Source organism: Sphaerospermopsis sp. LEGE 08334 (assembly GCF_015207205.1).
Lineage (GTDB): Bacteria > Cyanobacteriota > Cyanobacteriia > Cyanobacteriales > Nostocaceae > Sphaerospermopsis.
Map to the genome: position 1 here is coordinate 57672 of NZ_JADEXH010000008.1, position 86712 is coordinate 144383.

Below are 86712 nucleotides of genomic sequence, written 5' to 3' on the forward strand. Positions count from 1 at the left end.
AAGCTGATTTGATTTTGTTTGTGGTGTCAGGAGATATTACTAGAACAGAGTATCAAGCATTACTGCAATTACGCCAAGCGCAAAAACCGCTGATTTTAGTATTTAACAAAATTGATTTGTATCCTGATACAGATAGAAAAAGCATTTATCAGAGTTTACAAGTTTTAGGTGCAGGACATCCGCACGCTAAACCATTATTACCGGATGAAATTGTTATGGTTGCAGCAGAACCTGCACCGATGGAAGTCAGGGTAGAATATCCTGATGGAAGTGTGAGTTATGAATGGGAAACCCCACCCCCCCAGGTAGATGAATTGAAACAAACAATTTTGAATATATTAAATAGAGAAGGGCGATCGCTTTTAGCTTTAAATGCACTCATTCAAGCGCGGGAAGCTGAAGAAATTATTGCCCAAAAAACTCTTGATTTTCGGCAACAAGAAGCAGAAGATATTATTTGGAAGTTTGCCAAATATAAAGCTTTAGGAATAGGTTTAAATCCTATTGCTTTTTTAGATATTATTGGTGGTGTAATTACAGATTTAGCTTTAATTCGTTCCTTAGCTAGATTATATTCTTTACCCATGACTAGTTATGAAGCGACAAATTTATTAAGAACGATTTTATTAAGTTCCGGTGGTTTATTATTAGGAGAAATAGGCAGTAGTTTTGTATTAGGTTTAGGTAAAAGTTCTGCTGTTATTGCTAGTGGTGATAATCCTCTCAATATTACTACCTTTGCTGGCAGTGCGATCGCTCAAGCTGGTATTGCTGGTTATGGTGCTTATGCTGTGGGTAAAGCTGCACAGGTCTATTTAGAAAAAGGCTGTACGTGGGGACAATTGGGCGCTAATACCGTCATTCAGGAGATTTTGACCCAAGTTGATAAAAATACAATTTTGTATCGTTTAAGAGAAGAATTGATAATTGATAATTGATAATTGATAATTGACAATTGATAATTTTGGTTCTTCAGTACATAGTATGCAAAATCAATCTCAAAAAACTGCGGAAGGCTTAATATACATAAGACATAAGCTACAGATATTGGATATTTTTACAAAAATTGCCTCTTTACCCTGTTCCCTGTTCCCTCTTTCAGACTGGTAATTTAGCATAACAAGTACGGTAGAACCATAATTTTTTAATTCAGGGTTTCACACCTCTCCTTTCTAGGAAAAAAAACAAAAATTATCAATTGTCAATTGTCAATTGTTTTAACCCAGTCTTTCACAAACTAAAACAGTTCCTTTTTCTCCACGAGTAATTCGCAATTCTTCATCTAAATAAAGAATTTCTAAACGCCCTTTAGGAGAACGATTCATCATAAACGAAACTTCTCCAGTTTCAGAGTTCATAGTTTGTGGAGGAACTAAACCAAACATCAACTTTAAAAAACCAGACATCAAAATATCTCCTAAACTTCTTTTTTCTGGTTTACCTTGTTCACTAAAAACCGCTTTCCACTCTTCTAAATTAGTTGTAGATTGCGGTTTTAAAATTCCTCCTGTAAATTGCACTTGTAGCAGTTTATCACTTACAGTTTGACAAATTCCTTGGTTGATCACAATTCCCGAAAGTTGGGGAAAAGATTCATCAATAGTTGTAAATTCAACTACAATATCATGAGTTCTTTGTTCTCCATTTCCTATTGGAAACACAGGTTGCAAAACGCGATCAATCACTAATTTTAATTTTGTTGGTTGAAACATATTAAAAGCCAAACGCCCCAAAGTATAAGCATATTTACCATTTGCTAATAGTTCACCTTGAGGAAAATTTGGCGCACTGATCAACAACCATTCACTATCCATTAAACTACCACTTTGGGCTGGTGCTTTTGTCGGGTTAAAAGATTGGAGATTTTCAATTGCAGCAATGACATTTTTATCTTTGGTATTGCCACCACAAGCAGCTAATGTTTGACGTAACTCTGTTTTAGCTGCTGTACATTTTTCTGTGTCTACTACCATAGTTTTACTTTAGGTTTCCTTTTTTTGTTAAAATACTTGAGTAATACAATTTTAGACAATTGGCTAATTTTTGAAATCTATCTGTCAGGATGATTAAAAAATTGTTATCTTAGTTTTGGGAAACTCAAAATTATTTACAATCATTGTTAATTCTATCATGTCCAGCAGTATAATCCAGTCAAACACATCTCCAACCATAACCACAGAATTACTTCCCGCTGGTGGACTCGATCCAGATCGCTTTGATTGGCAAGAGGTATGGTATCCTGTTCATTATGTCGAAGATTTAGACAAAACCCAGCCTACTCGCTTCACTTTGCTAGAGAAAGATATTGTTTTATGGTGGGATAATAACGCGCAGATGTGGCGAGCATTTTTAGATCAATGTCCCCACCGTTTAGCGCCTCTATCAGAAGGTAGAATTAATGAAGATGGATTGTTAGAATGTCCTTATCATGGTTGGACTTTTTCAGGTACGGGAAAATGCGATCGCATACCCCAACAAGTCGCAGGAGGAAAAGCAGAAATTTCTCAACGTGCTTGTGTAACTTCATTCCCAACCACAGTTAAACAAGGAATGTTATTTGTTTATCCGGGAACTGCGGAAAATGCTGCTAAAACTCAAGTTCCCATTGTTGATATTTTAGATCAAGAATCAGAAGGTTGGGTTTGTCTCAACACTTTTCGAGATATTCCTTATGATGCTTTGACATTAATGGAAAATGTCTTAGATTCCAGTCATATACCTTACACCCATCACCGTACCGTCGGCAACCGCGCTAATGTTTCTCCTGTGGAATTAGAAGTAGTAGAATCAGGAAAATGGGGATTTAAAGGAATTTGGGAAGAAGGACCGCGTAAAGGTACTTTAGGAAAACAATATACTACTTTTATTGCTCCTGGTTTAATGTGGCATGACTTGACATCTAAACAGTTTGGCAGAACTTTAACTGTTGTTTATGCTACTCCAATTCGTAAAGGAGAATGTCGGTTATTTGCGATTTTTCCTTTTAAGTTTTCTTCTAAATTACCAGGAATATTTTTAAAATTAACTCCCCGTTGGTATTCACATATTGGACAAAATAGAGTTTTAGAAGATGATCAAATTTTCTTACATCATCAAGAAAGATATTTAGCCGCAAGGGGTGGAAGTGAGAATTTTACTAAGGCGTTTTATTTGCCAACTAAGGCAGATTTATTTGTTTTTCAATTGCGTTCTTGGGTGAATCAATATAGTATTGATCCGTTTCCTGGGAAAAGTTTTTCACCACCATTACCAAAGGAAGAATTATTAGATAGATACCACTCTCATACAGAAAAATGTTCTAGTTGTCGGAGTGCTTTGGCTAATTTACAAAAGTTGCGAATGGGGGTTGCAGGGTTAACAGTTTTGGTTTGGGGGTTGCTTCCTTTGCTGATGTTTGTTTATGATCAGCAGGATATTTTGACTATGGGTTTTCTTTCTTTGGTTGTGGTTGGTGGTGCGGGAGTTTGGTTTGGTTTGGGTAGGTTGGAAAAACGGTTTTATCAGGGGCGGTTGATACCACCGAGAAATTTACCGGAGAAGAATTGACAATTGACAATTGACAATTGACAATTGGGGGTTTTTGGATAAGTGAATCACATTTTTAAATCTCACGCAAAGACGCAGAGGCGCGGAGTAAGAGAATAAGAGGATAATAAGGGTGTGGTACAAACTGTTTCTTGGGTAGGGGTAATTCATGAATTACCCCTACTGTTTTGCGGAAGTCCTGAAATACATGAAAACTGCTGTCAAGTTTGAATTAAAAAATTGTCAATTATCAATTATCAATTGTCAATTGTTTTAGTTCTCTACGGGCTAATTTAACGTAGGTTTTGACGGTGGAGTAGGGTATTTCTAAATCTTGGGATATTATTTTTAATGATTCTCCCATTTCTCGTCTTGCTAATATTGTCGCCCAAGTTGTGGCTATTTTTTCGGTGCGATCGCCTCCTGTGCGTTTGCGTGTTGCGGTGAATATTGCTGTTAGTTCTTCTATGCGTTCTGGTAGCAGGTTGTTGATAATTTCTGCTGATGTATTGGTTTCTGGTTCTACCCATTCTAACAGGGTTTGTCCGAGTCCAAAGGTGGTTTTATGTCCTGTGCCACAGTAGGGAGCAAGTTGAATTAAGGCATAAAATAATTGGGTAAATTCTATGTTGGTTAATGCTGTTTTACTTAACCCCAGAGATATCGCTCCTGTAAAACCTGTGACTGAACCCCGTTTACCTGCTGCAACTTTTACTGTTTCTAAGCGGTATTTGTGAATGATGACGTTTTCATCTATCCATTCTAAAAAGGGATCTTGTTCTATGGACATTCCTGAAAAGTCGTTCCAGCGTCTCAGGTAACTATGAAAAAGATTAACAGGAACGGGAAGGGGGAAATGATGACCTTTGCGGCGAAAACTGGTAGGAGAAATAAAACTCAGATTAATATTTGTGTGTTTTCCTAGAGATGATTGCAGTATTTGGTGATAGGTTGTTGGTGGATGGAGAATACTAACTTTTTTTATTTGTAAGCCAGCATCTCTTAAATTTAGGGTTGGTGGAAGTTGGGTTAACCACTGACTTAAAAACTGAACTACTGGTTGGGAAAATGTGTGAAGATGCCAGCGATAGGTTTGGTTTGCTTGCAGTTGTAGTTGTTTACCTGCGGGAAGCAGTTGACCTTCTAAAGCTGAGATGTTGAAGGGTTTTTCTGACTCTCCATCATGAAGATATGCGGACAGGGTAGGGTTAATTTGTCTTACTTGATCGAGAAACCAAGCATGAAGTCCAATGGTGTATTGTGAGTATAGGTATGTGGAATTGGTTGCTTCTAGGTCAAAGACTAGGCCAACTAATTCGCTATTATCTGCCCATACTAGAGGGGTATTTTTAGCTGGGGTTTTGCGTTTGTTGGATGTAGCTGTTCTGGGCATGATTTTGAGGCTACATGATGTGATTTTCTGTATTTTACTATTTTTAGTCCCCTGGTGGGGATGGGTGAGAAGTGGGGAGTCGGGAGTTGGGAGTCGAGACTTACGGAAAATATCTCTAAAACTCTCTTTCCTTCGTGTCCTTCGTCTCTTCGTGGTTCATTCTTCAAAAGTCAGGAGTCGAGACTGACGGAAAATATCTCTAAAACTATTTTTAGTTTTGTAAAGTTGAGAACTTGGGAAAATATCGCATTTTAACTACTAACATCCTTACTATTTCATCATTTGAGCGATTGTAACAGAATGTTAAGAACTTTGATGAGTTTGGCGCAAGCAGCTACAGAGCTTTACATTCAGCAATATTCTGTAATCTTGAGAAAATGTTGGTTTTTTGTCTTGACATCTTGGAGTTTTTCGGTTAGATTATTTTTATTGGCTGGAAACGGCAATCAGCACCTTGAAAATTAAATACTTGTTTGAAATGTCACATTCTAGTTTCCGTAGCTCGGCGCAAATGCACTCTGAAAGCTATTTGTGGCAAGTGTTTCGTAGGTATAGGGTTTTTCATAACCAATTCCCCGCAAGGGGATGGAAACTTTAGTATAGCCTCTACCCATGTGAACAATTGACGTTTATCCCCGTTTTTCATAACCAATTCCCCGCAAGGGGATGGAAACTCCCAAGATAACTTCGTACACTTGAGAGATAGGGGCTACTAAACGTTTTTCATAACCAATTCCCCGCAAGGGGATGGAAACGTAAGCATAAACAGGTTTGTCCAACCTGTTATATGTTTTTCATAACCAATTCCCCGCAAGGGGATGGAAACTCTTAGCTAATATTTTTTGTATACCGTACTCCCTATCCCATGCGGGTTTTTCATAACCAATTCCCCGCAAGGGGATGGAAACGACTCTGCAGTTAACAGGCTTATCAGTTGAGGCTGCGTTTTTCATAACCAATTCCCCGCAAGGGGATGGAAACCTTGTCGGCTTTGCAGGTAAGACTAAAGTTATGCAAGGAAGGTTTTTCATAACCAATTCCCCGCAAGGGGATGGAAACTTTGTTCTTGCCCACCAAGTTGACCATTAGGTCTTTGGTGGCTGCTTTTAGTTTTTCATAACCAATTCCCCGCAAGGGGATGGAAACCAGTGTATTCAGACTCTTCATAGTCGTAGTCGTAGTCTGTTTTTCATAACCAATTCCCCGCAAGGGGATGGAAACTTCTTTCTCTTAAAGCCGCTAAACGTGCCTTAGAGGCTGTTTTTCATAACCAATTCCCCGCAAGGGGATGGAAACACCTAACTGGTTAGCAGCAAACCTTACAAGGGCTTCTGTATCAAAGTTTTTCATAACCAATTCCCCGCAAGGGGATGGAAACGCAGCAATCCGCTTTTCAATCTTCTTAACACGCTTGTGCCCTGCAGGTTTTTCATAACCAATTCCCCGCAAGGGGATGGAAACGACAGACAGCTATGGCGTTTTAATTGAAAAGATTATAGCAACACGTTTTTCATAACCAATTCCCCGCAAGGGGATGGAAACTCTCCCGTCGCACGTCCACGGGATATCAATCGAGCGTTTTTCATAACCAATTCCCCGCAAGGGGATTGAAACGTTTAAATGAATCAAATTGAAACAGATATTGCAAAGATAATTAACGCCCAAAGATTAAGATTTTCGTAGGTTGGGTTGAACAAAGTGAAACCCAACAAACCCTTATCAATGTTGGGTTTCGTTCCTCAACCCAACCTACGCGATTTTATTTTTTTGTGCTTAACCGACAAGTATTGAAACAGATATTGCAACAATAATTAAAACCCAAAGATTAAGTTTTTCAGAACTTTTTTAAAGTTAAGGCTGCATAGCTATAAAGTAATAGAAGTAAATTAATTTAACCAGTAATTTACAAGATAAAAATCGAGCAAGTAGGGGATGCTGAATAAATGTAAAACCTGGATAAATCAAGGGATTGAGGATGATGAAAATTAAAATTGTGCCAGGCTTTAGGCACTGTGAACCTAAGAAAGCTTGCACTTTGTTAGTGTTTGCACAATTTCCAAATCAAAAAAACTCCTTGAACTCCTTGAACTCCTGACTCCTTGAACTCCTACCCCTCACAGATAACTTTTTCAGCAAACCCTAAGTACAACTTTTATCCAGTAATTTAACTGGTAATTTTTTTGTATATTTAATTTACATCAATTAGTAATAATTTATCCAGAAATTTTTCTCCCTTTTAAATTTTCTAGAAGAAGCAACATAGTTAAAAGTGGGATATTTTCCATCGTTGACTTTTCTGGTAAGAGTTAGGAGTTAGATTATGCGGATTCTGATGATTCAACCCAATTATCATTCTGGTGGTGCGGAAATTGCGGGAAATTGGCCACCTAGTTGGGTTCCCTATGTGGGTGGGGCGTTGAAAACTGCTGGCTTTACCGACATTCGTTTTGTTGATGCTATGACTGATTATATTGCTGATGATGCTTTAGCAGAAATTATCAAAAAGCATCAGCCAGATATTGTTTTGGCGACAGCAATTACACCGATGATTTATCAATCGGAAAAAACCCTACAAATAGTTAAACAAGTTTGCCCCCAAGCAAAGACAATTATGGGTGGGATTCATCCTACCTATATGTACAGTGAAGTTCTCAATGAAGCTCCTTGGGTAGATTATATTATTCGGGGAGAAGGGGAAGAAATTACTGTTAACTTAATCAGTGCGATCGCTCGCGGAAAAGATGAAGCAGAACGTCGTAATATCTTAGGTATTGCTTTCTTAGAAAATGGGCAAGTTGTCGCTACACCAGCCCATCCGCCGATTGCTGATTTAGATACCCTCACCCCAGATTGGGATTTATTAGATTGGAGTAAATATATCTATACTCCGCTAAATGTGCGGGTAGCTGTTCCCAACTATGCTAGAGGTTGTCCTTTTACTTGTCGGTTTTGTTCCCAGTGGGCATTTTGGCGCAAATATCGTTCTAGCAGTCCTAAACAATTTGTTGATCAAATTGAAATTTTGGTCAAAAAACATAAAGTGGGATTTTTCATTTTAGCAGATGAAGAACCAACAATTAATAAACCCAAATTTATCGCTTTGTGTAACGAGTTGATAGAAAGAAATTTGGGTGTACATTGGGGAATAAATACCAGAGTTACAGATATATTGCGGGATGAACATGATTTACCATTGTACCGCAAAGCTGGGTTAGTTCATGTTTCCTTGGGAACAGAAGCAGCAGCACAATTAAAATTGAATTTGTTCCGTAAAGAAACCACAATTGAACAAAATAAACGGGCAATTCAATTGTTAAAACAAAATGGTATGCTGGCGGAAGCTCAATTTATTATGGGTTTGGAAAATGAAACCCCAGAAACAATTGAGGAAACTTACAAAATGGCTTTGGATTGGAAAGCGGACATGGTAAACTGGAATATGTTTACTCCTTGGCCATTTTCCGAGTTATTTCAAGATTTGGGCGATCGCGTAGAAGTGAGAGATTATTCCCAATATAACTTTGTTACTCCCATCATGAAACCCGACGCAATGGAAAGGGAAGATGTATTAAAAGGAGTGCTGCGAAATTATGCCCGGTTTTACCTCCGCAAAAGTTTTGAGTATTGGTTTGAGAAGGATGCTTTTAAACGTAAGTATCTTTTAGGTTGTTTGAAAGCTTTTGTGACAACCACCCTCAACAAGAGATTTTACAATTTAACACGGGTGAAATACAAAGGTTTAAACACAGAAATTGAGTTAGGTTTTGACGAGTCGAAGATTCTCACCCGTGAAGAAATTGCACAGCGTAAACAAGAACATCCAGAGTTAATGGCGGATGTGAATTTTACAGGTAATATTTCTGCTTGTGGCGCTCCTAATGATCTGCCAGAGTTTGTAGAGTCTGAGGTGAAATTTTCCAGTAATATTTCTGCTTGTGGCGCTCCTAATGATCTGCCAGAGTTTGTAGAGTCTGAGCAGGTTTAAGGGAGTATTGAAATTTGGTGTCAGAGGGCAAAAATAAATTTTCTTATTTTATATAGCCCTCTGGCTTTGTGGTTGGTATTTACAATTTCATGGTGTGGCTGTTTGGGTAGGATGGAGAGGTGCGATCGCTGTTTGTTTTTATTTGAACTCGTAATAGCTATCAGAATCTACACGCATAAAAGGCGAATATGCTCTACGCTCACTATCAGGATTAACTTTAACTTTACTTGCGTAGTCAGAACCTTCCTGATCTTCACGAATTGCTCTCCACACCAATAAACGCCAACCCTCTACAGAGACTAAATAGCGATCTGTTGTTCTACCAGGTTTGAGCCAACGTAATCCATTTCCAAGGTTAATATGTTCATATTGAGAAAAAGCATCTTTAGAAGCAGCAGCCCGCAATAAAAACCTAAATGGATCACAGTCATCTAATTGTGCTAGATTATCAAAACAATCTCGAATAGCTTTCTGTGATAGAAAAGGAACTAAGACTGAAGGTTTACGCATTTCTTCAAGAAACAAAAAACCTACAGCAGAAATAGTTACCTGATTATTAGAAAACTCAACTAGAGGTTCTAAAAGTTGTCTTTCTGTATAATGAACTCTTTGTTCCCATTCTGTTTGAGAGATTTCTGTCTCACGCTCTATTTTTTCAAATAAATCTTTATAGATTTCAAATTGCGATCGCTTAAATTCTACAGGAAGCGGTGGTAATTCCAGTAATGTAGTGGACTGTTCAAATATGTAGTCACACTTGATGCCTTTTAGCATACCTAATAAAACGGTATAAGGAACTAAAGCTTTATATCCTCCAGTGGGATTAAGGATAATATTAGTTGAATCATATTGATCAACTTCTTTGAGAATACGTTTAACAAAATTAACAACGCCTTCTTTTCTGAAAAGTGCCGCATCTACAACTTGAAGTCCTGTAATTTGTTCTGCTTTTGCTTCTATACCATTCCAGTGATGTTTTAGATATTTTTCAACCGCAAGAGCGCAACAATAACCATCATCTGTACTTGAAGCAAGTAAGATTATTCTATCATGATCGGTAATACCAATTCTCACAAGCGAGTGAATTTCTGCTGATAGAGTATTCTTCAAATTTTCTCCTTCAGGAGTGATTTCACGAAAGGTAGAAAATACTTGTTCAGCAGCATCTTCTACACTATTTTGTTTTTTAACCCAATCAGTTAAATCTTTTGGTTTAAGTCCTAAAGCTTTTGCAGCACTTGTTCCTACCGAGCAGATAATTGTTTTAACCATTTCAAAACCACCTAAAAATTATTTGGATTTACCTAAATCTTTACTCGCTCTGGTAGTAGTTCTTGACCCAGCTTTTGTAATAGGGGGTAGAGTGATACAGCCTTTTCCTTGAGTCTGAATGCAGGTTGAGGATTAAGATTCATCCCTACATGAGCGATATCATTACGTAGTTGAGTCATTTGATTCCAAACTGTAACAAGTTCATCTGCTTGTGATAATGTAGTAAATTTATCATCACAACGACTAGGAGTAATGGGACGAGGATCTTTTTTGGTCTTTTCCACAGCATTGTTGATAGCATTTTCCACATACTTGCGTCCGTTGTGGTTATCAAACATCAATTCACCAAAGCGTAACACCAATACAGAAATTAACCATTCACGCGCTAGGGTGACAGCTTGTACTACTCGATCTCGTTTAATGTACCACTCAATCATTTGCAACTGTAACCATAAATTTTCTGCTAATGCTGCTTGATCCGTTGGATCTTCTAAAGCAAATTGTCCATACTCTTTTACAACTCTTTCTGACAATAATGAGAATGGTTTAGCACGTTCAGCAAAGCTCGATTCAGCTTGTTTTAATATTTCTTCTAGCCTAGTAGCAGATTGCATTGTTTCAATTGGTCGAGTAAGACTCAAAGCCAATGAAATATTTTCAATACTATTAGCTGTTCTTTCTAAGTGGCTTCTTATTGGTCTACTAGCAGGATTATCACGCAGTTCAATGCCTGATGGAATAGCATTTCTAAGTAAATTAGCAAGTGCTTGTCCATCTCCCATTTCAACGAAACGCTCTGTTGCTGTTAACCAATCAAGCATTCCTATAAATTCCGATAAATCAATTACAGGTGCAGGTATACCAGTTTTAAAGTTACCTAACTCTAATGCACCATAATAAATGGCATCAATAGTAACATTCTTAGCAGCTTTCAAGTAAGCCGCAAATAAGAATACAAGAAAAGGTAAAGAGCGCAGTCCGTGAGTGATATCAAAAATTACATGATCATTTTCGTTCACTTGTTCAGCAATTATTTTAAATGTTTGCCACATTTCTTCAGTGCTTCTACCAGTGGGAATATCAATTGGTTTGATGCGTGAATCTCCCAAAGCCTCTAAAACAGGCCAAGTATTTTCTCTAGCTCTTTCTGTAACACAAACTAACATTGTGTCATAGTCACAAAACTGTCGTAAAGCTTCTGCAAAAACTCCACCAATATACTCATTTCCGTTATGAGTGTAGGTAGTTTGTAGTGCGCCGCGATCGCCTAAAAATGTGATGATATTAATTTTGCTCATTGTTTTTATTCCTTGAATTTTTACTCGGGTAATAAGGGTAAACCTGTTTCATTCCAAAGTGCAGGTAGGGCAACTTTAGATCCACCAGTGCGTTCATTTTCCACGAACCATTCAAAAGCTTTACCCTCTGGATGAGGTGGTACAGGGTTTTGTCCTTGTTGTTGACGTTTTCTAGGATAATACACAGGTTTATTATCGTTAAAACCTTGACATCCACAACAAAATGCTTGAATAAAACGCACTTCTTCAAAGGACTTACCGTTACCATAAGCTTGAGTTACAGCATCCTGAAAAAGTTCGATTGACGCTTCTGCTTCCCTTGGTGATGAATTAAAAATTGAGATTAAGGAAGAATAGAACTCACGCCAATTTTCTCCTTGACGCAAGTCGGTTTCATCCCAATTAATAGTTAGTTTTACACTGCCAAAACCTAACGGTTTACCACCTCCTAAACGATGATAATGGTTTTCAGGAAGGGAGAGTAACCAAAGCAATGCGCCAAGTTCAACATCTGAAAGGTTAGTTACATCAATATTAAAACTGAAGGTGGTATTAGGTTTTACCCAAGCTTTAATAGAACGATTTTGATCATCTGTTTGTTCTACATTATTTTTTGTAGGTCTACGATATTCCTGGAAATGTCCTTCTTGTGGTCTTTGTGTTCTATCTTCAATCGGGTTATTCCAGTGTTGTGCGGGTAAATTATTATGATGAGGGTAAACCTTACGTCCTCTTAAGCCATAATTACTTTGATAAGTATCTTCTTTTGGTATTCCTTTATCAAGTGGAGTTCCTTTGTTATCTTTAGCAATGTAAAATCTTGCTTGTTGTGGTTTTGGTTCACCAAGAATAGCAAGAGGAAAACCATCATCTCCAAATGATTCTACAGGATCATCTGAATTACATTCTACTGAATGAATGCGTAAATTGCCTTTATAAGAACCTTGACCATTTTGATTTACCCAGCCAAATACTCTATCTGCTGGAGAAAGAAACTTAATGTCTGTTGCTGGTTTTAGATTAGTATCCAATAATTCATCAGGAGATACATTATATAATCTTCGAGAAATAGATACAGGAAATAAAGACGTTACTTTATTATTTTTCAGTTCTACATAACATAAAGTACCTTCTTTTAATTCTAGTTCATCGGCTTCATATATATGACGTGACCATGCTGTTTTTCCTGGTGTAGCACCAAGATAATCCTGTGGATTTTGGTGATTTTTACGACGATTTTCTAAATCTTTGATATGGGTTTCTTGGTAATTATTAACCAGTTCTCTCCAAAGAGATTTGATTTCATCTGTAATAGTTATTGTCTCATTATCATTTCTCTCGATAAAAACTCTCTCATATTTTTTACCATTAATATTTGCACCTGTTACTAATACCCATCCTTTCAACCATTCACCATCACCAGGATAAGTTGCGTCCCATTGTCTAATTCGTGTTACTATTCCTTTATTTAGTCTTACCCAAACAGCATGACCATGTTGAGGTAATTCACTAGAGTTGTCATACCTAACCGCTTCTCTACTCTCGCCTTTATCTCGTGAATTACTACTTTTTTGATATCGTGGTAATCTGGCTGTATTACCTGTATTACCTAACAAATCAGGTGCTTCCATTAGTCTTAAAACTAATTGATTATTTCTGCTTTCAACTCTAGCTGGAATCAGATCATTCTTGGTAGGCATCCTCAAGGCTAAACGGTCTTCATGCTTAACAAATACTGATAAGCGAGAATTTGTTACTGTTTCATAAGCCGATCGCAACATTCCTTTGATTGAAGTGGGTGGTAAATATGGTTTACCATCTGCATCTAATCGAATGGGATAAATTTTGTGATCTGTTCCTCTTGCGTTTGCTGCGTCAGGAATAAGTAAAGGTGTCACAGTTGTTAAGGTGACGGAAATTTTACCACTCCAATAATTATCGAGATAAGAACCATGACAACAAGGATTTCTATCTCCTAATTCCCCTTCTATATTACGTGGAAGTGCAGGAACAAAGTTATAGGGGTTGTGAAAGTCTCCTGGTGAATTGTTTCTATGTGAATTGCTAGATGAACGTACTGCTGCTGATGCTGTTACTGATGGTTTAGGTGTAGAAACAATAGATTGAGAAGATTGAAAAGGTTTACCTTTTTCGCGGATCTGTTTTGGTTGTCCACCAATTTCTTCTAATTCAACTTCTAAATTATTGAGTCGTGCGATTTCTTTTTTCTTGAGTTCTAACAAATCTGTTGACAGCGCAGAGTCTGAAACTGGAAAACCACTAATAAATCCCCCTTTACTATTAGTAAATTGCAATTGAATTTTTCCATTTTTAGAAACAATTAATTTTCCTGATAACATTATTTCACCTCTAATCCTGTTAATCTTTCTTCCACTACTGAAACATTGCCATTTTCATCAGTTACTTTTAGATATTCAACAGCATTCAAATAAACTCGTTCATTAGCAGTTAATCCTTGTACTGGAACATCTATAGAACCAATACGAGCAGTAGATAATTTACACCATCCTGAACTTGATTCAGTTTTTGCTTTATCACCCCATAAAATATATTGTTGATGAATTGTATCTAATATTTCTATTTCAGCAATATTTTCATCTAAATAATCTGAAATATTTTGTTCAGAAATTAAAACAGCTTTACCTTCGCCGTTTAACTCGTTTAACCAACGTAACTCACAATTTTGGTTAAATGCTCGTAATTCAAAAACTTTATCAAGGGATAAAATTTGATTATTTGCATTTGCTAAATGTCCATTTTCCTGAACTTTAGCAAATTGGCAGCTAGTAGGAGAATAAATAATTGCCACTGCGTTAGAAAGTGCTGATGCACATTTTTCTAAAGCTGAGTTTAGAGTGATATTTTTTTGTGTGCATCTTCCGTATAAAGTTACCATTAATTATCCCCCTGATTTTGTTGATTAATCCAATTTTTCCAACCATTATTTAAAGTTTGTAAAAGCTCAGAATCTAACTCTGTTAAACTACCCTTTTCTAAAGTTACGTTTGTAAATTCTTCTAAATCATCTGACAGATTTTCCCCTTGAATCACAATGTTGTTAACTTTAATTGAACCCATGCCTCTATTTGTTCCATATCCTAGAGGAATCCGACCATCTGCTAAATCACGTAAACATAACAACAGGAGAGAAATAATAGCAAATAGTTTTTCTTGAGGAAGACGAGTTATATCTAAAGTTAGATATATAGGTTTCCAACTAATTTTCATCAACTCTAAATTGCTGTACAACATACCATCAGCAGCACCTCCAGTCCATCTATCTACTGCTACATGAAAAGCCTGTTGAACATTTTGGAGATGAGCATGATTTAGTGATTCTCTCAGAGTTGTTTCATTAGTGGCAGCTTCTATATTTGCCCAATCTGATGCAGTGATAATTTTATTAGCATAGCAATCATCAATAAAAAGTGAACCAATACCTTTTACTGTTTGTTGATTAGCTTTTGCTCTTGTACCAAATAATTCATTAACTAACGGAACTTCAATTTGTTCCATAAAATCTGCATTTCTGTTAATTAGGTATGAACAAACAGTTCTAATAATGCGTTCTGCTTGAAACCGCAAAGCACCTTTAATTGAACTACCTGGTAAAACGAATGTTAGACTACTATCAATTGCACTAACTAAGGGAAGGATATCAACAGCAATACCATTACCTTCTGCTTTGACCATTAATTGACTTTGTGGTTGCCAATTAATTTCAAATGTCAATTTTTTTCTTTGAGAAGAAATGGTACTACTTTGTAAAAAGACAGATGAATTAATTATTTCATCCTTACCCTGCAAAGCTTTTAATATACCGTCACGTTGACTCAAGTTAGATTCACGGATACTTAAATTAAATAATTTTACTTTTCCTAATCCTCTCGTTTTGGCTGCACCTAAACGAATCTCTCCTTTTTCTAAAGATTTAATTAAATAGGCAAAGCTATTCTTGTATTCTGTTGCTTCTTCTGAAGACTGAAAAGGTAATTCTAAGGTCATATTTAACGGTATTTTACAACCTTTAGGCAGTATTGCACGGTCATATTTTGCTTTTTCTGCAGCTGTACCCCATTCTCTATGAATGCCTACACCATCTCTAATTTCAGCGTTTACACCCTGAATAGGTGCATCTTCCACAAGAATAAAACTAGCGTGACCCTCAGCATTTTTTTCTTGCTGATAACCCCATAGACTATTTGCTTTCTGAGAATCTTCTATCCAACTACGAAAAGCTCCTGCTAAACTTGTTCCAGGAATATAATATTTACCTTGACCATTAACAGCTAAAGGCAAATCTATTTGAGGATTACCACCCACTCCACCTACATGAATAGGGGTTTGAGCAATTAACTGACCACTAACTTTAATCCGAGATGATATTTTACGTGCCATGTAATTTTTACCCTACTTTTTGAATGTTTTTCTGTTGGTTTTCAAGCTCACGTTTATGAGCGCGGATACAAGCATCCATTAAAATTTGTACCGCTTCTGACCACAATTCATTTTTAAGTTTTTGTTCTCCTGTTTTAGTCAGAGTAAATTCTGCCAACCCGTCTTTGTGTCCTAATTTTATTAAAGCTGATGATAAATGTTCCCAAATTTCTGTAGGACTGGTTATTAGTTGACGAAGCTTGTCTAAACTACCACTTGGCCATTTATTAGCACGATTTTTAGTATCTTGTAAATGTTGAATCCATCTTTGTAATCCCTCATCTTCTGGTGATTCAATCCGTGATAAAACTGAGCGTAAACTTCCTAATTGACTCATAGGAGGTTTACTTTCCCCGTTTTCAATTCTGATATCTAAAATTTGTGTACGAAAAGTATACTCAGAAACTAAAAGTTCAGAAGCTAAAAATAAAGATGCTCGATGAATAATTTCTCTCCAGGCTGCTTTTTCAATGATATGAGCGTAATCAATAATATCTTGCTCATCTTCAAGATAATGATTGAAATTATTATCTTGCTTTTTATCTTTTGATTCTGGTTTTGATTCTGGCTTTGGCATTGGGTTGGTTAAGATTGGATCATTTAAAGAAATTTGACCATAACCTTCTGCTCTACGTTCACCAATACCTCTTGATTGAATTTGAGCTAATAAGTTCTGCTCAAGGGTTCCTTCTATGATTTCAAAAACAACACAAGTTCCTGCTGCTAGTCCCACTAAAGAAGGTCTAGGTAATCCCCAGCGTACTTGCCAAGAATCTATGCGATGTGTTCTGGCTATATATGGGAGTTTTTTCTCGTCAGAAGATTTGATTTCTAGTTTTACATTTAAATGTTTTTCTAGTTCTTGTTCGAGATACTTAATGTCAGTTGTTGGTCGCAATCTTTCATCTCTGAGTAATACGTCAGAAAGCAACCAGACAGTTAACTCTTTATTGTTAGTCGCTGAACTTTCTTTTTTAGGTTCTCGATTGTCTAAAACACTTAATTCTATATCGCCATAGTCGTCTTTTTTGGATTGTCCAATGCGATAGGTTCCTTTTAAAAGTTTACGCCAATCTTTTTTATCTAGCATATCTGCTATAGATTTTTTCAATTTCAATTTAGCTTGTAGTTTAGTTCCTGGTTGAATAGCTTCATAACTGTAAACACCACCTAAATCACTGGTAGGACGTTGAAATTTATCTTCAATAGTGTTATGCGTTCCTACGGTCATTTGAACTGTTTTATATTGAGGCAAATTATTTCCATCTGTAGAGTCAATATACCCTGCACGATAACCTTTTAATTGTCCTTCTGGTTCGTCTTCACAAAAGCGGTTATAAACCTCACCTCCCTTATCTAATCCACCTCCTAATTTTTTGTAGAATAATGCTAAGGGAACAGGTCTTCCTTGTTGTTGGTTTACTTCTAAAGTGGCATTAGTAAGAATGATATCACCATGAGCGATCGCACTAACTAAATCTACACCTAGACCACTTAATTTTTTAAAAATTATTCTTAATAAATGAGTTCCAGGAATATAATCAAGTGTCTCAACTACGTTACCTACAGTGCGTTTAGAAATAATCAGAGGGGATTTTGTAGTAATTCCTAAGTTAATTTCTACCCATTCTTCATTTACAAGATCGTTTACATATCCTGTATTTTTTGTATCTTCTTTTTCTGATGCCTTATCAATTAATGGTGCTTGTGGTTGAGGATGTTTTGAAATCCAATCAATATAAGATTTTATATCCTCACCTTTTATTTCTAATTCACACTTTCCTGCTCCTCTGCGACGTTTACCACCTAGACGTTCTACAAATTTAGTACCAGCAACTAATAACGCATGAGCAGTCTTTTGTTGCTCTTGATTTGTTGGTAAATTTAATTCACATTTTGCCTCTAGTAAAGCACCACCTCTAACTACTTCTTCAAACCTCAAAAAGTCTTCTTTAGCACAACCAGATTCACTATCTATACTAATTCCTGGTTTCACAAAAGTTAGAGCATTTTTCACGCTGGGTTTATTCTTTAAAACTTCTCTTAAGGAATCTGAAAAATATGCTGCACGTATAGATAAAGCCGCAGGAAGAGGTTCTTTTTCTATTGCTTCTTTTGCTAAAGCAGGTTGTTCACCAAAGAGATAATTTACCCACTGTTGCCAAACACCGTTTTCACCATTATCTAAACCAAAAGCTACTAACTCACAAGCATCTCGTAAAATACCTGTCAGAGTTTTAGCTGGGATATAAGGAAGTTCATCTTTATCTTTTTGTACTAAACTGTCAATATCTCCTGGTATTCCTGCACCAGCGCCAATGTGCCAATCACTGGTAAGCTTAATTTTGATGGTCAATTGTCTAGTTAATTGTTCAGACTTTGAAGTATTTGAATGATTCAGTGTGATATTAGTTTTATTTTGAGATTGATTTTTCTGAGGTTGTTTTGGTTTATTCTTTTTAGACATTATTTTTATCCTCTACATTTACTACATTTAAAAATTCGGCTGCATCTATAGCATCTAATAGTCCAGTAATATCAATTCCTGAATCTGGCTCTCTTTCAAAAAGAGAATCTTGACTACCTGCTAAAGTCGTAATATTTTGATCATGATAACGATCTCTAATTAAACGATATCGCGCATCAGCAACTTCTTTACCTAAAAATAATCCTGCTTTTAGGTCGTGCATTTGGCTATTAGGTAATTTTCTTTTATCACCATCATTTTCATCTTTAGTTACAAGGACTTTAATTTTTGCTTCTAACTTAGAAAATTGATGAAATTTAGCCCATTCCGAACCATTTGCTTTTGTAATATCATCTTCACAAGTGACTACATAAGGACGATTATGTAATTTTTTGTTTTCGCTTTCTAGCTTGCTACGAATAGTCTTGAAATCAACACTACTAGAATCATAAAGGATATGGAAATCGAAAGATGAACAAGGATAGGGTTTTTCTTTTTCTAAATGAAAATGAGTTACCTTTTTCTTGACTTCTTTGGCAGATTGCATCAGTTTTTCTGCTAATTCATAAGCCACAGAAAAGGGAAATTTTGGTTTAATAATTGCTATACCCGCACAAGCAGAAAGACGAGGAACACCTAATGCTTTTTCTGCAATTTCTGGAATGATGCCATCTAAATGTTCTTGGGATTGACTCTTTGTTTCTTTTTCAAAAGCTGTCAGGAATTTTTTTGTAAATTCAATAGCAATTTTACCATCACAAACTACAGTTAAATCATCACCTCCTAAAACTAATGGTATGATTGTTACTAATTTTTTATCGGTAGCTTTAAAAGCATCAAGGGCAGAAATAAAAGCTTTTTCTGTACAAATATCTAATGCAATAGAAAACTTTCTCAGTTTTTCCACATAGTTTCTATTAGCTTCAGCACAATTTTGATGCTCATTTTTTATATGCTTTTCAAAATCTAGAAATATTTCTCCTAAGCCATTACCATCAGCATGAATAACAGATAACCATGTTCCTTCATTTTCTAAATAGTCAATTAATTGACGAGTGCTATTAGGAAAATCAATTTCAGATTTTTCTTTTTTTAGTAATTCTCTAATTCTTTCTAACCCTTCTTTACTAGAGTCTCTTTTACTGCAACTGACTACAGACATGACTACTGTTTCTCCATCAGTGTTATCTATTTGAGAAGCAGGTAAACCACTTGTAGAACATTCATCTATTATTGGTAAACGCAAAAATCTTAAATCGGGGGCAGGTCTTTGAGAGCGAAATGTTGCAAATTTCTGATGTATTTTCCGGTTAATTTCTCCCAAACTATCGTTATTCCAATCAAATTCATAAATAACGCCGCAAATATCTAAACCAGGTGCTTCTTTCAAAGCTGTGTGAGTGACATATTGAATGATTTTTTGAGCAGTTGTTTTTTCTTTTGTTAGTAAAAGAGCTTTTCCTGAAGTTGCTACAATTACTTCAACTTCAATATTATTATTAGTATCAATAGGTGGATTCAATTTTTCATTTAGAATGTTAGCTCTGAGTTGCTGACCATTTTTAAAAAGACTCAAGCCTGGATTAGATTTACTCACTTGTTCTACAGCTTTTAAAACCCATTTTGTACCAGCAATATAAGTTAACTCAGAAGCACCAATATTTTCTTTCAGCTTGTTGCTTGAAAAAATGTAGTTTTGATTTCCAGACGTTTCAATTAGTACCAAATACATAATTTATCTCTAAATACTCTAATTGACAAAAAGCGTTCTAGTGAGAGAAGCGATCGCTCCCCTCCTACCCCCCAACCTATACCGTCAAATGCAGGAAAAATCCTCACCTCGCTGTCATCGGTAAATTCTACCTATAAGCTTATATGATTATTACTCAACATAACCACTAAGAATATTACAATCGCTGTAAATAATTACTACAAACTGTAAACTAGAATATTCACATATAGTAAAAATCAGCTAATTTCTTTAATCAATCAAATCTCCCAACTTATAAGTGGGATTGTGAGTAATACAAATCACATATTTTGCTAATTTGGGATCATAAAAACCAATTGCACTGTAAATATGTGCCAACTTATGCGCCAAAACAAAAGCCACGGGAATAGATACAGGTCCATTAATTTTCAATAATTGACCCCCTGCTAACTCTCCCGACTGCGCCATTTCTTCTAAGCGTGCCGCTGCATCCTTAACTATTTGGTCATTTTGGGCAGGTTCACCAAATTTAATCCGTAAAATTCCCGCTTGTAATTCAATGTTATAAGTAGTCACGGTTTGCATCTCCAACCAATAACTACATCATACATGACAGTGGAAGTAGCCTATTCCAACGAATTTTATGTAGGGGTTAATGAATGTAGGGACAATTCATGAATTGTCCCTAGAAGGGTTTCAAAGCTTATGTAGGGTTTGTTGAAGATGTAGTAATACAAACAAAAATATTTTTATACTTAATATTATTTATAAGCTATAACTAGGGCTTTTAAGACTCTATATGTTACATCAGATTTTCAATGATTATACAGCAGGAGTCAGGAGTCAGGAGTAAAACTAGCTTAGTGTATAGGTTTCAATTTAGATTCTGTACCTAATGGATTTGCAATCTGCTGTATTATGATTTATGCAAGCAAGATGCCTGCACCACAGGAGTTTTAAGGTTATGTGTAGTAGAGATAAAACCATTAAACTATGGAATAATTGGAACATCGGGACTGGGTAGTAATTGATAATTACCAATTACCAATTACCAATTACCAATCACCAAATTAAAACAATCAGGCGCTACCTGTAAAGGCAACTTCGGGAAACTTCAACTGCGCTTCTGCCATTGGGCGGTTTCTGCCTTCTTCTTGCCAGTAGTTGATCACTTCTGTGGCTTTGTTTAGCAACTCAACGCGATCAACATCAGTAATCCAGTGTTTGGATTCTAACTCTTTTTTCAGTTCTTCCCACGCATCATTACGAGGCCAGAAGAAGTATTTAGTTAAGGGGCTTGTGCCTTTACCAACAACCTGATCAACTGCTAAGGCTACGTTCTCATCTAACCAGAGAATTTTTAAGATAAATTTTGTGGTCAATCGTACCTCCGGGACAAATCCGGCTATAACTTACTAATGTTTGCGACCACTTATTATAACTGAATATCTGTCCTATTGACCAATGAGTTTCAAAGTCAGTTTGATCTCCCGACTCCTGGGGCAACCACCTATCCATTACCGGGATCTTTCTTAACATTCGTGAGAGCGATCGCTTGCAGACCCCCAACCCTTAATCCTCCGTTGCTGATTCTCAATAAAATGAGGTTTTTATCAATAAATATGAGGTACATTTTGTCAAGATCAGGTAAATTCAAAAGTCTTGAAACCTTTACCAAGTATAGGTTTTAAGATTGTTAAGAAAGATGTTTATAATGGATAGGGGCAACCACGGGGGGTTTGCCCCTACTGCCTCCTCCTGTAATCACAAAATTTGTAAAACCACCATAGTCATATCATCAGTATTTTGTCGTTCAGAACCGATAAAATCCTGAACCTTATCAAACAAATAATCAACAATTTCCTGGGGTCCATTGCAATAACGACAAGCAGCATTAAACGAAGTCACAAAATTATCTTCATCAAAGCGATCGCCACCAGCCGCCGCCGCATCCGTTAAACCATCTGTATAATAAATAACTGTATCCCCTGGTTCTAATTGTGCTTCCCCATTCTCATATTGACTATTTGCATCCAAACCAATCAACATCCCCATAGTATCCAATCTCGTCACTGTTTTAGTAGCCGCGTGCCACCACAAAGGCGGATTATGTGCTGCATTACTATAAGATAACAATCTTGTACGGGGATTATATTCTGAATAAAACAAAGTGACAAACCGGTGGGAATTTTCCAAATCAGCATACATCACACGATTCAAATTTTGCAAAATTCCCGCCGCAGAATTACCATGTAATACTTCACCTCTGAGCATTCCTCGCAACATGGTCATAATTAAACCAGCAGGAACACCTTTACCCATCACATCCCCAATTACCAAAGCCCAACGGGCATCTTCTTTACTGCTATTAAGATTAGATTTAAACTGATTATGATTTGTGGGAATAAAATCATAATAATCTCCACCCACACGATTAGCCGGTTTACAACGTGCGGCCAAAACAGCACCAGGAACATTAGGACATTGACGCGGTAAAAGTCGCCGTTGAATCTCAGCACCAATTTCTAATTCTTGATCTAATCGTTCTTTTTTCCTCAATTCTACTGCTAGTTCATCGTTGTCAATAGCTACGGCTGTTTGATCTGCAACTAACCTGACTAACTTTTGTCTAGTTTCTGTCCAACTATATTCTGGATCACGGCTTAAAACATAAAGCCATCCCCTTTCTGTATGTTTAACTATAATTGCTGTACCAAAAATCTGCACATCTGGTCCTAAATATTGATGCATCTGAGCATCTAAAATTCCTGTGGTTGTCAGTGGTGCAGAATTAGGTAACAGTGTAATTTTACTTGTAGCATTTTCTAGGGCTTTGCGGATAATTTTCCGTTGTTGACTATCCTGCCAATGTAGCTGCTCTAACCTAATTTGACCATTTGGTTTATAGAGAAATAGGGCGCTACCTTCAGCATCGGTAACTCTGGTGGCCATGAGAGGAATCAGTTCCAAAAACTGATTCAAATTATTGAAACTTCTGAGAGCAAATCCTAAAGAACTCAGCAAATCTTGAATTTTTTTCTGTTCCCGATGCAGTCTAGCCACAAGTTCTTTGAGTGCCACAACTGGAGTGACATCTGTGGTGGCACTACTATTAATTTCGGTGGAGTGAGAAGGAACTTGAGACACAGGTAAGTAGGTAGGCGTTGAAATTTATCGTTATGGCAAGGCAAGAGGCAAAAGACAAAAGGCAAGAGTGAATAGGTTTTCAGTGTGATTTACATTTTGTAACATACTTTGGTTTTTTCACGTTGTTTTACTTAAATATACTATTGCATTTGATATTAACAGATGGCAGATTGATGATTTATGAGCAATTTTTTATTTAGTGTTGCTCAATCATATTCGACAAGATTAGTTATTTTAGCAAGAGTAGAAAGATTGAAGATGTGATTTTGAACAGTATTGCATTTGCTGGTTTTATTGTTTGCCATTTATCAGGAGTTTCCGGTCATTGTATTTTTAGTTAAACCCTGTCTAGTATAAAGCAGTAATTTTGATAACGCTATAGACGGCTTATAATTTTTTCATGCCTTAATTAGTAATTCATATATCTGGGGAAATAAAACTTTCTTTTAATCAGAGTCGTTGCTTACACCTACAGAGTAAGTCTGGCGATTTTTCGATTAATGTATTTGAGACTGGCTTGTTAAACCGGGTGTTCCTACTGGAGTGAGAAAAAAAATATTTTTCATCATACCTGTAAACCCCAAAATACAAGTAACAAATTGTAAACATTTAACTGGTATATCATAAAATTCCCTGAATGTTTACTCAAATACCAAGTTTCTGTATCCAGTTTATTAGCTATGAAATTTTGAATGGCTAAATATGCAATTTAGCTCAAGACACAATATCTAGAATCTATAGGAAATAGAACCTAGATCAAGGATACTCTGGAATCTTTCAACCAAAACCTATATGGAGTGTTTTGGTTAAACCATGATAATTGACATCTGTAAATGGTCAAGAAAGAGTATTTATATGTAATTTTGCCAGTAGAACCTGATAACCAAGTTAGGAGTCATTAGCTACTTTGTTGACACTCGTCCACTTGTGTGTGAATACCTTTTACAGTTATCGATGAACCTTGTGCTGTATTAGATGGATCATTGGGCAGTGATAAAAATAGCTTTAGTGTGAAATTCTACCAGAAGTTGGCCATTTTTTGTAAAAAAAAAAGAATTATTTTAATTTATGGGACTGGTGACTGGGGACTGGGGAAGAAGCATGGGAGCAGGGAGCAGGGGGAAAATTATTTGTATTTTCCCAATCACCAATCACCAATCACCAATCACCAATCACCAATCACCAATCACCAATCACCAATCACCAATCACCAATCACCAATCACCCATTTAAAAGTGCTTCGACAAATTCATAACTAGAGAAGGGGCGTAAATCTTCAATTCCTTCTCCAGCACCAATAAAGCGAATGGGTAAGCCTAACTGTTGTACAACTGCTAAAGCAACTCCTCCTTTAGCCGTACCATCTAGCTTGGTTAAGACAACACCGCTGAGTTGGGCAGCTTGGGAAAATACTTCAGCTTGTCGTAGTCCGTTTTGTCCCAAGGTAGAATCTAGAACTAAAAGCGATTCTACATGGGCATTTGGAGCTTTTTTGTCAATAATTCGCCGAATTTTACTTAATTCGTCCATTAAGTTTTTCTTGTTTTGCAGTCGTCCAGCGGTATCTACTAATAATAATTCCGTGCCTCGTGACTGGGCGGCGGCGATCGCATCAAATACCACTGCGGCTGGATCTGTATTCTTCCCAGGATTAGCTATAACTTCTACTCCGCTTCTTGTTCCCCAAACTTTCACTTGTTCTACAGCAGCAGCCCGGAAAGTGTCAGCAGCACCAATTAAGCAGTTATAGCCGGATTTTTGGGCTAAATGGGCAATTTTACCGATTGTTGTAGTTTTACCAGCACCGTTAACTCCTGTAATTAACCAAATGGTTAAGTTATCTTTTTCTGGGGCAAAGCTGGATCTGGGTGCTGCTTCAATTGGTGCATCTAGCATATCCCGGAGGATTTGTTTCAGGTAGGCGATCGCCTGTTCTGGGGGCGTAACTTCATCCCGCAATTTTTGCTGTAAAGCATCAATAATAAAATCTGTGGCTTCTACACCCACATCAGCTTGCAGCAGTAATGCCTCAATTTCAGTTACAGCAGCTTGATTTAATGGTCCTTGTCCAACAATGGCTTTGAGTTGGTTAAGGATATTGCGCCGAGTTTTATCTAAACCTTGGCGTAATTTTTTCAACCAGGTAATTTCTTCTATAGAAATATCTTCGGCCTTTCTACCTTGTGCTGCTAAAACTTCTGCTGACCATACAAACCCATCATCAAATTCTATGACGGGAATTTCTGCTGCTGTTTCTGGTGTGGTTGTGGTTGATGTTGAAGTTGATGTTGAAGTTGGTGTTGTTTCCGGTTGTGCAACTTCAACGGCACTGGCTATCAATCTTTCCTGTTTGGCTTGCCTTTCTGCTGCTGCCCGTTCTAAAAAGGATAAAGTTGCTGGTTGTTGATCACTAACTGGAGTTTCTGAGCTAGTAACTTCTAATTCCTCAGTAACAGATGTTGCTTCTACTGATGTTGGTGCAGTTACTTCTTCTACAGATATTTCTGCGGTTTCTTCAGTAACAGAAGTTGTTTCCGCTGGGGTTGGTGCAGTTACTTCTTCTACAGATGTTTCTGCGGTTTCTTCAGTAACAGATGTTGCTTCTACTGGTGTTGGTGCAGTTACTTCTTCTACAGATGTTTCTGCGGTTTCTTCAGTAACAGAGGTTGCTTCTATTGGGGTTGGTGCAGTTACTTCTTCTACAGATATTTCTGCGGTTTCTTCAGTAACAGATGCTTCTGCTGGTGCAGTTTCTTGGGGCTGAGATTGTTGTTTTTGCTGAATATTTTTATAAGCAGCTTTAGCATAAGCCAATAGATCCGCCGTATCAGGTGTAGTTTCTGCGGCTGGTTCTGGCGGTGCTTCTTGTGTAGGCTGAGTTTCCCCCTGTGGTTGTGTTTGAGGGGTTTGAGAAGAATCGTTATGTTGACGGCGGAACCAATTAAAAACCATTGCAGCAGTATTATATTTATTAGTGTTATTAGTTATCAGTTATCAGCTAGTTATTAGTTTAATTTAATTTGCCACTTTTTCCGGGGTGGGAAGTTTTCCAAATATCCTCACTTTTAACGCACTCAAAGATCGGGAAGAAGCGAGGATATCACTCTATGCTATTTGTTTCTGCTGCTATATAAAACCTAGACAAAGCTAGACTTTACTTTCTACTTCAACGGGAGCATGGGAGCGGTTATCCCTCAGTAGACTTGCACGCTGTAGCCCAACGCGACTTTCTCAGGTTAAGATTTGGAAACAGACTATCACTCACTATCAATGCTTAGTTTTCGCGTCGGTAATAGTCTGATTCAATACTTGATATCTGAGGATTATATATCAAGTTGGCATTTTTCTGAGCCAACTTATGTCCATTTTTGTCAACATAAGTATATTATTGTCTATAAAATGGTCAACTTAGGACAAGCTCTGTGACACGACGGAGAACACCATTAATAAAGCGATGTCCGTCGTCTCCACTGTAGCGTTTAGCTAATTCTACAGCTTCGTTGATGGCAATACTGGCGGGAACTGCCATAAAGTTCATTTCGGCTACGGCAATTTGTAAGATATCCCGATCTATTTGTGCTAGTCGTGTTACTTGCCAATCTACTAAAGCTCCAGAAATTATTTGATCAAGGACGTTGCGGTTTTCATCAACGGTGATCACTATTTCTTTAGCATAATTGCGAACTTCCTTATCTTGATTGGCTAACTGAATCAATTCTGGAAAATCAACGGCTGTACCCAATTGGTTGATAGCTGTCTGGGTATAGGTGATCGCTTCTTGCAGCATGGTTCTAGCTGTATTCAGGTCAGAAGCCCGCGTTTGACTGGTTAAAAGGCGATCATTACTACGTTGTAGTTCTGCGGCTGCACTATTCAGGGTGTCTTGCACTTCTGTAGTCAGCGTGCGGACTGCACCCAAAACTAATTTGGCTACCAGTTGTTCATCTGGCAGTTTCTCTAATTTTTTGGGGTTGACTGGCAGTTGGCTGAGGCTTAACAATGCCAGTTCTCTGGCTATTTGCTGGGGTTTACGACGTTGCATAATGGTGGTTCTGGTTAGGGAAGAAGTAATGAAGTAAATAGGGCAAACTTATTAATATATCAAGTTTGACATATTTTAACAATTAGATTGTCTGTTGGTAGTGGGTAATGGGTAATTGGGGGATGCTGAATAAACCAAAAAGCCTCTTCAATAATTGATCAAGCTTCTTCTACAGAAATAACGTGACTTTTGGGTTCTATTGCTGACACTGCGGTTGGTAAAACCAATGGGGATATGCCATTATTGGGGGCGACTATACCTCCTGAGACTACTATTTTAAAAGCGTCTTCTATAGATATTGAGAGGTTTACTACTTCATCTTCTCGAACCAGTGCATACCATCCAGTGGTAGGGTTAGGGGTGGTGGGGATAAAAACGCTCAACAGCGGTTGATTCATCTGGGTTTGGATATCGCTACTCACTGCACCAGTGACAAAGGCGATCGCCCAAATTCCTTTTCTGGGATACTCTAATAAAACGACACGGCGAAATTTACCATTGGAATCTTTGAGTATTGTTTCTAATAATTGCTTGAGGGTTTTGTATACCTGACCAGCTAAGGGTATAGCTTGCAGTATTCTCTCCCCAAAATCTAGCAACCACTTACCAACTATATTCCGAGCCATCAAACCAATGACTAGAATGCTCAATAGTGGTACTGCCAGTCCAACTAGCAAATTCAATAAATTGACTAATATCGGATGTAGACCATCAAAGGGATTTAGCTGTTTGGGGATTTGGGTGAGAAAGTTTACTACCCAACTGGCAATAGTAATGGTCAGCCAGATGGTAGTTGCTAGGGGAATTACCACCAACAAACCAGCAATCAGGTCATTTTTTAAGTCCTGTTTCAGCCGTTCAATTACCAAGCCCCGATTCTCCTTTTTTTAGGCTACTAAACTTTTTGTGATTGCTATCCAAAGTTCCTTAAAGCTGGGATTTTTCTCCCATGCTCCCTGTTTCATGCTTTATAACCGATACAAAAAAGCTAACTAAGTCACTAGTGTTACTTTTCTTTGTAATACTTGTAAATGATTGTTGCAAGTTTCTCAGGTATTATCAATCCTAACGCGCTATCCTACCAAATGAGCAAAATTGTTCAACAGGAAGATGCTTTAAACTACATAAATCAAGCAGATAACTCTGTTCTTGATGTTTAACGCACCCTGCGACACACTTTTGGTATGACAGGCAGTGTTAGTCCTATTGATCATGAAACTCTTACTACAAGACGGTTTTATGTTCTAACTCCTGGGGAAAAATTAAGTTTTGTGAAAAAAATTAATTTATGATTTGAATTTTATCAATGAAGTACACACCAATTCAATACTTTTCGGTTCAGCCCAAAACAACGAAATAACGTAGGTTGGGTTGAGGAACGTTCACGCAGTGTGCCGAAGGCATAACCCAACATTTACAAGGGTTTGTTGGGTTTCACTTCGTTTAACCCAACCTACAAAAATACTTAACCGAACCGTATTGCACACCAATTTATTCACTGTTCCCTGTTAAAACTATCGGCTGACGCTCACAGCGAAGCCTTGCACAATTTTAATTTTGACCATCCTCAATCCCTTGATTTATCTAGGTTTTACATTTATTCAGCAAGCCCTACTTAAAGAAAAAATCGTTCCTATCCAACTCTTGAAACTGTCACCTGGGTCTTTCACAGATAATTTTTTCAGCAAACCCTACTGAATCCTGCGATAATAAGCCGCCAACTCTAGTTGACGGCTCATCTTAGTTAGCAACCGATGAATTAACGCGCTGGCGCTTTCCGTTTCCCACCTTGTAAAGATCCCATCCCTTTTAATCCTGTCCAACCGATGATGATATAACCGATAGCTAATAATAAACTGCTAATACCTATCCTTAGTCCAGACTTCCAAGCACTTTCTTTCGCTTGTTTTTCAGCTTCTTCTTTCTGTTGGCGAATTTGATTGATTCTTTGTTGGGCTACTTGATTAGGATCTGTTTGTTCAGCAATAAATTTGTCCAATTCTTGAGGATTGGCTTTAAATTTCTTCAGTAATTCTTTTTGCTCTGCGGGCAGTTGAGGGTTTTCCAGTGCTTGCTTATATCTCTGCTCGTCTTTAATTAGTTCAGTAAACTGTGCCTTGGCTTGGCTTCGGGCTTGTTCTAACTGTGCTTTGGCCTGATCATTATTTAGCTGATTGAGAAATTGAGATAGCTGGTTGTTAAGTTGGGTTTCTGCTTGCTGGGCTTCTTGGGAAATTTGATTGACTCTTTGTGTGCTGGCTTGACGGACATTGTTGAGATGGAGAGGGAAAATCAACAAGAATATCAAACCTAAGAGGCTGGCAAGTATCAAAGAGGGAAATCTGAGATCCAAACTTGAGCGATCGCCTCCCTCAGCACTATCAAACCAATATGCAGCCAAGATCATCCCTAAACCTACCATTGGCACAATTCCCCGATCAACCAAGGCTGTTGTTAAGCCAATTTGTGCTTGCTTGTCAGTGGGACTAAAACCCAACAACAAAATCACAAAATCAACAAAAAAAGACAAAATGCAAACTATCCCAACTACCTTGAGTGCAAGGGAAGTATTCGAGGAAACAACACGGTTAACCATATTTTTGTAAATTTCTTGTGAATAAACTGATTGACATTTATCAAGTTACAACTATCAAGTTACAACTCTCGTCTATCACCTACAAATATCTGTTCCCAAACAGGTAAATCTTCTGGACGGTCAATATCAGCTAAACTAGGTAAGTATCCAGATAATAAATTTAGTTTCTGGGCAATTTCTATAGTTTGTTGGAATACTTGAGCAGTTCCCCATGAGATTTGAGAAAACAACTCTGGGACGACTCGACGTAAACCAATCAAGTAATAACCACCATCCAGTGCAGGTCCTAGCACTAAATCGCAAACTTTGAGTTTCTCCAAGGCTGATGCTAAAATGTGTGAGTTTAGACCAGGACAATCAGTACCAATGATGATTACCTGTTCTGCATTGTTACTAAAAGCATCTACAAGCGATCGCATCATCCGCTGACCTAAATCCCCTTCACCTTGACTTTGATATACAAAACCAACACCTAACCAATTTTGCATTAATTCCCAATTACCCCCAGCAAACCGCACTTCCACATTTATAGCAGATATCTTTTGTAATTCTTTAACCTGCAATATGGTATGTTCAGTCATTTGCTTTTGCAGATCAGCCGCACCAACTTCACCCAAAGCAGGTATCAGTCTGGTTTTAGTCTTCCCTGGTTCTGGATAACGGGTAAAAATAATTAGATGCTGTTTTCGGATATTTAGTAATTTCTGCACAGCAGCGCCCTTTGGAAAGTCAAAAATCAAAAAACAGGGAATAGGGAAGAATAATTTTATATTTTAGATTTTAGATTTTAGATTGGATCTCCTATTCCTTAGCAACTTGAGTTAATAACCTACCTTCCGCACCCCCCGGTGTCACAATCGGTTTTTTCGTAATTTCATTACGACCAAATGTTGTATTTTGTACCAAAGATAATGAATATTGGTAGGCGATCGCCAATTCTAAATCTCCAAATGACCAATTTTCGTTGTGTGACAGTTGAGGGTGCGGAATGTGGGTTAATAACAATATTTACCATCTTCAGGAGTCGGATTTTCTTTTGCGGTTCGCAATGCTCCTAAAATTGTCGATACAAAAACACAACGCTTTCCTTTTCCACCAGATTTACTAGATAGGGTGATTCTACCTAATGGGGGTTTTCTGACACTACCTAAATAATCAAACTGAATATGTCTTATACCATTAGACTGCCGTAAAGTTGTTTCTGCATCTAGACGAACTGAAGTATCTAAACTATTCCATATAGCATTAAGTGGGTTAACTGTTCCTGGATGAATAGCCCATTGAAGTATATCATTTTCTTCTCTAAAACTAACTTGCCAAGTCAATTTCTCCTTTTTTGCTTGGCTTTGAGCTTGACGTATTGCTTGATAAACTTGATTTTGAGCAGTATTCAAACGCAAATTATTCAGAAAAGACATCCAACTTGGTGCTGCTATTCCACCCAATATACCAATTATTAACAGAATTATTAAATTTTCTAGCAAAGTAAATCCGTTATTTGATTTCTCAGATATTTTGTGCATTGTATTCATTGTTTGTTTCAAACTCAACTTTTTTATATACATACCAATCACCAATCACCAATCACCAATTACTATTTATATAAATAACCACGTCCTTTAACTTTAATATTCGCGGTGGGAAAATAAGTTTTTCGATCCTTACTGTAGTCAATACCAACATGATGATTAAGACGAGCCAAGGCATTACCGCGAATAAATATTTGTGCTGTTGTATTCAAGCTATCAACGCAAGCATAAAAACTAGTCATTTTACCTGTTTTAGTTGTATTAAAACTATCAGGAGTTACTTTTGACCAAGTAATATTAGGATTTGTAGAATTAGGAGGACAAATTGCTGGGGGTGGATTATTTGTAGTTTGATCAATATAATCAACCAAAACTAATGTATTAGCAGTATAAGCATTACTTCCCTTTTGCCAAGCATTCATAATTTCTTTGATAGTACCTTTACCATTGATATCAAAAGGAGCAAAACCATTACTAGGACAATATTCATTTGGTTGACTAGAAGAACCTTTTACATATTTACCTGGATATCCATTACATGATATTGTTTTCTCATCAGCGATATTAGCGAGGACACCATCTCTAATTTCCCATCTACCAATACGAGCTATTTTAGACCAATTAGAATTAGAAGTATTAGTATCTTGCATTAAAAAATAAACTACTAGGGAATAAACAAAAGTATCATTTTTACCTCTTCCAGAAACTGGTAAAACATTAGTGATTAATTCTCGTTGCCAAAATACAAGTACCGGAACTCTATCAATACCTCTGGGGGGTGCAGGTAGTTGATTTTTGATAGCTTCTATACCTTGAGCATCATAGATATAAAAAGCCTGTTGTAAATCGCGGGAAATATACTCTAATGCTGCTTGAATTTCCTGTTCTGATTTGATTTTAGCTTGTTCTCTGCGGTCAGTTTCCATCACATTAATCATGAAACCTAATAATGTCGTGATAATAATAGATGACATTACCAGACCTACCATTAATTCAATTAATGTAAAACCACTGTTGACTTGAACATTTTTACGTATTTTATACTGGCGAAAGATGATTAAGGTATCTAAGATAAATTTCATGGTGATGTTCCAATTTGAATGATAGTAAAAGGAAAAGATGAACAATCGAAAATTAAATCTCCCTTGAAAGGGGAGGTTTTAGAGGATGTTTGAAAAGTATCAGAATTAATGAAGATCCCCCCAACCCCCCTTGAAAAGGGGGGCTAAATTCCTCAAAGTCCCCCTTTTTAAGGGGGATTTAGGGGGATCTGCGGGTGTCAAATCCCACACAAAAAAGTTTTCAAACAACCTCTTAAACATTGAAGGCAACAATTGTCAATTATCAATTATCAATTGTCAATTGTCAATTATCTACAAGGTGCTGATAAAGGAGTACCTAAACGCTGACATAAAGCTTGAAATGTAGTCCTATTATTGCCTATATCAGTGGTCATTTCTATTAATGGTGCTTGTTTATCACCGAGTCCATCAGTGATAGATGAAGCAGTTTGTTTACTTGTTGCACCAGTATTGATTTTGATGGTTTGGCTAAAATCAATATCTGCGCGATAGACTCTAATTGCTAACCGATAACCGTCATTTTTTTTGGTGGTTTGGACAATTCTTCCGGCTTGAATATAAAACATATTATTTGTACAATCTGTGTTGTGAATAATGCCATATTGATTAGCACAATATAGTTCACTAGGTGATGAAGGTGGAGGCATTTCTGATGTATTGATTAAATAATCATCTGGAGTAATAGCAAGATTTCTTGGTGCATCTTGAGTAGATGTCAGTTGAGATACTATTGTTGGTTTATTGATAGAACCAATTCTCACTCCGTCAATAAATGTTCTTGCAGTTTGAGATGCCATTTCCACTCTTCTAGCTTGCATACGGATGGCGGTTGACATCACTAATACTGGGGCGATCGCTGCTAGTAATATGGAAGCTACAACCATTCCTACTAATGCTTCCAAAATAGTAAAACCAGCGTTATTAAAGGTGACAGGGAACAGGTGACAGGTTACAGGGTTTAAAGTTTTTTGATATCTAGGTTTTCTCATTACTAATACCACGAACTTGGTTTAAAAAGTAATAGTTTACGGTTTTGTTTGTCCAAGTGCTATTGTTGATGATTAATCATCAAATTAATCACAAGAAAATTAATTACAAGCAGGACGTTGATCCTGATCTACTGCATAAATTTTAGTGGTAGTTTTGGCACATAACAAAGTTTCTATCCAGTCATCATCTCGACTGACTTCTCTAAAATATTCATTGGGTAAATTATTGGACATTGTGACTAATTTTTGAGAAAATAAATCAGGTACTTGAGATAATATTCCTACGTCATAACTCCATTCTCTTTTTGGTGGTAGGTGGCCAGAAGACATCCCATTATTCAGGCTAATTTTGTACAGAAATTCGCTAGATTGAGTATTAATTGCTGTACTATAAGTTCCTGTGGCGTAAGCACTTCGTTTCATTTGGATAAAAGCACCGTTAATTTTCATGGGAATAGCATTACCTCCAGGATGCCAGTTTTCTAAAAAGCGGACTAAGTTGGGTAAACCTCCGTTATCTTCTGTGGGACGACCAGGATTATCTCCTGTGGCTATAATTAAATTAAATGTATTTTCTGTGGCAACTTGTAACCAGTAATTATGTGAACCTGTGGTAATGCTGTTAGTATTATTGGGATCATCAGGTGTAGCAAAGGGTTGTTTAATTTGTAAAACTGGTTGCCAATTTCCATTTTCATCAACTTTTAACCAAGGAATCAGAAAAGTGTTACCTTTTTCGTCTTTTGCAAGTCTAGGTAATGTTGAACCTGAAACCGGAAATGCTTCAATTTTATTTTTGTCATTGACTCCATAAATAGCTAAAGGAGTTATTAATTCACCAGTGTCAATGTCTCTTTTAAAAGCTATTCTTTTGGGTAAATTTTGATCATCCCAACCGTTAGATGGTTTGTTTGCATTACCAAGCGATCCAGTTTTGATCGCACTCATTGATAAACCTTCAATATTTCCTCCTCCATTGCGCCAGTTATTTTGTCCTTGTCCATCATAATTGTGATAAGGAACGTTAGTAATTACCCATTGTTTTGGGTCATTATTACAAACTTCAATATCTGAAACTGCACAAACTTCAAAGAGAAATTCTCTAGCTTGTATTTGTTTGACTATGGGTGTGACAAAGTTGTGAAAATAAGAACTACCTTGAATACCGCTAGTATTAGGATCTAGGTCTACGTTGGGAATACCTCCGCTGTTATAATTTTTAGTAACTGTGGGAGCGTAGGCATTATATTTAAAGTGAACTGGACGACTTGCTAATGAAGCACTATCACCAATGTTATTATTCCAGTCATAGTCTCCCTCATCACGAAAACCAAATCTGAAGTTATCAGAAAGTAAGGTGATAGAGTCGGCTAAAACTACAGCATTGCGCCATTCATCTCCACTGTGGCAATTTGGGCGTTTTGGATCTCCTGGACGACAAGCAAAGTTATTATTAGCTTGGTTGCGAGTGTAGAAGTTACTCCAATCCGATGCTAGTCCTGTGGTAAATTCTGTTTGAGTATGTTTATTAAAGTCGCCTTTCATATAAACAGGTAAATTGCTGGCGAAAATTAAACCTTTTGCCCCTCGTATGTAAGTATTATTTGTACCCCGAAAAAGTTTAGTTGCTGATCCATCACTGGTCATGATCATAATTCCGTTGGGACGACGAGTGGAGTCAAGTTTATAGTCTACGGGACTTTCTAATTTTGCTGCTGCTGATGTTCCTGCACTTGATATTCCTGCACTCATATCCGCTAGGGCATCATCACGGGTGGCATAAATAATGCCACTATTAGGTAGTAAGTATTCTGATCCTATGGGAGTGGTACGTAGTTGGTTGAGGTCGATAACTGTGGTACGAATTTCTAAGGGTTGTCGGTCTTCTAGTGGTAAATTATAAGACAAGTCAGCATCTAGGCTGCTAGTTTGATTTGCCTTCACTTGTCTAGAGTCTAAAAAGGCTATTTCTTTAATAGCACCGTGGGGAATAGGGGGAGTAGCTGTAACTGGACTGATGCTACCATCCATAATTTGCAGGGCGCATAGGGCTGCATCTATGGCAGAATGTTCGGAAATTGTGCGATCGCTCTCTGTTTTTCCTAATGCTTTTTTCAATGGTTCGTTTACCCAGCGGCCATTAGGATATTGCAAGCTGGCTTGATAATTCAGTAAGTTATTATAACTACTTGCACTTTTATTTGGCGGTGTATAAACTATACCGTTGTTAGATAATCCATTCACATCTTTTTCTATCCCTAACGCATCAGGTAATGTTCTTATATTTTTCGCTGTGGTACTATTTGTGGGAATATAAAAACTACTGATACAAGCTAATGGTCGGGGATGTTTCTGACTGTAATTAGCTGATTTATAGTGATAAACTACTGTTGCTCTCATCTTTAAATAAGGGGTAGTTATGTCACTTCCAAGCATTTGAGGCAAATGAAAATTTAATGATGAATCATAAATTGAGTATGGGTTAATTGTTGTTGATGTTGGTGGTTGTGCTTGTTCTTTGGGGACAGGCAACATATCCGACCAGATTTTTGTAGAAGCTGCTGTGAAGTTAGTGCTGTTGGCGGTATCATTTCTCGGTAAATAAATTCCTGCCCCAGTAACTACACGCAAACCACCAACTAAATTTTCTTGTTCTCGGTTTTTTGGTACTTGCGCTGCTGCATATTCCCAGTCTCCATCTCTCTCGGTTGCAGCTAAGTCGGCTAATATCTGCAAACTTGTTCGCCGAGTTCGGGGTGTAGGTTTATGACTCAGATCCCAATTGATACCTTCAAGTTCCTGAGTATCGTCTATGTTTGCACCACGAAATTGGTTTGTTTCCTTATCCCACCACTGTTCAGGTAAGTTATTAGCAACTATGGTTCTATCACCTAAATATTGTTCTACATTAGCTAATTCTTTTTGTAGTTTATCAATGGGTTCGGTAGCCAGAGGTTTAAGTGAACTACCAGTTATATTTAAGGTGATTTGACTATAGCCAGATCCGGTTATACCATCACTGTCATAGGGATAAGACCACTTATCTATAGGGCGTAATGTATCACCACTACCTTGCAGCTTACCCCCACTATTAGCATCTTTTTGTTCATCACCAAAAGCGACTTCTGCAAAAGGTACGCGGCGAGTACGTCTTCTAAAATAAAGTTCTAATTGATGACGACGAATATTGTCATATTGATCTGTTGTATATCCTGTGTCTAATTGTCTTTGTTGTTTCTCTATTCCGTCTTTGACTTCTTGTGGATCTGTGGTTAAAGAATTAGCAAATTGAGCATTAACTAATTTATTAATTCTTTTGGCATAAGCTAAACTATTATAAGCTAAATTTTTAGGGGCATTAGTTCCTGATTTATTAGTTGTAATTTGAGGATTATAACCTGTGACATTTTCAGGATTTGTATTTTTATCTTTAAATAAATCGACTGTTGTTGCTGTTACTAAATCACTATCATCTGTAAATCCTCCAGCGCCTAAATTACCACCAACAATAATCTTAGAATTGTCTGCTTTGTAAAAACAAGAATCAGGACTGCTAACTTGATAAAGTCTGACATGGGCTGATTTTCCACCCGTTAAAAAGTTGCCATTAGTAAAGATGCGTCCGTTGATTTTAAAATCTTCATTTGGTGTGATTTCTAAATCATCTTCATAAATTATCGCGTGGTTGGTAGGGAGAATTTGCTCTCTATCTTGTTGATATTCTAGGGCAGAAAAGCTTTGAGTGCCTTGATAAATTTCATAATTCTTTGCTTGATCAGAGGTAATATTATTTGTGCTAGTAATAGGAAATGTGGTAGTATAAACAAATAGAGCTTTTTTCATTTTACCACCCATTTTAAACCAGCCATTAATATCTACTAATTTGGGATTTGTCCCAAAAATAGGGTGACATTTGCTAGTTAAATCACTATGATTTATGGGTGTACTTCTGGCTTCTAAGGTATTTCTAGTCCGAATATATTGATTATTATCGTTATTTTTAGGAGGATTTCTATAATAAATTGCGTAGAGTGTATAACTATCAAATTTACCGTTATTATTTGTATCTACAGGATATTTCCAGGCTGTTTTTAGAGGTTGATTATTATTAATATTTAATTCTAGGGGTGTTTCATCTCCGAAGGTATATTCATTAATATGTTCGGTTAAGAGTTGATCTAAATCTTGATCTGATGGTAAGGATCTGGAGATGCGTTGATCTTGAAATAGTTTATTGATTTTTGCCCTTCCTCTATCAATAGCTGGGATAGCTGCATTAATCACTGTTTGATTTACTCGGACATTACTGGCGTGTTTAGACCTTTCAAATGAGCGAATCATGATAGCAAGGGTTAATAATACAACTACCATTGAAACCATTGCTACTGTTGGTAATACAAAGCCAGAATTAGTTGAATTTCGTCTTTTTTTATTGCCAAAAATAGCTTTTAATAGCCTAGAGATGGTTTTTTTAATTGCACGTGATTTTATTGCACGTGAACATTTGAGGATCATCTTTTTAGCTATCCTAATTATAACCTTGGTTGGCTGATATGTTTTGGTCATAAATGGAGATGCTACCCTGTCAGGTATTGGATAGGTGTAGATAATGTTTTATTGACCCCTGTAGAGACGTTGAGTAGATGTCCTTACATGGGTTGATAGTTGTTATTGTTATATGTTTGGCAGGATTTTACATACCGTATTTATACGGTTTTTTGGTTAGATAATGATTAATTAAATAAATATTTAAGGATTTAATTAGTTGGCTCTGGTATATACGGTACTTTTGACTTCCAGGCGTTTGTTATAATTTGGATCTCTTGGCTCATCTGATAATTTACCGTATAAATACAGATCCACTTTCTTCCCACCTGAATATATACAGGCATAAAAACCATTACTACCAACAAGTTGATTTGCCGGTGTAGGTGCAGGTGTAGGTGTAGGACAAGTGGGAGTGCCTGAACTTGGAGCTTTAATTCCATCAACTAGAAAATTACTACCACGCTGAATAGATTGTGATCTTTCTGCTGCTGTTGGGTTTGTATCTGTCCATACACCACTGCTATTGGCTATGGAGTAGGAAACAGTAGAATTATCTGGAAGTGTTAACTTGATGACTTCTCCTGCAACAGTGGGAGATTCTATTTTTTTTGCCATTCTAATTTCATTAGCCATATAATCTAAGGCACGATTTAAATTAGTACGTCTATCGCTTTCAGCTTTTGCTTTTTGATTTTGTTGGAGTAGGGCTACAAATGCAGTACCGGCTAGAGTCACAACAATTGACATTATTGCTGCTGCTACCAAGATTTCTATCAAAGTAAATCCTTTATCAGCAGCATGATTAGATTTGATAAATTTTAGGTAATTTTTCATTTTTCGACACCTAATATAAACAATAAAATGCTTTCTATGGTATGTTTTTATGGGGTGCATCTGCGAGAAATTGATCCACTAGTTCCAGTGTATTGACCAGTGCCTATTAATCCGAGCGGACTGGATACAACTAGACATCTTTTTAGGTTAGGATTTTGAGCATGGGTAACAACTATTGTTATATTGGAAGTTAAGTCAGATCCACTAATGTCAACAGTCTTTCCTAAAAAATCTAAATTAAAACCAACTTCTGTTGTTACCAAGGAAGTATCATCTGTAGAAGTTTCCAGACGCACGTTTTCTAATATACGATCGCCTGTTATGAGACAGTTATAAGTTTTGGGATTAGTAGTTGGAGTAGGAGTTGGATTAGGACTACTTGTAACTATTGGTGTATTTGGTGCAGGTGTAATGATAGTTGCAAATGCTACATTACAGTAATGTGATCTAGCCATAGCTTGTCTTTGAGCTTCTTTTATCGCTCCCTCAATGCTAGTAATAGCAGAATCTACAGCCCTTCTTTGTGACCATGCAAAATAGCTCGGTCCTGCCATAGCTGCAAGAATACCAGCAAACACTACTACTATTAGTGCTTCTAGAATTGTAAATCCTTGATCATTTGATACATTGCAATGACGCATTAGGTATTACCTCGCTGGTGAGTTCAGCTACAATCTTAGGGGTATTAGTATTAAGTGTTCCATAGAAGCTGGATGTTGGCCTGGGTTCTGGTCCAGCAACTATATACTTGACCTGTAAAGCATCATAGGGATAATTAACACTGTTAGTATCATTTCGCATCAGCCAAAATCTCATCTGTGTACCCGGTATGGTATAGGGTGCATAATTGTTCACAGATGTATAAGTTAATCCAGCATAAGTAGCCGTTACAGAACCAAGATTACCTTGTGTGTTTAACCGCAATCTTTGCGCCAGTCCTGTAGTAGTATTAGGCGGAGTAGTAGGGCTTGGGCTTGGTGTGGGAGGATTACATACTGTATTACTGACAACTCTTGCAGCAGACGTTGGTACAGTCCGAATCCCAGGTGAGATGGTAGTAGTTGAACCTGAAATGGTAAGGGTATAAACATCTGGTGTTCCCTGGAATTGGATGTTTTCACCAGTTAGCAATCCTTGAGTAGATGATAGTGTTATGGTAGTTGCTCCTGCACTGGGAACAGCGGCAAGGGTAGGAAATTCATATTGATTCGCTAAACTCCTGATATTTTCCAAGTCTTGCTCAATTAACTTCGCTGCTGTTGCATACTCCTTAGCTCTAGCTTTAAAAGCTGTGGAAATTACCAGCATTTGCATTGCTACTGTGGTGAAGAAAGTCACTATTAAAATAGCAACTAGAACTTCAAGTAAGCTAAAGCCTGAGTCGGGATCAAATCTTGGCTTGTTCATAATTATTTCTGGTTGCTGTTAGTTGACATTTTGCCGTTGCCATGAAGTGATTCGATCAATGGTTGGCTTGAGATATTTGGGTTGTAAACCTATTAAGCTAGACCAACTTCCTTGTTGTTCAACAACCACGTTGGCAGTATTGGAAGCACAGTCACCTTCAACTGTACTGCTATTTGGATTTGACCAACTTCTTGTCCAAACTGCACCTTTTACACCTCCACCACTGCCACCTCCTGCAACCCCTACAGTATAGTTAGGAGCTAGGATAAAAGCTTCCAAATATCTATTACCATTCAGGCATATAAATGATCCAACTGGACCTCTGCCAAAAATTTTAAAATTCATCGGGTTACAATTACTAACACGATTACCATTAACATCACGACAATAATCTACAAAGATATTCTTGTCGATATTCCCGTTTAAGAATATAACTACATTGTTAGGAGATGTAACTGATAATGTTGTGTTACCACTACCGGTCATACTATCAACTGAATATACATAGGTATTGGGTTGACCCATAAAAGTTATAGGTGTATGACGACTAGCATTAGGACCTGTGGTGACGGGAATGGTAGTATTGGTACTTATGGTTCCCAAGTTAATCACACCTGTTGTTGGCATTTCTGGCAAAGTTGGCATAGACAAATCGGTCTTCTGGGCTGAGAAATTACTACCCACGATATTTATATCGGTAAGTTCGAGAGAACAATTATTGACTAACAAGTTAGCTGCAATTGGGTTGCGACCTGTAGCATCAGGATCTTCTGTACTAGAACCACCAAGCCATACTCCTGGTATGGGAACATTCTCTATATCAGGCCGTTTGACAGGAATAACCACCTGGAGTCTAGTAATGGGTTTAATTATTGAATTAGTCATGCGCCCTTCAACAATGAGTGTACCCTTACCTGGGTAATTAGATAGATCATAGTTAGGATCAATAGGTCCATCGGGAGTATATCCGTAAGAAACAAGCCTAAATTGTTCCGGTTTTGGGTTATTTGGATCTGTTTTTTCTGGGTTGTCTACGTCTTTCCAATCAGTTGAGGCATAATGACTTTTGATATAGTCTAAATCTGTCACATTACAAGCTAATTTTAGTCCTGCAATATTGTCTGCATTCCACCAACTCATTTTGCTAGTATCAGTCGTAGTATTATCATCATTACACGCTGCTCCTGGCTGACTGCTACTACGGTTTCTACAATCTGGATATCTAGACAACATCCGATTATTGTTGATCAATTGCTGATAATAAGCAACGCCTTTTTCTGCTGCGGCTAATGCTTGATCTGTGGCTTTTTGCTGTGAAGCTGTTATCTGATCACCTTGCGATCGCATAGTCATGGTTAACCCTACCAGGATCATAATTAACCCTAGTGAAACAGCGATTACCATTGCAAACCCTGATTCTCTAGAGTGGAGTAGCAAAGCCATTTTTAATCTAGTATGCAAAGATTTAGTATTCATAATTTTTCCGGTTGTAGTTAATTTTTGACGATAAAAAATATATGATGAGAGTCTGATTGCAGAAAAGTAACTTTATCAATTGATAATTGATAATTGACAATTGATAATTGTTTCATTCAAGGTTTAAAACCTCCCCCTTTCCTGGGAAAAAAAGAGAAAAATTCCGATTTTTCAATCCTCTCCCTTCAACGGAGAGGTAATTGTCAATTGTTCATTGTTAATTGTCCATTATTGAATTTTTTATACCAATTGAATAAAGCTGTTAAAAATGATAAATCACTTCATACAATAGACATCTCCGAAAATTAAATATGCGTAACCTGAAACCCTTGGTAGGGAAAATTCATGGATTGTCCCTACATCTTTTTCGGAGAGGTCTAATCACTTCTCACACTGATTAAACAGCTTTGGTGATGTCAGGTTCCATGAAACTGTGATCATCAGACACAGGCGCAAGTGTTGATTTATTCTTAGCATACCCTATTATAAGGCTACTAATTTCAGTAATTGTACTGAATTAGTCAAGTAGGGGCAAACCCCCCGTGGTTGCCCCTCCTGGTGGTTGCCCCAAAAACAGGGGTAGGCACGGAGGCGCTACCCCTACATCCAATCCAAATCTTTGATCAAAACAGGGGTAGGCACGGAGGCGCTACCCCTACATCCAATCCAAATCTTTGATCAAAACAGGGGTAGGCACGGAGGCGCTACCCCTACATCCAATCCAAATCTTTGATCAAAACAGGGGTAGGTACGGAGGCGCTACCCCTACATCCAATCCAAATCTTTGATCAAAACAGGGGTAGGTACGGAGGCGCTACCCCTACATTAAATCCAAATCTTTGATCAAAACAGGGGTAGGCACGGAGGCGCTACCCCTACATCCAATCCAAATCTTTGATCAAAACAGGGGTAGGCACGGAGGCGCTACCCCTACATCCTTGAAAAGTGAAGATTAAGTAGAAAGGCGCGAAAAAACAGAAGTATGTAACAAAAAGCAAATTTGTCTAAAAACCTCTTCTCTGCCGCCTTCTCATCACGACAATTTTTAACCCTGACTACTTAATAGTGATTTAAATTGATACCAGCTTCTTTAGCCATTGCTTCTATACCTTTGCTATCTAAGGTTTTAATCGCTTTGGTAGAGAGTTTTAGTTTTACCCAACGATTACCACCAGGCCACCAAACGCGCTTGGTTTGCAGATTGGCGTGTTGCAAACGCTTGGTACGACGGTGAGAGTGGGAAACGGCCATTGCGTTATTAGCCTTTTTACCAGTAAGTTCACAACGACGGGACATGAACAACCTCCAAAATTCTATTCTATTTAAGTACAACCTTTCTATTTTAGATCATGAATAAACAACGGCTCAAAAAACTATTAATTGGGGATTTTACTTGGAAGCGGATGATTCGGTCTTTTGTTGTAATCTATACCTTATTTGCTGTCTATGTGTATTTTCGGGCGGATAGTATGATTTTCCTGCCGCAACCATCAAGTTATCAAGACACAAAAGACATTATTAAGCTGAAAACGAGGGAAAATAAGCAAATTTCCGCAGTTTATTTACCAAACCCTAGTGCTAAGTACACTATTCTTTATGTTCATGGAAATGCGGAAGACTTGGGAGATATTAGAGCAACTTTAAAAAAAATACGGGATTTAGGTTTTAGTGTCTTTGCTTATGACTATCGGGGTTATGGTACGAGTCAGGGAACACCTACAGAAATTGCTGCTTATCAAGATATTGATACTGCTTATTATTATTTAACTGAAGATTTAAAAATCAAACCAGAAAAAATTATTGTTTTTGGGCGTTCTGTAGGGGGAGGTTCAGCGGTAGACTTAGCAGCTAGGAAACCGATAGCGGGTTTAATTATTGAAAGTACCTTTACTTCTGCTTTTCGAGTAGTTGTACCTTTTCCCATTTTACCTTTTGATAAGTTTAATAATTTAGAGAAAATCAAAAAAGTCAAAGTTCCGGTTTTAGTGATGCACGGTAAGTTAGATGATATTGTTCCTTTTGAGCATGGTGAAAAATTGTTTGCTGCTGTTACTGCACCGAAACTTTATTTGTGGGTTGATAATGCAAATCATAATGATTTTTTTGAGGTTGCACAAGAAAAGTATGGTCAGAAGTTGAGGGAGTTTGTTGATTTATTAGAGCAATATTAGCAAAAAATTGATCCCCCTATATCCCCCTTAAAAAGGGGGACTTTATATTGTTGATTTCTGACTCCTGTACGGGTTTAGCATTACTAAACCCCTACTTCATCCTGAGAAGATGTTTTAAAAGTCGCTGATGGTGTATCAAATATTTATAGATCCCCCTATATCCCCCTTGAAAAGGGGGACTTTGACTCTAGTTCCCACCTTTTTAAGGGGGGTTAGGGGGGATCAGGGGGTTGCCCCTACTCCTTAAAAATTAATTATTCCTCCAAATTCTGCCATCATTTCTTCTAAGAGTTCTTCCATCATTTCTTCTCTGAGGGAGCGCAAACTAGGAGGACCTTGCAGAAATTCTTTGATGGTAATTTTCTTGTCTCTAAAGTTTTTGATAAAATCACGAATATCAACAATAATTTCAATTTGAGATTCTAATTGGTTTAACATGACACCAATAGAATCAATTCCGTATTTAGCCGCTTTGCGAGCATCAGAAACCATTGCTCCTTCGGGAGTATTTTTAGCTAATCTTAGTTCTTGTTTTAATTTATCATATTGAGTTTTGAGAATTTCATTTTGCTGTTCTAAATTTTTACATCTGCGATTTAAATCATCTTCGCTATTATTATCAATTGTTTCTCCTAACTGATGTTGTCTTTCAATTTCTAATAGTCTGGCTAAATCTCCTTCTTGGTAAGCTTTATTAATTTCTTTCATGATTTCTGTGTGAGATTTATGTGTTTCAGAATCTTGTACTTTGTCTGGATGAAAGATTTCTGCTAGTTTTAAAAATGTCTGTCTAATTTTTCGAGAATCTTCGCTTCTACTAGCAGAGGTTGATTCTACTTCCTGTTGTGAATCCCAATATTGATGTTGATGATGTTGATGATTGTCTGTTTCTGGGTTTTCAAACATTTCATCTAGTTCAGTATCTTCATCTTTTTCATTAATAGCTTTGGGGCTAATTATTCCTGACATTTGTAAATTCATGTACAGGGATTCTATTTTGTTTTGGGTTTGTTTACCAAATTTTCTAGTAGTCAGAAGTTCCTGAAAAAGTGCATGAATTTCTTGATCCAAATCTGACATTTTTTTCATGCAAGGACTAGCTTTTTGAAATATCTCTGTAGCTAGAGAACGCATTTTTTCAACAAAATTATTGATTTCTGTGCGCTTTTTCTTAATCTGTTTCAATAAGGATTGATGTTCTTTTTCTAGAGATGCTAAATATATATGCAGGTCAGAAAGTGCTAGTGTGGTGGTTGTTGGGGATGTTGGTGATGCAGACTTGGTTTTTCTAGGCATAAAATTGAGAATGGGTAATAGGTAATGGGGAATAGGGAATAGGCAAGAGTCTATTAATTTTACACTAATCAATCATCACAGAACAAAGGTAGGGGTAATTCATGAATTACCCCTACGCAAGAATCAGGTTTTTATTCCCATCTTGCGTAAGTCCTAAATTATCTATTTAATTGTACTGCGGATATCCAAGCACCATGAAAACCATAGGGTACTCTTTGGGGAATAATTACTCTGGCAACAGGTTCACTGGTGATATCTTGAGCATTGATAACCACTAATTCAGAAGTTTGTGAATTTTCATCATAAACAAAGGTGATCAACCAACCATCATCTTCTGTGCTTGCATTTGTGGTTGTATTTAAACGTGGTGCAAATACAGCTTCACCACCATAACGCCCTTGTCCAAATTCATGGGTTTGGGTTTTGCCATCTGGGAAATTATACTTAATTACACCATCAAATAAAGGCATAGGACTATTAGCCATTTTCCCAGCATAACCGTATTGGGTTTTTCTCCCTAACAGGTTTTCGTTAACACGGGGAAATTCTGTGGGTACATCATCTAACATTTCTTCCGTGACTTTACCTGTTTTGAGGTGAAAACGCCAACGATGTAAGAGGGGTATATTTGCGGTGGGATCATTTGTTGATATATTGGTTTCTAATACGGTGGTAGAACTCATGCGACAAGCAATAAGGATGATTTCGTCTTCTGTTTCATAGGCGTTGAGGGTGTGGAAAACGTAACAGGAAGGACACTCAAACCAGCGGATATTGCTGTTGTCTCCGTGACGGGGTAAAATGCCAAAACGACTGGGGCGATCGCTCTCAAACATCATCATTGGTTCTCCCCTCTGCATCCGTTCTACACTGAATGTCAGGGGTAAATCCATGAAAATGGTATAATTTTCAGTAATGGCGAAATCGTGCATCATTACCCCTATTGGTAGTTCAATGGGTACTGTATTCAATATTTCCCCTTGTGCAGAAACTACGCCATATTGTAAGTATGGGGGTGCAAAAGAATAACCAAAGAACATCATTTCCCCAGTAACTGGATCTACTTTGGGATGGGCGGTAAAAGGGGAAGTTAGTTTATTATTGTAAGTATATTCATCAATGGTTTGTAATTCAGGAAGTTGGATATTATGCGGTGATCCTCCTTCCCACAGTGCTAAAAATTGTCCAGCGTGCCAAACTAAAGCAGTATTAGCGGTGTTTTTCCCTGGTCCATAAGGGTTGTCCATTTGCGGTGGTTCTAAAAGTCCACTCCAAACAGCTTTACCTACTTGGTTTTCAATGTTCCAACCTCTAGTACGCACATAACGGTTACGATAAATAGCTTTACCATTGGTAATTTCTACACCGTGCAACATTCCATCACCATCAAACCAGTGATATTGTCCTATGGGTGAATGTTGGGGGTTTGGTCCATTGCGAACAAACATCCCGGAAAGGTCGGAGGGTAGTTCACCAATGACTTTGAGGGTGTCTGCGGTAATTTCTTGACTAACTGGGGCAAAATTCCCATCCAAATAGGGGTTTACTAAGGTGGTGGTCATTGTTATTGTTGAGTTTTATAACGCACTTTCTCTAATATAGCTATTTCCCAAAATCCAAAATCTAAAATCTAAAATCTAAAATTGTTATGAGCTTAACTCTTTATCTACTCCGTCATGGAGAAACAGAATGTAGTCGAAATCATGCCTTTTGCGGTGCAATAGATTCAGAATTGACTCCTGAAGGTGTGGAAATGGCTCATGCTTTCGCTGCTGCTTATAGTTCTACTTCCTGGGAGGCGATTTTTTCTAGTCCCATGCGTCGCACTATGGAGACTGCAAAACCTCTGTGTACAGCGATAGGAATACAACCAATATTGCGGGATGGTTTACGAGAAATTAACTATGGTAAATGGGAAGGAAAAACCCCAGAAGTGATCAGTCAGGAATATCATGATGATTATTTGCGCTGGTCTGCTGATCCGGCTTGGTATGCACCCAATGGAGGAGAATTAGCTGTAACAATTGCTTCTCGCGCTATGCAGGTGATTGAAGAAATTAAACAGCTTTACAAAAATGGTAATGTTTTAGTTGTTACTCATAAAGCAACAATTAGAATTATTCTGTGTAGTTTGTTGGGTATTGATGTGGGGCGTTTTCGTTATCGTTGGGGATGTCCTGTGGGTTCTGTGAGTATTATTGAATTTACTGAACATGGTCCGATGTTGTTAACTTTAGCAGATCGAACTCATTTAGATGCAAGATTGCGAAATTTAGGGGGAACGTAAATTGGTGATTGGTGATTGGTGATTGGTGATTGGTGATTGGTGATTGGGAAGAATAAACTCTTGGTTTTTTACTGTCACCTGTTACCTGTCACCTGTCACCTGTCACCTGATTCCAAAATAGATTAAACTAAAAACAAGGACATACTCACACATAACAATGTGATTTTATGTCTTTTTTGTTTTCGGTAAAAAACCAAACTATTCTAATTTGAAAATATCAAGGTGTAATTAAAAGTGAGTAATATTGATAATTATAGTTTTACAGTTGCTGAAGAATTTGCCATTCCTCAAGCACCTGCTAATTTTAAATCTGGTTTTATCGGTATTATTGGTCGTCCTAATGTCGGTAAATCTACTTTGATGAATCAATTAATAGGACAAAAAATAGCGATTACATCACCGATAGCACAAACTACCAGAAATCGGTTAAGGGGGATTTTAACAACTGATCAAGCGCAGTTAATTTTTGTGGATACTCCGGGGATTCATAAACCTCATCATCAACTGGGGGAAGTGTTGGTACAAAATGCCAAAATAGCCATTGAATCGGTAGATGTGGTATTGTTTGTAGTTGATGGAACAGCGGTTTGTGGTGGAGGCGATCGCTTTATTGCTGAGTTATTAAGTCGGAGTGAAATTCCGGTAATTTTAGGTATTAATAAAATTGATCAACAACCAGCAGATGCGGAAAAAATAGATAATAGTTATATTGAATTAGCGCGAGAAAATGAATGGCAAATTGCTAAATTTTCAGCGGTGAATGCTGAGGGTTTACTAGAACTGCAAGATTTATTAATTGCGCATTTAGAACCTGGACCTTTTTATTATCCACCGGATTTAGTCACAGATCAACCAGAAAGATTTATTATGGGGGAATTAATACGGGAACAGATTTTATTGTTGACTCGTGAAGAAGTTCCTCATTCAGTGGCGATCGCTATTGACTTAGTAGAAGAAACCCCAACTATTACCCGTGTTATGGCAACTATTCACGTAGAAAGAGATTCCCAAAAAGGAATTTTAATTGGTAAAGGTGGGACAATGTTAAAATCTATTGGTAGTGCTGCGCGTGAACAAATCCAAAAACTAATTGCGGGTAAGGTTTATTTGGAATTATTTGTGAAAGTGCAACCAAAATGGCGACATTCACGGGTGAGGTTAGCAGAGTTAGGATATAGGGTGGAAGAATAAAATACGGGGGAATGGGGATTTTGGGGATGTTATTTAATGATGGTTTGTTATGCACAAGATATGAAGGAATGAACCACGAAGAAATGAAGAAGCGAAGGTAAGATGTTGCAGAGAGATTTTCCATTTTCATCCTGTACATCCTGAAATCCTGGTTATCCCGATTCTGACAAAAATATCATCCACCCATCATTTTTAACCAAGCAAATATTTGATTTACTGTTAACTGTAAATAGTTTTGTGTGAATTAAGAAATTAAGAGATTTTCTATACCTGTTGTGTTTCCTGCAATAGAGACTTGAATCACTCTACTATATTGTAATCGCCATTGTAAAGCATTGGAAATAGTCAGATAGCCAATTTCTGGAGGTTCACGTAAAATTCTTTCTGCAAGTGTTTCTCTACCAATTTCGTCTAACGGAAAATTTCGTTCTTCTAAAAAAGCTACCACATCATCTTTATTACCATTACGGCGTAAAATTTCTTGTAACCCGTAGCTAGTTTGATAATCTCCAGTACGTTTTTTATCTACAAAAACAACATTCTGAAAGTTTAAATTTGCAGTACGAGAATTATGGTCATCATTTTTTTCATAGCTAAATATTAACAGATGATAACCTAAACCATATACTTTTTGACTGGCATTTTTAAAGGGACATGAAGATTGAGGTTGTCGGATTGAAGTTACTTTTAAATCAACTTCTAAACCAGGAAAATCTATTCCTAAAGCTGCACTACCAAGAGTGTAATCATACCTCGTTGATAAATATTGATTAAAAGCAGATTCTACGTAAGTTCCTACAGCTTTTCCATCTGTAACTCCATATAAATTATAAATTGGTGTTGCACTCAGTTCTAAGCAAAAAGTACGTGCAGCGATTTTCAACGATTCAAGTGTGAGTAATTCCATATTTTGCAGAATACATTCAATAAAGAAATAAAAAAAACTAAATAGCTAAAGTTAATTGTTGGTAATTAGATTTAGTAAATTCAATATTTTTTTTACCAATTCTTTTACATACCCATTCTACACAAGCAGGAACAATTGCATTACCAAACAAAGCATATTGATCATAAATTTTTGCTTCTCTACACCAATGATCAGGAAACCCCATTAACCGCGCATATTCAATGTTAGTTAAACGGCGATATTTATCATTTACTTTATAGCGTTCATAGTGTCTGGAAGTAGAAGCAGTTAATGTTGATGCAATACCATTAATACCAAATATTGTATAACCCAGCCTTGAACCTCCATCCTGATTATATAATATTTCTACCCCTTGACAATAACGATTCACAGCCTTACTTTTTTTAATCCTTTCTAAAGTATCAATTGTAAAATCAAATTGAGGATCTACTTTTGTCTCATCTTGCAAAATATCTTTTAACATTTTTCTAGGTTTAATATCTGGTAATGGCGACATATTTTGAGTAAACATTTTATTTTTATAGGCAATTCCCCAATTACCATTCTTGCCTTTACTTTCAGCTATAGGTGACATATATTTTTCTAGTAGCAAATCTATATCTTCTAGATTAATCAAATCTTCTTGCGTTAAAAAAATAGATGTTTTTTCTAATAAATCAGCATTAATATTGACATAATTTAGTTTAGTACCAACAATAAAAATTCTTTCTCGATTTTGAGGAATACCAAAACTAATAGGACTAATAATTCTCCATTCAATTAAATAATCTAATTCAGATAAGGCATTTAAAATAACTTTGAAGTGATAACCATTTTCCATTGTTAAAAGTCTTTTGACATTTTCCAATAAAAAATACTGTGGTTGTTTTACAGATATAATTTCTACAATACGTTCAAATAATGTTCCTCTAACCTGATCTCTTACTCCTAATTTTTTACCAGCAGGGCTAAAAGGTTGACAAGGAAAACCAGCAGTTAAAAGATGATGATTAGGTATATCGGATATAGAAATATTATTAATGTCACCTAAAACAATAGAACCATCACCAAAATTACTCTGATAAACTTGACCAGATAATTCATTAATATCATTTGCCCAAATAGTTTTAATATTAGCAGATTCTAAACCTAAACGAAAACCTCCAATACCTGCAAATAACTCTATAGCTGTTAATAATTCTTGTGTTTTTTCTGTTTTCATTAACTTCTAAAATAGCTTCGTTTTCTTTGTGGTTCAATGATTACTATACCAAAGTATGGGAACTAGAAAAACCCAGGAATGAATTAATTTTATCTTTGTGTCTTTGCGTCTTTGCGTGAGCTACCTTAACAATTCTTATCCCAAAAATCCCAAAAAAGTTTCAACACCGTTTTTTACCCCGAAATTATTGAGAATGGTTGCGAATGACTTAACGTATTTTCAAGGGTCTTGACTTCTGGCAGGGTTATGTTATGATAGTTTTTAGAATAATCCAAGGGAGAAGTATTTTCTTAATCAGGATTTCCAGGATTAAAGGATTTACAGGATAAAAACGCAGATAAACGCGGATAAACGCAGATTGTCAGAATCAGGATGACCAGAATTATAGGATTTACAGGATGTTATTTGATGATGGTTGGTTACGCACAAGTCACTAAAGAACGAACCGCAAAGGACGCAAAGGACACAAAGGAAAGAGGTTTTTAGAGAGATTTGAAAATTTCATCCTATAAATATTGATTCTGAAAATCTGCGTCTATCTGCGTTCATCTGCGTTCCCAACCCAAGCTGTTAAAAACCCTATATATATTGCGCCCACAGATTTCCACTCATAACACAAGTGTACAAAATTATGAGCAGCTTGTCAAGCCGAAAAAGAAGCGATGGCGCAAAGCACCCGCCATAGGCGATCGCAAAAATCCTGTAAATCCTTTAATCCTGGACATCCTGATTCAGACAAAAATCTATTTCGCGCAAAGACGCAAAGGAGCAAAGTCGCAAAGAAGATATCCTGTAAATCCTTAAATCCTGTTTTCTCATTCCCAATCTCAGACTGGGAATGCCATCATAGAGTCTCTGACTCTCATCATACAAGAAGGGAGAGCCTTCAATAAATCATTCCCATACAGAGTATGGGAACGAGGAAAACGATGTTTTTTCTCTGTGTACTCTGCGCCTCTGCGGTTCGTTAATTCATTCCCATACAGAGTATGGGAACGAGAAAAACGAAAAAAGAAAACTACTTCACAGCAGCTAATTCTTTCTTAAAGAAAGCTTGAATAATCTTCTCTGCAATTTGCTGACTGGTTAAACCCAAACTAGCCTTAGATTCATCAGGTGTGGCATGATCAACTAATTCATCAGGAACACCGATCCGTTTCACAGGTACAACAACATCAGCATCTAGTAAAGCTTCCGCTACCGCAGAACCAAAACCACCCATTAAACAACCTTCTTCTAAAGTGACAACTCGGCCAATTTGTTTTGCCAAAGGTAAAATCAAATCAGTATCCAAAGGTTTCACAAATCGGGCATTAATTACAGTCGATTCAATTCCATGTTCGCTGAGAATTTCTGCTGCTTGCATTCCAGGGTAAACCATCGTACCATAGCCGACAATTAACACATCATCGCCTTGACGCAAAATTTCCCCTTTACCAATTTCCAAAGGTTCCCAACCTTCTTCCATCAAGGGAACACCATGACCATTACCACGGGGGAAACGCATCGCAATGGGTCCATCGGTATATTCAATACCTGTGACTGTCATCCGTTGTAATTCCGCTTCGTCCTTGGGTGCCATTAACACCATGTTGGGAATACAACGCAGATAAGCTATATCATACATCCCTTGGTGAGTTGGACCATCAGCACCCACAATACCCGCCCGATCTAAACAGAAGAATACAGGCAAGTTTTGAATGCAGACATCATGGATAATTTGATCATAGGCACGTTGTAAGAAGGTGGAATAAATAGCAGCTACCGGACGCATACCTTCACAAGCTAAACCCGCAGCTAAGGTAACGGCGTGTTGTTCAGCAATACCCACATCAATATATTGGTTAGGTAATTTAGCTTGTAATTTATCTAAACCTGTACCCGTGGCCATGGCGGCCGTAATACCGACTATTTTTGGGTTTTGTTCTGCTAATTTCACCAAAGTGTGAGAAAACACCTTAGCGTAAGCAGGTGGTTTAGGTTTACTGGAAGGAATAGCTTTACCAGTGGCTAAATTAAAGGGGTTTTGGGCATGATAGCCTACTTGGTCTTTTTCTGCCATTTCATAGCCTTTACCCTTGACGGTGGCTACGTGAACCAGCACTGGACCAGTTATTTTATGTGCCTGTTGGAAGGTGGCAATAAGTTCTTCTAAGTTATGGCCATCCACTGGACCCATGTAGGTAAAACCTAGTTCTTCAAAAACTGCGCCAACTTTGGAAACAGCTAACCGTTTCATCCCTTCGGTAATGCGTTCTAGTTCATCACCAACAAAGGGAATATTTTTAAATTGTTCCTCAATGTTATCAGTGAGAAATTGCATCGGGGGGCTAAGACGCATTTTATTTAAGTAGCGGGGAATAGCGCCGACGTTGGGAGAAATGGACATCTCGTTATCATTGAGAACTACCAACAAGTTAGTTTTAGGGAGGTGGCCTGCGTGGTTAATAGCTTCTAATGCCATACCGCCGGTTAAAGCACCATCACCGATCACCGCTACTGTTTTAAATTTTTCCCCTTTTAAGTCACGGGCTAAGGCCATACCCAAAGCGGCGGAAATACTTGTAGAAGCGTGTCCTGCGCCAAAGTGATCAAATTGGTTTTCACAACGTTTGAGATATCCCGCTACTCCGTCTTTTTGTCTGAGGGTGTGGAAGTCGTTGTAGCGTCCGGTAATTAGTTTATGGGGATAAGCTTGGTGTCCTACATCCCAAATTACTTTATCCCGATCTAAGTCTAATGTTTGATATAGTCCCAAGGTTAATTCTACAACTCCTAAACCTGGTCCCAAATGTCCCCCACTTGCGGCTACGGTTTGTAAGTGTTTATCTCTAATTTGTTTGGCTATTTGCTGTAACTGCCGAATAGACAAACCGTGCAACTGGTTAGGATGGGTAATTTCACTCAGGTGCATATTATAAGGTTTTCCTCTCTAACTCTACTTTTTGGCATTAATTGATTTTCCCACTTCGGGGACTATAAAAATCTCACTGTCACCAATGTTTTATTACTATAACTTTGACTGGGGTAATGGGTAATGGGTAATTGGTAATTGGTAATTGGTAATTGGTAATTGGTAAAAATTCCACCCCTACCACCCCTACTTCCCCTTAAAATTTCAGGGTAGTGGGAACTATGGGTGTTTCTGCCTGTTTTTGCTGACGTTGCAAATATCTACTTAATAAGTAGGCTATGTCACCGCGAGTCATAGGGCTTAATGGGTTAAGATTGCCGTTAGGGTCTGTGTTCATAAAACCTTCTGCTATGACTGTGGCGATCGCCTTTCTCGCCCATGTCGGTATAGAATTTTGATCAGGGTATTTTGATAAAATCTCATTCACAGTTTTATCGGGAAATTGAAATACTCCATAAGCTTGGGCAAAAATTGCTATCCCTTCTGCCCTAGTGACTTTTTGATTCGGGAAAAACATATTCCCCCGATATCCTTTCATAATATCGTTTTTCAGCACTGTTTGAATATCTTGATATGCCCAATGATATTTCGGAACGTCTGGTACATTTATGGTTTTTTCTTGTTTCGCTGCTTGGCGTTTATCTAAATAAAATGCTTTGACTAAAATTGCTGCTAATTCTGCTCTACTGATTAATTTTTCTGGATAAAATTTTCCATCGGGCAAGTTATCCATTAATTTTGATTCTACAACTTTTTGGATATAATCTAGATCGCTCTTGTTTGTATTTTCAACAAGATTTTCCACATTATTTTCAACAGAATGCTTTGGTGTGTTGACTTCCTGGGCAATGACTGGAAATATAGACAGGAAGGTTAATAAGTTCAATGTCCCCAAGGTCAAAATTGCTAATTTCTTCATATCCCAGATTATTGTAATTGTTTATTTTCAACTTCGTTCTTGGATATTGACGGTTACTGTTTTTTAATGTTTCTGATTTTCCTAGAAATGTATAATAATTAATGTAATTGTAGATTATATATTATTTAACTAATCACCAATCACCAATCACCAATCACCAATTACCAATTTTGTAGTATATTCGGCTATGAGAGTATTTTTCATGTTGTGAAATTTTCAGGAGTTGAAAATGTCCGTATCAGCAGATCCCGTAAAGTTAATGAAGCAAGAAGTTGGTAAAGCAGCAGCGAACCTAGTAAAATCAGGTTCTATTGTTGGGTTGGGTACGGGTTCAACTACAGCTTACACTATACAGTTTTTGGGCGATCGCCTCAAGTCTGGTGAACTCAAAGATATTGTCGGTATCCCTACTTCTTTTCAGTCGGAAGTGTTAGCAAAACAGTACGGTGTTCCTCTTACCACTTTAGACGCTATTGATCATATTGATATCGCTATTGATGGTGCTGATGAAGTTGATCCTCATAAAAACTTGATTAAAGGTGGTGGTGCTGCTCATACCCGCGAAAAAGTGGTAGATTATTTAGCAAAAGAATTTATTGTGGTAGTTGATAGCGGTAAGTTGGTTGACCGTTTGGGTTCTGTTTTTGCAGTACCCGTGGAAGTCATTCCGATGGCTATTACCCCGGTAATTAATGCTATCAAAAAACTCGGTGGTCAGCCAGAATTACGTATGGGTGTGAAAAAAGCAGGTCCAGTCATTACTGACCAAGGTAACATGGTGCTAGATGTCAGATTTGATAGTATTGATGATCCTGTAACTTTGGAAACAACACTGAATAATATTCCTGGTGTTTTGGAAAATGGCATCTTTGTCAACTGTGTCAGTCAGGTTTTAATTGGTGAAGTTATTGATGGTCAACCTGTTGTTCGTCAAATGTAGGTAAAATGGAAGAATTCAGGAGTCAGGAGTCAGGGGTCAGAATATTTAATAAAATATTCTGTCTGATGACAAGCTAGAAAAAAATGACTACTGATTGCTAATCAATGAATTCTTACATTAAAATATGTAGGTTGGGCAATGCCCACCTATGAAAAAACTTCAGACAATCTCCGTTAGGAGATACCGCAGGGTAGATGCAAAGAGATTGCTATTTTTAGCACACATTTTCTTTATCTAAAATCCAAAATCTAAAATCTAAAATTACGCGATGTTATACAGAAGATTTGGACGCACAAATTTACAAATGCCGGTGTTTTCCTGTGGAGGAATGCGCTATCAATTTAAATGGCAAGATGTTAAACTAGAGGAAATTCCTTCAGATAATCAAGATAATTTAGAAGCTGTTATTCGTCGTGCTGTTGAGTTGGGTATTAATCATATTGAAACTGCTAGGGGTTATGGAACTTCGGAAATGCAGTTAGGTAGAATTTTACCTACATTTCCCCGTGAAAAGTTAATTGTCCAAACTAAAGTTTCTCCTGTTGCAGATGGAAAAGAATTTAGAAAAACATTTGAAAGATCTTTATCATATCTCAATTTAGACTATGTTGATTTATTAGGTTTACATGGTATTAATAATGCCGAATTTTTAAATTATAGTCTTGGTGATGGTGGTTGTTTAGAGGTTGCTCAGGAACTACAAAAAGAAGGAAAAGTCAGATTTATTGGTTTTTCAAATCATGCACCTTTAGAAATAATTTTACAGGCAATTAATACCAATCAATTTGATTATATTAACCTCCATTGGTATTATATAAATCAATGGAATTGGTCAGCAATTAAAGCTGCTAATAAGTTAGATATGGGGGTGTTTATTATCAGTCCTTCTAATAAAGGAGGTTTGTTATATCAACCTTCTGAAAAGTTGGTTAAGTTATGTTATCCATTAAGTCCAATGGTGTTTAATGATTTGTTTTGTTTAAGTCATCCCCAAGTAAATACATTAAGTATTGGTGCTGCAAAACCCAGTGATTTTGATGAACATTTAAAAACCTTAGAATTATTAGACAAAGCTGATGAAATATTACCTCCAATTATCGCCAGGTTAGAAAATGCTGCTATAGACGTTTTAGGGGAAGATTGGGTAAAATCTTGGGATCAAAATTTACCAACTTGGGAAGAAACACCAGGACAAATTAATATTAAATTTGTGTTATGGTTGTTGAATTTAGCTTTAGCTTATGACATGGTGGAATATGGAAAAATGCGTTATAATCTCTTAGGTAATGGTAATCACTGGTTTCCTGGTAATCAAGCAGATAAATTAGATGAATTAGATTTGAGAGGATGTTTAATTAATAGTCCTCATGCTGAGAAAATACCCCAAATGTTAGCTAAAGCAAATGCAATGTTAAAGGGTAAAGATGTAAAAAGATTATCTCAAAGTTAGTTGAGTTATCACTATTCCCTTATTACTGTCACCTGTCACCTGTCACCTGTCACCTATTCGTGAAAACTCTAATCATTGATAATTATGATTCTTACACCTTTAATTTATATCAATTCATTGCGGAAGTAAATGGAAAAAATCCCATTGTCATCCGTAATGATGAAGTTGACTGGGAAAAATTGACCAAGATTGATTTTGATAATGTGGTTATTTCTCCAGGACCAGGTAGACCAGAAAAAATAGAAGATTTTGGTATTTGTGGTCAGGTTTTACAGAATATTCAAGTACCTGTTTTGGGTGTGTGTTTAGGACATCAAGGTTTAGGTTATTTTTATGGTGGTAAAATTATCCATGCACCAGAAATTAAACATGGTCGTTTAAGTGAAGTTTATCATAATCATTGTCAATTATTTCAAGGTTTACCATCTTCATTTTTAGCTGTTTGTTATAATTCTTTAGTTGTTGCGGATGACATACCCGAATGTTTAGAAAAAATTGCTTGGACTCCAGAAGGTGTAGTCATGGGTTTACGTCATCGAAATTTACCTTTTTGGGGTGTACAATTTCATCCTGAATCAATTTGTACTGAATATGGAAAAGAGATTTTTAAAAACTTTAGAAATATAACTGCCAAATTTTATAATTATCAAATTCCAGAAAATACAAATCATCAAAACATACTTTTACCCAAAAAACATCAAAAACAAAAACAGCAACAATATCAAGTTTATAGTAAAAAATTAGATATATATCCTGATGCAGAACAGGTATTTACACAGCTTTTTGGTGACAAGGTAAATACCTTTTGGTTAGACAGTAGTAGATATGAAACTGGGTTATCTCGGTTTTCCTTTATGGGAGATAATAGGGGTGTTCACAGTTTATTAGTTGAATACTGGACAGAAAACCAAGAAATTAAAATTACTCAAGGTGATAAAATAACAACTCATCAAGAAAGTATCTTTGATTATTTACAACGAGAAATTAAAAATAGACATTTTGTAAATGAAGAATTACCCTTTAATTTTAACTGCGGTTTTGTGGGTTATTTTGGATATGAATTAAAAGCAGAATGTGGAGGAAATTTAGGACATAAGTCTAATTTACCTGATGCTGTGTTTATTTTAGCAGATAGAATCATTGCTTTTGATCATCAGGAACAAGTTATTTATTTAGTCTGTTTAAGCACAGAAGAAGAAACTGCAAAATCATGGTTTTTAGAGACAGAATTAAAATTACAAAGTTTGTCATTATTAAAACCAATCATTAAACCTGCACAGCAAAAAAACAAAACCATTAAATTTCATTTACAACAGTCCAAAAAAAATTATCTTGATGATATTCAAACATCATTAAAAGAAATTTATGAAGGTGAAACTTATCAAGTTTGTTTAACTAATAAATTATCTACAAAAGTAACACCAGAACCTTTAGAATTTTATCGCACATTACGGAAAATTAACCCTGCACCTTATTCAGCTTTTTTGAAGTTGGGAAACTATAATAAAAATTTCAGTATTGCTTGTTCTTCACCAGAAAGATTTTTAAGTATAGACTCTCAAGGTTGGGTAGAAACAAAACCCATCAAAGGAACATTACCCAGGGGAAAAACACCCCAAGAGGATGAACTTTTAAAAGCAAGTTTACGTAATAGTGAAAAAGATCGTTCTGAAAATTTAATGATAGTCGATTTATTGCGTAATGACTTAGGGAGAGTTTGTCAAGTTGCTAGTGTTCATGTTCCCAAATTAATGGATGTAGAAACCTATAGTACAGTACATCAATTAGTAACTACAATTAGGGGTTTATTACGTCCAGAAATGGATGCTATTGACTGTATTAAAAATGCTTTTCCTGGTGGTTCAATGACAGGTGCGCCAAAAATTAGAACTATGGAAATTATAGATAAATTAGAACCCAAAGCAAGAGGTGTATATTCTGGTGCAATTGGTTTTTTAAGTTGCAATGGTGCAGCAGATTTAAATATAGTCATTCGTACTGCAATTTTAACATCTGAAAGAACTTCTATAGGTGTAGGAGGGGGAATTGTTGCTTTGTCAAAACCCCAAGCAGAACTTTCAGAAATGTTGTTAAAAGCAGAAGCATTAATTGAAGCTTTAGTAATTACTGTTAACGGTAAATTAGATAAAATAATGATAGAAAATATACAGTAATTTGCAGATCAATAAAGATACAGTATATTGCATATCAAGGAGGTAAAACAATAAACTTAATTCTATACCTCAAGACTGTTTTACTCTTAAATTATGACTCTTGATTCCTGCTGTAATAAAATTTGTGTTATTAATGTTATACTATTATTTTCGACACTAACAGTTAGTTTAAAAGATAGCTAACAAATATGAAGACTATTTTATCAACTACACCTAAACAAATAGAATTACCTTTAAATTTACTCACTACAAAACACAAATTTACTTTTATTGATTTATTTGCAGGTATTGGTGGATTTAGGATTGCTTTAGAAAAATTAGGTGGCAAATGCTTGGGTTATTCAGAAATAGATAAACAAGCTATTCAAGTATATAAACAAAATTTTATGAGTTACTTAAATACTGATGAAATTGATTTAGGAGATATAACGAAAATTAGTGAACTTCCCCCTCATATTGATATAATTGTGGGTGGTGTTCCCTGTCAACCTTGGTCTGTTGCAGGAAATTTAAAAGGATTTGAAGATCATAGAGGAAAACTATGGTTTGATGTAATTCGATTAGTTAAGAAAACTCAACCTCAAGGGTTTATTTTTGAAAATGTGAGTGGTTTAGCAAGTCCTAAAAATCGGGATAATTTAGAATTAATTATTAATGAATTAACAAACATTGGCTATTTTGTCAAGTGGCAAGTTCTGAATGCTTATGACTTTGGTTTACCACAAAATAGAGATAGAATTTTTATTGTGGGAATTAGAAAAGATACAGAAAAAAAAGCAGATTATCAATTTCCTCAACCATTAAATATTCACCCAAAAGTTTTAGATATCCTAGAGGAGTTTAAGCATATTCAGGTAGTTGAAAAAGTTAAATTAGATGCAGATACTTTATTTAATGGTATAGTTCCACCATCAAGAACTAGATTTCAAAAAGATGATGAGTTAAATGATTTTTTCATTTTCTCTGATTTAAGAAATGGACACACAACAATTCATTCTTGGGAGATTATTAAAACAACTGATAGAGAAAAAATGATTTGTTTAACTCTTCTGAAATATAGAAGAAGTAAAAAATATGGTGAAAAAGACGGTAATCCTCTATCTTTCGAGAATTTCCGAGAAATTATCACTGATATAGATATTAGTGAATTAAATACATTAGTAGATAAGGGAATATTACGGTTAACGGTTGATCATAAATATGAGTTTGTCAACTCTAAAAATATGACAGGTATTAATAATATTTACAGAATTATTTTACCTACTGCTGATATTTTTCCTACTTTAACTGCTACTGGTTCTAAAGATTATATAGCTACTGTTGCTATTTATGCAAGTAATCCCCAGGAATATAAAAATCTTTTCCTAGAGAAAATTTACCATCCAAAAAAATATATTCCTATTACTGCAAAACACGCTTGTAAATTACAAGGTTTTCCCCATGATTTTGCGTATCATAAAAAAGATGAAGTTGCTAAAAAACAGTTTGGAAATGCTGTACCTGTACCTGTAGTTGAATATGTGGCTAAAGAGTTAATCAAGATTATTTCTATTTAGTCAAATTGGGTAAAATATATCATAAAATTCTGCGGCAAAGTTTTCTTTTCCTAATTCAATAAAAAGTGATTGTAAATCCTCAAATGTATTTTTATGTCCCGAACAAAAATCCCAAAATTCATTGTCTACCCAAATATCTCGTTTAACATCTAGCGGAGACGCTAACAACATACTTTTTTTCTCTTCATACCAATATTTTTTATAAGGATTAAAAGGAATAGCAATACGTCCTTCTAATTTAGCATCAGGATTTTTAACAAGTCTGTAAGCATACCATTCGAGCATTTGTTTGTTTAATTTTTTAAAATCACCTTGATTTGACTGTGTAGTTTTAATGTCAAACATATACTCAATTCCATCTTTAAACAAATGAATATCAACTCCAGTTCCCGTTGAAGGAGATATGTATTCATTGATGTCTTGAGGATTTATTTGTAAGAGGTTGTTTTAAAAGTATTAGATGAAACCGATAATCTCTAGAAACCTAACCCCCCTTCCCCCCTTCCCTACCTCTCCCTAACCCTCTCCTACAAGGAGAGGGAAGCGGAAAAACTTTTGTTGCTGGAATGGGGGTTTCAAAGCCTCTCCCCGATGCGGGGAGAGGTTTGGAGAGGGGTTTATTTATACATTAAAAACTTTTCAAACATCCTCTAAAGCAGCATTTCTTAATCTCTCTATACATTCTTCTGTGGAAATTCTCCTATTATTAGGCTTATTTTCTCGTTCGGACACTAATCTATCTAATTCACGCTGCAAAGTGCTGGGAAATGGAGTTGGAATTAATATTTTATCTTTGATGATTTCAAATCCATTTATTTCAGCTAATGTTTTAGATAGGGGTTCCCAAAAAGTAACTCCTAAACTTGTTTCTAGTCCACCAATCAGAGAACGTATTCGTCTTTCTTTAGGGAAAATATCATCCAATACTTGATAATTTTGTTTTTTTCTCTTTCTAAAAAAATTACTAATTGATTTTTTTAGATTTTCCTTGATAATTGTTTTGGTAGAGTCGTCCATGTTTTCTAATTCCTCTTAATTACTTAAATCCAAATGTTACCCATTATCATTTTTCCTGGGAACAACTAACACCTTATCAACTCTATTTCCATCCATATCCATGACTTCAATTCTCATATTTTCCCATTCAAAATGATCCGCTGCTGAGGGAATACGCCCTAAATGAGTAATAACTAAACCGCCTAAAGTTTGAAAATTACCTCTTTCTTCTATTGCCAATTCTTCTATATCAAAAAGTTCAAAAAACTCCTCTACTGGTAACATCCCATCTACCAACCAAGAACCATCTTCTCTTTGCACTGCTTGGGGTTCTTCCTGTCCAGGTTGTGCAGGAACATCACCGACAATTTCACTCATAATATCATTGAGCGTTACTAATCCTTGAATGACTCCATATTCATCAACTACTAAAGCAATATGAGTGGCGGTTTGTTTAAATAACTCTAAAACTTTTAAACCCTTGGTACTTTCGGGGACAAATATGGGTTGACGTAATCCTATTGTTAAATCAAAAGGTTCATGGCGTAAACTCCTGGCTAATAAATCAGTCACAGGAATAACACCTAAAACATGATCAAGTCCCTCTTGACAGACAGGATAGCGAGAATAGGCACTTTCAGACATTTTGTGACGGTTTTCTTCTGGGGAGTCTTCCAAGTCTAACCAAACAATATCCGGGCGGGGTGTCATTAGAGAACTTACAGGGCGATCGCCTAAACGAAAAACCCTTTCTACCATATCCTGTTCTGCTTCCTCAAAAGTCCCCGCTTCTGTTCCCTGTTCTATTAAAATCTTGATTTCTTCTTCTGTAACTTGCGGTTCTTGAGAAGGTCTAACTCCTAAAATTCGCAATACTGTTTCTGTGGATAAAGTTAAAAGATAAACCACAGGAGAAGCTAACGCTGCTAAAGTTCGCATAGGAAAAGCTACAAATGCAGCAATTTTTTCCGGGTGGTTCAATGCTAACCGCTTGGGTACAAGTTCACCCACAATCAATGATAAATAGGTGATGACTAAAACCACCACTCCAAAAGCAATAGGTTGGCTATAATCTGCCAAAAAAGGAACTAACTGAACATATCTCTCTAGCCTTTGGGCAATGGTAGCACCACCAAACACACCATTGAGAATATTAATCAGTGTAATCCCTACTTGTACAAGAGATAAAAAATGATTAGGAGACTCTGCCAGTTGCAGTGCAGCTTGGGCGTTGAGGTTTCCTTGATTGGCTAGTTGCTGTAATCTGACCTTACGGGCGGAAACTATGGCCATTTCAGACATGGAAAACACACCGTTGGCAAGAATTAGCGCCAAAATGATTAAAATTTCAACAGAGATTGAGGACATTTTATTTGGGAGTCGGGAAAAAGAGGTGACAGGTGACAGGTGACAGTAGAAAGGAGTTAGGAAGAAGAATTATTTTTTTCCACACTCTACAGTCTGTTACCTTTAACCACTGACTTTATAAAATAGTGGATATGGCAAGAACAAAGGATGAAGGATATTGATCAATGCTAAACATAGATACTAAAAGACTGTTTACACTGTCACCTGTCACCTGTTCCCTGTCACCTGCTATATCTAACTACAATCTAGATTTTCCCACTTTTCAAGACTTCTCACGCTAGTAACACTTATGGCTTTTTCTTCTATTGTGCGTGCTTTGGCGCGATTGCCTTTGACCGCAGAACTCAACACCAAACTGAAAAAAAATCAAGAACTGCATTTAAATGGTATTTCCCGCTTACCCAAGGGTTTAGTTACTTCCGCTTTGGCTCATCATGAGGGTAGAGATTTATGTGTAATCTGTGCCACTCTGGAAGAAGCGGGGCGGGTTTATGCCCAAATGGAAGCTATGGGATGGAATACTGTACATTTTTACCCCACTTCGGAAGCTTCTCCCTATGAACCTTTTGACCCAGAAACTGAGTTAAGCTGGGGTCAAATGCAGGTTTTGGCAGATTTGATTAGTAGTGGCATTCCGAATAAAAATACAGCTATTGTTGCTACTATAGGCGCACTACAACCACACCTTCCACCCCCAGAGGTATTTAAATCTTTTTGTCTCTCTTTACAAAAGGGGATGGAATATGATTTAGATGAGTTCAGCGAAAAAATTACCGCTTTGGGTTATGAACGGGTTTCTTTAGTAGAAACTGAAGGTCAATGGAGTAGACGAGGGGATATTGTTGATGTTTTTCCCGTATCTTCTGAGTTACCAGTCCGTTTAGAATGGTTTGGGGATGAAATTGAAAAAATTCGGGAATTTGACCCCTCTACCCAACGTTCTGCTTTAGATAAAGTTAATCAAATTTCTCTTACTCCTACTAGCTTTGCACCTATTGTTTTAGCAGCATTAAAAAATCATCCCAATTTTACAACTATTGTAGAGACGTTTCATGAAACTTCTCTACAGGAATCGGAATTACAATCATTAGAAGGAAGTAGAAGATTTTTAGGTTTAGCTTTTAATAAACCGGCTTCAATTTTAGATTATTTATCTGAAAATACCCTGGTTGCTATTGATGAGGTAGAACAATGTCACGCCCATAGCGATCGCTGGGTAGAAAATGCTGATATTCAGTGGTCAGTAATCAGTGAACAGCTATCAGCTAAAATACCAAAAATACATTTTACTTTTGATGAGTGTTTAACAGAAATTGGCAGTTTTCACAAGTTGTATTTATCAGAATTAGCGGAAGAAAATAGCGGTACTAATTTAGCGAGTAGACCTTTACCTGTTACACCTCATCAATTTGCTAAATTAGCAGAAACCCTCAGACAAGAAAGAGAAAGAAAATTTGCAGTTTGGTTAATTTCTGCTCAACCTTCCCGTTCTGTAGCTTTACTACAAGAACATGATTGTCCTGCTCAGTTTATCCCTAATCCTCGTGATTATCAAGCAATTGATAAACTACAAATCAATCATACACCAGTCGCCCTGAAATATTCGGGTTTAGCAGAATTAGAAGGTTTCATTTTACCTTCTTTTCGGATTGTTATTGTCACAGACCGCGAATTTTACGGACAACATTCTTTAGCTAATTTTGGTTATGTTCGTAAACGTCGTCAAGCTAAATCTAAACAAGTTGATCCGAATAAATTAAGACCAGGTGATTTTGTTGTTCATCGTAGTCACGGCATTGGTAAATTTGTCAAGTTAGAAAGTTTGACAATTAATAATGAAACCCGTGATTATATAGTTGTTCAATATGCTGATGGTGTGTTAAGAGTTGCGGCGGATCAAGTTGGTTCTTTATCTCGATTTAGAACTAATGCTGATAACCCCCCAGCACTCCATAAAATGACGGGTAAAGCTTGGGAAAATACTAAAAACAAAGTTAGAAAATCTATTAAAAAATTAGCGGTAGATTTGCTAAAATTATATGCTGCCCGTTCTCAACAACAGGGTTTTTCTTATCCCCAAGATATGCCTTGGCAAGCAGAAATGGAAGATTCTTTCCCTTATCAACCTACCATAGATCAACTCAAAGCTGTGCAAGATGTCAAGCGGGATATGGAAAGTGAACGACCAATGGATCGCTTGGTTTGTGGTGATGTGGGTTTTGGGAAAACAGAAGTAGCAATTAGAGCGATTTTTAAAGCTGTTACTGCTGGTAAACAAGTGGCACTTTTAGCCCCAACCACAATTTTAACTCAACAACATTATCACACTATTAAAGAACGATTTTCACCCTATCCTGTGAATGTCGGTTTATTAAATCGTTTCCGCAGTGCAGAAGAAAAACGCAACATTCAAAAACGTCTAGCGACTGGAGAATTAGATATTGTTGTGGGAACACATCAATTATTAGGAAAAGGTGTGCAATTTAAAGATTTAGGACTTTTGGTAATTGACGAAGAACAAAGATTTGGAGTTAATCAAAAGGAAAAAATCAAGAGTTTAAAAACACAAGTTGATGTGTTAACTTTATCTGCAACTCCCATTCCTAGAACCTTATATATGTCTTTATCTGGGATTCGGGAAATGAGTTTAATTACCACACCACCCCCAACCAGAAGACCAATTCAAACTCATTTAGCACCTTTAAACCCAGAAATTGTCAGAAGTGCAATTAGACAGGAATTAGATAGAGGTGGACAGGTTTTTTATGTCGTTCCCAGAGTCGAAGGAATAGAAGAAACTACAACAAAATTAAGAGAAATGATACCGGGGGGAAGATTTGCGATCGCCCACGGTCAAATGGATGAAAGTGAGTTAGAATCAACTATGCTCACTTTTAGCAACCATGAAGCTGACATCTTAGTTTGTACGACAATTATCGAATCTGGTTTAGATATTCCGCGAGTTAACACCATTTTAATTGAAGATGCTCATCGTTTTGGTTTATCGCAATTATATCAATTAAGAGGACGAGTAGGACGAGCAGGAATCCAAGCTCACGCATGGTTATTTTACCCCAAACAAAGAGAATTATCTGATGCAGCCAGACAAAGATTGAGAGCAATTCAAGAATTTACTCAACTCGGTTCTGGTTATCAATTAGCAATGCGAGATATGGAAATTCGCGGTGTAGGAAACTTGCTAGGTGCAGAACAATCTGGTCAAATGGATGCTATCGGATTTGATTTGTACATGGAAATGTTAGAAGAAGCAATTCGAGAAATTAGAGGTCAAGAAATACCCCAGGTTGAAGATACCCAAATTGACCTGAATCTCACTGCATTTATTCCTTCCACCTACATTACAGATATAGATCAAAAAATGAGTGCTTACCGTGCAGTGGCAACAGCAAAATCTCAAGAAGAATTAAAAGGAATTGCCGCAGAATGGACTGATAGATATGGTGCAATTCCTGTTCCTGCAAATCAACTTTTAAGAGTGATGGAATTAAAACAATTAGCGAAAGCTTTAGGATTTAGTCGCATTAAACCAGAGAATAAACAGCATATAGTTTTAGAAACTCCAATGGAAGAACCTGCATGGAATTTGTTAGCAGAAAAGTTAACAGACTCTATGCGAAATCGCTTTGTTTATTCTCAAGGAAAAGTAACAGCAAGAGGTTTAGGAGTATTTAAAGCTGAACAACAATTACAGACATTAATTGATGTTTTTTCTAAAATGCAAGGAGTTATTCCTGAAGTAGCTTTAGTCTAGTTTTAGTCTGTTGGGTTGACGCAAGGAAACCCAACATAATTAATATTGTTGCGCGATCGCTTCACCCAACCTACTATAAAATAAACATCTCAATTAATTCAATAAAATTCCCATAGAGGTGACAATGGTTGTACAACTACTCAGGCACCAATTTACAGTTAAGCAATTTCACAAAATGGCTGAATCTGGTATTTTATCAGAAAATGATCGAGTGGAATTAATTCGGGGGGAAATGATTGATATGTCACCTATTAGTACAAGACACTCAGGTTGTGTTCTATTTCTAACAAATTTACTAGCTTTACTATTGGGAGGACGTGCGTTAATTAATGTGCAAAATCCTGTAGAATTAGATGAAATTTCCGAACCACAACCAGATATAGCATTATTAAAAACCCGTCCTGATTTTTATAGAAATTCACATCCCCAACCAGAAGATATATTTTTAATAATAGAAGTGGCTGATACAACTGTAAAATATGATCGCCAAGTGAAAATTCCGTTATATGCAGAAGCAAATATTCCTGAAGTTTGGTTAATAGATGTGAATCAGGAAATCATAGAAGTATATCGCCATCCTCACCAGGGAATTTATCAAGATATCCAGACTTTAGAGAAAAATCAAAGTTTATCAATTTTAGCTTTTCCTGGTGTGAGTATTAATGTAAGTGAGATATTTTAAAGAAGTTGGGTATTTGTTTTATTAGCAATGAAGGTTATGCACTTTTAATTACCAGAGAGGAATAGTTTTTCAGTCAGTTAATTAGGACATTACCTTTGGGCAACTCGCATTAACAGAAATACACCGACTCCCAAACCAAACAAATTAGGCAACCAAGCACCGACAACGGGAGAAAGAATTTCCGCCTGTGCCAAAGCCCCAGAAACTGATAATAATAAGTAATAACTGAAAATGACGATTACACTAATACCAAAACTTGTACCTCTACCAGTACGTTGAGGTATAGTTCCCATCGCCGAACCCACTAAACCAAAAATAATACAAACAAAGGGAAAGGCAATTTTTTGTTGAATCCGCACTTCTAATTTTCTAATTCTTTGGGGATTACCTGCTAGACGTTCTACTTCTAATTGTTGTAAGGCTTGGGCAATATTCATTTCTCCATAATCTCGACTATTTTCTGCAACATTTAAAGGCGTGCGGGGAAGTTGCAATTGTTGATGTTCAAACCGCAAAATATTCCGATAAGAACGGTCTGGTGCAACTAAATAAATTGTACCATTATAAAAATCCCAAACTTGTTGAGCAGGATTCCATGCAGCAGATTCGGAAACTAAAATTTGATTAACTCCTTCTCTAGAACGGTCGATAATTGTTAAACCTTTCATTTGCTTACCGTCAAATTGATCGGCATAAAACAAGCGAGAAAGGACTTTATTTGTGCTACCATCTGCTGCTTTTTCTTCCCGGTATTCAGGATAATAAATATTTTGTTGTTTAAATGATGGTTTGTCTGATTGCAGTGCTTGTTCTAAAGTTCGAGTAGCTTCATAATTGGCAGCTGGGGCTATTTGTTCATTAAATACATAAGTCATACCTGTGACTAAACTACTTAATAAAACAGCCGTGAATACCATCCGATAAACACTTACACCACATCCCCTTAAAGCAATTAGTTCACTTTCACTAGATAACTTGCTGTAAGTCATCAACGTAGCAAGTAAGGTGGACATGGGGAAAGAATAAACCATTACATAGGGTAATTTTAAGGCAAACACCTTGAGGGCGATATTAATTGGTAGTCCAGATTCTACCACTTTTCGTAATAATTCAAATAAGCTATCAATTGCTAAAACTACAGAAGTAAATGCCCCAACTCCAAATAAAAAAAGCGGGAGTAACTGCATCGCCAAATAACGATCCATGATCGAAAAAGGCAGCAGTGAATTAAGGGTATAGAAAGATTTAATTGGCTTAGATGTCATAAGAGAAATTAAAAATAAAAATGTCAGGAAGCATGAGTCAGGAGTCAGGAGTCAGAAGAAAAATAATTATTACCAATTACCAATTACCAATTACCAATTACCAATTACCTATTTTTAAACATTAAAATTATCACCTAAATAATATTGTCGAACAAGGGGATTATTATAAAGTTCATCAGCAATGCCAAAAGCGAGAATTTGCCCTTCCCGCATAATGTAGGCACGATCAGTAATAGCGAGGGTTTCGCGGACATTGTGATCGGTGATTAAAATACCCATACCGCGATCGCGCAGTTGTGCTACAATTTGCTGAATTTCTGAAACTGCTATAGGATCAACTCCGGCAAAGGGTTCATCCAACAATAAAAATTTCGGACCTTCTCTACCTGCTGCTAAAGACCTGGCTAACTCTGTGCGTCGTCGTTCACCTCCAGAAAGTTGAATACCTTTACTATTGGCAACTTTTTCTAAGCGAAACTCTGTTAATAAATCACCCAACCGTCTTGACCATTCCCTACGTGGCACATTAGTTTGTTCTAAAACCAAGAGAATATTATCTATAACAGACAGTTGACGAAATACACTAGCTTCCTGTGCCAAATAGCCAATACCCAATCTAGCTCGTTTGTGCATTGGCATTCCCGTAATCTCTAAATTATCTAACCACACCCTACCCTGATTAGGTTTTTCTAAACCTGTGGCAATATAAAATGTTGTGGTTTTACCAGCACCATTGGGTCCAAGTAAACCAACAATTTCACCTTGGGCTACAGAAAGATTAACGCGATTGACAATGACTCGCTTGCCATAAGATTTATGAATATTTTCTAAAACAATTTTCACTATTCGCGTTTTTGTGGTAATGAATATTAAATTTTAACGCTTGAGAGGTGGTGTTTTAGGCGCTGGTTTAGCGGTTTGTCCACTCACATCACCATCATCCACCATGTAAATAGATTCTACCTGACGATTGGACTGGGGTAAGGCGATAAATCGACCTTCGTCAATTAAATAAGTGACTCTTTCCGCCCTAATACTGTTATTACCTTGTTGCAAAATATAGACGTTGCCACTGAAATCAATGCGTCGTTCTTTGCTAAAGTATTGTGCTTGGGCGGCTGTGGCTTGTATTTGACGTGCAGGATACAACATCTGCACGTTACCGCGAGCAGTGATTACTTGAGCTTTAGCATCATATTCTTGGACATCCGAGCGAATAGTCAGGGGCCGGTTTCCCCCAGAAGATTGGGCTGTAGCGGTGGGAAGTTGGTTAGTAAGGGTTACTGTACCCAAGAGGGCTACAGGCAGCATTACAGCTAATCCTAAACGTTGCATTTGTGATTTTAGCAAGTGATAGGGAGTTATCATAGTAATTTGTGATAGAAGTTTTTCAGGTTATGGCAGGTGACTGGGAACTGGGGACTGGTGACTAGTGGCAGATTTACAAACCTGTTTGTTTCCAAGTTTGTTTCCAAGTTTGATCACAAGTTTTATGATCTGTTTGTGAACTACCATTTTGGCAGTTGCTTCATATTCTAATTTGGAGGTTTGACGGTTTCCTGCATCCAAATGTTTCTTTATTGGTAGGGTTTCACTTTGCTGATGCCACCAAATATTCTGACTCTTGTACGGGTTTAGCAATGCTAAACCCCTACTCACTCCTGAAAACTACTATTCTTTGATCATAGAAATTTGGGGTAAAGGCAAGGCTATATTTTCACCCACATCACCACCAGCGATTTTTTCTATATCAACCTGTTGAATTGCCTTTAAAAACTCCACACTCTCAAGTAATAATTTTTCCACGTTGATACCGCAATCATAGTCTGAGTAACGACGGAGACGATTAGAACCTTCTCCTAATAAGATCATTGCTCCTCTTATGTTGCCATTACCCAGGTGATATAAGGCTACAGCAATTTGCAAAATACCCTGATACAAAGTTTTTTCTGGCTCTGTTGCTTCAATCCACAGAGCTTCTAGGGTGTCATGACAAGCGTAGAACTGTCCAGAGTTGAACTGTTCTACTCCTTGCCAAAACTCTTGGGGCAGGTTTTCGCTCATCTGCTATTAACCCATACTATCCCGCACTTCTTTGATCGTTTCCATAGAGATTTCTTGACTGGTACAAGCAAAATCATTTTCTGGAGTCAGGAACAGCATACAGTGACATTCTTTGCGTTCTCGCATGGGTACGCAGGGGCAGTTCCAATAAGCTGCGTTAACTTCCGCTTCTTTATCTTCATAGTGACGACAAGGACACAAAGGCGCACCGAGGTCGTCTTTATGTTTGGCTAAACCTTCGATGACAACTGCTGTCACGGAAGATTCAGAACAGAAGAAAGTTCCAGTGCGTTTGGCATATTGTTCGGAAAAATGACGCATTGCCTCTAGGCTTTTATCACTGGCTTTTGTGCTAGGTTCTGAATTTATCATTGGATCGGCTTTGATAATTTAAATATTTCTTCGCATTGTACAACAGGCTGAGGATCAGGGGACTGGTGATTGGGGACTGGTGATTGGTAATTGGTAATTGGTGATTGGTAATGGGGTTATTTACTTCCCCTACCTCCTGACTCCTGCCTCCTTAATAACTTAATGGTTTTTGCAGTTGCAGTTGTAGTTCTTGTTCACTTTGCAAAATTATACCGGGGTAATCTCCATTAATGACGGTGTGTTCTGGGGTTGAGTTGGCATTTTCCCATAACACCCAACGACTACCTTGAGGTAATTTAGAGATGGTAAGAGGGTCTTGGGTCAGCCAAATTAAAGGATTGTTTTCTGGTGGTGTATTTGCTTCTTCTAGGGGGTTGGTTGCTGCCAAGGTTTCGAGGATGATGGTATCACCTTTGACTACTCCTGTGGCTGCTGTCCAAAGTTGGACTTGGAGTTTTTGTCTTTGTGCGTAAAAATATAAAGATGCAGCAGCAATGACAGCTTGTTCAAATTGTTCTTCTTCCCATTTGGCGGCAGTATCAAGAGCAATGATCACTTCTTGTCCACCTGTAATAATTTCTAATTCTCTTACTCGTAATTCTCCGTAACGGGCGCTGGTACGCCAATGGATGAGACGGGTAGGATCACCGATACGATAAGGACGCAGCGATCGCACTAATCCTGATGTTGCTAATTGTAAGGGTTTTCCTCGCGGATCGTTTCTTTCGCTGTCGTCTTGGCCAATTTCATCCACTAAGGGACAATTGGTCAGGGGTAAGACTGTAGGATAAACGATGGCGATCGCTTTACTTTCTCTTTGACGACGACACCAAAATAAACCCCAAGGCGCACCTGTAGCTAATTCTACTTTATCCCATCTGTATAATCCCCGGCGTTGGGTAGGTTGATAGTATTGCCAACGATAACTATTTTGTGCTTCAATGGTATCAATTGGATTTTTGATGGGTTTGCCTAAAACGAAGGGAAGTATATCGCTAACTTGTAATAAAGTTACAGGTTTTGGGGTGGGATTATAAATTTCTATTTCAATGTTGAGTTCATCTCCAACGGTGACAGGTGGGATGGGGGAGCGTTTGATGATCAGATGTTTGAGCGATCGCGGTGCTAAAAATATTGATACACCTAATAAAGCCAAACATACGCCACTAATTACATATAACCAGCCTGCCATTGTATTAATAGCAGCACCTAAATAACAAATTGCAATACCGACTAATACCCAACCGCCATAAGTCGGTGCAGATGCGCGAGTTTCTAACCAATTTGTGATGTTTTTGGTGATGTTCATAATTTCAGGTGACAGGTGACAGTAATAGGATATAGGGCAATAGTTTCTTTTTTAACTCAATACGAGTTAAAATGTACAGTATTTTGAAGTTAAATAGGAAATTTGTGAGAACTAGAACTGCGGTATATTATTAAGATATAGGACGGAGGTGGAAGATAAATTTATGCAGTTGGTTAGCCAGGAATATATAGAAATTGCTGCTGATGTGCGGAGTGGAAAACCCCGTATTGCTGGTACTCGTATAGCGGTAGAAGATGTAGCAGTGCTGCATTTAAAGCTGGGGTATTCATTGGTAGAAATTGCGGGTAAATATGATCTGTCCCTGGCATCTGTTTATGCAGCAATGGCTTATTATTTTGATCATCGAGATGAGATTAATGGACGTACAGTACAAGAAGATGAATTAGTTGAAGTATTGAAACAAAATCATCCTTCACGTCTGCAAGAGAAACTGAGACAGTTGAGAAATGAGTGAAAAAATTCGCTTTCATTTAGATGAAAATGTTGATCCTGCGATCGCTCTTGGGTTGCGTCGTTATGGAATTGATGTGACAACAACTAACAATGTGGGATTACGCACTCAATCAGATCAAGCACAGTTCAAGTTTATTCAAGAAACACAGCGAGTTCTGTTTACCCAAGATGCAGACTTTTTGATTATTGCTAGTAGTAGGTTTGATCATCCAGGGATTACTTACTGCAAGAAAGGAACTCGTTCAATTGGTGAAATTATTGAGGCTTTAGTTTTGATTTATGAAGTGATGACACCTGAAGAGATGTTGGGATATATTGAATTTTTGTGAAATAAAATAAATGTTGATGAGTTGACATATTCAAACATGGTAATTTTAATTTCAAACCTAAAATAGTTTTTAAAAACATGAAAATCATCACCATTAATATTTTGTTTAAATTGAATTATTGGACACAAAGACGAGATTTGTTAGTAGCGGGACTGGAAGCAGAAAATCCTGATATCATTGCTTTACAAGAGGTAAGTTTAACAGAAGATACAGCAGCTTGGATTGCAGAACAATTAAATATTCCTTATATTTATAAAGCTGTTCCTCAAGATGTTAATAATAGTGATTTACCTTTTGGTTTAGCTATTCTCAGTCGGTTTCCGATTATTAAAACCGCAGCAATTGATTTAGAACATCAGGGAAGAATTGCCCAATATGCACAGCTTCAGTTAAATGATAACACATCTGTTGTTATTTGCAATGGTCATTATTTTTGGTATCCCGGTTCACATAAAAAACGGAATAAACAAATAAAATTAATGTTAGATTGGTTATCAGAATTTGATGAGCAAATACCTGTGATCTCTGTGGGAGATTTTAATGGTACTCCTGATAGTTCGGGAATTAAAATGATTAAAGAAAGATATCGTTCAGCTTATGAAGTATATCATGGAACTGAGCCAGAATATACTTGTCCCACACTTTTAGGTCAAGACAAACTGAGTTGGAAAACTAGATTAAAATATTTTTGGAGAAGTTTGATTTTTGATAGAAGTTGGAAACCTTGGAAGGGTACTTTAGATTATATTTTTATTAATCAGCGTTTACAGGTGCGAGATTGTCGAGTTATTTTAAATCAACCAGCAGCTAATAATCGTTATCTTTATCCTTCGGATCATTTTGGAATTGTTGCAGATTTGGAGGTTGTTGATAGTTAGATTTTTTATCTCACGCAGAGGCGCAGAGGCGCAGAGAGAGATTAAGAGGTATGATTATGTTAGAGGTAAGGATGGAATTATGACAATTGTTACTAATTTAAAGCTACTCTATGAAAGCGATGATTATTTTTTAGGTGTATAAGTTTTAGACTTTTAATTAATTTGAATTTAGGCAATTTATCAGAGAGAACGTTTTTAAAAACTACTTTTATACAAAATCCCCGACTTCTTTTGTGATCTGGTTCATAGATGATGAACTGATGTTAGAAGTCGGGGATCTGAGTTTTATTAGTTTTCATTTTAGGCGATCGCTAAATCCTTAGTTTCCTAAGATTTTAAGACTGGTTTCCATTAATTCCAATCTAAAGCGATCGGTAAAGAGTTCCTCTAGGAAGCATTACCCAGTAAGGGTTTCAGCCGCCAATTCGACGCACCTCTAAAAAAGATTATAAACATGTTAATCCCTAAATTTAATAACTAGACTTCTATCTTGTGTATTCTTGGTAAATAAAAATCTGTATACTAGACTTGGGTATATTATTTTTCTTAATTCTAATTAGCCGATTAGTAAAATCAGAATTTTCACTCAAGCAAGTCTGAAGTATTGTAGCTTGTCCTATATAATCTCGATCATCTTTACAGATGATAATACCAGCGTGAGAAATTCCACTTTGATGAAATGCAATAAAATCATCTCGGTTGAGTGTCAGTAAAACTCGTTTTTCTTGAGTTGCAAAAACCAAGACTTCATCATCTGGGATACCTTGATTAGCTTTTCCTGCTTCGTGGGAAGTCAGCACATCATATTGATATTGACGTAATTGTCTCACAATTTCCAGAGGAAAGTTTTCATCAGCATATAATCTTACCATCAGTCATCCTCATTTTGAGCAGTGATGATCAGATCAATTTCTGAAGAATTTTGTTCATAATAATCCCAAGCTGCTGTTAAATCTTCCGATGTCAAACTAGGGTAATTTTGCAGCAATTCTAGATCATCCGCTCCCTGTTTTCTCAACGACACCAACATCCATACAGGAATGCGAGTATTACGAATCCGTGCATGGCCACCACAAATTCCCGGAGTTTTTTGGATAGTGTGAGATTGAAGACGACTTTCTAAAAGTGTTCTTTCTTCTGGGGAAAGTGCTTCAATTACTTGTACCAAAGAATTAACTAATTTTTGATTCATATTTTAATGTTCAATAAAATAATTATTACTGAAATTATAACTGCTCTCTCACCCAACTCCTAAACCTCTTAATAGTTGCATTCCTCCCATTAATTCCACTACTTTCCAAATATCGAGGAATCACATCAAGCAAAGGTAAACCAGGAAAATTCAAACTCGACTGAGACACCACATAATTACCATCTACTAAAACATTAATTTGCAACTTCCCATTTTCAAACCTCCACAACTCAGGAACTTTTAAAGCTTCATATATATTCGGATGAGTGCGGGAAGTAACATCAATTTCTAAAGCTAAATCTGGAGGAGGATCAATTGTTAAATCTAACCTTTTCTTACCCCTAACTAAACGCTCATTCTGAATATAAAAACATTGATCAGGTTCTATTCCCTTTTCCATAAATTGATTTTTAAAAGTCGTAGAACCAAGACTGAGAAATTCAATATCCAATTCTTCTAATAATGCTTTAATTAAATCACTAATAATTTCCTTATCAAATTCATGTTCTGGTAAAGGAGTCATAATTTCTAATATTCCCTGATCATAAGCAATTTTCGCAGCACGATGTTCTCCCAACTCCTCTAAAATTGCTTCCAATTCTGTCCAAGTGACATTTTCTAATAAAACCCTTTGTCCTGGTGGTACATGAATGCGCTTTAATTCTAACAACATCATTTCCACTCCTTAAACTTAGTAAATCTATTTTACTAGATAAATAATAGATTTGAGTGAAACTTAACCTTTCCTTTTCACCCAAGCAAAAACATCCTCAACGGTAATATTCACACCCAAACCATCCAACACAGGTAAAACATCATTTCCTAATAATAATAAAGGTAAAGAATGAGGTTGAAAAACCAAAATAGAACGCTCACTAGGATCAATCAACCATCCCAACAGACTACCATTTCTCAAACAATATAAAATATTCCCAGTCACCTTAGTTTGACTTTGTGCAGGAGAAAGAATTTCTATAATCCAAGGAGGTGCAAAATCAATACCACTGCTAATAATATCCCCATTCTCATCTAACGGTATTTGATGATTAGAAAGAATCACCACATCAGGAACAACAGAGCGATCGCCAAAACTACAACGCAACTCAGGAAAAGCCTCAAAATCACTTCCCAAACCATCAATAAAAGCAACCAACCGTTTTTGTAAAAGACTGTGTTTTCCCCCACCCATAGATTTTTGAATAGTCTCACCATTAACATATTCCCAAGCTGGTGATTCATCAATATAAGGAAGACTAAAAAACTCCTCTAAAGTCATCTTTACCAAAGGAGTAACCTTACTTTCTACTAACCCAATATTGTTAATCATCAGGTTTCCATCTTATGTATCTTGTGTAAATCTTATAACCCTTCTTCTCTTTGCGCCTTTGCGTCTTTGCGTGAGATAATCTCTTAAAACTCTTATATCAATCCCTTGGGATCATAACTAAATTTACCAGAAACTCAAAACACTGTCAAGAGCGATCGCTGAAATAACCAAAAATCGTAAAGTAATTGAGAACATTATCAATAATATTGAGAATAGAGTGGGGTTTATTGACACAAAACTTTTTTTCAGGAATTTAGAATAGAACGCAGATAAACGCAGATACATACAAATAAAAAATAAGGGTGGGTTTAAATTTCCCACCCCCGATAAATTAGCGTTTAGCTAACTTCTTCGCCATTTTGCGGAGACGAATAGATTGGGGAGTTACTTCCACCAACTCATCTGGTCCGATGTACTCCAATGCTCTTTCCAAACTCATTTCTATAGGTGCTTGCAACTGTACAAGTTCATCACCACCTGAAGCCCGGTGGTTTGTTAACTGCTTGGTTTTGCAAACGTTCAATTCTAAGTCTTGAGGACGGTTGTGTTCACCGACAATCATGCCTTTGTAAACCTTAGTCCCTGGAGTGATGAAGAATGAACCTCTATCTTCTGCGTTCTTCATGGCGTAGAATGTGGAAACGCCTTCTTCAAAAGATATCAGAACACCTTTGTTACGGGCTTCAATGTTACCTGTGATGGGACGATAATCAAGGAAACTGTGGTTCATGATACCTTCACCGCGAGTCATCCGCATGAACTCACCCCGGAAACCAATCAAACCACGAGCGGGAATCACAAATTCCAATTGGGTGCGATCGCCAACACCGGGTTGCATATCTTGCATTTCCCCTTTTCTCTGTCCTAGACGTTCAATACAGCTACCTACTGCATCGCTGGGAACGTCTAAAACTAATAATTCAAAAGGTTCACAAGGTTGGCCGCTGACTTCGCGGTAAATTACTTGAGGCTGAGAAACTTGGAACTCGTAACCTTCCCGTCGCATGGTTTCAATTAAGATACCCAGGTGCAATTCACCCCGTCCAGAAACGTGGAACTTATCAGGTGAGTCGGTTTCTTCCACTCTTAAAGCTACGTTGGTTTCTAATTCCCGGAACAAGCGATCGCGCACTTGACGAGATGTCACCAGTTTACCTTCCTGACCTGCAAAGGGTGAATCATTTACCCAGAAGGTCATCTGTAAAGTTGGTTCATCCACTTTAATTAGTGGTAACGCTTGGGGTTCATTAGGATCGGTAATAGTTTCACCAATGTAAGCATCAGCAAAACCAGCCACCGCTACAATATAACCAGCAGAAGCTTCTTCTAATTCCACCCGCTTCAAGCCTTCAAATCCCATCAGCTTGGAAATTTTAGACTTGACAATATTACCACTTTCTGTTATCAAAGCTGCCTGTTGTCCAGCGCGGATCGTACCGTTATGGATTCTACCAATAACAATCCGTCCCAGATATTCAGAATAATCCAGAGTGGTAACTTGCAATTGCAGAGGTTTGTTAGCATCACCCACAGGTGCGGGAACATGACGGAGGATCGCCTCAAATAAAGGCTGCATATCTACCGCTTCTGCTTCCAAAGTTTCTTTCGCATAACCAGCCATCCCGGAAGCGAACAGATAAGGGAAATCACACTGATCGTCATCTGCACCCAATTCCAAGAACAGATCCAAGACTTTATCTACAGCGACATGAGGATCAGCCTTAGCGCGGTCAATTTTGTTGATAACAACAATAGGACGTAAGCCCTTTTCCAAAGCTTTTTTCAGTACAAAGCGAGTTTGGGGCATAGGTCCTTCGTTAGCATCAACAATGAGGATGCAACCATCAACCATGCCGAGTACCCGTTCTACTTCTCCACCGAAGTCAGCGTGTCCAGGGGTATCAACAATATTGATTAGGGTATCTTTATATTTAACCGCCGTATTTTTGGAAAGAATAGTAATTCCCCGCTCTCTCTCCAGATCATTGGAGTCCATCACACAATCCGGAACGTCTTCGCCTTCGCGGAAAATGCCGGACTGTTTGAGGAGAGCATCAACCAAAGTGGTTTTACCGTGGTCAACGTGGGCGATAATGGCGACGTTACGAATTGGGAGCGTCATAAGAGCGTTGTTGTGTAATTTAGTGTGTTTAGATTTAATAGCTTAGTTAGCTTAGTTTTCGGCTGTTTTAACAGAAGTGGAGATTTTTTGCCAGTTCTGTAACGAACCTTTAATAATTCTAACTCAATTGTCACAAAAATTGTTATTTTGAGAAGAAATAGCAAGAGTGTTTTTGAGGTTTAGGGGTGGTTATTGGGATTATCAACAACTAAACCTTCGTTGACTGCGGCATTATTCAATTCTTGATCAGCAGATATAAAAGTTAATGGATGCAAATTATTAGCTATGCAAAGATCGTTAACAGCTTTAGCCGCAGCTAACTGAACCGCGTCATAACCCCGCAAACCGTGTTTTTCTGCCAAGGTCATAGCTGAATTAATAATAGTATCTGTAATTTCAATTACTTGATATTCCGATTGAATATCATTTTTCAATTGGGAATATACTGTGTTAGCATCTGTGAGAGCGATATTGCCGCCCTTTGCACGTCTACTAATTGCCGCAGTAATTTCCACAGCAGTAATAGCAGCAATAAATACAGTATTTTTCAGATTAGGATTGCACAAACTCACAACCCAACTTGAACCTATTTCCGCAACATAGCGTTTAACTAAAGCACTACTATCAAAGAAATAAACTGTCATTTAGCCGCGTTCCTCAATGATAGTTTGAGAAACAGGTTTACCCTGTACTTGAATGAGAGTTCTTTCCTGTGGTTGGGGAGTGGGTTGTTTAATTTCTTTCACCAAACCAGAATTTAAAAGTGCTTGATAAAATTTTGTGGTTTGATCAGCTTGTGCTTTATCAGTCAGGTATATTTGAATAATCTGATTAAGCTGTTGTAGTTCATCCTGTTCTAAACTATTTAGCTGGTTAATAATTTCATTCAGAAGCGTTTGTGGCATAGGTTCTTAGTTTGTCACATCAGGAATTTCTATTATTTTAAATTGCCAAAAACTATTCTCATAATATTCATAATAGAAGTTAAGTGTACTTGAGATTTTTTAGGCGAAGGTTTTTTGTCTGTTGTGTAACAAATCTTTAAATATTATAGCGTAATTGTCACAACAATTGTGATTTTGACAGAAAATAGCAAGAGTGTTTCTTGGGTTTCATAGCCTAATGATGAAAGTTATTTATTAGTAAATACGTACTAAAAAATGAATTTAAAGTATAATAGATGGAGTATGTATTGTGTTTGATTTGCGAGTGTGATTATGATTGATTGTCTAACTGTATCTCGCTACTTCATTATCAAAGCTTACCAAGACGGCATAGAAGCAGAAATGACAAACATGAAAGTACAAAAGCTGCTTTATTATGCCCAAAGTTTGCATTTAGCCATGTATGATCAACCATTATTTCCCGAAGAAATACAAGCATGGCGTTATGGTCCAGTTTGTCCACCTGCCTATAGATTTTATAGCGAATTTGAAGCTAAACAATTACCTATTCCTAGTCAAGAATCATTATCAGAAATATCTGAAGATGATAAACAACTGCTAGAGGAAGTATGGGAATATTTTGGCGGTTATCATGCTTATCGTTTAAGTGATATGACTCACTTAGAATTTCCTTGGAAAAAAGCACGTCAAGGTTTACCACCTCAAGCTGCTTCCACCACAGTCATTTTATTAGAAGATTTAAAAGCATTAGGACATGAGAAATTAGATCAGATAGAAAGAGATCATCCATTTTACAAAGATGTGATGAGACAAGTATTAAAAGATGCTTGTAATTCGGAAACATCAAATCGTGTTAAAAAAGGAGAAGTCCGTGACTGGCTTAACTCCCTTCTCGATTGAAAAAACAGATAATTTTCAGCGTTCTTTCAAAAAACTTGCCAAAGCGTATAGGTCTGATTTTGTAGAGTGTGTGGCACAAATTTTAGAAGATTTAATTGATGATCAATATCCGATAAATTCTCGCTATGAACCTTTACCGGGAAAAATAGAATTACCTGAAGGTTGGTCATTTCATAAACTAGAATTTAAAGTCTCAAAAGGTGCATCTGGACAAATCAGATTAATGTATTTAGTGAATACAAATGATTGTATAATTAAACTGGTGTGGATTTATAGCCATGAACAGTTTGCTAAACGTCCGGCTGATGTAGATTTAAAGAGTGTGCTTAAAGAAATTCTCGATAGTTAGGATGTGGTTATATTAAGATTTTTAGATAATTATTAAATTTTCTATTCTGGTAGATTTTGTGCCAAAATGAACCTATAACTCTATAATTCTACAGGTTATGGTTTGGGTATCAGGACAGCAACTGCAAAACGGTAAATACACCATAGAAAAAGAACTAGGTGAAGGTGGTTTTGGGATCACATATCTTGCAAAAGATCACCAAGGAAACTTAGTGGTTATCAAAACCTTAAACGATGCAATTAAAAAACGTGCTGATTTTGCTAAATTTCAACAAGATTTTATTAACGAAGCGATTAAATTAGCAAAATGCAATCATCCCCACATCGTGAAAATTTACGAAGTCATAAATGAGGATGATTTGTGGTGTATGGTAATGGAATATATTGATGGGGAAGATTTAGGAACTTTAGTAGAAAATCATGGTGTTTTATCTGAAGAGATAGCGTTAAAATATATTCAACAAATAGGAGAAGCATTAACTGTAGTTCATAATAATGGGTTATTACACCGAGATATAAAACCGCAAAATATAATGATACGTTCTGGGAAATCAGAAGCAGTATTAATTGATTTTGGAATTGCTAGAGAATTTACACCAAATTTAAGCAAAACCCACACAAAAATATTATCTGATGGTTTTGCACCCATTGAACAATATGATGCGAGAGCGAAAAGAGGAGCATTTACAGATGTGTATGCTTTAGCAGCAACTTTGTATTCTTTATTAACAGGAGAATTACCAACTATAGCACCAATGAGAGCGATTGGTACAGAAATAGAAGAAGCGAAAAAGATAAATTCCCAGATTAGCGATCGCGTGAATCATGCAATAATTAAAGGAATGGAAATCAAACCAGAAAATCGTCCACAGTCCATCAATGAATGGTTATCTCTTTTGGACATTCAAGCAAAGAAACCTGTTATTTACCAAACACCTCAACCAGAAGATCAGATGATCCGTGAATTTAACAATCATGTTGATTATAATAGTAATAATGCAGGATATCTGATACATCATAAAGACCATCGCAAAGATCCTACATTGCATTATCATATCACAATATCTGATATTCACGCCTTTAACTTTGGTGGAAATGGATTTGCTGTATTCCGAATTCCGCGAAAGTATCATATAGTAAAATCAGTGACTTTATTACCCAGAAAAGAAGTCCTAGATAGATGTTTAATAGCATATCAATTATTCAAAGATTGGGATTATGGTATATTGGGATGGAACTGTGAACACTTTGCCAGATTAGTAACAACAGGAGAAGCGATTAGTTATCAAGTCAAAGAATCACCCTTAGCAATTTTCAATAATAATGGATATCATCCATTAGCAAAAGAAATGATGGAAAAAGCTTGTAGAGAAACCAACTTCTAAAAACAATATTTTACTTCAAAGAAATAACCTCTCTTATTCTTCTTTTCTTCTTCTATTCTTCTTCTTCCTCTTCCTTCGTGTACTTCGTGTTCTTCGTGGTTCAATCCTGATAAACCTCTAAAAAAACCAAAAATACCGAAAAATAACCTCTCTTATTCTTCTTCCTCTTCCTTCGTGTACTTCGTGGTTCAATCCTTCTAAACTTAGAAAATAAACCGAAAATACCTATTAAAAAAAATGCTAACAGAAAAATTCACCCAAGCATTAACCTACGCGCACCAACTCCACGCAACCCAAAAACGCAAAGGTTCAGGAGTACCTTATATTAGCCATTTATTAGGAGTAGCCAGCATAGCATTAGAATATGGAGCAAACGAAGAAGAAGCGATCGCTGCATTATTACATGATGCCATAGAAGACCAAGGAGGAGCAGCCACCAGAGAAGAAATTCGTCGTCGCTTTGGGGATAAAGTCACCGCAATAGTTGACGGATGCACCGACGCAGACACCACCCCTAAACCCCCTTGGAAACAACGCAAAGAAAAATATCTCGCTCATATTTCCACCGCTTCCCCTTCCGTGTTGCTGGTTTCCTGTGCTGATAAAATTTACAACGCTAGATCCATTCTCAAAGACTATCGTTTAATGGATGATGCAGTGTGGGAAAGATTCAAAGCTGGTAAAGAAGGAACTTTGTGGTATTATCGCGCTTTAGTGGATGCTTTTAAAAAGACTAATAAAAATACTAAAATTACACAATTAACAGAAGAATTAGAACGAGTAGTAACAGAATTAGAAACTTTAGTAAAGGTTTAGCAGTGCTATAGATTTATGGGTGTTTTTAGTCATCTTTAGATGACTTCTGCTATTAGACTGGGAATTCATTCCCAGTCGGGTGATCGGTTTTACGTTAAGTTGACACCAATGAGCAGTGCTAAACCCCTACTGACTCCAGATAAAAATCATCCCCAAGGATGATTAAATTTACAACCTAACGGAATAAACTACTTAATGAACTATCTTCGTGAATCCGCCAAATCGCCTCACCAAGTAAATTAGCAACTGACAGCGTGACTAACTGAGGAAAACGATTACTTTCAGGAATAGGAATAGTGTTAGTAACTATCACTTCCTCAAATAAGCCACTTGATAAGCGTTCAATCGCTGGCGGTGAAAATACTGCATGGGTAGCACAAGCATATACTTGACTAGCGCCTTCTTGACGGAGTAATTTCGCCCCTTCGGTAATTGTTCCACCTGTATCAATCATGTCATCTACTAAAATTGCCGTTTTGCCTCTGACATCACCGATGACATTCAAAACCTCAGCGACGTTGTGAGCTTGACGGCGTTTATCAATGATTGCCAGAGGTGCATCATTCAATTTTTTGGCAAATGCTCTGGCTCTGGCAACACCGCCCACATCAGGGGAAACAACTACAACATCATGTAGTTGTTTACTCTGTAAATAATCCAGTATTACGGGTGAACCATAAACATGATCAAAAGGTATATCAAAATACCCTTGTATTTGTGCTGCGTGTAAGTCCATTGCGAGAATACGACTAGCACCAGCTTGAGTAATCAGGTTAGCAACCAGTTTAGCGGTGATAGATTCTCGTCCTGCGGTTTTGCGGTCAGCGCGGGCATAACCATAATAGGGAATTACTGCGGTAATTTGCCGTGCAGATGCGCGACGACAAGCATCAATCATGATCAGTAATTCCATTAAATGGTCGTTAACTGGCTGGCACGTTGGCTGGATTAAATAGACATCACAACCGCGAATAGATTCTTGGATTTGAACATACAGTTCACCATCCGCAAATCTTTTGCGAATCATCGGACCCAAGTCCATCCCCAGGTAACGAGCGACTTCTTGGGATAATTGTAAATTGGCAGAGCCAGAAAACAGCCGCAGACGGTGATTTTCAGTCAGTCCTGTGGTGACTGGGTGCATTGTCAAAGTTGCAGAACTCAGCACAGCAGATCCTCGATGTGCATTCATGGCGATATTATCATCAGAGATTTAGCAGATTTCACGGTCATAGATAGACTAAACAAAACATTTGTAAGTTTTGTTGAAACTTCTATACAAACTTGCAATATTTCTCCATATACTTACATTAACTAATTTTCTAGTTCTTCTGAGAAAAAACCAATGAGGAATATACTGACATCTATTTTGATCAATAGTTTCAGAGTTCCATTTTTGGAAATTGGAATGAACCACCCAAATATTTGATAATTTGCTATGGTAGATTACTTATTATACCGTTTCTTTTATCACTGAGATCAATTTATTTGCACATAAATTCAAAATTTTTTCCAATTTTGGGCAGTATTAATCAGTCCCACAGAAAATGATCAATGCTAGTTGACAATTTAAGCAGGGGACAATAGAAATTTTCTGACTGCGGAATGTTGAAAACCAACAATTTAGCTTTCAAGATGCTGGTACTTATTTTATGATACTAGCGTCAAATTGAGAAACTCAGTTATTCGATCTTCTATATTGGTGACTGGGGACTGGGGAAGAAGCAGGGGAGCAGGGAGCAGGGGGAAGTCATTGGTGTTTTTCCCAATTACCAATTACCAATTACCAATTATCAATTACCAGTCACCACGTTTATGCTTTAGTTAAAGTTAATTTCTAGCTCAGTTGCTATTACACTTAATCAATTGATTATGCAACCACCCATTAAAGTTGGTACTGTTTTACAAAATCGTTATCACATCATTCACATTCTCGGCCAGGGGGGGTTTGGTAGAACCTATCTCGCGGAAGATCAGAGGCGCTTTAATGAACTTTGTGCAATTAAAGAATTGATGGTCACAGAAACGGGTGTTTATGGTGGGAAAAAAGCCCAGGAACTGTTTGAGCGCGAAGCAGCAACTTTATATCAAATCGCGCATCCGCAAATACCTAAGTTTCGAGAAAAGTTTTCCCAAGATCAACGCTTGTTTTTGGTGCAAGATTACATTAGCGGGAAGACCTATCACACCCTCTTAAATGAACGTCGCCCTGAAAGTCAAGCTTTCACTGAAGTTGAGGTATTACATCTGCTACGCTCTTTGTTACCCGTTTTGGAGCATATTCACAACAAGAGAATTATTCACCGGGATATTTCGCCGGATAATTTGATTTTACGGGATATTGATCAAAAACCTGTATTAATTGATTTTGGGGTGGTGAAAGAACTAGCTACACGGTTATCTACCCCGGAAAAAAAGCCGGTGACAACGGTGGGGAAACCGGGCTATTCTCCTAGTGAACAAATGCAGTCTGGTAAAGCCTATCCTAATAGTGATTTGTATGCACTAGCGGTAACAGCTATAGTTTTGTTGACGGGAAAAGAACCAGCAGAGTTATTTAATGAAACCCAACTGACTTGGAACTGGCAGGAGTGGGTAGAAGTGAATCACCGATTTGCTGAAGTTTTAAATCGGATGTTAAGTTATGTACCGGGCGATCGCTATCAAAGTGCTAAGGATGTATTATCAGCTTTAGAATCGCTGGATCAACCCCATATCCCGCAGCCAGAGGTATCATATCTACCAACCGTTGCTGTTAGTCATCGTCCCGATCCTTTACCACCAACACCCAACACACCTGATCCGGTAATTCCACCACCACAAAGTAGCTCTATCTTAGATAATCCGTTAGCTATTGGCGCTATTGGTAGTGCTGTGGTAATTTTAGCAGGATTTGGTTCTTGGACAGTGGTTAATTCTCTTCGCAGTCAACAATCACAAACACCACCAGAACAAGCAACCACGCCCCAAAGTTTTCCTTCTCCTGTTATTCCCGGTGTGACATCTACTCCGACACCAGATTTAACATTAACACCAACACCAACACCGACTAATACTGAAGTTGTCTATACAAAACGTTTAAGATTCGGAACATCTAACACAATTAAGGTAGATGGTACTATCAAGGTTGGTGAAATAATTAAATACAGTTTTACGGGTGATGTTGGGCAAAAGTTAAATGTAGCTGTTGACAAAGAAAGTGGAGTTGTGCTAAGTGTAGTAACTGCTGATGATCAACCGATTGGTTATGATTCAGAGCGAGTTACTTCTTATCAAGGTTTATTATCCAATAGTGGTGAATACACTATTCAATTAATTTTGTCCACAGAAGTGGCTGAAAGTGATTATAGTTTGAATGTCGCTTTAGAAAACCCAGTTGAACCTACACCCACCGAAACCCCCACCCCTACAGCTGTCTCTTA

The 86712-nt window shown here is 37.1% G+C and carries 71 protein-coding genes and 1 CRISPR repeat array (1 of these 72 cut by a window edge); of the genes, 21 read left to right on the forward strand and 50 right to left on the reverse strand.

Annotation, left to right across the window (positions count from 1 at the left end):
- Positions 1 to 938 carry the 3' portion of a GTP-binding protein gene (locus tag IQ237_RS06240; protein ID WP_194053377.1) on the forward strand. 409 nt of this gene lie to the left of the window's left edge, so the window shows 938 of its 1347 coding nt (coding positions 410-1347); its start codon lies off the left edge, out of view; the stop codon is at positions 936 to 938.
- Positions 939 to 1217: 279 nt separating this feature from the next.
- Here IQ237_RS06240 and IQ237_RS06245 read toward each other — a convergent pair whose 3' ends face one another.
- Entirely contained in the window at positions 1218 to 1973 is a 756-nt protein-coding gene (locus IQ237_RS06245; RefSeq protein WP_194053378.1) for a PAP/fibrillin family protein, read from the reverse strand.
- A gap of 157 nt (positions 1974 to 2130) precedes the next feature.
- On the opposite strand from IQ237_RS06245, the gene IQ237_RS06250 reads away from it, so the two are divergent.
- Positions 2131 to 3546, forward strand: a complete 1416-nt coding sequence (locus IQ237_RS06250; RefSeq protein WP_194053384.1) for a Rieske 2Fe-2S domain-containing protein — start codon at positions 2131 to 2133, stop codon at positions 3544 to 3546.
- 229 nt (positions 3547 to 3775) lie between these two features.
- Here the strand turns inward: IQ237_RS06250 and cas6 are convergent, their stop codons facing one another.
- Positions 3776 to 4918 carry a CRISPR-associated endoribonuclease Cas6 gene (cas6, locus tag IQ237_RS06255; protein ID WP_194053385.1) on the reverse strand — a complete coding sequence of 381 codons (1143 nt, stop codon included), beginning with the start codon at positions 4916 to 4918 and terminating at the stop codon, positions 3776 to 3778.
- 556 nt (positions 4919 to 5474) lie between these two features.
- A CRISPR array of direct repeats spans positions 5475 to 6532; the repeat unit is 37 nt; unit sequence GTTTTTCATAACCAATTCCCCGCAAGGGGATGGAAAC.
- A 706-nt stretch (positions 6533 to 7238) separates the two neighbouring features.
- On the opposite strand from cas6, the gene bchE reads away from it, so the two are divergent.
- Positions 7239 to 8903 (forward strand): magnesium-protoporphyrin IX monomethyl ester anaerobic oxidative cyclase, encoded by a 1665-nt coding sequence (gene bchE, locus IQ237_RS06260; protein ID WP_194053386.1) that lies wholly within the window; start codon positions 7239 to 7241, stop codon positions 8901 to 8903.
- 138 nt (positions 8904 to 9041) lie between these two features.
- Here the strand turns inward: bchE and IQ237_RS06265 are convergent, their stop codons facing one another.
- From IQ237_RS06265 to rpmB, 25 genes are all read right to left on the reverse strand, one after another.
- The gene (locus tag IQ237_RS06265; RefSeq protein WP_194053387.1) at positions 9042 to 10175 is read right to left on the reverse strand and encodes a putative CRISPR-associated protein; all 1134 of its coding nucleotides are present in this window, start codon (positions 10173 to 10175) and stop codon (positions 9042 to 9044) included.
- Between the two features lie 32 nt (positions 10176 to 10207).
- Positions 10208 to 11473 carry a TIGR02221 family CRISPR-associated protein gene (gene csx2 / locus IQ237_RS06270; RefSeq protein WP_194053388.1) on the reverse strand — a complete coding sequence of 422 codons (1266 nt, stop codon included), beginning with the start codon at positions 11471 to 11473 and terminating at the stop codon, positions 10208 to 10210.
- A 20-nt stretch (positions 11474 to 11493) separates the two neighbouring features.
- The gene (locus IQ237_RS06275) at positions 11494 to 13833 is read right to left on the reverse strand and encodes a TIGR03986 family CRISPR-associated RAMP protein (protein ID WP_194053389.1); all 2340 of its coding nucleotides are present in this window, start codon (positions 13831 to 13833) and stop codon (positions 11494 to 11496) included.
- Positions 13833 to 14390, reverse strand: coding sequence for a CRISPR-associated protein Csx19 (gene csx19 / locus IQ237_RS06280; protein WP_194053390.1), 558 nt, complete (start codon positions 14388 to 14390; stop codon positions 13833 to 13835). The genes IQ237_RS06275 and csx19 overlap by 1 nt, the downstream gene beginning before the upstream one ends.
- On the reverse strand, positions 14390 to 15892 hold the full coding sequence (locus IQ237_RS06285; protein WP_194053392.1) for an RAMP superfamily CRISPR-associated protein: 1503 nt from the start codon (positions 15890 to 15892) through the stop codon (positions 14390 to 14392). The genes csx19 and IQ237_RS06285 overlap by 1 nt, the downstream gene beginning before the upstream one ends.
- A gap of 7 nt (positions 15893 to 15899) precedes the next feature.
- The gene (locus IQ237_RS06290; RefSeq protein WP_194053394.1) at positions 15900 to 18398 is read right to left on the reverse strand and encodes an RAMP superfamily CRISPR-associated protein; all 2499 of its coding nucleotides are present in this window, start codon (positions 18396 to 18398) and stop codon (positions 15900 to 15902) included.
- Complete coding sequence (locus tag IQ237_RS06295) at positions 18391 to 20130, reverse strand: hypothetical protein (RefSeq protein ID WP_194053396.1); 1740 nt, start codon at positions 20128 to 20130, stop codon at positions 18391 to 18393. The genes IQ237_RS06290 and IQ237_RS06295 overlap by 8 nt, the downstream gene beginning before the upstream one ends.
- Positions 20131 to 20379: 249 nt before the next feature.
- Positions 20380 to 20685, reverse strand: a complete 306-nt coding sequence (locus IQ237_RS26880) for a CRISPR-associated protein Csx3 (RefSeq protein ID WP_194053398.1) — start codon at positions 20683 to 20685, stop codon at positions 20380 to 20382.
- A 503-nt stretch (positions 20686 to 21188) separates the two neighbouring features.
- A complete protein-coding gene (locus IQ237_RS06305) occupies positions 21189 to 21491 on the reverse strand; it encodes a 30S ribosomal protein PSRP-3 (protein ID WP_096569556.1) in 303 nt (100 codons plus the stop codon).
- A 382-nt stretch (positions 21492 to 21873) separates the two neighbouring features.
- On the reverse strand, positions 21874 to 23256 hold the full coding sequence (locus IQ237_RS06310) for a PP2C family protein-serine/threonine phosphatase (protein ID WP_194053399.1): 1383 nt from the start codon (positions 23254 to 23256) through the stop codon (positions 21874 to 21876).
- Between the two features lie 1221 nt (positions 23257 to 24477).
- Positions 24478 to 26208: a signal recognition particle-docking protein FtsY gene (gene ftsY / locus IQ237_RS06315; protein ID WP_194053400.1), complete on the reverse strand. Its 1731-nt coding sequence runs from the start codon at positions 26206 to 26208 to the stop codon at positions 24478 to 24480.
- 451 nt (positions 26209 to 26659) lie between these two features.
- The gene (gene nusB, locus IQ237_RS06320) at positions 26660 to 27298 is read right to left on the reverse strand and encodes a transcription antitermination factor NusB (RefSeq protein ID WP_194053401.1); all 639 of its coding nucleotides are present in this window, start codon (positions 27296 to 27298) and stop codon (positions 26660 to 26662) included.
- Positions 27299 to 27456: 158 nt separating this feature from the next.
- Entirely contained in the window at positions 27457 to 28167 is a 711-nt protein-coding gene (locus IQ237_RS06325; protein ID WP_096569568.1) for a DUF502 domain-containing protein, read from the reverse strand.
- 890 nt (positions 28168 to 29057) lie between these two features.
- Positions 29058 to 29894, reverse strand: a complete 837-nt coding sequence (locus IQ237_RS06330; RefSeq protein WP_194053402.1) for an HpsJ family protein — start codon at positions 29892 to 29894, stop codon at positions 29058 to 29060.
- 59 nt (positions 29895 to 29953) lie between these two features.
- On the reverse strand, positions 29954 to 30604 hold the full coding sequence (locus tag IQ237_RS06335; protein WP_194053403.1) for a TIGR04282 family arsenosugar biosynthesis glycosyltransferase: 651 nt from the start codon (positions 30602 to 30604) through the stop codon (positions 29954 to 29956).
- Between the two features lie 91 nt (positions 30605 to 30695).
- Entirely contained in the window at positions 30696 to 30899 is a 204-nt protein-coding gene (locus tag IQ237_RS06340; RefSeq protein ID WP_194053404.1) for a hypothetical protein, read from the reverse strand.
- Positions 30890 to 31426: a Tfp pilus assembly protein FimT/FimU gene (locus IQ237_RS06345; RefSeq protein ID WP_194053405.1), complete on the reverse strand. Its 537-nt coding sequence runs from the start codon at positions 31424 to 31426 to the stop codon at positions 30890 to 30892. The genes IQ237_RS06340 and IQ237_RS06345 overlap by 10 nt, the downstream gene beginning before the upstream one ends.
- 62 nt (positions 31427 to 31488) lie before the next feature.
- Entirely contained in the window at positions 31489 to 32505 is a 1017-nt protein-coding gene (gene hpsC / locus IQ237_RS06350) for a hormogonium polysaccharide secretion pseudopilin HpsC (protein WP_194053406.1), read from the reverse strand.
- Positions 32506 to 32792: 287 nt separating this feature from the next.
- Positions 32793 to 33494: a hormogonium polysaccharide secretion pseudopilin HpsB gene (gene hpsB / locus IQ237_RS06355; protein ID WP_194053408.1), complete on the reverse strand. Its 702-nt coding sequence runs from the start codon at positions 33492 to 33494 to the stop codon at positions 32793 to 32795.
- A 99-nt stretch (positions 33495 to 33593) separates the two neighbouring features.
- Complete coding sequence (gene hpsA, locus IQ237_RS06360; RefSeq protein WP_228019756.1) at positions 33594 to 38060, reverse strand: hormogonium polysaccharide biosynthesis protein HpsA; 4467 nt, start codon at positions 38058 to 38060, stop codon at positions 33594 to 33596.
- 195 nt (positions 38061 to 38255) lie between these two features.
- Positions 38256 to 38876 (reverse strand): type II secretion system protein J, encoded by a 621-nt coding sequence (locus tag IQ237_RS06365; protein WP_194053410.1) that lies wholly within the window; start codon positions 38874 to 38876, stop codon positions 38256 to 38258.
- 47 nt (positions 38877 to 38923) lie between these two features.
- Positions 38924 to 39517 carry a Tfp pilus assembly protein FimT/FimU gene (locus tag IQ237_RS06370; protein WP_194053412.1) on the reverse strand — a complete coding sequence of 198 codons (594 nt, stop codon included), beginning with the start codon at positions 39515 to 39517 and terminating at the stop codon, positions 38924 to 38926.
- Positions 39492 to 40283 (reverse strand): prepilin-type N-terminal cleavage/methylation domain-containing protein, encoded by a 792-nt coding sequence (locus IQ237_RS06375; protein WP_194053414.1) that lies wholly within the window; start codon positions 40281 to 40283, stop codon positions 39492 to 39494. The genes IQ237_RS06370 and IQ237_RS06375 overlap by 26 nt, the downstream gene beginning before the upstream one ends.
- Positions 40284 to 40301: 18 nt before the next feature.
- On the reverse strand, positions 40302 to 41759 hold the full coding sequence (locus IQ237_RS06380; protein ID WP_194053416.1) for a hypothetical protein: 1458 nt from the start codon (positions 41757 to 41759) through the stop codon (positions 40302 to 40304).
- Positions 41760 to 42818: 1059 nt separating this feature from the next.
- Positions 42819 to 43055, reverse strand: coding sequence for a 50S ribosomal protein L28 (rpmB, locus tag IQ237_RS06385; RefSeq protein ID WP_096569572.1), 237 nt, complete (start codon positions 43053 to 43055; stop codon positions 42819 to 42821).
- Between the two features lie 53 nt (positions 43056 to 43108).
- Here rpmB and IQ237_RS06390 point away from each other — a divergent pair, with 53 nt between their 5' ends.
- A complete protein-coding gene (locus IQ237_RS06390; protein ID WP_194053418.1) occupies positions 43109 to 43930 on the forward strand; it encodes an alpha/beta hydrolase in 822 nt (273 codons plus the stop codon).
- Positions 43931 to 44173: 243 nt separating this feature from the next.
- On the opposite strand, the gene IQ237_RS06395 is transcribed toward IQ237_RS06390, so the two are convergent.
- A complete protein-coding gene (locus tag IQ237_RS06395; protein ID WP_194053420.1) occupies positions 44174 to 45226 on the reverse strand; it encodes a J domain-containing protein in 1053 nt (350 codons plus the stop codon).
- A gap of 158 nt (positions 45227 to 45384) precedes the next feature.
- Positions 45385 to 46788 carry a carotenoid oxygenase family protein gene (locus tag IQ237_RS06400; protein WP_194053421.1) on the reverse strand — a complete coding sequence of 468 codons (1404 nt, stop codon included), beginning with the start codon at positions 46786 to 46788 and terminating at the stop codon, positions 45385 to 45387.
- A gap of 86 nt (positions 46789 to 46874) precedes the next feature.
- Here IQ237_RS06400 and IQ237_RS06405 point away from each other — a divergent pair, with 86 nt between their 5' ends.
- Together IQ237_RS06405 and era are read left to right on the forward strand one after the other, a co-directional pair.
- Positions 46875 to 47513 carry a histidine phosphatase family protein gene (locus IQ237_RS06405; protein WP_194053423.1) on the forward strand — a complete coding sequence of 213 codons (639 nt, stop codon included), beginning with the start codon at positions 46875 to 46877 and terminating at the stop codon, positions 47511 to 47513.
- Between the two features lie 234 nt (positions 47514 to 47747).
- On the forward strand, positions 47748 to 48704 hold the full coding sequence (gene era, locus IQ237_RS06410) for a GTPase Era (protein WP_194053425.1): 957 nt from the start codon (positions 47748 to 47750) through the stop codon (positions 48702 to 48704).
- A 244-nt stretch (positions 48705 to 48948) separates the two neighbouring features.
- Here era and IQ237_RS06415 read toward each other — a convergent pair whose 3' ends face one another.
- Both IQ237_RS06415 and IQ237_RS06420 read right to left on the reverse strand, forming a co-directional pair.
- Positions 48949 to 49611: a restriction endonuclease gene (locus IQ237_RS06415; RefSeq protein WP_194053428.1), complete on the reverse strand. Its 663-nt coding sequence runs from the start codon at positions 49609 to 49611 to the stop codon at positions 48949 to 48951.
- A 37-nt stretch (positions 49612 to 49648) separates the two neighbouring features.
- Positions 49649 to 50833 (reverse strand): DNA cytosine methyltransferase, encoded by a 1185-nt coding sequence (locus IQ237_RS06420; protein WP_194053430.1) that lies wholly within the window; start codon positions 50831 to 50833, stop codon positions 49649 to 49651.
- A 588-nt stretch (positions 50834 to 51421) separates the two neighbouring features.
- On the opposite strand from IQ237_RS06420, the gene IQ237_RS06425 reads away from it, so the two are divergent.
- Complete coding sequence (locus tag IQ237_RS06425; protein ID WP_194053432.1) at positions 51422 to 51637, forward strand: hypothetical protein; 216 nt, start codon at positions 51422 to 51424, stop codon at positions 51635 to 51637.
- Positions 51638 to 51851: 214 nt separating this feature from the next.
- Here IQ237_RS06425 and dxs read toward each other — a convergent pair whose 3' ends face one another.
- Entirely contained in the window at positions 51852 to 53747 is a 1896-nt protein-coding gene (gene dxs, locus IQ237_RS06430; protein ID WP_194053434.1) for a 1-deoxy-D-xylulose-5-phosphate synthase, read from the reverse strand.
- A 196-nt stretch (positions 53748 to 53943) separates the two neighbouring features.
- Entirely contained in the window at positions 53944 to 54666 is a 723-nt protein-coding gene (locus IQ237_RS06435) for an S-layer homology domain-containing protein (RefSeq protein WP_194053436.1), read from the reverse strand.
- Between the two features lie 229 nt (positions 54667 to 54895).
- Between IQ237_RS06435 and rpiA the strand changes: the two genes are divergently transcribed.
- The 4 genes from rpiA (at position 54896) to IQ237_RS06455 (ending at position 60786) form a co-directional block, all read left to right on the forward strand.
- Complete coding sequence (gene rpiA, locus IQ237_RS06440) at positions 54896 to 55606, forward strand: ribose-5-phosphate isomerase RpiA (RefSeq protein ID WP_194053437.1); 711 nt, start codon at positions 54896 to 54898, stop codon at positions 55604 to 55606.
- A 268-nt stretch (positions 55607 to 55874) separates the two neighbouring features.
- Positions 55875 to 57056, forward strand: a complete 1182-nt coding sequence (locus tag IQ237_RS06445; RefSeq protein WP_194053439.1) for an aldo/keto reductase — start codon at positions 55875 to 55877, stop codon at positions 57054 to 57056.
- A 59-nt stretch (positions 57057 to 57115) separates the two neighbouring features.
- A complete protein-coding gene (pabB, locus tag IQ237_RS06450) occupies positions 57116 to 59230 on the forward strand; it encodes an aminodeoxychorismate synthase component I (RefSeq protein ID WP_194053441.1) in 2115 nt (704 codons plus the stop codon).
- A gap of 188 nt (positions 59231 to 59418) precedes the next feature.
- Complete coding sequence (locus tag IQ237_RS06455; RefSeq protein WP_194053443.1) at positions 59419 to 60786, forward strand: DNA cytosine methyltransferase; 1368 nt, start codon at positions 59419 to 59421, stop codon at positions 60784 to 60786.
- Here IQ237_RS06455 and IQ237_RS06460 read toward each other — a convergent pair whose 3' ends face one another.
- From IQ237_RS06460 to IQ237_RS06470, 3 genes are all read right to left on the reverse strand, one after another.
- Complete coding sequence (locus tag IQ237_RS06460) at positions 60787 to 61218, reverse strand: TdeIII family type II restriction endonuclease (protein ID WP_194053498.1); 432 nt, start codon at positions 61216 to 61218, stop codon at positions 60787 to 60789.
- A 207-nt stretch (positions 61219 to 61425) separates the two neighbouring features.
- Positions 61426 to 61803, reverse strand: coding sequence for a TdeIII family type II restriction endonuclease (locus IQ237_RS06465; RefSeq protein WP_194053445.1), 378 nt, complete (start codon positions 61801 to 61803; stop codon positions 61426 to 61428).
- A gap of 36 nt (positions 61804 to 61839) precedes the next feature.
- A complete protein-coding gene (locus IQ237_RS06470; RefSeq protein ID WP_194053447.1) occupies positions 61840 to 63150 on the reverse strand; it encodes a hemolysin family protein in 1311 nt (436 codons plus the stop codon).
- A gap of 289 nt (positions 63151 to 63439) precedes the next feature.
- Between IQ237_RS06470 and mfd the strand changes: the two genes are divergently transcribed.
- Positions 63440 to 66922 carry a transcription-repair coupling factor gene (gene mfd, locus IQ237_RS06475; RefSeq protein WP_194053449.1) on the forward strand — a complete coding sequence of 1161 codons (3483 nt, stop codon included), beginning with the start codon at positions 63440 to 63442 and terminating at the stop codon, positions 66920 to 66922.
- 124 nt (positions 66923 to 67046) lie between these two features.
- Positions 67047 to 67604, forward strand: a complete 558-nt coding sequence (locus IQ237_RS06480) for a Uma2 family endonuclease (RefSeq protein ID WP_194053451.1) — start codon at positions 67047 to 67049, stop codon at positions 67602 to 67604.
- An 89-nt stretch (positions 67605 to 67693) separates the two neighbouring features.
- Here the strand turns inward: IQ237_RS06480 and IQ237_RS06485 are convergent, their stop codons facing one another.
- The 6 genes from IQ237_RS06485 to IQ237_RS06510 form a co-directional block, all read right to left on the reverse strand.
- On the reverse strand, positions 67694 to 68809 hold the full coding sequence (locus tag IQ237_RS06485; protein ID WP_194053453.1) for an LptF/LptG family permease: 1116 nt from the start codon (positions 68807 to 68809) through the stop codon (positions 67694 to 67696).
- Positions 68810 to 68983: 174 nt separating this feature from the next.
- The gene (lptB, locus tag IQ237_RS06490) at positions 68984 to 69712 is read right to left on the reverse strand and encodes an LPS export ABC transporter ATP-binding protein (protein WP_194053455.1); all 729 of its coding nucleotides are present in this window, start codon (positions 69710 to 69712) and stop codon (positions 68984 to 68986) included.
- Positions 69713 to 69745: 33 nt separating this feature from the next.
- Positions 69746 to 70237 (reverse strand): LptA/OstA family protein, encoded by a 492-nt coding sequence (locus tag IQ237_RS06495; RefSeq protein ID WP_194053457.1) that lies wholly within the window; start codon positions 70235 to 70237, stop codon positions 69746 to 69748.
- A gap of 303 nt (positions 70238 to 70540) precedes the next feature.
- A complete protein-coding gene (locus IQ237_RS06500; RefSeq protein WP_194053459.1) occupies positions 70541 to 70933 on the reverse strand; it encodes a DUF309 domain-containing protein in 393 nt (130 codons plus the stop codon).
- A 6-nt stretch (positions 70934 to 70939) separates the two neighbouring features.
- Positions 70940 to 71305, reverse strand: a complete 366-nt coding sequence (locus tag IQ237_RS06505; protein WP_194053461.1) for a ferredoxin-thioredoxin reductase catalytic domain-containing protein — start codon at positions 71303 to 71305, stop codon at positions 70940 to 70942.
- A gap of 151 nt (positions 71306 to 71456) precedes the next feature.
- Positions 71457 to 72614 carry a DUF58 domain-containing protein gene (locus IQ237_RS06510; protein WP_194053462.1) on the reverse strand — a complete coding sequence of 386 codons (1158 nt, stop codon included), beginning with the start codon at positions 72612 to 72614 and terminating at the stop codon, positions 71457 to 71459.
- Between the two features lie 163 nt (positions 72615 to 72777).
- On the opposite strand from IQ237_RS06510, the gene IQ237_RS06515 reads away from it, so the two are divergent.
- The 3 genes from IQ237_RS06515 (at position 72778) to IQ237_RS06525 (ending at position 74295) form a co-directional block, all read left to right on the forward strand.
- Positions 72778 to 73089 (forward strand): DUF433 domain-containing protein, encoded by a 312-nt coding sequence (locus IQ237_RS06515; protein ID WP_194053463.1) that lies wholly within the window; start codon positions 72778 to 72780, stop codon positions 73087 to 73089.
- The gene (locus IQ237_RS06520) at positions 73082 to 73417 is read left to right on the forward strand and encodes a DUF5615 family PIN-like protein (RefSeq protein ID WP_194053464.1); all 336 of its coding nucleotides are present in this window, start codon (positions 73082 to 73084) and stop codon (positions 73415 to 73417) included. The genes IQ237_RS06515 and IQ237_RS06520 overlap by 8 nt, the downstream gene beginning before the upstream one ends.
- A gap of 77 nt (positions 73418 to 73494) precedes the next feature.
- Positions 73495 to 74295, forward strand: a complete 801-nt coding sequence (locus IQ237_RS06525) for an endonuclease/exonuclease/phosphatase family protein (RefSeq protein WP_194053465.1) — start codon at positions 73495 to 73497, stop codon at positions 74293 to 74295.
- Positions 74296 to 74780: 485 nt separating this feature from the next.
- On the opposite strand, the gene IQ237_RS06530 is transcribed toward IQ237_RS06525, so the two are convergent.
- The 7 genes from IQ237_RS06530 to IQ237_RS06560 all read right to left on the reverse strand — a co-directional run bounded on the left by IQ237_RS06530 (position 74781) and on the right by IQ237_RS06560 (position 79841).
- Positions 74781 to 75167, reverse strand: a complete 387-nt coding sequence (locus tag IQ237_RS06530) for a DUF5615 family PIN-like protein (RefSeq protein ID WP_194053466.1) — start codon at positions 75165 to 75167, stop codon at positions 74781 to 74783.
- The gene (locus IQ237_RS06535; RefSeq protein WP_194053467.1) at positions 75167 to 75487 is read right to left on the reverse strand and encodes a DUF433 domain-containing protein; all 321 of its coding nucleotides are present in this window, start codon (positions 75485 to 75487) and stop codon (positions 75167 to 75169) included. Before IQ237_RS06535 ends, IQ237_RS06530 begins: the two co-directional genes overlap by 1 nt.
- A gap of 34 nt (positions 75488 to 75521) precedes the next feature.
- The gene (locus IQ237_RS06540) at positions 75522 to 76160 is read right to left on the reverse strand and encodes a Uma2 family endonuclease (protein WP_194053468.1); all 639 of its coding nucleotides are present in this window, start codon (positions 76158 to 76160) and stop codon (positions 75522 to 75524) included.
- A gap of 63 nt (positions 76161 to 76223) precedes the next feature.
- A complete protein-coding gene (locus IQ237_RS06545) occupies positions 76224 to 76814 on the reverse strand; it encodes a Uma2 family endonuclease (protein ID WP_194053469.1) in 591 nt (196 codons plus the stop codon).
- 331 nt (positions 76815 to 77145) lie between these two features.
- Positions 77146 to 78936, reverse strand: coding sequence for a translational GTPase TypA (gene typA / locus IQ237_RS06550; protein WP_194053471.1), 1791 nt, complete (start codon positions 78934 to 78936; stop codon positions 77146 to 77148).
- A gap of 179 nt (positions 78937 to 79115) precedes the next feature.
- On the reverse strand, positions 79116 to 79580 hold the full coding sequence (locus tag IQ237_RS06555; RefSeq protein WP_194053473.1) for a type II toxin-antitoxin system VapC family toxin: 465 nt from the start codon (positions 79578 to 79580) through the stop codon (positions 79116 to 79118).
- A complete protein-coding gene (locus IQ237_RS06560) occupies positions 79581 to 79841 on the reverse strand; it encodes a hypothetical protein (RefSeq protein WP_194053480.1) in 261 nt (86 codons plus the stop codon).
- 312 nt (positions 79842 to 80153) lie between these two features.
- On the opposite strand from IQ237_RS06560, the gene IQ237_RS06565 reads away from it, so the two are divergent.
- The 4 genes from IQ237_RS06565 to IQ237_RS06580 all read left to right on the forward strand — a co-directional run bounded on the left by IQ237_RS06565 (position 80154) and on the right by IQ237_RS06580 (position 83290).
- Positions 80154 to 80741, forward strand: a complete 588-nt coding sequence (locus IQ237_RS06565) for a Panacea domain-containing protein (protein WP_194053481.1) — start codon at positions 80154 to 80156, stop codon at positions 80739 to 80741.
- On the forward strand, positions 80713 to 81090 hold the full coding sequence (locus tag IQ237_RS06570) for a hypothetical protein (protein ID WP_194053482.1): 378 nt from the start codon (positions 80713 to 80715) through the stop codon (positions 81088 to 81090). Before IQ237_RS06565 ends, IQ237_RS06570 begins: the two co-directional genes overlap by 29 nt.
- Positions 81091 to 81187: 97 nt before the next feature.
- On the forward strand, positions 81188 to 82474 hold the full coding sequence (locus tag IQ237_RS26150; protein ID WP_228019771.1) for a serine/threonine-protein kinase: 1287 nt from the start codon (positions 81188 to 81190) through the stop codon (positions 82472 to 82474).
- 237 nt (positions 82475 to 82711) lie between these two features.
- Complete coding sequence (locus tag IQ237_RS06580) at positions 82712 to 83290, forward strand: HD domain-containing protein (protein ID WP_194053483.1); 579 nt, start codon at positions 82712 to 82714, stop codon at positions 83288 to 83290.
- A 175-nt stretch (positions 83291 to 83465) separates the two neighbouring features.
- Here the strand turns inward: IQ237_RS06580 and IQ237_RS06585 are convergent, their stop codons facing one another.
- Positions 83466 to 84482, reverse strand: a complete 1017-nt coding sequence (locus IQ237_RS06585) for a ribose-phosphate pyrophosphokinase (RefSeq protein WP_187042054.1) — start codon at positions 84480 to 84482, stop codon at positions 83466 to 83468.
- Between the two features lie 680 nt (positions 84483 to 85162).
- On the opposite strand from IQ237_RS06585, the gene IQ237_RS06590 reads away from it, so the two are divergent.
- Positions 85163 to 86712, forward strand: a 1550-nt coding sequence (locus tag IQ237_RS06590; RefSeq protein ID WP_194053485.1) for a serine/threonine-protein kinase, incomplete at its 3' end; no start/stop codon positions are given.

What these genes read in the sequence shown, in the direction of transcription:
- mfd (WP_194053449.1), top strand. Translation starts at nt 63,440, where the DNA reads ATGGCTTTTTCTTCTATTGTGCGTGCTTTGGCGCGATTGCCTTTGACC.
- IQ237_RS06400 (WP_194053421.1), bottom strand. Translation starts at nt 46,788, where the DNA reads ATGACCACCACCTTAGTAAACCCCTATTTGGATGGGAATTTTGCCCCA.
- IQ237_RS06530 (WP_194053466.1), bottom strand. Translation starts at nt 75,167, where the DNA reads ATGGTAAGATTATATGCTGATGAAAACTTTCCTCTGGAAATTGTGAGA.
- IQ237_RS06520 (WP_194053464.1), top strand. Translation starts at nt 73,082, where the DNA reads ATGAGTGAAAAAATTCGCTTTCATTTAGATGAAAATGTTGATCCTGCG.
- IQ237_RS06500 (WP_194053459.1), bottom strand. Translation starts at nt 70,933, where the DNA reads ATGAGCGAAAACCTGCCCCAAGAGTTTTGGCAAGGAGTAGAACAGTTC.
- typA (WP_194053471.1), bottom strand. Translation starts at nt 78,936, where the DNA reads ATGACGCTCCCAATTCGTAACGTCGCCATTATCGCCCACGTTGACCAC.
- hpsB (WP_194053408.1), bottom strand. Translation starts at nt 33,494, where the DNA reads ATGAGAAAACCTAGATATCAAAAAACTTTAAACCCTGTAACCTGTCAC.
- nusB (WP_194053401.1), bottom strand. Translation starts at nt 27,298, where the DNA reads ATGCAACGTCGTAAACCCCAGCAAATAGCCAGAGAACTGGCATTGTTA.
- cas6 (WP_194053385.1), bottom strand. Translation starts at nt 4,918, where the DNA reads ATGCCCAGAACAGCTACATCCAACAAACGCAAAACCCCAGCTAAAAAT.
- IQ237_RS06285 (WP_194053392.1), bottom strand. Translation starts at nt 15,892, where the DNA reads ATGGCACGTAAAATATCATCTCGGATTAAAGTTAGTGGTCAGTTAATT.
- IQ237_RS06265 (WP_194053387.1), bottom strand. Translation starts at nt 10,175, where the DNA reads ATGGTTAAAACAATTATCTGCTCGGTAGGAACAAGTGCTGCAAAAGCT.
- hpsC (WP_194053406.1), bottom strand. Translation starts at nt 32,505, where the DNA reads ATGAAATTTATCTTAGATACCTTAATCATCTTTCGCCAGTATAAAATA.
- rpmB (WP_096569572.1), bottom strand. Translation starts at nt 43,055, where the DNA reads ATGTCCCGTCGTTGTGAACTTACTGGTAAAAAGGCTAATAACGCAATG.
- IQ237_RS06565 (WP_194053481.1), top strand. Translation starts at nt 80,154, where the DNA reads ATGATTGATTGTCTAACTGTATCTCGCTACTTCATTATCAAAGCTTAC.
- IQ237_RS06435 (WP_194053436.1), bottom strand. Translation starts at nt 54,666, where the DNA reads ATGAAGAAATTAGCAATTTTGACCTTGGGGACATTGAACTTATTAACC.
- IQ237_RS06545 (WP_194053469.1), bottom strand. Translation starts at nt 76,814, where the DNA reads ATGATTAACAATATTGGGTTAGTAGAAAGTAAGGTTACTCCTTTGGTA.
- IQ237_RS06525 (WP_194053465.1), top strand. Translation starts at nt 73,495, where the DNA reads ATGAAAATCATCACCATTAATATTTTGTTTAAATTGAATTATTGGACA.
- IQ237_RS06465 (WP_194053445.1), bottom strand. Translation starts at nt 61,803, where the DNA reads ATGGACGACTCTACCAAAACAATTATCAAGGAAAATCTAAAAAAATCA.
- IQ237_RS06345 (WP_194053405.1), bottom strand. Translation starts at nt 31,426, where the DNA reads ATGAATACAATGCACAAAATATCTGAGAAATCAAATAACGGATTTACT.
- IQ237_RS06290 (WP_194053394.1), bottom strand. Translation starts at nt 18,398, where the DNA reads ATGTCTAAAAAGAATAAACCAAAACAACCTCAGAAAAATCAATCTCAA.
- IQ237_RS06470 (WP_194053447.1), bottom strand. Translation starts at nt 63,150, where the DNA reads ATGTCCTCAATCTCTGTTGAAATTTTAATCATTTTGGCGCTAATTCTT.
- IQ237_RS06395 (WP_194053420.1), bottom strand. Translation starts at nt 45,226, where the DNA reads ATGCCTAGAAAAACCAAGTCTGCATCACCAACATCCCCAACAACCACC.
- IQ237_RS06250 (WP_194053384.1), top strand. Translation starts at nt 2,131, where the DNA reads ATGTCCAGCAGTATAATCCAGTCAAACACATCTCCAACCATAACCACA.
- ftsY (WP_194053400.1), bottom strand. Translation starts at nt 26,208, where the DNA reads ATGGTTTTTAATTGGTTCCGCCGTCAACATAACGATTCTTCTCAAACC.
- bchE (WP_194053386.1), top strand. Translation starts at nt 7,239, where the DNA reads ATGCGGATTCTGATGATTCAACCCAATTATCATTCTGGTGGTGCGGAA.
- IQ237_RS06415 (WP_194053428.1), bottom strand. Translation starts at nt 49,611, where the DNA reads ATGGAATTACTCACACTTGAATCGTTGAAAATCGCTGCACGTACTTTT.
- IQ237_RS26150 (WP_228019771.1), top strand. Translation starts at nt 81,188, where the DNA reads ATGGTTTGGGTATCAGGACAGCAACTGCAAAACGGTAAATACACCATA.
- IQ237_RS06445 (WP_194053439.1), top strand. Translation starts at nt 55,875, where the DNA reads ATGTTATACAGAAGATTTGGACGCACAAATTTACAAATGCCGGTGTTT.
- IQ237_RS06480 (WP_194053451.1), top strand. Translation starts at nt 67,047, where the DNA reads ATGGTTGTACAACTACTCAGGCACCAATTTACAGTTAAGCAATTTCAC.
- csx19 (WP_194053390.1), bottom strand. Translation starts at nt 14,390, where the DNA reads ATGGTAACTTTATACGGAAGATGCACACAAAAAAATATCACTCTAAAC.
- IQ237_RS06540 (WP_194053468.1), bottom strand. Translation starts at nt 76,160, where the DNA reads ATGTTGTTAGAATTAAAGCGCATTCATGTACCACCAGGACAAAGGGTT.
- IQ237_RS06245 (WP_194053378.1), bottom strand. Translation starts at nt 1,973, where the DNA reads ATGGTAGTAGACACAGAAAAATGTACAGCAGCTAAAACAGAGTTACGT.
- IQ237_RS06485 (WP_194053453.1), bottom strand. Translation starts at nt 68,809, where the DNA reads ATGGATCGTTATTTGGCGATGCAGTTACTCCCGCTTTTTTTATTTGGA.
- IQ237_RS06375 (WP_194053414.1), bottom strand. Translation starts at nt 40,283, where the DNA reads ATGAACAAGCCAAGATTTGATCCCGACTCAGGCTTTAGCTTACTTGAA.
- IQ237_RS06370 (WP_194053412.1), bottom strand. Translation starts at nt 39,517, where the DNA reads ATGCGTCATTGCAATGTATCAAATGATCAAGGATTTACAATTCTAGAA.
- IQ237_RS06580 (WP_194053483.1), top strand. Translation starts at nt 82,712, where the DNA reads ATGCTAACAGAAAAATTCACCCAAGCATTAACCTACGCGCACCAACTC.
- IQ237_RS06420 (WP_194053430.1), bottom strand. Translation starts at nt 50,833, where the DNA reads ATGAAAACAGAAAAAACACAAGAATTATTAACAGCTATAGAGTTATTT.
- IQ237_RS06555 (WP_194053473.1), bottom strand. Translation starts at nt 79,580, where the DNA reads ATGACAGTTTATTTCTTTGATAGTAGTGCTTTAGTTAAACGCTATGTT.
- hpsA (WP_228019756.1), bottom strand. Translation starts at nt 38,060, where the DNA reads ATGACCAAAACATATCAGCCAACCAAGGTTATAATTAGGATAGCTAAA.
- IQ237_RS06295 (WP_194053396.1), bottom strand. Translation starts at nt 20,130, where the DNA reads ATGTATTTGGTACTAATTGAAACGTCTGGAAATCAAAACTACATTTTT.
- IQ237_RS06515 (WP_194053463.1), top strand. Translation starts at nt 72,778, where the DNA reads ATGCAGTTGGTTAGCCAGGAATATATAGAAATTGCTGCTGATGTGCGG.
- rpiA (WP_194053437.1), top strand. Translation starts at nt 54,896, where the DNA reads ATGTCCGTATCAGCAGATCCCGTAAAGTTAATGAAGCAAGAAGTTGGT.
- IQ237_RS06380 (WP_194053416.1), bottom strand. Translation starts at nt 41,759, where the DNA reads ATGAATACTAAATCTTTGCATACTAGATTAAAAATGGCTTTGCTACTC.
- IQ237_RS06560 (WP_194053480.1), bottom strand. Translation starts at nt 79,841, where the DNA reads ATGCCACAAACGCTTCTGAATGAAATTATTAACCAGCTAAATAGTTTA.
- IQ237_RS06390 (WP_194053418.1), top strand. Translation starts at nt 43,109, where the DNA reads ATGAATAAACAACGGCTCAAAAAACTATTAATTGGGGATTTTACTTGG.
- dxs (WP_194053434.1), bottom strand. Translation starts at nt 53,747, where the DNA reads ATGCACCTGAGTGAAATTACCCATCCTAACCAGTTGCACGGTTTGTCT.
- IQ237_RS06405 (WP_194053423.1), top strand. Translation starts at nt 46,875, where the DNA reads ATGAGCTTAACTCTTTATCTACTCCGTCATGGAGAAACAGAATGTAGT.
- IQ237_RS06535 (WP_194053467.1), bottom strand. Translation starts at nt 75,487, where the DNA reads ATGAATCAAAAATTAGTTAATTCTTTGGTACAAGTAATTGAAGCACTT.
- IQ237_RS06330 (WP_194053402.1), bottom strand. Translation starts at nt 29,894, where the DNA reads ATGGTTAACCGTGTTGTTTCCTCGAATACTTCCCTTGCACTCAAGGTA.
- IQ237_RS06510 (WP_194053462.1), bottom strand. Translation starts at nt 72,614, where the DNA reads ATGAACATCACCAAAAACATCACAAATTGGTTAGAAACTCGCGCATCT.
- IQ237_RS06275 (WP_194053389.1), bottom strand. Translation starts at nt 13,833, where the DNA reads ATGTTATCAGGAAAATTAATTGTTTCTAAAAATGGAAAAATTCAATTG.
- IQ237_RS06455 (WP_194053443.1), top strand. Translation starts at nt 59,419, where the DNA reads ATGAAGACTATTTTATCAACTACACCTAAACAAATAGAATTACCTTTA.
- IQ237_RS06365 (WP_194053410.1), bottom strand. Translation starts at nt 38,876, where the DNA reads ATGAAAAATTACCTAAAATTTATCAAATCTAATCATGCTGCTGATAAA.
- IQ237_RS06585 (WP_187042054.1), bottom strand. Translation starts at nt 84,482, where the DNA reads ATGAATGCACATCGAGGATCTGCTGTGCTGAGTTCTGCAACTTTGACA.
- IQ237_RS06505 (WP_194053461.1), bottom strand. Translation starts at nt 71,305, where the DNA reads ATGATAAATTCAGAACCTAGCACAAAAGCCAGTGATAAAAGCCTAGAG.
- csx2 (WP_194053388.1), bottom strand. Translation starts at nt 11,473, where the DNA reads ATGAGCAAAATTAATATCATCACATTTTTAGGCGATCGCGGCGCACTA.
- IQ237_RS06495 (WP_194053457.1), bottom strand. Translation starts at nt 70,237, where the DNA reads ATGATAACTCCCTATCACTTGCTAAAATCACAAATGCAACGTTTAGGA.